At 70.6% G+C, this 115,064-nt stretch carries 108 protein-coding genes and 1 tRNA gene (1 of these 109 cut by a window edge); 31 read left to right on the top strand and 78 right to left on the bottom strand.

Translation table 11 applies throughout. The features are described 5' to 3' along the window. Positions 1-164 precede the first annotated feature (164 nt). On the top strand, positions 165-779 hold the full coding sequence (locus FYW99_RS32125; RefSeq protein ID WP_223838653.1) for a copper resistance protein: 615 nt from the start codon (positions 165-167) through the stop codon (positions 777-779). Between the two features lie 15 nt (positions 780-794). Continuing rightward, a complete protein-coding gene (locus FYW99_RS32120; protein WP_223838651.1) occupies positions 795-1,478 on the top strand; it encodes a copper resistance CopC family protein in 684 nt (227 codons plus the stop codon). Between the two features lie 267 nt (positions 1,479-1,745). Here the strand turns inward: FYW99_RS32120 and FYW99_RS02770 are convergent, their stop codons facing one another. Next, the gene (locus tag FYW99_RS02770) at positions 1,746-2,507 is read right to left on the bottom strand and encodes a PP2C family protein-serine/threonine phosphatase (protein ID WP_150249720.1); all 762 of its coding nucleotides are present in this window, start codon (positions 2,505-2,507) and stop codon (positions 1,746-1,748) included. An 822-nt stretch (positions 2,508-3,329) separates the two neighbouring features. Here FYW99_RS02770 and FYW99_RS02765 point away from each other — a divergent pair. Then, positions 3,330-4,607 (top strand): glycosyltransferase, encoded by a 1,278-nt coding sequence (locus FYW99_RS02765; protein ID WP_150249717.1) that lies wholly within the window; start codon positions 3,330-3,332, stop codon positions 4,605-4,607. 131 nt (positions 4,608-4,738) lie between these two features. Then, complete coding sequence (locus FYW99_RS02760; protein WP_150249714.1) at positions 4,739-5,710, top strand: anti-sigma factor RsbA family regulatory protein; 972 nt, start codon at positions 4,739-4,741, stop codon at positions 5,708-5,710. Here FYW99_RS02760 and FYW99_RS02755 read toward each other — a convergent pair. Continuing rightward, positions 5,700-6,047 carry an STAS domain-containing protein gene (locus tag FYW99_RS02755; RefSeq protein WP_150249712.1) on the bottom strand — a complete coding sequence of 116 codons (348 nt, stop codon included), beginning with the start codon at positions 6,045-6,047 and terminating at the stop codon, positions 5,700-5,702. The two genes, FYW99_RS02760 and FYW99_RS02755, sit on opposite strands and share 11 nt — an antisense overlap. 96 nt (positions 6,048-6,143) lie before the next feature. Further along, positions 6,144-6,905 (bottom strand): ANTAR domain-containing response regulator, encoded by a 762-nt coding sequence (locus tag FYW99_RS02750; protein WP_150249709.1) that lies wholly within the window; start codon positions 6,903-6,905, stop codon positions 6,144-6,146. Positions 6,906-7,017: 112 nt separating this feature from the next. Here FYW99_RS02750 and FYW99_RS02745 point away from each other — a divergent pair, with 112 nt between their 5' ends. Beyond that, complete coding sequence (locus FYW99_RS02745; RefSeq protein WP_150249706.1) at positions 7,018-8,190, top strand: GAF domain-containing protein; 1,173 nt, start codon at positions 7,018-7,020, stop codon at positions 8,188-8,190. Positions 8,191-8,282: 92 nt separating this feature from the next. On the opposite strand, the gene FYW99_RS02740 is transcribed toward FYW99_RS02745, so the two are convergent. Then, positions 8,283-8,921 (bottom strand): response regulator, encoded by a 639-nt coding sequence (locus FYW99_RS02740; protein ID WP_150249704.1) that lies wholly within the window; start codon positions 8,919-8,921, stop codon positions 8,283-8,285. A 6-nt stretch (positions 8,922-8,927) separates the two neighbouring features. Next, positions 8,928-13,343: a HAMP domain-containing protein gene (locus tag FYW99_RS02735; RefSeq protein WP_150249701.1), complete on the bottom strand. Its 4,416-nt coding sequence runs from the start codon at positions 13,341-13,343 to the stop codon at positions 8,928-8,930. 429 nt (positions 13,344-13,772) lie between these two features. Between FYW99_RS02735 and FYW99_RS02730 the strand changes: the two genes are divergently transcribed. Next, positions 13,773-15,941: a SpoIIE family protein phosphatase gene (locus FYW99_RS02730; RefSeq protein ID WP_150249903.1), complete on the top strand. Its 2,169-nt coding sequence runs from the start codon at positions 13,773-13,775 to the stop codon at positions 15,939-15,941. 126 nt (positions 15,942-16,067) lie between these two features. Here FYW99_RS02730 and FYW99_RS02725 read toward each other — a convergent pair whose 3' ends face one another. Next, entirely contained in the window at positions 16,068-16,673 is a 606-nt protein-coding gene (locus tag FYW99_RS02725; RefSeq protein ID WP_150249698.1) for a response regulator transcription factor, read from the bottom strand. Between the two features lie 338 nt (positions 16,674-17,011). Between FYW99_RS02725 and FYW99_RS02720 the strand changes: the two genes are divergently transcribed. Both FYW99_RS02720 and FYW99_RS02715 read left to right on the top strand, forming a co-directional pair. Continuing rightward, positions 17,012-19,036: a trypsin-like peptidase domain-containing protein gene (locus FYW99_RS02720; RefSeq protein ID WP_150249695.1), complete on the top strand. Its 2,025-nt coding sequence runs from the start codon at positions 17,012-17,014 to the stop codon at positions 19,034-19,036. A 319-nt stretch (positions 19,037-19,355) separates the two neighbouring features. After that, a complete protein-coding gene (locus FYW99_RS02715) occupies positions 19,356-20,669 on the top strand; it encodes a glycosyltransferase (protein ID WP_150249692.1) in 1,314 nt (437 codons plus the stop codon). Here FYW99_RS02715 and FYW99_RS02710 read toward each other — a convergent pair. From FYW99_RS02710 to FYW99_RS02700, 3 genes are all read right to left on the bottom strand, one after another. Then, positions 20,629-22,104 (bottom strand): sensor histidine kinase, encoded by a 1,476-nt coding sequence (locus FYW99_RS02710; protein WP_150249900.1) that lies wholly within the window; start codon positions 22,102-22,104, stop codon positions 20,629-20,631. The genes FYW99_RS02715 and FYW99_RS02710 overlap by 41 nt on opposite strands. A gap of 71 nt (positions 22,105-22,175) precedes the next feature. Next, entirely contained in the window at positions 22,176-22,874 is a 699-nt protein-coding gene (locus tag FYW99_RS02705; RefSeq protein WP_150249689.1) for a response regulator transcription factor, read from the bottom strand. A 109-nt stretch (positions 22,875-22,983) separates the two neighbouring features. Then, entirely contained in the window at positions 22,984-23,931 is a 948-nt protein-coding gene (locus FYW99_RS02700) for an HpcH/HpaI aldolase/citrate lyase family protein (RefSeq protein WP_150249687.1), read from the bottom strand. A 196-nt stretch (positions 23,932-24,127) separates the two neighbouring features. Here FYW99_RS02700 and FYW99_RS02695 point away from each other — a divergent pair, with 196 nt between their 5' ends. Beyond that, entirely contained in the window at positions 24,128-26,452 is a 2,325-nt protein-coding gene (locus FYW99_RS02695) for a molybdopterin-dependent oxidoreductase (protein ID WP_150249683.1), read from the top strand. Positions 26,453-27,256: 804 nt separating this feature from the next. Here FYW99_RS02695 and FYW99_RS02690 read toward each other — a convergent pair. From FYW99_RS02690 to FYW99_RS02680, 3 genes are all read right to left on the bottom strand, one after another. Beyond that, positions 27,257-29,446 carry a PrsW family intramembrane metalloprotease gene (locus tag FYW99_RS02690; protein WP_150249680.1) on the bottom strand — a complete coding sequence of 730 codons (2,190 nt, stop codon included), beginning with the start codon at positions 29,444-29,446 and terminating at the stop codon, positions 27,257-27,259. Positions 29,447-29,630: 184 nt separating this feature from the next. Next, the gene (locus FYW99_RS02685; protein WP_223838650.1) at positions 29,631-31,088 is read right to left on the bottom strand and encodes a methyltransferase; all 1,458 of its coding nucleotides are present in this window, start codon (positions 31,086-31,088) and stop codon (positions 29,631-29,633) included. Continuing rightward, entirely contained in the window at positions 31,085-32,032 is a 948-nt protein-coding gene (locus FYW99_RS02680) for a hypothetical protein (protein ID WP_150249677.1), read from the bottom strand. Before FYW99_RS02680 ends, FYW99_RS02685 begins: the two co-directional genes overlap by 4 nt. Positions 32,033-32,123: 91 nt before the next feature. Between FYW99_RS02680 and FYW99_RS02675 the strand changes: the two genes are divergently transcribed. Together FYW99_RS02675 and FYW99_RS02670 are read left to right on the top strand one after the other, a co-directional pair. Then, on the top strand, positions 32,124-32,801 hold the full coding sequence (locus tag FYW99_RS02675; protein WP_150249674.1) for a TetR/AcrR family transcriptional regulator: 678 nt from the start codon (positions 32,124-32,126) through the stop codon (positions 32,799-32,801). Continuing rightward, positions 32,798-33,286: an NUDIX hydrolase gene (locus tag FYW99_RS02670; RefSeq protein WP_150249671.1), complete on the top strand. Its 489-nt coding sequence runs from the start codon at positions 32,798-32,800 to the stop codon at positions 33,284-33,286. Before FYW99_RS02675 ends, FYW99_RS02670 begins: the two co-directional genes overlap by 4 nt. Before the next feature lie 137 nt (positions 33,287-33,423). Here FYW99_RS02670 and FYW99_RS02665 read toward each other — a convergent pair whose 3' ends face one another. Further along, positions 33,424-34,293: a hypothetical protein gene (locus FYW99_RS02665; protein WP_223838648.1), complete on the bottom strand. Its 870-nt coding sequence runs from the start codon at positions 34,291-34,293 to the stop codon at positions 33,424-33,426. A 319-nt stretch (positions 34,294-34,612) separates the two neighbouring features. Continuing rightward, a complete protein-coding gene (locus FYW99_RS02660; RefSeq protein WP_150249663.1) occupies positions 34,613-36,106 on the bottom strand; it encodes an NAD(P)H-hydrate dehydratase in 1,494 nt (497 codons plus the stop codon). Between the two features lie 541 nt (positions 36,107-36,647). On the opposite strand from FYW99_RS02660, the gene FYW99_RS02655 reads away from it, so the two are divergent. After that, entirely contained in the window at positions 36,648-37,133 is a 486-nt protein-coding gene (locus FYW99_RS02655; protein ID WP_190394519.1) for an HNH endonuclease, read from the top strand. 57 nt (positions 37,134-37,190) lie between these two features. Next, positions 37,191-38,021: a peptidoglycan recognition protein family protein gene (locus FYW99_RS02650; RefSeq protein WP_190394518.1), complete on the top strand. Its 831-nt coding sequence runs from the start codon at positions 37,191-37,193 to the stop codon at positions 38,019-38,021. 83 nt (positions 38,022-38,104) lie between these two features. Here FYW99_RS02650 and FYW99_RS02645 read toward each other — a convergent pair whose 3' ends face one another. After that, positions 38,105-38,572 carry an excalibur calcium-binding domain-containing protein gene (locus tag FYW99_RS02645; protein WP_150249655.1) on the bottom strand — a complete coding sequence of 156 codons (468 nt, stop codon included), beginning with the start codon at positions 38,570-38,572 and terminating at the stop codon, positions 38,105-38,107. A 296-nt stretch (positions 38,573-38,868) separates the two neighbouring features. Further along, on the bottom strand, positions 38,869-39,672 hold the full coding sequence (locus FYW99_RS32780; RefSeq protein WP_150249652.1) for a DUF4352 domain-containing protein: 804 nt from the start codon (positions 39,670-39,672) through the stop codon (positions 38,869-38,871). A gap of 280 nt (positions 39,673-39,952) precedes the next feature. On the opposite strand from FYW99_RS32780, the gene FYW99_RS02635 reads away from it, so the two are divergent. From FYW99_RS02635 to FYW99_RS02600, 8 genes are all read left to right on the top strand, one after another. Continuing rightward, positions 39,953-40,315 carry a cyclin family protein gene (locus FYW99_RS02635; protein ID WP_150249893.1) on the top strand — a complete coding sequence of 121 codons (363 nt, stop codon included), beginning with the start codon at positions 39,953-39,955 and terminating at the stop codon, positions 40,313-40,315. Further along, positions 40,308-40,778: a hypothetical protein gene (locus tag FYW99_RS02630; protein ID WP_150249650.1), complete on the top strand. Its 471-nt coding sequence runs from the start codon at positions 40,308-40,310 to the stop codon at positions 40,776-40,778. The genes FYW99_RS02635 and FYW99_RS02630 overlap by 8 nt, the downstream gene beginning before the upstream one ends. A 125-nt stretch (positions 40,779-40,903) precedes the next feature. Further along, entirely contained in the window at positions 40,904-41,755 is an 852-nt protein-coding gene (locus tag FYW99_RS02625) for a sulfurtransferase (RefSeq protein ID WP_190394517.1), read from the top strand. A 307-nt stretch (positions 41,756-42,062) separates the two neighbouring features. Continuing rightward, positions 42,063-42,668: a DUF4178 domain-containing protein gene (locus tag FYW99_RS02620; protein ID WP_150249643.1), complete on the top strand. Its 606-nt coding sequence runs from the start codon at positions 42,063-42,065 to the stop codon at positions 42,666-42,668. A 7-nt stretch (positions 42,669-42,675) separates the two neighbouring features. Then, a complete protein-coding gene (locus FYW99_RS02615; RefSeq protein ID WP_150249640.1) occupies positions 42,676-43,221 on the top strand; it encodes a DUF2617 family protein in 546 nt (181 codons plus the stop codon). Beyond that, a complete protein-coding gene (locus FYW99_RS02610) occupies positions 43,218-43,535 on the top strand; it encodes a hypothetical protein (protein ID WP_150249637.1) in 318 nt (105 codons plus the stop codon). The genes FYW99_RS02615 and FYW99_RS02610 overlap by 4 nt, the downstream gene beginning before the upstream one ends. Before the next feature lie 57 nt (positions 43,536-43,592). Next, positions 43,593-44,021: a DUF350 domain-containing protein gene (locus FYW99_RS02605; protein ID WP_150249634.1), complete on the top strand. Its 429-nt coding sequence runs from the start codon at positions 43,593-43,595 to the stop codon at positions 44,019-44,021. Positions 44,022-44,091: 70 nt separating this feature from the next. Then, positions 44,092-45,657, top strand: coding sequence for a polyamine aminopropyltransferase (locus tag FYW99_RS02600; protein ID WP_150249631.1), 1,566 nt, complete (start codon positions 44,092-44,094; stop codon positions 45,655-45,657). Positions 45,658-46,189: 532 nt separating this feature from the next. Here FYW99_RS02600 and FYW99_RS02595 read toward each other — a convergent pair. Continuing rightward, positions 46,190-46,381 carry a hypothetical protein gene (locus FYW99_RS02595; RefSeq protein WP_150249628.1) on the bottom strand — a complete coding sequence of 64 codons (192 nt, stop codon included), beginning with the start codon at positions 46,379-46,381 and terminating at the stop codon, positions 46,190-46,192. Further along, entirely contained in the window at positions 46,378-46,617 is a 240-nt protein-coding gene (locus tag FYW99_RS02590; RefSeq protein WP_223838644.1) for a hypothetical protein, read from the bottom strand. Before FYW99_RS02590 ends, FYW99_RS02595 begins: the two co-directional genes overlap by 4 nt. 649 nt (positions 46,618-47,266) lie before the next feature. On the opposite strand from FYW99_RS02590, the gene FYW99_RS02585 reads away from it, so the two are divergent. Then, positions 47,267-48,082 (top strand): GntR family transcriptional regulator, encoded by an 816-nt coding sequence (locus FYW99_RS02585; RefSeq protein WP_150249625.1) that lies wholly within the window; start codon positions 47,267-47,269, stop codon positions 48,080-48,082. A 60-nt stretch (positions 48,083-48,142) separates the two neighbouring features. Here the strand turns inward: FYW99_RS02585 and FYW99_RS02580 are convergent, their stop codons facing one another. After that, positions 48,143-48,601: a flavodoxin family protein gene (locus tag FYW99_RS02580; RefSeq protein ID WP_150249623.1), complete on the bottom strand. Its 459-nt coding sequence runs from the start codon at positions 48,599-48,601 to the stop codon at positions 48,143-48,145. Between the two features lie 161 nt (positions 48,602-48,762). On the opposite strand from FYW99_RS02580, the gene FYW99_RS32775 reads away from it, so the two are divergent. The 5 genes from FYW99_RS32775 (at position 48,763) to FYW99_RS02555 (ending at position 54,477) form a co-directional block, all read left to right on the top strand. After that, positions 48,763-49,059, top strand: a complete 297-nt coding sequence (locus FYW99_RS32775; RefSeq protein WP_263364037.1) for a hypothetical protein — start codon at positions 48,763-48,765, stop codon at positions 49,057-49,059. A 314-nt stretch (positions 49,060-49,373) separates the two neighbouring features. Then, positions 49,374-50,216, top strand: a complete 843-nt coding sequence (locus FYW99_RS02570) for a nitrilase-related carbon-nitrogen hydrolase (protein ID WP_150249619.1) — start codon at positions 49,374-49,376, stop codon at positions 50,214-50,216. 15 nt (positions 50,217-50,231) lie between these two features. Beyond that, on the top strand, positions 50,232-51,641 hold the full coding sequence (gene hydA / locus FYW99_RS02565) for a dihydropyrimidinase (RefSeq protein ID WP_150249616.1): 1,410 nt from the start codon (positions 50,232-50,234) through the stop codon (positions 51,639-51,641). A gap of 15 nt (positions 51,642-51,656) precedes the next feature. After that, positions 51,657-52,667 carry a TIGR03842 family LLM class F420-dependent oxidoreductase gene (locus FYW99_RS02560; RefSeq protein ID WP_150249612.1) on the top strand — a complete coding sequence of 337 codons (1,011 nt, stop codon included), beginning with the start codon at positions 51,657-51,659 and terminating at the stop codon, positions 52,665-52,667. Between the two features lie 235 nt (positions 52,668-52,902). Continuing rightward, the gene (locus tag FYW99_RS02555) at positions 52,903-54,477 is read left to right on the top strand and encodes an NCS1 family nucleobase:cation symporter-1 (RefSeq protein ID WP_150249609.1); all 1,575 of its coding nucleotides are present in this window, start codon (positions 52,903-52,905) and stop codon (positions 54,475-54,477) included. Positions 54,478-54,506: 29 nt separating this feature from the next. Here FYW99_RS02555 and FYW99_RS31655 read toward each other — a convergent pair whose 3' ends face one another. From FYW99_RS31655 to FYW99_RS02525, 7 genes are all read right to left on the bottom strand, one after another. Next, positions 54,507-54,644, bottom strand: a complete 138-nt coding sequence (locus tag FYW99_RS31655) for a hypothetical protein (protein WP_190394516.1) — start codon at positions 54,642-54,644, stop codon at positions 54,507-54,509. Positions 54,645-54,772: 128 nt separating this feature from the next. Then, positions 54,773-55,783, bottom strand: coding sequence for a UDP-glucose 4-epimerase GalE (gene galE / locus FYW99_RS02550; RefSeq protein ID WP_150249884.1), 1,011 nt, complete (start codon positions 55,781-55,783; stop codon positions 54,773-54,775). A gap of 52 nt (positions 55,784-55,835) precedes the next feature. After that, positions 55,836-59,366 (bottom strand): bifunctional glycosyltransferase/CDP-glycerol:glycerophosphate glycerophosphotransferase, encoded by a 3,531-nt coding sequence (locus tag FYW99_RS02545; RefSeq protein WP_150249606.1) that lies wholly within the window; start codon positions 59,364-59,366, stop codon positions 55,836-55,838. Between the two features lie 133 nt (positions 59,367-59,499). After that, entirely contained in the window at positions 59,500-61,548 is a 2,049-nt protein-coding gene (locus tag FYW99_RS02540; protein ID WP_223838666.1) for an acyltransferase family protein, read from the bottom strand. A gap of 641 nt (positions 61,549-62,189) precedes the next feature. After that, positions 62,190-65,693: a bifunctional glycosyltransferase/CDP-glycerol:glycerophosphate glycerophosphotransferase gene (locus FYW99_RS02535; protein WP_150249600.1), complete on the bottom strand. Its 3,504-nt coding sequence runs from the start codon at positions 65,691-65,693 to the stop codon at positions 62,190-62,192. A gap of 305 nt (positions 65,694-65,998) precedes the next feature. Continuing rightward, a complete protein-coding gene (locus FYW99_RS02530; protein WP_150249598.1) occupies positions 65,999-66,763 on the bottom strand; it encodes a crotonase/enoyl-CoA hydratase family protein in 765 nt (254 codons plus the stop codon). 10 nt (positions 66,764-66,773) lie between these two features. After that, complete coding sequence (locus FYW99_RS02525) at positions 66,774-67,547, bottom strand: SDR family NAD(P)-dependent oxidoreductase (protein WP_061079616.1); 774 nt, start codon at positions 67,545-67,547, stop codon at positions 66,774-66,776. Between the two features lie 202 nt (positions 67,548-67,749). Here FYW99_RS02525 and FYW99_RS02520 point away from each other — a divergent pair, with 202 nt between their 5' ends. Further along, positions 67,750-68,343, top strand: a complete 594-nt coding sequence (locus tag FYW99_RS02520) for a Uma2 family endonuclease (RefSeq protein ID WP_150249881.1) — start codon at positions 67,750-67,752, stop codon at positions 68,341-68,343. A gap of 73 nt (positions 68,344-68,416) precedes the next feature. On the opposite strand, the gene FYW99_RS02515 is transcribed toward FYW99_RS02520, so the two are convergent. The 6 genes from FYW99_RS02515 to FYW99_RS02490 form a co-directional block, all read right to left on the bottom strand. Beyond that, positions 68,417-69,445 (bottom strand): ROK family glucokinase, encoded by a 1,029-nt coding sequence (locus FYW99_RS02515; protein WP_150249594.1) that lies wholly within the window; start codon positions 69,443-69,445, stop codon positions 68,417-68,419. 104 nt (positions 69,446-69,549) lie between these two features. Further along, the gene (gene glmM, locus FYW99_RS02510; RefSeq protein WP_150249590.1) at positions 69,550-70,887 is read right to left on the bottom strand and encodes a phosphoglucosamine mutase; all 1,338 of its coding nucleotides are present in this window, start codon (positions 70,885-70,887) and stop codon (positions 69,550-69,552) included. A 165-nt stretch (positions 70,888-71,052) separates the two neighbouring features. Continuing rightward, complete coding sequence (gene rpsI, locus FYW99_RS02505) at positions 71,053-71,562, bottom strand: 30S ribosomal protein S9 (RefSeq protein WP_150249587.1); 510 nt, start codon at positions 71,560-71,562, stop codon at positions 71,053-71,055. 37 nt (positions 71,563-71,599) lie between these two features. Then, positions 71,600-72,049 (bottom strand): 50S ribosomal protein L13, encoded by a 450-nt coding sequence (rplM, locus tag FYW99_RS02500; protein ID WP_017567322.1) that lies wholly within the window; start codon positions 72,047-72,049, stop codon positions 71,600-71,602. 637 nt (positions 72,050-72,686) lie between these two features. Next, positions 72,687-73,085, bottom strand: coding sequence for a hypothetical protein (locus FYW99_RS31650; protein WP_190394514.1), 399 nt, complete (start codon positions 73,083-73,085; stop codon positions 72,687-72,689). Positions 73,086-73,169: 84 nt separating this feature from the next. Then, positions 73,170-73,397, bottom strand: coding sequence for a hypothetical protein (locus FYW99_RS02490; protein ID WP_150249584.1), 228 nt, complete (start codon positions 73,395-73,397; stop codon positions 73,170-73,172). Between the two features lie 87 nt (positions 73,398-73,484). Here FYW99_RS02490 and FYW99_RS02485 point away from each other — a divergent pair, with 87 nt between their 5' ends. After that, positions 73,485-74,432 carry a hypothetical protein gene (locus FYW99_RS02485; RefSeq protein ID WP_150249581.1) on the top strand — a complete coding sequence of 316 codons (948 nt, stop codon included), beginning with the start codon at positions 73,485-73,487 and terminating at the stop codon, positions 74,430-74,432. A gap of 203 nt (positions 74,433-74,635) precedes the next feature. Here the strand turns inward: FYW99_RS02485 and truA are convergent, their stop codons facing one another. The 41 genes from truA to rplJ form a co-directional block, all read right to left on the bottom strand. Then, positions 74,636-75,475: a tRNA pseudouridine(38-40) synthase TruA gene (gene truA / locus FYW99_RS02480; RefSeq protein ID WP_150249578.1), complete on the bottom strand. Its 840-nt coding sequence runs from the start codon at positions 75,473-75,475 to the stop codon at positions 74,636-74,638. Between the two features lie 113 nt (positions 75,476-75,588). Beyond that, a complete protein-coding gene (gene rplQ / locus FYW99_RS02475; protein ID WP_150249575.1) occupies positions 75,589-76,131 on the bottom strand; it encodes a 50S ribosomal protein L17 in 543 nt (180 codons plus the stop codon). A gap of 70 nt (positions 76,132-76,201) precedes the next feature. Continuing rightward, on the bottom strand, positions 76,202-77,224 hold the full coding sequence (locus tag FYW99_RS02470; RefSeq protein ID WP_061079605.1) for a DNA-directed RNA polymerase subunit alpha: 1,023 nt from the start codon (positions 77,222-77,224) through the stop codon (positions 76,202-76,204). Between the two features lie 173 nt (positions 77,225-77,397). Continuing rightward, positions 77,398-77,802: a 30S ribosomal protein S11 gene (gene rpsK / locus FYW99_RS02465; RefSeq protein WP_013156138.1), complete on the bottom strand. Its 405-nt coding sequence runs from the start codon at positions 77,800-77,802 to the stop codon at positions 77,398-77,400. Positions 77,803-77,873: 71 nt separating this feature from the next. Then, positions 77,874-78,254 carry a 30S ribosomal protein S13 gene (rpsM, locus tag FYW99_RS02460; protein WP_047869971.1) on the bottom strand — a complete coding sequence of 127 codons (381 nt, stop codon included), beginning with the start codon at positions 78,252-78,254 and terminating at the stop codon, positions 77,874-77,876. Positions 78,255-78,475: 221 nt separating this feature from the next. Beyond that, positions 78,476-78,589 carry a 50S ribosomal protein L36 gene (rpmJ, locus tag FYW99_RS02455; RefSeq protein ID WP_013156136.1) on the bottom strand — a complete coding sequence of 38 codons (114 nt, stop codon included), beginning with the start codon at positions 78,587-78,589 and terminating at the stop codon, positions 78,476-78,478. A gap of 47 nt (positions 78,590-78,636) precedes the next feature. Beyond that, the gene (gene infA / locus FYW99_RS02450) at positions 78,637-78,858 is read right to left on the bottom strand and encodes a translation initiation factor IF-1 (RefSeq protein ID WP_013156135.1); all 222 of its coding nucleotides are present in this window, start codon (positions 78,856-78,858) and stop codon (positions 78,637-78,639) included. Positions 78,859-79,324: 466 nt separating this feature from the next. Then, a complete protein-coding gene (locus FYW99_RS02445; RefSeq protein WP_150249878.1) occupies positions 79,325-79,789 on the bottom strand; it encodes a DUF1707 domain-containing protein in 465 nt (154 codons plus the stop codon). Positions 79,790-79,848: 59 nt separating this feature from the next. After that, the gene (gene map / locus FYW99_RS02440; protein ID WP_150249571.1) at positions 79,849-80,673 is read right to left on the bottom strand and encodes a type I methionyl aminopeptidase; all 825 of its coding nucleotides are present in this window, start codon (positions 80,671-80,673) and stop codon (positions 79,849-79,851) included. Then, positions 80,673-81,332 (bottom strand): adenylate kinase, encoded by a 660-nt coding sequence (locus FYW99_RS02435; protein ID WP_190394513.1) that lies wholly within the window; start codon positions 81,330-81,332, stop codon positions 80,673-80,675. Before FYW99_RS02435 ends, map begins: the two co-directional genes overlap by 1 nt. After that, positions 81,333-82,646 (bottom strand): preprotein translocase subunit SecY, encoded by a 1,314-nt coding sequence (gene secY, locus FYW99_RS02430; RefSeq protein ID WP_150249568.1) that lies wholly within the window; start codon positions 82,644-82,646, stop codon positions 81,333-81,335. A gap of 278 nt (positions 82,647-82,924) precedes the next feature. After that, a complete protein-coding gene (rplO, locus tag FYW99_RS02425; RefSeq protein ID WP_150249565.1) occupies positions 82,925-83,389 on the bottom strand; it encodes a 50S ribosomal protein L15 in 465 nt (154 codons plus the stop codon). Next, positions 83,386-83,571 (bottom strand): 50S ribosomal protein L30, encoded by a 186-nt coding sequence (rpmD, locus tag FYW99_RS02420; protein ID WP_013156129.1) that lies wholly within the window; start codon positions 83,569-83,571, stop codon positions 83,386-83,388. The genes rplO and rpmD overlap by 4 nt, the downstream gene beginning before the upstream one ends. A 2-nt stretch (positions 83,572-83,573) precedes the next feature. Continuing rightward, positions 83,574-84,176: a 30S ribosomal protein S5 gene (rpsE, locus tag FYW99_RS02415; RefSeq protein WP_013156128.1), complete on the bottom strand. Its 603-nt coding sequence runs from the start codon at positions 84,174-84,176 to the stop codon at positions 83,574-83,576. A gap of 49 nt (positions 84,177-84,225) precedes the next feature. Beyond that, positions 84,226-84,606, bottom strand: coding sequence for a 50S ribosomal protein L18 (rplR, locus tag FYW99_RS02410; protein ID WP_150249562.1), 381 nt, complete (start codon positions 84,604-84,606; stop codon positions 84,226-84,228). Between the two features lie 2 nt (positions 84,607-84,608). Then, positions 84,609-85,145, bottom strand: a complete 537-nt coding sequence (gene rplF / locus FYW99_RS02405) for a 50S ribosomal protein L6 (RefSeq protein ID WP_150249558.1) — start codon at positions 85,143-85,145, stop codon at positions 84,609-84,611. 17 nt (positions 85,146-85,162) lie between these two features. After that, on the bottom strand, positions 85,163-85,561 hold the full coding sequence (gene rpsH, locus FYW99_RS02400) for a 30S ribosomal protein S8 (RefSeq protein ID WP_026115214.1): 399 nt from the start codon (positions 85,559-85,561) through the stop codon (positions 85,163-85,165). 270 nt (positions 85,562-85,831) lie between these two features. Continuing rightward, positions 85,832-86,017 carry a type Z 30S ribosomal protein S14 gene (locus FYW99_RS02395; RefSeq protein WP_017567307.1) on the bottom strand — a complete coding sequence of 62 codons (186 nt, stop codon included), beginning with the start codon at positions 86,015-86,017 and terminating at the stop codon, positions 85,832-85,834. 13 nt (positions 86,018-86,030) lie between these two features. Next, the gene (gene rplE / locus FYW99_RS02390; protein WP_017567306.1) at positions 86,031-86,606 is read right to left on the bottom strand and encodes a 50S ribosomal protein L5; all 576 of its coding nucleotides are present in this window, start codon (positions 86,604-86,606) and stop codon (positions 86,031-86,033) included. Next, complete coding sequence (gene rplX / locus FYW99_RS02385; protein WP_013156122.1) at positions 86,606-86,911, bottom strand: 50S ribosomal protein L24; 306 nt, start codon at positions 86,909-86,911, stop codon at positions 86,606-86,608. Before rplX ends, rplE begins: the two co-directional genes overlap by 1 nt. Positions 86,912-86,914: 3 nt before the next feature. Next, positions 86,915-87,283 (bottom strand): 50S ribosomal protein L14, encoded by a 369-nt coding sequence (rplN, locus tag FYW99_RS02380; RefSeq protein ID WP_013156121.1) that lies wholly within the window; start codon positions 87,281-87,283, stop codon positions 86,915-86,917. 103 nt (positions 87,284-87,386) lie between these two features. Further along, complete coding sequence (gene rpsQ / locus FYW99_RS02375) at positions 87,387-87,659, bottom strand: 30S ribosomal protein S17 (RefSeq protein WP_013156120.1); 273 nt, start codon at positions 87,657-87,659, stop codon at positions 87,387-87,389. Beyond that, positions 87,656-87,907: a 50S ribosomal protein L29 gene (gene rpmC / locus FYW99_RS02370; protein WP_013156119.1), complete on the bottom strand. Its 252-nt coding sequence runs from the start codon at positions 87,905-87,907 to the stop codon at positions 87,656-87,658. Before rpmC ends, rpsQ begins: the two co-directional genes overlap by 4 nt. Beyond that, positions 87,907-88,320, bottom strand: a complete 414-nt coding sequence (gene rplP / locus FYW99_RS02365; RefSeq protein ID WP_013156118.1) for a 50S ribosomal protein L16 — start codon at positions 88,318-88,320, stop codon at positions 87,907-87,909. Before rplP ends, rpmC begins: the two co-directional genes overlap by 1 nt. A gap of 3 nt (positions 88,321-88,323) precedes the next feature. After that, positions 88,324-89,127 (bottom strand): 30S ribosomal protein S3, encoded by an 804-nt coding sequence (gene rpsC / locus FYW99_RS02360; RefSeq protein ID WP_150249555.1) that lies wholly within the window; start codon positions 89,125-89,127, stop codon positions 88,324-88,326. Beyond that, a complete protein-coding gene (gene rplV, locus FYW99_RS02355) occupies positions 89,127-89,495 on the bottom strand; it encodes a 50S ribosomal protein L22 (RefSeq protein ID WP_013156116.1) in 369 nt (122 codons plus the stop codon). Before rplV ends, rpsC begins: the two co-directional genes overlap by 1 nt. 72 nt (positions 89,496-89,567) lie before the next feature. After that, positions 89,568-89,846, bottom strand: coding sequence for a 30S ribosomal protein S19 (rpsS, locus tag FYW99_RS02350; protein ID WP_013156115.1), 279 nt, complete (start codon positions 89,844-89,846; stop codon positions 89,568-89,570). 12 nt (positions 89,847-89,858) lie between these two features. After that, positions 89,859-90,698: a 50S ribosomal protein L2 gene (gene rplB, locus FYW99_RS02345; RefSeq protein WP_013156114.1), complete on the bottom strand. Its 840-nt coding sequence runs from the start codon at positions 90,696-90,698 to the stop codon at positions 89,859-89,861. A 58-nt stretch (positions 90,699-90,756) separates the two neighbouring features. After that, on the bottom strand, positions 90,757-91,047 hold the full coding sequence (gene rplW / locus FYW99_RS02340; RefSeq protein ID WP_013156113.1) for a 50S ribosomal protein L23: 291 nt from the start codon (positions 91,045-91,047) through the stop codon (positions 90,757-90,759). Next, positions 91,044-91,715 carry a 50S ribosomal protein L4 gene (gene rplD / locus FYW99_RS02335; RefSeq protein WP_017567300.1) on the bottom strand — a complete coding sequence of 224 codons (672 nt, stop codon included), beginning with the start codon at positions 91,713-91,715 and terminating at the stop codon, positions 91,044-91,046. The genes rplW and rplD overlap by 4 nt, the downstream gene beginning before the upstream one ends. 3 nt (positions 91,716-91,718) lie before the next feature. After that, positions 91,719-92,369 carry a 50S ribosomal protein L3 gene (gene rplC, locus FYW99_RS02330; protein ID WP_150249552.1) on the bottom strand — a complete coding sequence of 217 codons (651 nt, stop codon included), beginning with the start codon at positions 92,367-92,369 and terminating at the stop codon, positions 91,719-91,721. Between the two features lie 12 nt (positions 92,370-92,381). Further along, the gene (rpsJ, locus tag FYW99_RS02325; RefSeq protein ID WP_013156110.1) at positions 92,382-92,690 is read right to left on the bottom strand and encodes a 30S ribosomal protein S10; all 309 of its coding nucleotides are present in this window, start codon (positions 92,688-92,690) and stop codon (positions 92,382-92,384) included. A 251-nt stretch (positions 92,691-92,941) separates the two neighbouring features. Then, positions 92,942-94,135, bottom strand: coding sequence for an elongation factor Tu (gene tuf, locus FYW99_RS02320; RefSeq protein WP_047869958.1), 1,194 nt, complete (start codon positions 94,133-94,135; stop codon positions 92,942-92,944). Between the two features lie 80 nt (positions 94,136-94,215). Further along, positions 94,216-96,330, bottom strand: coding sequence for an elongation factor G (gene fusA, locus FYW99_RS02315; protein ID WP_150249549.1), 2,115 nt, complete (start codon positions 96,328-96,330; stop codon positions 94,216-94,218). A gap of 40 nt (positions 96,331-96,370) precedes the next feature. Continuing rightward, positions 96,371-96,841: a 30S ribosomal protein S7 gene (gene rpsG / locus FYW99_RS02310; RefSeq protein WP_017567296.1), complete on the bottom strand. Its 471-nt coding sequence runs from the start codon at positions 96,839-96,841 to the stop codon at positions 96,371-96,373. 2 nt (positions 96,842-96,843) lie between these two features. Then, complete coding sequence (rpsL, locus tag FYW99_RS02305; RefSeq protein WP_013156106.1) at positions 96,844-97,215, bottom strand: 30S ribosomal protein S12; 372 nt, start codon at positions 97,213-97,215, stop codon at positions 96,844-96,846. A 457-nt stretch (positions 97,216-97,672) separates the two neighbouring features. Then, entirely contained in the window at positions 97,673-100,735 is a 3,063-nt protein-coding gene (locus FYW99_RS02300) for a hypothetical protein (RefSeq protein ID WP_150249546.1), read from the bottom strand. A 129-nt stretch (positions 100,736-100,864) separates the two neighbouring features. Then, complete coding sequence (locus FYW99_RS02295; protein ID WP_150249543.1) at positions 100,865-104,743, bottom strand: DNA-directed RNA polymerase subunit beta'; 3,879 nt, start codon at positions 104,741-104,743, stop codon at positions 100,865-100,867. Between the two features lie 34 nt (positions 104,744-104,777). Further along, entirely contained in the window at positions 104,778-108,245 is a 3,468-nt protein-coding gene (gene rpoB / locus FYW99_RS02290; protein WP_150249540.1) for a DNA-directed RNA polymerase subunit beta, read from the bottom strand. A gap of 819 nt (positions 108,246-109,064) precedes the next feature. Continuing rightward, complete coding sequence (gene rplL, locus FYW99_RS02285) at positions 109,065-109,451, bottom strand: 50S ribosomal protein L7/L12 (protein WP_150249537.1); 387 nt, start codon at positions 109,449-109,451, stop codon at positions 109,065-109,067. Positions 109,452-109,548: 97 nt separating this feature from the next. Then, positions 109,549-110,076 carry a 50S ribosomal protein L10 gene (gene rplJ, locus FYW99_RS02280; RefSeq protein ID WP_150249534.1) on the bottom strand — a complete coding sequence of 176 codons (528 nt, stop codon included), beginning with the start codon at positions 110,074-110,076 and terminating at the stop codon, positions 109,549-109,551. Between the two features lie 463 nt (positions 110,077-110,539). Here rplJ and FYW99_RS02275 point away from each other — a divergent pair, with 463 nt between their 5' ends. Next, positions 110,540-111,391, top strand: a complete 852-nt coding sequence (locus tag FYW99_RS02275) for an SCO4651 family lipoprotein (protein ID WP_223838642.1) — start codon at positions 110,540-110,542, stop codon at positions 111,389-111,391. A gap of 135 nt (positions 111,392-111,526) precedes the next feature. Here the strand turns inward: FYW99_RS02275 and rplA are convergent, their stop codons facing one another. The 5 genes from rplA to FYW99_RS02250 all read right to left on the bottom strand — a co-directional run bounded on the left by rplA (position 111,527) and on the right by FYW99_RS02250 (position 114,607). Next, complete coding sequence (gene rplA / locus FYW99_RS02270; RefSeq protein ID WP_061079590.1) at positions 111,527-112,204, bottom strand: 50S ribosomal protein L1; 678 nt, start codon at positions 112,202-112,204, stop codon at positions 111,527-111,529. 120 nt (positions 112,205-112,324) lie between these two features. Further along, the gene (rplK, locus tag FYW99_RS02265; protein ID WP_150249531.1) at positions 112,325-112,753 is read right to left on the bottom strand and encodes a 50S ribosomal protein L11; all 429 of its coding nucleotides are present in this window, start codon (positions 112,751-112,753) and stop codon (positions 112,325-112,327) included. Positions 112,754-113,156: 403 nt separating this feature from the next. Further along, entirely contained in the window at positions 113,157-114,008 is an 852-nt protein-coding gene (gene nusG, locus FYW99_RS02260) for a transcription termination/antitermination protein NusG (protein WP_150249528.1), read from the bottom strand. Positions 114,009-114,179: 171 nt separating this feature from the next. Beyond that, positions 114,180-114,434 carry a preprotein translocase subunit SecE gene (gene secE / locus FYW99_RS02255; protein ID WP_013156096.1) on the bottom strand — a complete coding sequence of 85 codons (255 nt, stop codon included), beginning with the start codon at positions 114,432-114,434 and terminating at the stop codon, positions 114,180-114,182. A 100-nt stretch (positions 114,435-114,534) separates the two neighbouring features. After that, positions 114,535-114,607 (bottom strand) — tRNA-Trp (locus FYW99_RS02250). 222 nt (positions 114,608-114,829) lie between these two features. On the opposite strand from FYW99_RS02250, the gene FYW99_RS02245 reads away from it, so the two are divergent. Next, on the top strand, positions 114,830-115,064 hold the 5' end (the start) of the coding sequence (locus FYW99_RS02245; protein ID WP_190394512.1) for a pyridoxal phosphate-dependent aminotransferase. It continues 974 nt past the right edge of the window; 235 of the gene's 1,209 nt are visible here — the first part of the coding sequence; its start codon is at positions 114,830-114,832; its stop codon lies off the right edge, out of view.

Genomic DNA, 115,064 nt, shown 5'->3' with positions numbered 1-115,064 from the left:
AGGGCGTCAGCCCACCCGGCGGCCCAGCCCCCCGGCCCCCACCAACCCGCCTTCGCCCCACCCGCCGCCCGAGCGGCCGCGCCCCGCGCCGGTCCGCCCGGGCCGCGCGACCGCCGCTCCCCGGGATCTTGCGACCCTCCGGGGCACGGCCTAGGTTCTTTCTCGTGCGACCCGCTCACGGCACGCTCCGCCTCCTGCGCACGGCCCTCCTCGCCGCTGCGTGCACGGGGCTTGCCTGGGGCGGGCACAACCTGTGGGCCGCGGCGCCCGCCTCCCTCGGGGGACTGGCCGCGGCGACCGCGGTCCTGTTCCCCCTGCTGTGGTACTTCACCCGCACGATGCGCGGGTTCGGCGACATCTTCGCCGTCATGGCCTGCGTGCAGATCCTCCTGCACCTGGTGTTCCAGGGTTCGGGCGAACCCGCCCCCGGCGTCCTCGGCGCAGGCGCCGGCCACGCCGGACACGGCCTGCTCACCCACGTCCTCGGCCTCGCGCCCGGCATGCTGTTCGCGCACCTGTGGGCGGCCCTGCTGGCGTCGGCGCTGCTCGCCCACGGCGAGGCGGCCCTGTGGTTCCTGACCGCCCTGCTCATCCGGGCGCTGCCGCCGCTGCGCGTGCCCGGCCTCGCGTTCGGCGCCCGTGTACCGGTCACGGGCTCCGCCTCCCGGACCGCTCCCCCGCCCGTCGCGCTCTCGGCGCACGGCCCGCGCGGGCCTCCCCTCTCCGGGGCGTCCCCTCGCGACGCCCCCGCGCGCACGCCGGAACGTACCGAACGCTGAGAGAAGATGACCACCATGACCCGCAGCACCCGCACCCCCGCCGCCGCTGAGCCCTCCCGCGCGCTCCCGCGCGCGGCCGCCGCCGTGCTGGCCCCCCTCGCCGCGGCCGCCCTGGCCCTGGCCCCCTCGCCCGCGCTGGCGCACGACGTCCTGACCGGGTCCAACCCCGAGGACGGGGCCACCCTGGACACCGTGCCCGAGGAGGTCGTGCTGAGCTTCAACAACGCCCCGATGGAGGGCGGCAGCGGCAGCGCCGTCGTCGTCACGGGGCCGGACGAGGAGACCACCTACGAGGAGGGGGACCTGGCCTTCGACGGCACGGACGTGTCGGTGGGCCTGGCCCCGCTGGACCAGGCCGGCGAGTACACCATCGGGTTCCGCGTGGTCTCCTCCGACGGCCACCCGATCCAGGACACCCTGACGTTCTCGGTGACCGAGGAGGCCGTCGCCGCGGCGGCCCCGGAGCCCGAGGAGAGCGGGACCCCGCAGGAGCCCGCCGGGGAGACGGCACAGGAGCAGGCGCAGGAGCCCGCCGACGAGGTGGACGCGGACGAGGCCGCGGACGAGGAGGAGTCGGGCGGCGTGTCGCCGGTGGCGCTGGCGGTCGTGGCCGTCGTCGCGGTCGCCGGTATCGCCGCGGTCGTTCTCGTGGCCGTGCGCATGCGCAGGCGCCCGGGCGGGGACGCCGGGCGGAAGTAAGTACCGGCGAGACGGCCGAGGGCCCGTACGCGCCTCCCCAGCGGGGGAGGGCGTGCGGGCCCTCGTCGTGTTCCGGCGTGCGGTCCGCCCGCCCGGTGACGGGGAGGTCGGGCGCGGGAGGCGTCGGCGGTGTCCGCTCGCGCGGGGGCCGGGGCCGTGCGTCGGGGGATGCTGGCGGATGGGGGGTTCAGGAGTCGGTGGGCGGGCCCGGGCCGACCCGGTCGGGGGACGGGAGCCGACCGCCGGGGCCGACTCGGTCGGGACGGGTCAGACGCGGCGTGCCAGCAGGATGCTGATGTTGTCCTTGCCGCCCGCCTCCATGGCGGCCTGCCACAGGGCGTACACGGCGGCCTCGTCGCTGCCCGCTTCGGCGATCATCCGCTCCATCTCCTCGGGCAGGACCAGGTCGGACAGACCGTCGCTGCACATGAGCCAGGCGCTGGGGTCGGCCGCCTCGTCCCGGCCCACGTGCGGGACCATCGTGCCGCCCGAACTGCCGCCCAGGGACTGGGTGATGAAGTTCGTGGTGACCGGGCGGCCGTCCTCGGACGGGGGCAGCGCGGGCGAGTCGTCCTCCGAGAGCTGGCGCAGGCGGCGCCCCTCCAGGCGGTAGGTGCGGGAGTCGCCCACGTTGAACCAGAAGTTGCCGTCGTTGTTGAGCAGGACGCCCGCGACCGTGGTCCCCATGCCGGAGAACTCGGTGTGCTGGGTGGCGTGGTCCTTGATCTCCTCGTCGATGTTGCTCAGCAGCTGGGCGATCTCCTCGGGGCCGTTGAGACGCGGCCCCATCTCGGCCATGCGGTGCACGGCGTGCTCGGAGGCGATCTCCCCCGCGGCCTGACCGCCGATCCCGTCGGCGACCGCCAGGATGACGGGCTCCCCGACCGGGAGGACGCAGCGCACCGGCGAGGTCATGTTCGCACTGGCGACGGTCAGGGCACCCATGACGACGGCGTCCTCGTTGGCGGGGCGGATAGCGCCCCGGTGCGTGAGGGCCGTGACAATGACTTCCCCACCAGCGACACCCATACGCCCTTCCTCCCGTTTCATCGGCCGTGGCCGGTTGCCCGGCGCCCCGCGCCGGGCCTTGGTCGAGTCCCGTTCAACGTCTGGATTCTGTCACCGTACCGAGCCACCGCCGGAGTGGGTCAAAATCCGCGTACATCATGGCGGAAAACACCCGGATACGCAGTTCCCGCCCCGGTTCCCGCCGCCAGAAGTGTCGTGCCGGGCGATCCGCGGTGCGCACCGCGCGCTCACGGTGTTCCGGTCTGACAGTAGCGGCGGTACCGCCGCCCCGACAGAGGCCACCCACGGGTACCGCGAAACCGCAGACCAACGGGGAGAACTCCGAGGTTATGGACAGCACCGAAACCCCGGAGGTATGGGTGTCGGATCGACGTCACGTTGTCGAGACGTGAACCGTCTGGCAGAATGGGCCCCGTTGGGTGTCTAAGACGCAGACACACACGACCAGCCCCGTGCGGCATCATCCTGTCACGCACGGTGGCCCCAGTCCTCCCCGACCGGTCGTTTGGTGTGATCTCCGTGCGTCTTCCCTTCTTTCTTCCTCTTCTTCCTCCGCTCAGCGGCAGCCGTAAGCGCCACGCGCCTACGGCTCCTCGTGCTGCCGGGAGGCCTCCACCGGCGCGGCGCCCGGCACCGTGTGCCGCCCTCCCCTGACCGCGCCCCCTCCCCCGCAGCCTCCTTCCGCCGGACCCGGCCCCACGGCCCGAGGACCGGCACGACGGCCCCAGCCCCGCCCGTGAGGACTCCGATCCCCGCTCCGGAGTCGCCTCGGGCGCACCTACGACGGACACCGACGAGACCGTGTCCAAGGAGTTCAGCCCAGTGAAGATCGCCATGGTCGCCGAACACGCCAACCCCCTCCCCGCGCACAGGGGAGAACCCGCCTGCCCCGCGAGCCTGCACGTGTGCGCCCTGTCCCGGCAGCTCGCCAAGCGGGGGCACCGGGTGACGGTCTACGCCCGCCGCAGCGACCCCGACCAGCCCGACGGACGCACCCGCATGGCGCGCGGCGTCTCCGTCGCCTACCTGGACGCCGGTCCGGCCCGGCCGCTGTCCGCCGAGGAGCACGCCGAGCACACCGGCGCCTTCGGCAGCGCCCTCGCCTCCGTCCTGGACGAGGACCACCCCGACGTCCTGCACGCGATCGGCTGGACCAGCGGTCTGGCCGCCCTGCACGCCCAGGCGCACAGCGAGAGCGACCAGAGCGGCACGCCCATCGTGCAGACCTTCCACTCCCTCAACGCCAGCGAGCAGCGCTCCGGCCTCGACCACCACCCCGAGCGCGCCCGCATGGAGACCATCCTCGCCTCGCGCGCCGACCGCGTGCTGGTCAACTCCACCGACCAGCAGGTCGAGCTGGCCCGCCTCGGCGTCCCCCGCCACCACGTCAACGTCGTGCCCTTCGGTGTGGACCCCGACCACTTCAGCGTGGAGGGCAGCGCCTCCGCCGAGCACTGGCACTCCCGGCGCGAGGAGCGCGCCCGCCTGGTCTCGGTCACCTCCCTGACCGAGGCCGGCGGCGCCGACCGGCTCGTGGAGGCCATGACCCGCCTCCCCGAGGCCGAGCTGCTGCTCGTCTCCACCGCCGAGGACCTGGACGTGGCCCTCGACGAGAACGCCCGCCGGATCGAGCTCCTGGCCAAGGAGGCCGGGGTGGACGACCGCGTCCACCTGGCCGGGCCCGTGGAGCGCAAGGAGCTGCCCCGCCTGCTGCGCTCCGCGGACGTGTACGTGTCCGCCGCCTCCTACGACCCCTACGGCGGGGCCGTGCTGGAGGCCATGGCGTGCGGCCTGCCCGTGGTGGCCACCGCCACCGGCGCCACCCCGGGGGCCGTCCTGCACCGCACCAGCGGCGTGCTGATGCGCTTCGGCCGCCCCGACGAGGTCGCGCGCTCCGTGCGCGCCGTCCTCAGCACCCCGACCATGAGCACCGCGTACGGCATCGCCGCCGTGGACCGGGCCCGCTCCCGGTTCACCTGGCAGCGGATCGCCGTCGAGACGGAGCTCGCCTACGAGCGCTCCCGTCCGCAGCAGACGGAACAGGACCGCGCCGACGAGGACGAGACGGACGGTCTGCTACTGTCCGGGACCGCGCACTGAGCCGTGCCCGTCCCGACAGCGTGCCCGTCCGACCGGTCCTCCGGGGTTTCCTCAGAGGGGTCGGAACGGGTACACAGACAGTGGCGCCCGGCGGCCGGACGGCCGGCTCCGGGCGCGGACGCCACGTACCGATGACCTTCGAACACCAGGGACTGCTCTTCCGCCGCGGGCAGCGGTTCCACGAGGTGGCCCGGCAGCGGTTGCGCTCAGCCGTACGCGAAAACGCCCACGCGGTGCTCGCTGTCTCCGGTGACCGCGCCGTCGCGCTCACCCGGGCGCTGTCGGCCTCCGAACGCGAGCGCGTGCACGTCCTGGAGCGGAACCGGTTCTACGACGCCCCGGGACGCACCCTGGCCGCCCTGCACCGCCTGGCGCTCGTCCACGCCCCCGTGCCGGTGGTCGTGGTGGCCGAGCCCCCGCTGCCGGTCTCGGGGATGGAGCTGCGCGAGTGGCACCGGCTGGAGTCGGTGCTGTCCACGGCGCTGGCCCCGCAGCGGCTGAGTCTGCTGTGCGTCCACGACGACCGCGACCTGACCCCGCGGACGCGGTCCGCGGTCCTGGCCACCCACCCGGTGCTGGTGGAGCCCGACGGGCCCCGGCCCAACCCCGCCTACCTGGGCACGGCGGCCTTCGGCGCCCGACCGGTCGCCCCGGAGCCGCTGCCGGTCAGCGGGCCCGTGCACCGGCTGGAGATCGGGCTGTCCCTGCCGCGGCTGCGCGGTGACCTGACGGCGCTCGGAGAGGCCGTGGGGTTCCCGCCCGAGCGGATCGACAGCCTGGTGGTGGCGGTGAACGAGCTGGCCGCCAACGTGCTGGAGCACGGCGCGGGCAAGGGCACCGTGCAGGTCTGGCGCGCCCCGGGGCGGTGGGTGTGCGACGTGTTCGACGAGCGCGGCGGGCTCTTCGACCCGCTCACCGGCTACCGTCCGGCCGACAGCATGCGCCCGCGCGGGTACGGGCTGTGGATCACCCGGCAGACCTGCGACTTCCTGGAGATCAGCGGCAGCGGCGAGGGGTCCCTGGTACGGCTGCACTTCGTGGACGGGGCCGGGGAGTCCGGAGCCGTCCGGAAGGCCGGGACACGGGCCCCGCTCAGCCCCTGAGGGAGTCCGCCGCGGTGTCGGTGCTGGCCACGATCGGGATGACCTGGTCGATTCCGGCTATCACGAACAGGCGGTTGACCTGCGGCTGGGGCTCGGCGACCACCAGTCCCACACCCAGGTCGCGGGCCTGCCGGTAGGCGGAGACGAGCACGCCGATGCAGCGCGAGTCGCAGAAGGACACCTTGGCGAGGTCGACCACCACGCCCCGGGGCGGCTCGGCGGCCAGGAGGCCGTCGAGGACCTCGGCCAGCGCGGGAGAGGTCACCGCGTCCATCTCCCCCGCGGGGGTGACGACGACGACGCCATCCTCGCGACGGATCGAGATGTCTGACGTCACGGTCACTTCTCCTTCTTGTTCCGGGACGGCCCCGAGCCCTCATCATGGCGCTTTTCGATCACGCTCGGGACTCATCGCCCGGTGTTGCCCGCCCGTTCACCTTCGGTCGGGGCGCACCCGGGGCTGGGGGCCGGTGTTCTCCGCCACGAGGTCGCGGGCCACGTCCACCACCCGTTTGCGGTTGCGCTGGGCGACCTCGCGCAGCGCGGTGAAGGCGGTGTCGGCGTCGCAGCCGCGGGCGTGCATGATGATGCCCTTGGCCTGGTCGATCACCGTACGCGCGGACATGGCCCGGCGCATGTGGGCGGTCTCCCTGGCCACGTCGGCCTGGCGTCCGGCGCTGTACAGCGACACCGCGGCGTGCTCGGCGAGCAGGGCGGTCAGCGGGGCGACGACCTCCTCCTCGAAGGCGTCGGCGCGGCCGGAGTGCACCCCGAAGGTGATCACCCGGTCGTCGCCCTCGCCGGGCAGCAGGCTGGGCAGGGTGATGGAGGAGCGGTCCCCGCACTGGACCGCCATGCTGGTGTAGCGGGGCCAGCGGTGGGGTTCGCGCAGGATGTCGCCCACCCGCACCTGGCCCATCTCGCGGACGGCCTCGACGGTGGGCCCCTGGTCGGTGGTGTACTGGTGCTCGAAGGCCGCGGACAGGTCGGCGTGGGAGGCGCCGTAGTCGGTGACGACGTGCCGCACGGAGCCGTCGGCCCCCTCGACCTCGCGCCAGACCACGACGAGCGCGGCCGAGCAGCCGGGGACGCCCAGGGCCGCGGCCCTGCTCATCTGGTCCAGGGCCCGTTCCAGGGTGGTGCTGTCCGCCTGTCCCAGCGCGCCGATGTCCCGGGCCAGGCGTTCGATCCACACAGTCGGGGCCTCCTTCCGTTGCCGGGCTCGGACTAACCGTAACCTTGGGAGACCGCGGGAGCGGACATCCGCTAGCTTCGGGAAGACGCCATCCACGACGGGAGACCTGAGCGTGTCGGAGAACCTCGCCGGGTTGCAGCGTGAGATCACCGCACTGGGTGAACGCATCGCGGCCCTGCGCAACACGCACACCATGTATCCCGACGACGCCCAGGGCACCGCCGAGGCGGCCCTGGCCGAGCTGGAATACGCCGAACGCCTGCTGGGCGACGCGGGGGCCGAGCTGGCCCGGGCCCACGCCCAGCCCGAGCCGCGCCGCCAGGGCGACGACGGCGACCGGGCCCTGCTGCGCGCGATGTTCCAGGAGCTGAGCGTCCCCACCGTGCTGCTGGACCACGAGGGCTACATCCGGCGCATCAACAACTCCGGGGCCGCGCGGCTGGGCAGCGCGCCGGGCTACCTCACCGGCAAGCCCTTCGCCCACTTCGTCGACCTGCGCAAGCGCGCGGCCATGCAGTCCTGGCTGGCCGCGGTGCTGCGCGGCGACGGCGACGCCGCGCTGGAGTCCCGGCTGGCCCAGCGCGGCTGGGCCGAGGACGTGCACCTGACCCTGACGCGCCTGGAGCTGCCCACCGAGCCCAACCCGCTGGTGCTGGTCGCGATGTCGCCGCCGATGAACGGCGTCGAGGAGGAGGGCCCGGCCCCGCTGGAGACGGAGGTGGAGGACCAGGTGGTGGTGCTGGCCGCGCGCAGGCTGGACGTGCTGACCCGGATGACGCGGCTGCTGCTGCGCTCGGCCGGGCCCGGCGGGGCGGGGGAGCCCCTCGCGCTGGCCGACGCCGCCGACCTGCTGGCCGACTCCTACGCGGACTGGGTGGTCGTGGACGTGTGCGACCTGCCCGTCTCCTCCGACGCGCCCCGCCGCGCCGTGGTCGCGGGTCCGGCCGACGCGCTCCCGGCGCAGAGGGAGGCGGTGGCCTCGGCCGCGCCCGGCGACTCCGACATTCCGGGCGAGGTGCTGGACCGGGGCCAGTCCCTGCTGTTCCCGCTGATCGAGGACGAGGCCGTGCTGGGCCACGCCCCGTCCGGGGCGCCGCTGCTGTCGATGCTGGGCGCGGGCTCGCTGCTGTCGGTCCCCCTGCGCGGCAGCCGGGGCGTGCGCGGTGCGCTCACCCTGATCCGCCGCAGCAACCGGGGCAGCTTCCGCCTGGCCGACCTGGGCCTGATCGAGGAGATCGGCGAGCACATCGGTCTGGCGCTGCCGCCCCGTCCCTGTTCACCGTGATCTTGTACCTATAGCGCGTCTGGACCGTCCAACCTCGCTACAGGTACAAGATCATCGCAGTACAGAACCCTCGCGGCCGGTACACGACGCCCTCACTCGGGGCCGTGGAGGGTGTCCACCAGGGTGGACAGGCGCGAGACCGCGCTGTCCACACGGCGCACGCCGTCCACCAGGCTCTGGTCCACGTCCTGGTAGTTGGTCACGATGTGCTCGCGCAGCTGGGCGAGGTCGGCCTGCACCTGGTGGGAGCGCTGCGCCAGCTGCTCGGCCAGGACCTTGCCGGGCTCGCCCGTCTCCTGGCCCAGGTCGCGCTGGAGGGCGCGGGCCTGCTCGCGCATCTGCGCCTTGAGCTGGTGCAGCTCCACGAACACCTCGACCTTGGAGCGCAGCACCCAGGGGTCGAACGGCTTGAGCAGGAAGTCCACCGCGCGCGAGGCGTAGCCGCGGAAGACCTGGTGCCGGTCGACCTCCTGGGCGGTCAGGAAGATGATCGGCACGTCCTTGGTCTTCTCGCGCTGCTTGATGTGCGCGGCGGTCTCGAAGCCGTCCATCCCCGGCATGACCACGTCGAGCAGGATGACCGCGAAGTCGGTGCCCAGAAGGTGCTTGAGCGCCTCCTCACCGGAATTGGCCCTGACCAGGTTCTGGTCGAGTGAGGTGAGTGCGGCCTCCAGCGCGATCAGGTTCTCGTCGCGGTCGTCGACGAGAAGGATGTTGGCCTTCTGGGTCACGTCGGGTTACTCCAGGTCTTCGCTCGGGGTGCTGCTGCCAGTCTCCCCGTTCGGATCGTTGTCATGCCCGGTGCCGGCCTCCTCCGGCCCGGCCGTCGCGCCGCCCCCGCCGTCGGCCGCCGCTCCGGCGATGGTCTCCTCGCGTCCCGCGGTGAGCCAGCGCCGCATGACGTCCAGCAGGTGGTCCAGGTCGACCGGCTTGGTCACGTAGTCCGTGGCGCCCGCCGCGAGGCTGCGCTCGCGGTCCCCCTGCATCGCCTTGGCGGTGAGAGAGATGATCGGCAGACCGGCGAACTGCGGCATCTCCCGGATCCGCTGGGTGGTCTGGTTGCCGTCCAGCTCGGGCATCATCACGTCCATCAGGACGAGCGCGATGTCCTCGTTGGCCTCCAGCCTGGCGATTCCGGCGTGCCCGTTGTCAGCGTAGAGGACCTCCAGGCCCTGCGCCTCCAGAGCGCTGGTGAGCGCGAAGACGTTGCGGACGTCGTCGTCGACGATGAGCACCCGCTGGCCGCTCAGGACGGCCCTCCGCTCGGGGTCGGTGCGCGGCTCGGACTCGGCCGCCTGCTCGGGCGCCTCACCGCTCTCGGCCGCCGCCGCGTGGGGCTCGGGGGCCTTGAGCACCGGGACCGTGGGCAGCGGCTCGTCGGTGATGTCGGTGAGGGCGGCCAGGGCCGCGTCGAAGTCCTCGTCCGGCATGGAGAAGCCGTCGTCCAGCGGGGAGGAGCCCAGGCCGCCGGTGCCCGCGCCGCGGCCGGAGTCGAGCATCGGCGCCGAGTCCGTACCGCTCAGGGCGCGGATCGGGGACCCTGCCTCCTCGGCCCGCTCCCCCGCGTCGTCGGGCAGGCGCACCGGGAGCAGCAGCGTGAAGGTGGAGCCCTGGTTGGGCACGCTCTGCACACGGATCTCGCCGCCCAGCAGGCGGGCGAAGTTGCGGCTGATGGACAGGCCGAGGCCGGTCCCGCCGAAGCGCCGCGAGGTGCCGCCGTCGCCCTGGTGGAAGGCCTCGAAGATGACCTGGAGCTTGTCCTCGGCGATCCCGATGCCGGTGTCGGCGACGGTGAACGCGATGACCTCCTCGTTCTCGACGAACATCTCCAGGTCGGCGTCCTCCAGCGCCCACGCGGGCTCGATGAGCAGCCGCACCTCCCCCTGCGGGGTGAACTTCACGGCGTTGGAGAGCAGGTTGCGCAGTATCTGCTGGAGCCGCTGCTCGTCGGTCCACAGCGTGCCGGGGATGTCCGGCGACACGTCCACCGCGAAGGCGAGCCCCTGGTCCCCGGTGACCGGGCGGAAGGTGGCCTCGACGTAGTCGACCAGCTGGGCGATGGAGACCTCGCTGGGCTGCACCTCGGCGCGTCCGGCCTCCACCTTGGACAGGTCGAGGATCTCGTCGATGAGCAGCAGCAGGTCGCTGCCCGCCTTGTGGATGGTCTGGGCGAACTCGACCTGCTTGGCGGACAGGTTCTGCTCGGCGTTGTCGGCGAGCAGGCGGGCCAGGATCAGCAGGCTGTTGAGCGGCGTGCGCAGCTCGTGCGACATGTTCGCCAGGAACTCGGACTTGTACTTGGAGGAGACCTGGAGCTGGTGGGCGCGCTCCTCCAGGGCGTTGCGGGAGCGCTGGATCTGCTGGTTCTGGAGCTCGATCGCCCGGTTCTGGTTGGCGAGCTGGGTGGCCTTCTGGCGGAGCTCGGCGTTCTTGCCGCGCAGCTCCTCCTGCTGGCGCTGGAGCTCGTTGGAGCGTTCCCTGAGCTGGCTGGTGAGCTGCTGGGACTGTTCGAGCAGGTCCTCGGTGCGGTTGTTGGCCAGGATGGTGTTGATGGTGGTGCCGAGCAGGCTCACCAGCTGGCGCAGGAAGTTCTTGTGGCTCTCGCGGAAGTCGTCGTAGGAGGCGAACTCGATGGCGCCCAGCGAGCGCCCCTCGGAGACGATCGGCAGGATGTACAGGTTGCGCGGGGAGGCCTCGCCCAGGCCCGACTGGACCTTGACGTAGCCCGGCGGGATGTTGCCGACCTGCTGTTCCACCTGCTGGGAGAGGGCCTCGCCGACCAGGCCGATGCCCGTGCGGACGCGGCGCCGGTCCTCGTCGGGGTCGAAGCCGAAGCCCGCGTAGAACAGGAAGTTCTCCTGGTCGTCCTGGTCCTCGGGCAGGTAGCAGGCGCCGTGCTGGGCGCCGATGAGCGGCGTCACCTCGGTCATGATGAGGCGGGCCAGCTCCTTGAGGTCGCGGTGGCCCTGGATGTGGCCGGAGATGCGGGCCACGTTGGACTTGAGCCAGTCGGCGTCGCGCTGGGTGGCCGTGGTCTCGCGCAGGTTGGACACCATCAGGTTGATGTTGTGCTTGAGCTGCTCCATCTCACCGCGGGCGTCGACCTGGATGTTGCGGGTCAGGTCGCCCTTGGCGACGGCGTTGGCGACCTCGGCGATCGCCCGCACCTGCGTGGTCAGGTTGCCCGCCAGGCCGTTCACGCTGTCGGTGAGCTGCTTCCAGGTACCGGTCACGCCCTCGACCTTGGCCTGGCCGCCCAGCTGTCCCTGGCTGCCCACCTCGTGGGCCACGCGGGTGACCTCGGTGGCGAACGCCGACAGCTGGTCGACCATGGTGTTGACCGTCGTCTTGAGCTCCAGGATCTCCCCCTGGGCGTTGACGTCGATCTTCTTGTTGAGGTCGCCCGCGGCGACGGCCGTGGTCACCTCGGAGATGTTGCGCACCTGCGTGGTGAGGTTGTGCGACATCGAGTTGACGTTCTCGGTGAGGTCGTTCCAGATGCCGGAGACGCCCTTGACGTCGGCGCGGCCGCCCAGCTTGCCCTCGGTGCCCACCTCGCGCGCCACGCGCGTGACCTCGTCGGCGAACGCGGAGAGCTGGTCCACCATGACGTTGATGGTGTCCTTCAGCTCCAGGATCTCGCCCTTGGCGTTGACCGTGACCTTCTTGGTCAGGTCGCCCGCGGCCACCGCGCGCGTGACCATGGAGATCTGCCGCACCTGGTAGGTCAGGTTGTTGGCCATCGAGTTGACGTTGTCGGTCAGGTCCTTCCAGACCCCGGACACGTCGCGGACGTGTGCCTGTCCGGCCAGCTTGCCCTCGGTTCCCACCTCGCGGGCCACCCTGGTCACCTCGCCGGCGAAGGAGTCCAGCTGGTCGACCATCTTGTTGATGGTGTCCTTGAGGTCGAGCATCTCGCCCTGGGCGTCCACGGTGATCTTCTTGGTGAGGTCACCGGTGGCGACCGCCGTCGTCACCTGGGAGATGTTGCGGACCTGGTAGGTGAGGCTGTTGGCCATGGAGTTGACGTTGTCGGTCAGGTCCTTCCAGATGCCCGACACGCCCTTGACGTTGGCACGGCCGCCCAGCTTGCCCTCCGTGCCGACCTCGCGGGCCACGCGCGTGACCTCGTCGGCGAAGGAGTCGAGCTGGTCGACCATGGTGTTCACGGTGTTCTTCAGGGCGAGCATCTCGCCCTGCACGTCGACCTGGACCTTCTGGGTGAGGTCGCCGCGGGCCACGGAGGTCGTCACCTGGGAGATGTCGCGCACCTGGTTGGTGAGGTTGTCCGCCATCGAGTTGACGTTCTCGGTGAGGTCCTTCCAGATGCCCCGCACGCCGCGCACGTTGGCGCGGCCGCCGAGCTTGCCCTCGGTGCCCACCTCACGGGCCACCCTGGTGACCTCGTCGGCGAAGGTGGACAGCTGGTCCACCATCGTGTTGACGGTGTCCTTGAGGTCGAGCATCTCGCCCTGCACGTCCACCGTGATCTTGCGGCTGAGGTCGCCGCGGGCGACGGCGGTGGTCACCTCGGAGATGTCGCGCATCTGGTCGGTCAGGCGCGAGGACATCTGGTTGACCGACTCGGTGACCTCGCGCCAGGCGCCGGAGACCCCCTCGACCTGCGCGGTGCCGCCGAGCTTGCCCTCGGTGCCCACCTCGCGGGCCACCCGGGTGACCTCCCCGGCGAAGCCGCTCATCTGGTCGGCCATGCGGTTGACCGTGGTGGCCAGGCGCAGCAGGTCGCCCTTGAGCTCGCCGCGGCGGCCCTCGGTGGAGGCGCGGCGGCTGAGCTGGCCCTCCGCGACCGAGTCCAGGACCCCGGCGACGTCGGTCACGGGTTCGGCGACCTCGTCGAGCAGGACGTTGAGCGCCTGGGCGCTCTCGCCCCAGGCGCCCCGGGCGGGGTTGACGTTGACGCGCTCGTTGAGCCTGCCCTCGTTGCGGACGACGTCGCCGACGCGCTGGAGTTCGTCACTGAGCTGTTCGCTGTGGTCGACCACCTCGTTGAAGACGGACGCGATCTCCCGCATGGTGCCGCCGCCGCGCTTGCGCAGACGGACGCTGAAGTCGCCGTCGCGCATGCGGTACAGGGCACGCAGAATCTCGTCGAGCTGGTCTTCGGCCGCCAGTTCCTTGACCGCCTCGGGCATCGAACCCCCTCCTCAGCCTGCTCCGCCACCTCGGCTTCCGTCCCGGCCCCCGTGGGCCGGACCGCCCACGGGCGGTCCGGCCCGCGGAGCGCGCACGGGACAGGGGGGTCCGCGCGGTGTCCGCCGCGTCGACCCCCTGGTGACACCCCGTCACGCTACCGGCGAGGAGTACCACCCGAAAGAAGCGCATGTGTCGACTTACACTAACCGGCCGGGCCGCCCCGCACAGGAGGCTTGGCGATGTTGTCCCCCACCGCCGCCTGCGGGGCGGGCAGGACCGGCGCGGCCCCGCGCGGGCGGCCCGCGGGGAGGGAATGACGGTTCGGGCGGCACCGGCCACCGCGGCACGCGTATCGTGGCAGTGACCACCACCCCCCGCGCACGCACCCAGTGACGAAGGACACCGACGGCTTGCCAGCACACGACGCGTTGAAGGTCGCTCGACGAGAGTTCCCTCCCGCCCCGGAGACCGCGGCGGCGGCTCGCGAGTTCGTTCACGACACCCTCCTGTCCTGGGGTATGACCGACCCCTCCGACGACGTGATCCTGCTGGTGAGCGAACTGGTCACCAACGCCGTCATCCACGCGCGCTCCTCCCTGGACGTGACCGTGCGCCGGACGGAGGGGGCGACCGAGGTGATGGTCACCGACTCCGTGCCCGAGCGCGCGGTCCCCCAGGCCGGGCCCCTGTCGGTGGACACCTCCCCGTCCCGGGAGAACGGGCGCACCGGCGGCCTGGGACTGGCCCTGGCGTCGGCGATCGCGTCGAGCTGGGGTGTGAGCTACGGGCGCAACGACAAGGCCGTGTGGTTCCGGATCGAGGACGGCTCGGGGGAGCGCGCCTCCCTGGAGTCCCCGCCGGTGCGCAGGAGCCCCTCCCGTCCCGGACGCCCCGCCCCGTGGTCGGCGCTGGACTCCGCCCTGGGCTCGCGCCTGTCCCTGCCGCAGCTGCTGGAGCGCACCGTGGAGTACTCGACCACGGCGCTGGGCGCGGACGCGGCCTACATCACGCTGGCCACGTCCGACGAGACCATGTGGGAGGTGCGCGCCGCGGTCGGGCTGACCTCGGGCGGCGCCCCGTGGCGGCCGCTGCGGGTGCGCACGGAGGAGATCTTCCCGTCCTCGGCGCCGGAGCCGGGCGCGGTGATCAACGACGACCTGATGATCGCCCGGACCAGCCGGGGGCGCCTGTCGCGCGCGGGGATGCGCTCGCTGGTGACGGCGCCGCTCATCGTGGACGGACGGGTGGTCGGCCTGCTGGGGGTGGCCTCCCGGCGGGCCCGGCACTTCGGGGCGGCGGCGGCCAAGCGGCTCCAGGAGGGCGCGGACCTGATCGCGCTACCGGTGGAGCGGGCCCGGCTGGCCGAGGTGGAGCTGAGCAGGCGGGCCTCGCTGAGCTTCCTGGCCGAGGCCAGCGACCTGCTCGCGGGCACGCTGGACGAGCGGATGACGGGCGCGCTGGCGGCGCAGCTGATCACCTCCCGGCTGGGCCGGTGGTGCGCCATCGAGACGATCAACGAGATGGGCGTCTCTCAGCTGACGCACGTGGTGCACAGTGACGAGAACTACAACGACATCCTGCGCGCGCTGCTGACCGGGCTGCCGCCGCACGAGCAGAGGGAGCCGCAGCCGCTGTGGTCCCCGGCCGAGCTGGCCAAGGAGGGGCTGGACGAGCAGCTCGTCCGGGAACTGGCGAGCGGTCCGGCGATCTGTATCCCGCTGGTGGCGCACGGGCGCGCGCTGGGGCGGATGACGGTCGGCAAGAGCGGGTCGGACGACTTCACCCGCGAGGAGGTGGACGTGGCCGACGACCTGAGCAGCCGGGTGGCGTCGGCGATGGAGAACGCGCGGCTGCACGAGAAGCAGGCCGCGATGAGCGACGCCCTCCAGCGCAGCCTCCTGCCGGCCAAGGAGAAGGAGCCGGTGATCCCGAACGTGGACCACGCGGTGTTCTACCGTCCGGCCGACGAGCGCAACGTGGTGGGCGGGGACTTCTACGACGTGTTCGCGGCGAGCGGGCGGTGGTGCTTCGCGATCGGCGACGTGTGCGGGACGGGCCCGGAGGCGGCGGCCGTGACCGGCCTGGCGCGGCACACGCTCCGGGCGCTGGCCAAGGAGGGGTTCACGCCCTCGCACATCATGCAGCGGCTGAACATGGCGATCCTGGACGAGAACACCTCGACCCGGTTCCTGACGATGCTGTACGGGGAGATGACCCCGGCCACGGACGGCGGGGGCGGGATGCGGCTGCGGATGGTCTCCGCCGGGCACCCGCTGCCGATGCGGCTGAACCAGAAGGGCGAGGTGAAGTCGTTCGGGGCCTCGCAGCCGCTGCTGGGCGCGTTCGAGGACGTGGGGTTCACGACCGAGAACGTGGACATCCGCCCCGGCGAGGTGGTGCTGGCAGTGACCGACGGCGTGACCGAGCGGCGCAGCAACACGGACATGCTCGGCGACGAGGGGCTGACGGAGATCTTCTCCGGCTGCGCCGGGCTGACCGCCCAGGCGGTGATCAGCCGCATCGACCGGGAACTGGAGGAGTACGCCCCGGGCGGGCGCAGCGACGACACCGCGATGCTGGTGCTGCGCTTCCTCTAGGAGGGACCGGAGACGTTACCGCTGTGACGCACGGGTCCTGACCTGGGATGATCTTGTACTTACAGCGAGATTCGAGCGTCCGACCCCGCTAGAGGTACAAGGTCACTGCGGAGGGGGCCGGACCGGTCAGAGCCAGCCCATGTCCTGGGCGGTGCGGATGGCGGACATGCGGTTGTCGGCGCCGGTCTTGCCGATGGCGTTGGAGAGGTAGTTGCGCACGGTGCCCTCGGTCAGGTGGAGGGCGGCGGCGATCCTGGCGACGGTGGCGCCGTCGGAGGCGGCCCGCAGCACCTCGGTCTCGCGGTCGGTGAGCGGGCTCTCGCCGCCGACCATCGCGGCGGCGGCGAGGTCGGTGTCGATGTAGCGCCCGCCCCCGTGGACGCGGCGGATGGCGCCCGCGAGCTGGTCGACGGGGGCGTCCTTGGCCAGGAAGCCGCGCGCGCCGGAGGACAGGGCACGCCGCAGGTATCCGGGGCGGCCGAAGCTGGTGAGGATGACGACGCCGCAGTCGGGGGCGTCCGCCCTGAGCCGCGCGGCCACCTCCAGTCCGGTGGCGCCGGGCATCTCGATGTCCAGGACGGCGATCGCGGCACCGTGCCGGAGGACGGCGTCGACCACCTCGTCGCCCCGGCCGACCTCGGCGACGACCTCCAGGTCGTCCTCCAGGCCGAGGAGGGCGGCGATGGCTCCCCGCACGAGGTGTTCGTCATCGGCCAGCACGATCTTGATCAAGGTCGGCTCTTCTCCGGTGTCTCGCTTTGGCTTCGGCACGATATCGTTTCGGGCATTGTGGTGCATACGGCGCCTACGGGAAGCGCGCCGGGGTAACGGGCGACGTGTCGGGTCGCGGCGGTGCGGGAGCTCGGACGCTCCCACGGACGTCGGGGCCCGTCATGGACGACCTGGTCCGACGGCGCTGAGCCACGGGGCCGCCGACGCGGACCGGACGAGGGCACGGCAGGGGCGGAAGGACTCGAAACCCCGGCATATCGCGCTCTCACCCTGTTCTAACCCATGCGTCGCATGATGGAACACGTCACTGAACATCGTCCCGCCAGTCGGAGGATGAGTTGAACCCCAACGAACCGAGTGCAGGTACCGAGCCCGGTGCGGCGGCCGGGAACGGGCTTCCCGAGCACCGTCCCACCGAGCCCGCCGACCAGGCGGGGCCCTCCGGCCCGCACGAGGGGGGATCCTCCGCAGGTGACGGGACCGACGTCCGTGGCACGTCCGGCGGGGAGCACGGGGGTGTCCCCGCCGGACAGGGCGAGCGGACCGTCGGAGACGAGCACGCCGGGTTCCGGCAGCCCTTCGGGCGCTCCGAGGCGCAGGGGGCCGGTGAGGAGCCGGGGGCAGGTGAGACAGGCGAGCGGGTGGAGCGGCCCGCGCCGCACGAGCCCGGCGGGTACACCGGCGTGTGGCAGCGCGACGAGGACCCGGAGGCGCGGCGGGACGACGGGCACCCCGAGCAGGGGTGGTCCGGCGGATACCCCGCGGCGCAGCAGGGCGGCGGGCGCCCGGGCCCCGAGCAGAGCGGCGGGTACCCCGCGGCCGGGCGGACCGGTGAGGGCTTCTCGTTCCAGCAGGGCGGGTACACGGGGGCCGAGCAGAGCGGCGGCTACCCCGGACCCGAGCAGCACGGGCGGCCGGAGACCGGCCCCGCGGGGGCGGGGCCGACCTTCTCCCCGCCCGGGCAGCCGCCGAGGTGGGCCACCGGGCCCAACGACCCGGAGCGCGCCTCCTACACCTTCCCGCCGCCCGGGGGCGGCTACGGCGCCGCCGGTGGCCAGCACGAGCAGTTCTCCGCGCACCAGGGCGGTCCCGTCCCCCCGCACGGCGGGCAGAGCGGCCCCCACGGGCCGGTCGGGCACGGGCAGCCCCCGTACGGTGACGGCGGCACGTTCGGGCCGGGCGGCCCCGGCGGCCCTGGGGAGCACGGCGGCCACGGCGGCGGGCAGCCCCCGTTCGGCGCTCCCTTCCCCGGGGCGGTGCCCCCGCAGGGAGGCGGCAAGAAGCGCGGCTCCGGCAGGATCGTGACCGTCGCCGCGATCACCGCCCTGGTCACGAGCCTCATCGTGGGCCCGATGACGGCCCTGGGCACCGCCCACCTGTTCCCCAACGGCCTGAGCGGGCCGATCAGCTCGCTCAACCAGGAGCAGGAGAGCACGCAGACCGAGGGCGAGGTCGGCGAGGTCGCCGACACGGTCCTGCCGAGCGTGGTGTCCATCCGCACCGCCAACGGCGGCGGCAGCGGCGTGGTCATCTCCTCCGACGGCCAGATCCTCACCAACGCGCACGTCGTGGCCGCCGCCGAGGGCGGTCCGATCGAGGTGCTGTTCAACGACGGCAGCTCCGCACGCGCCGAGGTCATGGGCGCGGACCCGGTCTCCGACATCGCGGTGATCCAGGCGGAGGGGCGCAACGACCTCACCCCGGCCGCCCTCGGCGACTCCGAGCAGGTCGGCGTGGGCGCCGAGGTGGTCGCGATCGGTTCCCCGCTGGGGCTGTCGGGCACGGTGACCACGGGTGTGGTCAGCGCGCTGAACCGTCCGGTGAACACCGGGCAGTCCGGGCAGACCTCCACGGTGATCAACGCGATCCAGACGGACGCGGCGATCAACCCCGGCAACTCGGGCGGCCCGCTGGTGAACATGAACGGCGAGGTGATCGGGATCAACACCGCGATCGCGGGCATCTCGCAGGACAGCGGCTCGGTCGGGCTGGGCTTCGCCATCCCGATCAACCAGGTCCGCCCCATCGCGGAGCAGCTGGTCGAGGACGGCAGCGCGAGCTACCCGGCGATCGAGGCGACCATCACCAACTCCCGCGTCGGCGGCGCGGAGATCGTGGAGGTCACCGAGGGCGGCGCGGCCGCCGAGGCCGGGCTCCAGGCCGGTGACGTGGTGGTGTCCGTGGACGGTGAGCCGGTGTCCACGCCGGACGAGCTGATCGCGCAGATCCGGATCCGCCAGCCCGGCGAGGAGGTGACCCTGGGGGTCGTCCCCGACGGCGGCAACGGTTCCGAGGAGGAGGTCGCGGTGACGCTCGGGGAGCAGAGCGTGGAGTCAGCCCAGAACGAGGAGGGCGGGAACTGACGGGCGCGGCCCCGGCCACCCCGCGCACGGGCGGCCCCGGACCCTCGGGTCCGGGGCCGCCCGTCGCGTGCGGGCCGCGGAGGTCCGGGGGCGCGCGGGCCGTGCTGGCGGGGCCGTGGGCACGCGCGGCGTCGGGGCCGCGGACATCGGCTGTCGACATCGCCGGGCTCGTGGGTAGACGGAGGGGGCACGGAGAGTTCCCTCTCCCGCGCCGCGTGCCACCGAGCGGTCGTCCCCCGGTCACCGGGAGGACGGCGGGGGTCAACGCGGGTGACCCACACTCGGGCGTACGCGGCGACCCGACAAAGGAGATCAGGTCATGTCCACGTCCTTCGCCTCCCCCACGGTGGCGGCACCGCCCCTGCCCGCCGTCGGCGCGACGCGCCGCGCCCGGGTCCTGATCGGTACCGACACCTATCCCCCCGACGTGAACGGCGCCGCGTACTTCACCGCCCGCCTCGCGCGCGGCCTGGCCGCGCGCGGCGCGCGGGTACACGTGGTGTGCCCCTCCCCCGAGGGCGCCCCGTACACGGTGGAACGCGGCGGTGTGGTCGAGCACCGGCTGCGGTCGGTGTCCTCCCTGGTCCACGACAGCGTGCGGCTCGCGGTCCCGCTGGGCGTGCGCGGCCACCTGGACCGGCTCCTGGACCGGCTGCGCCCGGACGCCGTCCACATCCAGAACCACTTCCTCGTCGGCCGGATGCTGGCCGCCGCCGCGCACGCCCGCGGCGTCCCCGTGGTCGCCACCAACCACTTCATGCCCGAGAACCTCTTCGACTACGTGCACGTGCCCGGACCGCTGCGCCCGCACGCGGCCCGGCTGGCCTGGTGGGACCTGGGCGCGGTGCTGTCCAGGGCCGAGCACGTGACCACGCCCACCCCGGCCGCCGCGCGGCTGCTGGTCGACCAGGGGTTCACCCGGCCGGTCGAACCGGTCTCGTGCGGGATCGACCTGGACCGGTTCAGCCCCCTGGACGGCGGCGCGTCCACCCGGCGGCGGCTGCGCGGGCGACTGGGCGTGCCGGACCGCAGGACGGTGTTGTTCGTGGGGCGGCTGGACGAGGAGAAGCGCGTGGACGAACTCGTGCGCGCGGTGGCCCTGACCGACGGGGTGCAGCTCGTGCTGGCCGGGCACGGCGCGCACCGGGCGCGGCTGGCGGAGCTGGCGGCGGAGGTCGGCGCGGCCGACCGGGTGGTGTTCCTGGGCTTCGTGCCGCACGCCGACCTGCCCGACGTGTACCGGTGCGCGGACGTGTGGGCCATCGCCGGGACCGCCGAACTCCAGAGCATCGCCACCCTGGAGGCGATGGCGAGCGGTCTGCCGGTGGTGGCGGCGGACGCCATGGCGCTGCCGCACCTGGTGGAGGAGAGCGGCAACGGGTACCTGTACCCGCCGGGAAGCCCGGAGGTGCTGGCCGCGCGCGTGGAGTCGGTGGTCGCCGACGAGGGCCGGCGGCTGAGGATGGGCGCGTGCAGCCGCGCTATGGCCGGGCGGCACCGGCTGGAGGACTCGCTGGAGCGGTTCGAGCGGATCTACCGCGAGGCGTCCGCCGGTGCGGGAGTCGGCACCGGAGCCGGTTCGGGTACGGCGCTCACCCCCGCGCCTGCGGCTCCTCGTCCCGCGGCGGTGTGAACAGCGGCAGGTGGAAGCCGATGGCGGCGCCGCCGCCCTCCCTGTTGCGGGCGAACACGCTGCCCCCGTGGGCCTGCGCGATCTCCCTGACCATGGACAGGCCGAGCCCCGAACCGGGCAGGCCGCGGGCGACGGTGGCCCTGTAGAAGCGCTCGAAGACGTGGTCGAGTTCGGCCGGGTCGATGCCGGGCCCCCGGTCCAGGACCTCCACCGCCCCCGCGCGCACGCGGATCTCGATGGGAGCGGTGCCCTCGGGGTCGAACTTGGCGGAGTTCTCGACCGGGTTGGAGACGGCGCGCTCCAGGGAACCGGGACGGCCCCACACGACGCTGTCGTCGGCGTCCACGAGGATGTCGCGGCCGGTGCGGCGGCGGGTGCGCTTGGCGACCTTCTCGGCGACCCCGGCGAGGGGGACGGCGCTCATCTGCTCGTCCTCGTGGTCACCGGTGGCCAGGCCGACCAGCTCGTTGACCAGGGCGGTGAGCTCACGGGTCTCGCCGCGCAGGTCCTCGATGAGGCTGGCGCGCGCCTCCGGGCTGAGCCGGTCCACCCTGTCGAGCACCTGCACGTTGGTGTACAGGCTGGTCAGCGGAGTGCGGAGTTCGTGCGCGGCGTCCTGGACGAGGCGGCGCTGCTCGTCCTTGGAGCGGGCCAGACGGGCGAGCATGGCGTTGAACGCGCTGGTGAGGCGGCCGACCTCGTCGCGGCCGACGTCCTCCTCACGGCTCTCGCCTCCACGTCCGGGGTCCACGGGGTCGAGCCGCCCCGTGGAGCTGACGTACTCGGCCGCGTCGGTGAGGCGCACCAGGCGGCCGGTGGTGCGGTGGCCCACCAGCCAGCCCACGGCGGCCGCGCACAGGGCGACGAACAGGCCCACCCACAGGATCTGGGTGGCGAGCCGGTCGATCATCAGCTCGGTCGGGGACAGGCGCTGGAGGAGCTGGAGTGCCCCGGCGCCGTCGCCGAGGGAGACCGTGGCCAGCCGGAACTCCTGTCCGCCGATGGCCTGCTCGCGCATGTCGACGATGCCGGGCCGGTCCTCCCCGGCGACCTCCAGGTCCCTCTCCGACGGTGCGAAGAGGATGATCTCGGACGGGTCGGCGATGTTGACCGTCCTGCTGCCGTCGGGTTCGAGGAACTGGAGCTGGAACTTGTCGCTGGGCAGGAACGGCCCGGGTCCGGCGGAGCCGCCCTGCCCCTGCTGGTGGTAGTCGACGAGCTGTTCGGACAGGGCGGTGACGGTGCTCTCGAACTCGGTGCGGGCGTCGGCGCGGATGAGCGTGGCGGCGGTGGTGTAGGCGAGGGTGCCGACCAGGGCGATGACGACGGTGGCGACCAGCGCGAAGATCACCGCGAAGCGGGTGCCCAGCCGCCACTCGCCCGGCTGGAGCAGCGTCCGGCGCCACTTCGGGACGGCGGCGCGCGCGGCGGGCATGAGGGCTCTGAGACCGGACGGGGTTCCGTTTCCAGACTCCTGCGGGGTGCCGTCCTCGGGGCGCACGGAGCTCAACCCTGCGGCCGGAGCGTGTAGCCGACCCCGCGCACGGTCTGGATCAGCGGCGGTCCGCCGTCCTCCAGCTTGCGGCGCAGGTAGCTGATGTAGACGGCGAGGTTCTTGGACTCGGGGCCGAAGTCGTAGCCCCAGATGCGGTCGTAGATGGTGGAGTGGTCCAGCACGATCCCGGCGTTGCGGACCAGGAGTTCGAGCAGGTCGAACTCGGTCTTGGACAGCTCGACCTCGCGGTCGCCGCGCCAGACCCTGCGTGAGGGCGGGTCCAGGGACAGCTCGCCGACGCGCAGCGGGCCCTGCTCAGCGGCCTCCTCGGGGAAGGGCGCGGCCCGGCGCAGCAGGGCGCGCAGCCGGGCGAGGAGTTCCTCCAGCTCGAAGGGCTTGGCGAGGTAGTCGTCGGCCCCCGCGTCGAGCCCCGCCACCCGGTCCGGCGTCTCCACGCGCGCGGTGAGCATGAGGATGGGCGTGCGGTCGCGCTCGGCGCGCAGCACGCGGGCCACCCCGAGCCCGTCCACCCCCGGCATCATCACGTCGAGGACGAGCAGGTCGACCGGGTCGGAGTGCACGGCGGCGAGGGCCTGGACCCCGTCAGGTACCGTCCTGACCCTGTAGCCCTCCAGTTGGAGCGCGCGTTCCAGTGAGTCCCTGATCGCGCGGTCGTCGTCGGCGACCAGGACCGTGGCGGTGGCTTCCATGGCGTCCATGGTTCCGCATGAGGGTGAGAGCGCGGTAAGAGCAGGGTGGGGCGCGTGTCAGACCCCGCCCTGGCCCGCGACGGTTCCCGCCGGAGTCCGGCCCCGGGGCTCAGGCCCCGGGATCGAACTCGCGGGTCCGGCTCATCCCGGCCGCGCGCCCCTTGCCCGCGATCACGAGCGCCATCTTGCGGGAGGCCTCGTCGAGCATCTCCTCGCCGAGCATGACGGCGCCGCGCCGGTCCACGGTGGTGGCGTGGGCGTAGGCGTCCAGGATCAGCTCGGCGTGGTCGTAGTCCTCCTGGGAGGGCGCGAACACCTCGTTGGCGGCCTCCACCTGGAGCGGGTGCAGGACCCACTTGCCGTCGAAGCCGAGGGCGGCCGTGCGTCCGGCGGAGCGGCGGAACGCGTCCACGTCCCGGACCTGGAGGTAGGGGCCGTCGACGGCCTGGAGCCCGTGGGCGCGGGCGGCCATGAGGATGCGCATGAGCACGTAGTGGTAGGCGTCGCCGGTGTCGTAGCCGGGCGGCTGCTCGCCGACGACCAGGCTCCTCATGTTGATGGAGGCCATGAAGTCGGCGGGTCCGTAGACGAGGCTCTCCAGGCGGGGCGAGGCGGCGGCGATCTCGTCCACGGCGACCAGGCCGCGGGCGTCCTCGATCTGCGCCTCGATACCGATCCGGCCGACCTCCAGGCCGACGGCGCGCTCGATCTGGGTGAGGAGGGTGTCGAGCCACTGGACGTCGCGGGCCGCGGTGACCTTGGGCAGGACCAGGGCGTCGAGCGCGGCCCCGGCCCCCTCGACGACGGTGATGACGTCGCGGTAGGCCCACTCGGTGGTGACGTCGTTCACGCGGACGGAACGCACCTTGCCGTCCCAGCCGCCGTCGTTGAGCGCCCGGACGACGGTGTGGCGGGCGGAGTCCTTCTCCAGGGGCGCGACCGCGTCCTCCAGGTCGAGGAAGAAGGCGTCCACGTCCAGTCCCCGCGCCTTGTCCACGAACCGGGGGTTGGACCCCGGAACCGCGAGTACCGACCGCCGCGACCTGAGTTCGCCCATCGCCGTTCGTCCCCCTGCTCCACTCGTCCGCGTGCGCGGTCGGCACCGGCCGTGCGGCCTGTGCGATCCGGTCGTCGGTCCGGGTCAGCCGCCCCCTCCGGGCGTGACCGCGCCGCCCATCATCGCACTGTGAGGTGCATAGAGTGAGTTCCGGGTCCCCGGTGGGACCCAGGGGAATTCCAGGGAGGAAACGAGCATGTCCGGCACGTCGTCGTATCCGACCAGCGCCCACTGGGGCAGTTACCGGGTGGTCGTCGAGGACGGCCGGGTGGTCGAGGCCCTCCCGGACCCGGACGACCCGGCGCCGTCCCCGGTGATCGCCAACACCCCCGCCGCCCAGCACCACGCCTCACGGGTGGCGCGTCCGACGGTGCGGCGGCGCTGGCTGGAGAACGGCCCCGGCCCGGACCCGCTCCGGGGCGACCCGGACGACGCCTACGTCGAGGTGGAGTGGTCCACGGCGCTGGACCTGCTCGCCGGTGAGCTGGACCGGGTGCGCGGCGCGTACGGGAACGCGGCGATCTACGGCGGTTCCTACGGCTGGGGCAGCGCGGGTCGGATCCACCACGCGCAGAGCCAGCTGCACCGGTTCCTCAACACGATCGGCGGGTACACGCGCTCGCGCACCACCTACAGCCACGGCGCGGTGGAGGTGCTCTTCCCGCGAATCATCGGTGTCCCGGCGGCGAACCGGCTGCTGCACCGGGCCCCGTCGTGGACGCGGATCCGCGAGCACACCGAACTGCTGGTGAGTTTCGGCGGGCTGCGGGTGTCCAACACGTGGACCTCCTCGGGCGGGCGCGCCGCCCAGACCGCCGGTCCGGCGATGCGCGACGCGTCCGGGGCCGGGGTGGAGTTCGTGTCGGTGTCGCCGCTGATGGACGACACCTCCGAGGACGTCGGGGCCGAGTGGGTCTCGCTCAACCCGGGGACCGACACGGCGGTGATGCTGGCGCTGATGCACGTGCTGTTCACCGAGGGCCTGGCCGACACCGCCTTCCTGGACCGCTACACCGTGGGCGCGGACGTGCTGCGCGCGTACGTGCTGGGCGGCCCGGACGGGACCGCGCGGACGCCGGAGTGGGCCGAGCGGATCAGCGGGGTCGCGGCCGACGAGCTGCGGTCGCTGGCGCGGCGGATGGCGGCGCGGCGCACGCTGGTCAACGTGGGGTGGTCGGTGCAGCGGGCGCGGTACGGCGAGCAGCCGTTGTGGGCCGGGCTGGCGCTGGCGTGCTGCCTGGGTCAGGTGGGGCTGCCGGGTGGCGGTTTCGCCTCCGGATACGGATCCATGGGCAACTACGGGGGCGGTTCGACGCCGCTGGGGCTGCCGAGGATGCCGCAGGGCAACAACGCGGTGGACTCGTTCATCCCGGTGGCGCGGGTGGCCGACATGCTGCTGGAGCCGGGCGGGCGCTACGACCACGACGGCGAGGAGCGACGTTACCCGGACATCCGGCTGGTGTACTGGGCCGGGGGCAACCCCTTCCACCACCACCAGGACCTGAGGCGGTTGACCGAGGCGTTCGGGCGGCCGGAGACGGTGGTGGTGAACGAGACGCACTGGACGGCGACGGCGCGGCACGCCGACATCGTGCTCCCGGCCACGACGGTGCTGGAGCGCGACGACATGGCCGCCAGCCAGGGCGACCTGAGCGTGCGGGCGATGCCGCGCGCGGTGGCGCCGCACGGGCAGGCGCGGGACGAGTACGACACCTACGCCGACCTGGCCGAGAGGCTGGGGGTACGCGAGGAGTTCACCGAGGGGCGCACGAGCGGCGAGTGGATGCGGGTGGTGTACGGGCGCTGGCGGTCACTGGTGGCACGGCGGGGCCTGGAGGTGCCGGAGTTCGAGGAGTTCTGGAGGCGCGGGCGGGTGGAGATGCCCGGCCGGGTGGAGGACGAGGCTCTGCTGGGGGAGTTTCGCGCCGATCCGGAAGGCCAGGCCCTGCGCACGCCGAGCGGGCGGATCGAGCTGTTCTCGGAGACGATCGCGTCGTTCGGGTACGAGGACTGCCCGGGACACCCGGTGTGGCTGGCGGGGCCGGTGGTGACCGGGACCGGGGAGTTCCCCCTGGTGCTGATCGCGAACCAGCCGAGCGGCAGGCTGCACAGCCAGCAGGACATGGGCGCGCACAGCATGTCGCAGAAGGTCCGCGGGAGGGCACCGCTGCGGATGCGCCCGGAGGAGGCGCGGGCGTGCGGTGTGTCCGACGGGGACGTGGTGCGGGTGTCCAGTGCCACGGGCTCGTGCCTGGCGGGCGTGGTGGTGAGCGACGCGCTGCGGCCGGGGGTCGTACAGCTGTCCACGGGGGCCTGGTACGACCCCTCCGTGGAGGGTGTGACGTGCGCGCACGGGAACCCGAACGCACTGACAGAGGACGTGGGAACGTCCTCGTTGAGCCAGGGGTGCACGGGTCAGTTGGTGCGCGTACGCGTCGAACCGTTCACCGGACAGGTACCGCCCGTGCGCGCCTTCGAGCCGCCGAAAGGCGTCACCACGAGCCGCCCCGACACCCCGTAGAGCGCACAGCCGCAGGGGGTGACCCTTCAGACGACCCCAACCAGGCACCCGTAGAGCCCGGGCTGGCGGTGCGCCGCAGGGGGGGTCAAGCCCTCCGCAAAGCCCAACCGGGTACCCGTAGAGCTGACAGCGATGGTGCGCCGCAGGGGGTTGTTCCTTTCCAGACGACCCCAACCAGGCACCCGTAGAGCGTGCGGGTTCCCCGCCCGCCCCTGGGGGGTGGGCGGTCGTGGTGGGCACTGGCTCCAACAGTCAGTGCTGGGGGCGGGGACCGACTGAGGGCAAGTTCGCCTAGCGAACTTGGCGAAGGAGATCCCTTGACTCCGGTCACTCCAGGGGTCTGGTGGGCGTCACGAAGGCGTTCGGAAGAACACCAGGAGGAACGCCCACCGGGAGTGACCCCTCAGCCATCCGGGGGCGGGGGGTACACGGTTCAGACCAACATCAGCCACCAAGCCCCGCACGTGACCGCGCGTCGTAGGGGACCCGCACGTTGTAGAGCGTCGCTGCGTCAGCAACCACGCACCCGTAGAGCCCGGGCTGACGCTGGAGACAGCGCGGTCGGCGTAGAACGGACCGGGCCCAGCAACCACACACCCGCAGAACCCGGGCTGACACTGGACCCAGCGGGGTCGGCGTAGAACCTCCCTGCGTCAGCAAGTCAATGGGGTTGTGGGGTTCGGTCTCCAGTCGCGCTTCGTCCCAGGGGTTGAGCGGGGAACTTCCAGCGGTCCCACGACCCACCAACCCACCAACCCACCAACCCACCAACTCACCAACCCACCAACTCACCAACTCACCAACTCAACGAACCAGGAACCGGTTCACCCGTCCGGGCAGCAGCAGCCCCGCCCAGCCCAGGAGCGCGTACCCCACCTGGCCGGGCGCGAGCATGCCGAGGATCGCCCCGGTGTTCGCGGTCGGCGCGCGCAGGAACTCGCGCATCCGCGGGTGCGCGTGCGGCACCCCGTTCCCGGACAGCAGCAGCGTGAGCACCGCGACCAGCACCACGGCCGCCCAGAGCACGTCGGCACCGGCCAGGTCGCCCAGCCACCCCTGGATCCGGTCGAGGGCCACGAACGCGTAGGCGGGCGCACCGGTCGCGTTCGGGTCAGGAGCGGTGACGGCGGCGAACACCGCCGCCGCCGCCGCGCCCATCGCCGCCATCGCCCCGGTGACCCCTCCGGTAGCCGCAAGCCCCAGCCGCAGCGCCAGTTCGCGCGCCTGCCGGGTCAGTTCCTCCTGTGCGGGATAGTGGCGCCAGGGCCGCCCCGCCGACCGGGCCTCGCCCATGGCGTTCGCCCGCCGCCAGCGCAGGAACCGCCAGGTGTCGCAGAGCACCGAGGGGCCGCGCCGCGCCGCGATGGCCGCGACGGCCAGCTCGTGGGCGATGGTGGACACCGTGGTGGCCAGGGTGATCGGCAGGTCCACCCAGGACAGCGCCGTCCGGCGGAACAGCGGCGCGATGTCGGCGGGCACGCGGACCCGCATGGCCACCGAACGCCCCCGCGCCCGGCGGCGCAGGCGGGCCAGCGGCGGCTGCCCGGGCAGCGGCGGCGTGGACTCGGCCGCGGTCGCGATCATCCGGTAGTCCATGGCCACCGCGCACAGCAACAGCAGCACCAGCAGCCACGGAGTGAGCACCCCGCCGCCGAGGAGGCCGTGCACGAGGTCGGAGGCCGGGTGCAGCTGGGCGTTGGCCAGTCGCGCGTTCAGGTTCAGGTGCTCCAGGAACGCCAGGGTCAGCGCGACCGGCGGCAGCAGCCACAGCCAGGCCCCGTAGCGGCGGCCGACGACCGCCAGACCGAGCGCGGCGCCGACCAGGCCGGTGGTGACGGCGTGTCCGGAGAAGACCGCGAGCACGGTGCCCGCGGGATCGGTGACGGTACTGCCGCCGGGCAGGAACAACCCGGTGTCGGCGGACGGTCCCACCCCTCCGAGGGCCACCTGCGTGAGCAGGCGCTCGGCCAGCTGGAACCCGGCTCCGGAGGCCACGGCCAGCAGCAGGAAGTCCACGGCGGCCAGGCGGCGCAGCCGTCGGCGGGCCGCCAGAGCCAGGAACAGCAGTGGGAGGAGTTTGCCGACCTCCTCCACGGTCACGGCGACGTAGGTGTAGCCGAGGACGCCGTAGGGGTCGCCGCCCAGCAGCCCGACGACGGCGGACTCGGCCAGTGCCAGGGGCCACAGCAGCAGCGCGCCGAACGCGGCCGCCCGCAGCAGCGAGGCGAAGGAGACCGTGCGGGAGCGGGCCAGCAGGGCCAGCTGGAACAGCAGGACGAAGGCGGCGACCAGCGCCGGGAACACGGCGCCCAGAGCGGGGACGGCCAGGGGCGCCACGAGCAGCGCCGCCACCATGAGCCACCCCCAGGCCCCGCGCAGGGCCCGCAGGGAGCGGACCGCCCGCGGTGAGCGCCGCCGTGCGCGCTCAGCGCTGCGGGCCAGGAGTTCGGCCGTGTCCGGACCGGGCCCGCGCGTGCCGCGGACGTGGCGCGCGCCCGTCTCGGCGCAGTGGTAGAGCTGGGCGGCGCGGGTGAGGACCGGGCCGCCCTCCCGGCGGGCGCGCGCGGCGAAGTGGCTGCGGGCCTGGGGGATGTCGGCGCCGACGAGTTCGCGGACGAAGTCGGCGGGACCGGCCGCGACGGTGAGTTCGTCCGCGGTGACCAGGACGGCGGCGGAGAAGTCCTCGACGCAGACCAGGAAGTCGGTGGGTGCGGGCCCCCAGCCGCGGATGAGGTCGATGAGGGTGTCGGTGTCGAGGGGGACCTCGGTGACGGGGTCGTAGGAGAACTCGGGCCGGGTCCGGCACACCAGGAGCCGGTCCACGCCCATGGCGCGGCCCGCGGAGACGACCGCGCGGATGAGGTTGCGGTCCCGGGGGACCAGGAAGGGGGTGGTGACCTTGCCGTCGGCCCGGATCCAGTGGGGGTCGAACTCGGTCGCTCCGGCGCAGACGCGCAGCACGAGGTCACGCGCGAGCATGGCCTGTTCTTCCATGGGTCACCTCGTGCCTGGGGGCTCACTCGGGGGCGGAGACGACGGGGCCGCTTCCGCCGCCTTCCGGACGGATCGGCCCGACCGAGCATAACGGTGGGCCGTCCGCCCGGGGGAGGGCGCCGTGGGGCCCGCGGAGCCCGGCGTAGGTCAGCGGCGGGACCGCCGACCGGAGGCCGCGCGCACCTCACACCCGCGTTCCGCGACCTGGCGCCTCCCCACCACGGGAAGCATCCGTCTCCTCCCGGCCACGAAAAGCGCTCACCTCCTCCTCACCATGGGAAGCGCTCGCCTCCTCCCGGCCACGGGAAGCGCTCGCCTTCCTCCCACCACGGGAAGCGCTCACCTCCTCCCCACCACGGGAAACACTCGCCTCCTCCCCGCTCTCCCGCCCGCCGAGGGGTTCGCGCGAGGGCCTCGGACCGGCCCCGAAGGCGTCCGCGCACAGCTGCGCGAAGTGCCGCGCCCCCGGCAGGTCGAGCGCCCAGCCCGCGAGCGCCCACCCCAGGTTCAGGTGCTCCAGCGCCCGGGCCAGCGCCGACACCCCGCTCCAGCGCAGGCCCTCGGGGTTCTCGTAGGTGAGGCGGTACAGCACCTCGGGGTGTTCCGCCGCCGGTCGCCGCTCCAGCGCCACCGGCGCGCGGGCGGCCAGCCAACCGCCCAGGCCCCGGCACATGGCGCAGTCCGCGGCCACGTACAGCGTGCCCGGCGCGCGCCCGGGCCACGGGCGCCACCGGGGCAACCAGGCGCGCACGCCCGCCCGGTAGGCCTCCCAGTCCCTCCCGAACGCCGCCCGCAGCTGGCCCCCCTCGTGCCAGGCGGCGAACCCCGAGCCGTAGGCGAAGGCGGCGAGTGCGCCGAGCAGCAGCCACGGGTCACCGGTCACCGGGGCCAGGACCAGGTACACCCCGGCGACGGTGGTCTGCATCGGGTTGCGCAGGTAGGCGTAGGGGCCGCTGGTGACCAGCCGCGACGGCGGGTCGAAGGGCAGCGGGGTGCCGCCGCCCACCCGCGCGAACTCGCGGGCCGCCGCCAGTCCCGGCAGGCACACCGGCGCCAGGATCTGAGCGGCGGTGAAGGCCGCACCCGGGTCGCCGGGCAGGGCGTCCAGCGCGGCCAGCGGCAGGACCACCACGGCCCCGAACGCCAGGAGCGCCTGCGCCCACATCCGGGCGTGCACCAGCTGGCCGGTGCGCGTCCAGTAGGCCAGCATCAGCGCGGGGATCAGGCACAGCGTCGAGCCGACGAACTCGCCGAGCAGCCAGAGGGGGCCCAGCACCACGACGGGTTCGGCGAGCGGCATGATGATGACGTCCACCCACACGAGCAGGCCGCTGAGCAGCGGGACCGGCAGCAGGCGCAGCAGCAGCGCGGGCAGCGCGCCCCACAGCACCGCCCAGGCCAGCAGCAGGTCCACGGGCATGCCGAGCCACACCGCGCCCTCGGCGTGGAAGGACCACCAGCCCGCGCGCAGCGCGTACAGGTTGAGCGGGACGAGCGTGAGCAGGGCCCACGCCCCGGCCACCAGCATCGCCGCGACCTCGCGCGGACGGGGCGCGCGCCACAGGCACAGTCCGGCCAGCAGGAACAGCGGAGCGAACAGGCCGACGCCGCGGACCAGCACCGCGGGCAGTTCCGGGGTCATCGGGAGCCCTCCAGGGCGGCGGCGCCGAAGGTGGCGGCGAGGTACTCGGCGGCCAGGTCGGTCGTGTAGGACTGGATCGGCCCGAAGTACCAGGAGGGCTCGTAGGTGCGCTCGTAGTCGACCGACCAGGCCAGGCGGGTTCCGCCCCCCTCGGCGTGCCACACCGCCTCGGCAGCGCGCATGTCCATCCAGTTCGCGAAGGCGGTGTCCTCGACCACCTCGAACACCACGCGCCCGCCGTCCTCACGGACCTCGCTCTCGGTGATCCGGAGCTCCATGTGGCGCGGCGTGGGCTCGGCGCCGAGCTCCAGCGTGCGGCGCGGGGTGAAGCGGACGAGCCGGGTGTCACCGACCTCCAGGCCCTCACCGGAGGCCGAGACGGGCTCGGGGAAGGGCACCGCCCGCAGGAAGAGCGCGTCCGGAGCGGCGTAGGAGGGCGGTGCGGCCAGGGCGGCGGCGACGTCGTGCACGGCGGCGGGGACCAGGGTGTGGCCCTCGCCGCGGTCCTCCCGTGGCAGCAGGGAGGTTCCGGCGACGCCCTCCAGCGCGAGCACGAACAGCAGCGGCACCGCGAACAGGGCGTGCCGGGAGCGGTCCCGCCAGGCGACGAGCGCCCCGGCCGTCCAGGTGACCACGGCGACGACCCCGTAGACCAGCGGCGCGGCGATGAGCAGGCAGACCATGCCCTCACCGAGCAGGGGGCCGGCCAGGGCCAGACAGAGGGTGGTGGCGGCCATGGTGACGCCCATGGCGCTGCGGGCCTTCACGGTGAGCACCACGAGCAGGGCGATCGTCGCGGGCAGGCCGACGTAGAACAGGGCGGTCTGGTCCAGGCGGCCCCAGTGGTGGATCCGGAGTGCCAGCAGGGCGGCGAAGGCGGCCAGGACCAGGGCGGCGAGCAGCAGGCGCGCCCTGGACGGCAGGGGGGAGTCGCTTCGAGGCACGGGGGAACTCCTTCAGCATGCGATTAAATCGCTTGGTTTAATCACTCGATTAAACCGTATGCTGAAAACCTTCCCGAGAGCAAGGAGGGCCATGGCCAAGGGCGGCGGAGGACGGCGCACGAGCGAGGAGACCAGGGAACGGCTCCTGGTGGCCGCCAGCGAGACCGTGCGCGAGGAGGGCTACGCCGGGGCGTCAGCGCGCGCCATCGCCGCGCGCGCGGAGGCCAACTCGGCGCTGGTCTTCTACCACTTCGGCGGTGTCGACCAGCTGCTGCTGGCGGCGCTGGACCGCTCCAGCGCCGAGCGCATGGCGATGTACCGGAAGATCACGGCACGGGCGAACACCCTGGAGGAGCTGGTGGAGGCGGCGATGCGCATCTACCGGACCGACCTGGAGCGCGGCTACGTCACCGAGTTCTCCGAGCTGGTGGCCGCCGCCGTCACCAAACCGGAGCTGCGCACGCAGATCCGGGACCGCGCGGAGCCGTGGATCGCCTTCATCGAGCAGGAGTGGAACCGGGTCCTGGGCGGATCCGCCCTCGGGAAACTGCTGCCCGCCCGCGAGGTGGCCTACGGGGCGATCACGTTCTACCTGGGGGTGAACCTGTTCTCGGTGCTCGACGAGGACCACTCGCGCACCGAGGCGGTGTTCGACCTGGCCCGGGGACTGGCCCCCCGGGCCAGGCTCCTGACGCTGCGCCTGCCCCGCCGGGGCCGGGACGTAGGCTTGCCCGCGGACGAGGAGGACGAGGAGGACGAGGACGCATGAGCACAGGTATCGCGGTGGCCCCGGGAATCGAGTTCCCCGACACAGCCGACGGCCGGACCCACGTGGCGGCCGCGGTGATCGCCGACGAGCGGGGAAGGGTCTTCGCGCAGCGCCGGTCCCCCACGCGCAAGGTGTTCCCGCACTGCTGGGACATCGTGGGCGGGCACGTCGAGCAGGGCGAGAGCATGCTGGAGGGGCTGGCGCGCGAGGTCGAGGAGGAGACCGGCTGGCGGCTGACCGAGGTGCTGGCTGAGCTGTTCCGGCTGGACTGGGACCCCGGGGACGGCGTGACCCGGCACGAGGTGGACTACCTGGTGCGGGTGGAGGGCGACCTGGACGCGCCCCGTCTGGAGCCGGGCAAGCACACCGAGTTCCTGTGGGTGGACGACTCCCTGGTGCACCGGCTGCGCGACGACCGCGACCCGGGCGACTACTTCATCACCGACATCGTGCGGCTCGGCATCGACGCCGCCCGCGCGCGCTGAGCACCCGGGCGGCGGGGAGCGGGGTCAGGGCACCAGGGACTCGGTGACGTGGAGGGCGAAAGCCAGCCACAGCGCGCCCGCGCACCGGGCTCCCCCGGGACTCACCAGCACCTGGCCCGCCCGAGCACTGGGGCGGGTCAGATGGGATTGGGGAGCCAGGCGAGCACGAGTCCGAGCCACACGGCGAACGGACCCGTGACGAGGTCCCGGCTCCAGACCAGAGCACGGTCAGCGGACGGGAGCACCCCGTCACTCGCCTCCCGGGCGAACCGGGTGATCCGCTGGGCCGCCTCCTCGTCCCGGGCCGGAGTGCTCCCCCAGGCCCTCGAACAGAACGCCTTTCCGTCGAGGAAGTGGACGGCGACCCCGTTCCCGGCGTCGACCCGCGCAACCCACTCCACGGGAATCGAGACCCACACGGCATACCGCTTCAGGAGCAGGCGCGTCCCGGCCATGCGGATCTCCGGATAGACGGCCCGCTGCCAGACCACCAGACCGAGGACCGGCATAAGCGGGGTCGCCATCGTGTACCAGTCCCCGTCCTCCGAGCTGATCATGAGAAACGCGGACCACACGGCCATCGCGAGCACCGTGGCGACACCCAGGATCCGGCTCCGGCGGCGGTACAGGGTGACCGGCGGCGCAGCCGAAGGATCGGGCCTGTCGTCAGCCTCCCGTCCTGCCCGGAGCCGAAGCAGGGGGTCGTGGGACGGGTGTCCTGGAGAACCGATCACACCCCCGAAGACGAACCCCGCGGCTCCGAGGGCGGGCGCACCCCCACGGGCGTACCAAACGACGCAGATCACGGCGAAGAACCCCCACCAGATCCGGGCGCACGAACGGGGAAGCCGTGCGGCCCGGAGCGCATCGCGCCACAGCCGCGCACGGCCGACCAGCGGCGTTCCCAGGGCCCATCGGCGGTGGGCGGCGATGCGGCGCGTCTCCGCGTACAGCGCGACCGGGGTTCCGGCGAGGAGCAGCGTGAGGAGGACCGCTGCGGCGATCACACGACACCGGCCGGGGGCGCGGAGGCGGGGAACATGGGGGATGCCCGTCTGTCCGGGGGAGGGAGCCCCAGCATCCCACGGCGGTCCGACACCACTCCTCCCCGCCCCGCACGCGAACGGCGGACGGGTCGGGCTTGAGCCCGCACCCTCCGGCCCCCGCCCCGCACGGAAGCCGCTCCGGAGCGGACCCGTGAGGGCGCGACCGCGTCACGCCCCGGGACGGCGCCCCTCCGGCGGGCAGCCCACCCGATCCCACCCCGGTCCCGTCCCGGCTCTGTCCCGATCCCACCCCGGCTCCGCCTCAGGCCCCGGCTCCGCCTCAGACCGCCCGGCGGACCTCCGCGACCGCGAGCGGCAGCGCCTCCAGCAGGTCGGACGCGCTGATCGGTGCGCCGTCCCGGGCCAGCGAGGCGGCGCGTCCGTGCAGGTAGGCGCCGCACATCGCCGCCTCCCTGGCGGGCAGTCCGGCGGCCAGGAGCGCGCCGACCGCCCCCGACAGCACGTCTCCGGTCCCCGCCGTGGCCAGCAGCGGCGTTCCGGTCGGGTTGACGACCACCGGAGCGCCCGGGTGCGCGATCACCGTGGTCGAGCCCTTGAGCAGGACCGTGCACCCGAAGCGGTCGCGGGCACGGACCGCGTGCTCCAGACGGCGCGCCTCGACGTCCTCCCGCTCGGCGCCCAGCATCCGGGCCAGCTCCCCGGCGTGCGGCGTCAGCAGCGTGTGCGCCTCCCGCTCCCGGAGCAGCTCGCACAGCGGTTCGCCCCAGTCCCCGGTGAGCAGGGTGAGCCCGTCCGCGTCCACCAGCACCGGGACGTCGCTGTCCAGGACCGCGCGGAGCTCGTCGGCGTTGGCCGGGTGCGTCCCCCTGCCGGAGCCGACGACGAGGGCGGACACCCGTCCGGGCGACAGGTCGGTACTGTTCTGCGGGTCGAGGAGGCTGGCGACGGTCTCCGGCCAGCGGGCGAGCACCTGGTCGACCACGTCCGGGCCGCCCCCGTAGCGCACCATGCCGACCCCGGTGCGCAGCGCTCCGCCCACGCACAGGACCGCGGCGCCCCGGTAGCGGTCGGAGCCCGCGCGGACGGCGAGGACGCCCCGCCGGTACTTGTCCGACTCCGCCCCCGCGACCGGCAGGAGCGAGGCGATGTCCACAGCCTGTGGACGGACCAGGCCGGGACCGGGCAGCTCCGGGGACAGCCCGATGTCCACGAGGTGGACCCGGCCCGCGCGTTCGGCGCCCGGATCGACGAACAGGCCCGGCTTGTGGGTGCCGAAGGTGACCGTGACGTCGGCGCGGACGGCGTGCCCGGCCACCTCGCCGGTGTCGGCGTCCACCCCGCTGGGCAGGTCCACGGCGACCACGGGGGCGGGCGCGTTGGCGGCGAGCAGGGCCAGGGTGGAGTGCGGCCTGCGCAGGCCCCCGCTGCCGCCGATGCCCACGAGCCCGTCCACGACGAGGTCGGCGTCGAACAGGTCGCTCTCGTCGGCCAGGGCGTCGGTGAACCAGCGGACCCGACCACCCGCCGACCGCAGGGCGGCGATCCCGCCCTCGTGGACGCGCCGCCCGGCGACCAGGGCGCGCACGGCCGCGCCTCGGGCGGCCAGCGCGGCGCCCGCGTACAGCGCGTCACCACCGTTGTCCCCGCCGCCGACCATGAGGACGACCCTCGCCCCGTACACGCGGGGCAGGAGCCGCGCGCACTCGGCGGCGAGCCCGGCCGCCGCCCTGCGCATGAGGGCCCCCTCGGGGAGGCGGGCCATGAGCGCGCGCTCGGCCTCGCGGACGGTGTCGGCGGTGTGTGCGGAGCGCACGGGTTACCTCCCAGGTTCGGGTCGGCCACCATCGTGCCGCAGAGGGCTCCGGATACGGGGACTCCGCCACACCGGGTGGCCGACAACAAGGAATTTTCTACGCAAAGTGATCACCCCTCTACCCTTCGGAGTGTCGACTTGACAGAATGGGGGGCATGTCTCGACCGAGCAAATACGTCTCTCGGTCCGAGCCCTCCTTTGGCACACCGGATCACGAGCTACCGAACCTCAGAACCTGTACCGACTGCGGAGCGGCGCACCATCCCGAGGGCTTTCACCAGAGGCCGACGGAAGCCGGTCACCGCGACCAGGGCAGGTCCTGCACCGCTGAACACCCACATCCCCCGGCAGCCCTGCGAAGCAGGGGCACCAGACTCAGGCGCTCCCCGGACGGCGAATCCAAGGAGTGCGAGGGCTGCGGGCAGATGAAGGAACTCGGACAGTACCACCGAAACAAGAGAAACTCCGACGGACGCGTGTCCCGATGCAAGGAATGCGTTCGCGCCTACCACAAAAAAGGAGATCAGAAAACCCCGAGCACGTGGCGCGACTCAAGGCCGCCGACTACCAGAAGCACAAGAAGAAGAGAGACGAGGCGGCAAGGTCCTGGGCCCTCAAGAACCCGGAGAGGTCAGCCGAGATCAAACGGATGTCGCGTCTGCAACTCTCCGAGGCCATACGGGAGAGGAGAAGGGAGAGATACGCCTCGGACCCTTTCTACAAGGCCACGAGGCAGGCCGAGCGGGTGAGGCGCAAGCGTTCCAGGGTGAAGATGAACTCCGAAGAAATACGCCTGTCCCGACTCTACCGCGCGGTCATATCGGAAGACCCCTGCTTCTACTGTGGCACGACGGACTCCGAACGCTTCCACGTCGATCACTACGTACCGATCAACCTAGGAGGCACGGACCACTGGTGGAACCTGGTCCAGGCCTGCGCCGACTGCAACCTCTCGAAGTACGATTCCATGCCACTCGACTTCATCGACCGGATCAGAAAACGGAAAACTGCCCCCAATTCCCCCTGAAAATGGAGCCTACCGAAACCACCACAACTGAAACGACCATGACAAACGGGAACCACATTGCCCAAGCCCGATAAGTACCTCTCACGCTCAGACCTCGGATGGCCCGCCTGCCAGGCAGAACGCGCGAATCCCAGGTCCGGCCTCGTCATCCATTACGACTCGGCGAACCAGAACCTGAACAGCAAGCCGCACAGCGAATGCATCGACTACTGGGAGCGGACCCGGTCATTCCACACCGGGCCTTCCCGGGGCTGGACTTGCATCGGATATTCGTTTATGTGCTGTGCGCACGGCTACGTCATCGAGGGCCGGGGGCTGTACAAGACCCAGGCCGCGCAGCCGGGCGGCAACACCTCCCACTACTCGGTGACCCTGGCCACCGGCCCCGACGACACCATCACCCCGGAGCAGATCAACGCGGTGCGCGCGCTCCGCCAGTGGCTGATGGAACCGGACACCTCGATCTCCGGAACGGTGCTCGGGCACCGCGACTTCGTCTCCACCTCGTGCCCGGGCGGCAAGGCCTACGCCCTCGTCCGGGACGGCACGTTCGAAAAGCCCCCCGGGGAGATCACGGAGGTACACGACATGCTCGGACTCGCGATCGGCAGTACGGGGGACGCGGTCAAGCTCCTCCAGCTCAAGGTCACCCGGGCGGGCTTCGGCGACGCCCTGGGCGCGGGCGGGGTCGACGGCCACTACGGGGAGGCCACCGCCGAGGCCGTGCGGCTGACCCGCGAGTACGTCGGCAGCCGCGCCCTGCCCGGGTACGGCGACAAGATGACCGCCCACGCCGTCGACCAGGTGGAGGCCGCCGTCATCAAGCGCGCACTGGCGGAGGGCGCCACGGAGGCGGAGGCCCCCGCGGAGGAGGCGTCCCCGGCGTAGGGAGAGCACCGACGGGTCGGGGCGCTCCGCGCTCCGACCCGGTCCGACGCCACCCCCAGCACCGGTCCCGGGCCGAACTCCTGTCATTCGCAGGCGACGCCGTCGCCGTCGCGGTCCAGGTGGGAGCCGTAGCCCGGGTCGCCGCGGCGTACGGGCGCCGCGCCCGCGGCGCGCGCCGCGTCGCAGTTCTCGTAGTAGGCCGGGGCGCCGCCGCCGGTGTCGCCTCCGCCGCCCCCGCCGCTGCCGCTGCCGCCGTCGTCCGGGCGTTCGGTCACCGTCTCCGTGACGGTCTCCGTGGCGGTGACCGTCACCTCGACCTCCTCGGTCTCGGTGGCGGTCGGCTCCACCGTCTCGGACACGGTCGCGGTCACCGTCGCGGCCGGGGGCGGCTGCCCCGCCTGGTCGGAGCCGCCTCCGGCCAGTGCGCTGGCGCAGGAGCCGATGACCGCGGTGAGGATCAGGGCGCCGAAGCACCCCAGGCATCCGAGGCCGATCTTGCCACCGGTGGACACGCTGGTGGCAGGGGGCCGCGGGGGCGGGGGCAGGGACATGGCGAGGCTCCGGGGGATGCGCAGGGAGCGGTGGAGCGGGAACCGCGCTGGACGGACGCGCGCGGGCGGGGGCGCGCGCGTGCGCCGACGATATCCGAGCGAGCCGCGGAAAGGACCCCTTCTGCGGTGAAAAGTGGCTTCCGCCGCACCTGGCCGTTCCGATGCCGTACCCGAACACTCCACCGGACGCCCTCGGACACAGCGGTGCACCGCCCGACAGCGGCGAACACCACCGGACACAGCGCGAAGCCCCGGCCGCGGGGTGCGCGGCCGGGGCTTCGTGGTGCGTGCGTGGACTACTGGACCGTCGTGACGATCGGGTCCTCCATGCCGAAACTCGGGTCGTAGCGGACCTCGGTCACCACGACCTCGCCGACCACGGCGATCTGCCCCGAGACGGAGGAGCCGGGCGCGAGGGTGCCGACCTCGATGTGCTGGATGTCGGCGAAGATCGCGTCGGCCCAGTCGGTGCGCTCGGTTCCGTCGGAGAGCACCGTCGTGAAGTACAGCGGGTTGATGTCGAGCGGCTCGTCGCCGTTGTTGGTGAGCTCGACGTCGAGCACCGTGTAGACGGTGTCGTCGAGGGTGTCACCGGCGGTGCCCGCGGCGGTGGCCGTCAGGCTGACGCCCTGCTCGTTGGCGGGCTCCTCGGCCGCGCCGCCCTCCGGCTCCTGCGTGCTCTCCTGCTGGGTGGGGGCCGAGGACGTGGAGGTCGACGCGCTGTCGTCACCGCCCGCCATCGAGGCGATGATCACGATGACGACGACCACGAGGACCACCAGGCCCAGGCAGCCGCCGCCGATGCCGAGGCCGACCTTGGCGCCGGTGGACATGCCCTTCTTCGGGGGCTGGGCGCCGGGCGGCGGGCCGTAGGGGTCCCCGGGAGGGCCGGGGGGCATCCCGCCGTAGGGGGGCTGGCCGGGAGGCGGTCCGCCCGGGCCTCCGTAGGGCGGCTGACCGCCGGACGGGTCACCGTAGCCGGGCTGGCCTCCGCCGGGAGCGCCGTAGCCGGGCTGCTGCCCGCCGTAGGACTGGTAGCCGCCGGTGCCGTCGCCGTGGGGCGGCTGCTGGGGGCCGGAAGGGTACTGGGGATAGGACAAGGGGTGCTCCGGTCTCGTACACGATGCCTGAGGGAATGTGCCGCGGGCCTGAGCCGTGTACCGGCTGGAACACATGCGGCTTCGAGGACCATATCCGACGCGGGTGCGCCGCCGTTTCGTAAGCCCCATGTCGGAGCTGTCCGGAACCGGACGTGCCCGCTGGCGGCCGGGGCACGGGCGGGGCAGCCAGCGGGGGACGGTGCCATGCGGTGACCCTGACGTACTACGCTGTGTCGTAGAAGCCCGCTGACATGGCATGGGGACGACGAGCGGAGGCGGCGTGGTCGACTGGCTGACCATGACGATTCAGATGGTGTCACTGGCGTTGGCCGGGTGGTGCCTCGTCTCGACCTTCCGCGACCAGCCCATGGTGGTCCCGCACCTGGTCGGCATGGCGGTCCTGTGGCTGCTCGTGCTCGGGCAGGTGGCCGCCACCGTCGTCACCCTGGTCGGCGGCGAGCGGCCCGCGGAGATGGCCATGTTCGTGTCCTACCTGGCCACGGTCGCGCTGCTGCCGCCCGCGTGCGCCGTGTGGGGCTTCATGGAGCGGAGCAGGTGGGGCCCGGCGGTGATCGCCTTCGCGTGCCTGATCCTGCCCGTCCTGTTCGTCCGCCTCGAACAGCTCTGGAGCCCCGTTGTCTGAGTCCACCGCGCCTGGGTCCGCCGCGTCGGGGTCCGCCGCGACCCGCGACAGAACCCTGCGCACCGGCCCCGGGCGGCTGCTCGTCGCCGTGTACGGGGTGTTCGCGCTCGCCGCGACCGCGCGCGGGGGCTACCAGCTGGCCACGAGGTTCGACGAGGCGCCGCTGGCCTACGGGCTCTCGCTGCTCGCCGGGGTGGTCTACCTGGTGGCGGCGGTCGGCCTGGCCCGGGCCGGACGGACCTCGCGCAGGGTCGCGCTGGTCTCGTGCAGCGTCGAACTGGTCGGTGTGCTGGCGGTGGGCGCGGTCAGCCTGCTCCTGCCGGGGGTGTTCCCCGACGACACGGTGTGGTCGAACTTCGGCGCCGGGTACCTGTTCATCCCGCTGGTGCTGCCGGTGCTGGGCCTGTGGTGGATCCTGCGCGTCCACCGCATGGACCGGGACCGCGAGGGCCCCGGCGCCTGAACAGCGCCCTGCGGGCCCCTCCTCGGTCCGCGTCCCGGCGACCGCCCTCCCCCGGGCCCGCCCGGGAACGGACACCGGACACACCCCCTCCCACCTGCCGGGACGGAACGCCTAGGGTGGTGTCCATGTCCGAACTCCTGACCCTGCCGGTGGCCGTGTCGGCCGACTGGCTCCGCGAACACCGCGACCAGGTCGTCCTCGTCGACTCCCGGTGGTACCTCGACGGGCGCTCCGGCCGCGACGCCCACCGCGCCGGACACCTGCCCGGCGCCGTCTTCACCGACCTGGACGCCGACCTGGCCGCACCGGCCGGCCCCGAGGGCGGCCGCCACCCGCTGCCCTCCGCTGCCGACTTCGCCGACGCGCTCGGCCGCCTCGGCATCGGTGACGACTCCTCCGTGGTGGTCTACGACGACGCCGGCGGTTCCGTGGCCGCCCGCCTGGTGTGGATGCTGCGCGTGCTGGGTACCCCGGCGGCCTTCCTCGACGGGGGCGTCCAGGCGTGGACCGGTGAACTGGAGGAGGGCGACGTCACTCCCCGGCCGGCGCACCGCACCCCGCTGCCCTGGCCCGCCGACCGCGTCGTGCACACCGACACCGTCCGCGCCGAGACGGGTGATCCGGCGCACCTGCTGGTCGACGCCCGGGCCCGTGACCGCTACACCGGTGAGCGGCCCGCACCCGTCGACGCCCGGCCGGGGCACGTGCCGGGCGCCCGCAGCGCCGAGTGGACGGGGAACCTGGGCGATGACGGCCTCCTGGCCGCCCCGGGAATCCTGCGTGAACGCTTCGCCGCCCTCGGCGCCGACTCCGCCGACACCATCACCGCCTACTGCGGGTCCGGGGTCACCGCCTGCCACGACCTGCTCGCCCTGGAGCACGCCGGGTACTCCGGCGCCCGCCTGTACCCGGGGTCGTGGAGCCGCTGGGGAGGCGACGACACCCTCCCGGTGGAGACCGGCGACCCCCGGGCCTGAAACCCCTACGCACCGGGGTCCGGACACGTCGGCCCGCGCCGGCCGCTCCGGGGCGCCGGCGCCCCGGAGCGGCCCCGGGAGCGCACCCCCGGCGCGCTCCCGCACACGGGCCCGTTCTCAACGATCACCGTCCGTGAGAAGTTCCCGGGCGGAGTGTCCCGTGTGTCCTGATCTGGTCACATGTGGAACCCACCCCTCGCCCGCGGCGTCAGAGCGTCAGTAGGATTGCCCAGCTCCCGGGGAACACCGCAGGCAGGGGACGTACACGGCCTCGCTCCCCCCATGCCCCACCGCGAAACGAGGAACATTGGCCATCGAACTCCTGTTGCTGCTCATTCTGGTCGGCGTCGCCGTCGTGGTCGGCATCCTGATCTACGCGCAGCGCGCCAAGAAACCGAAATCGGCCCCCGAGCCCCCCGCCCCGCCGCGGGACCCCTTCGCCGACACGGGGAACAGCACCGCGGGCGACCCGCGCGCCATCAAGGCGGGCGACATGATCGACTGGGGCACCGAGCGGACCTGGATCCGCGGCACCCTGCGTCTGTCCGAGGGCGGCTTCACCTGGTCGGAGCACTTCCTGGAGGTCGAGGGCGGCAAGCGCTGGCTCTCGGTGGAGGAGGACCCCGACGTGGAGCTGGCCCTGTGGACCGGCCGCCCCGACCTGGACATCATCCCCCAGGGCAAGAGCATCGAGCTGGAGGGCACCGTCTACCGGCTCCAGGAGAAGGGCACCGGCTCCTACCGCTCCGAGGGCACCACCGGGCTCAAGGCCTCCGGGGGCCTCGACTACGCCGACTACGAGTCCGACGACGGCAGGCTGCTGTCCTTCGAGCGCTTCGACCACGGACGCTGGGAGGCCAGCACGGGGGACAAGGTCGCCCCGGGAACCTTCACCATCTACCCGGGGAGCTGACCGGAACGTGCGCGCGAGCATCAGCGCCCCCTTCGTCGACACCAGCGCCGACGACCTGGTCTGGGCCCTGCACCACCCGCTGGTCGACCCCCTGGCCTCCCGCACCGTCCGGGTGCCGGGAGCCCGGGTCGAGCTGCGGGTGCTCGGCGCCTCCCACCAGGTGGTCGTCACGCCGGAGCCGTCGCCCGGGGCACTGGTGGCCGACGGACCGTTGGTGGAGACGGTGGCCTGCCTGCCCGGTCTCCCCGGCGGCCTGCCCGGCAGCGCTGACCGTCCCGACCTGGGCGGCTACCGTTTCGGCTCGCGCGTGGAGTCCCTGTCCCGAACCGAGCTGGCCCGCAGGGTGGAGGGGATCCACCGGGAGGTGGCCGACTCCCCCGGCGGCCTGCTCGTCGCCTTCCCCGGCGATCCGCTGGCGGTCACCGCGCTGCACCTGGTCCCCGGTGGACCGCTCGACTGGCGCACCTGGCACGCCTACCCCCAGAGCGGCGAGCTGGTGACGACCACCTCGACCGTGACCCTTCCCCCCACTTCCGGGAGAACCGCACCATGAAGGCATACGAGGAGCCCGCGAACAACGGCAACAGGAACGTCATCATCACGGTGTTCGTCGTGATCGGCGTCATCCTGCTGGTCCTGATCCTGCTCAGCGCTTGCTCCAACAACAGCAACAACTACTGCCCCGACGACGACGTGGTCCAGATCGAGGGCTATGACGACGACGACTGCGACGGGTCCTCGGGGTCCTCCGGCGGAGGGTTCTTCTTCTTCGGCGGGGGCACCGGAGGCGGCAGCGGCAGCAGTAACAGCTACAGCGACGGTAGCGGCAGCAGCTACCGCGGCGGAGGCGGCGGCTTCGGCAAGTAGTCTCCCCCCACACGTTCCGAACATGTCGACCGAAATCCCCTACCTGCGAACAGGACCATGAACGAGATCCTCTTCAACGCTCTCGGAGCCCTCGCCTACGGCGGAGTGGGCATCGTCATCCTCGTGTTGGGCTACCTGCTCACCGACCTCCTCACTCCCGGCAAGCTGCACGAGCTGATCTGGGAGAACCGCAACCGCAACGCGGTCCTGCTCGTGTCCGCGAACACGCTGGGATCGGCCATCGTCGTCACCTCGGCGATCCTCTCCAGCGAGTCCGAGATCGGCCTGGGCGCAGGTCTGGTCTCGACCGCCGTCTACGGCCTGATCGGCCTGGGCGTGATGGCGCTGTCGTTCGTGCTGATCGACCTCCTCGTCCCCGCCAAGGTCGCCCAGATGATCAGCAGCGACGAGCCGCACCCGGCCACCTGGGTGAGCGCCTCCGCGCACGTGGCGATCGCGGTCGTCATCGCCGCGGCCCTGACCTGACGCCCCTTCCCCCACCGGCCCCCTGCCCCGGGCAACCGCACCACCGCACCACCACACGAAGGCAGTTCCGTTGACTGAGACCACCGTCCGCGCACGGCTCCGACTGCCGGTATCCGCCAGGGCGGCCCGGTTCCTCGTGTTGCTGGCGGTGTTCGTCTGCGCCGCCTGCGGCCTGGTGTACGAGCTCGCGCTGGTCGCCATCGGCAGCTACCTGCTGGGCAACAGCATCACCCAGGCGTCGGTGGTGCTGTCGGTGATGGTGTTCGCGATGGGCGTGGGCTCCCTGCTGTCCAAGCGCTTCCAGGCGCACCCCGCCGCGGCCTTCGCCGTGATCGAGGGCCTGCTCTCGCTCGTGGGCGGCCTGTCGGTGCTGCTGCTGTACGCGGCCTTCGCCTGGTTCTCCGCCTACCAGCCCGCGCTGGTGGTGCTCTCGTTCGTGATCGGCGCCCTCATCGGCATGGAGATCCCGCTGCTGATGACGCTGATCCAGCGCATCCGCAAACAGGACGCCTCCGACGCGGTCGCCGACCTGTTCGCCGCCGACTACGTGGGCGGCCTGATCGGCGGCCTGGCCTTCCCGTTCCTGCTGCTGCCGCTGCTGGGCCTGCCCAAGGGCGCGCTGATGGTGGGCGCGCTCAACGCCGTGGTCGGTGTGGCGGTGGTGCTGTGGCTGTTCCGCGCGGAACTGACCCGGGGCGCCTACGCGGGGCTGAGCATCGGCCTGCTGGTCATCATCTCGGTGCTCGGCCTGGCCTACGCCTACGCCGACCAGTTCGAGGTGGACGCGCGCCAGGCGCTGTACCGCGACCCGATCGTGCACGCCGAGCGCTCCCAGTACCAGGAGATCGTGCTCACCCGGTCCCTCGACGGCGATGACGTGCGGCTGTTCCTCAACGGGAGCCTCCAGTTCTCCAGCCTGGACGAGTACCGTTACCACGAGTCGCTGGTGCACCCCGCGATGGCGGGGCCCCACGAGGACGTGCTGGTCCTGGGCGGCGGCGACGGCCTGGCCCTGCGCGAGATCCTCGCCTACGACGACGTGGCATCGGCCACCCTCGTGGACCTGGACCCGGCGGTGGTCGAACTGGCCTCGACCGACCCGGTGATCAGCACCCTCAACGAGCACTCCTTCGAGGACCCGCGCGTGGACGTGGTCAACGCCGACGCCTTCCAGTGGCTGCGCGAGAACCGCGAGGAGTTCGACGTGATCATCGCCGACCTGCCGGACGGGGACGACGTCGGCACCGCCAAGCTCTACTCGGTCGAGTTCTACTCGCTCCTGCGCCACGCCCTGTCCGAGGAGGGCCGCATGGTCGTGCAGGCCGGTTCGCCCTTCTTCGCCCCGGAGGCCTACTGGAGCGTGGGCGACTCCCTGGAGGAGGCGGACCTGGCCGCCACCCCCTACAACGTGGACGTGCCCTCCTTCGGCAACTGGGGCTTCTACCTCACGAGCACCGGAGCCGAACCCGAGCTGCGCGTCCCCGAGGACGCGCCTCCGCTGTACTTCCTGGACCCGGTCCTGCTGGAGGCCGCCCAGGTCTTCCCCAAGGACCGCCGCGAGGGCGACGTGGAGGAGTCGACCCTCATGCACCCGAGGATCATCGGCTACCACCAGGGGGCCTGGCGGGGCTACTGACGCCGGTCCGCGGACCGGCGCCGCCTCGGCGAGGAAACACCGCGCGGCCTGAGGACTTGGGCCAGTGGGCGGCCACGCGGTGTGTCTGGGGAGGGGCTGGTCGGGGGCTCGGTCCCGTCCTGGGGACGGCGGTCGCGGGCGAAGGTGCGGACGGAAGATCTGCGGCGCCGGACGGAGTGGGTCCTGTGCTCCCCCGCGTTTTCCGACGACCTGGGCCCATCCTGACCTGCTGGTCCAAGTCGGCGAAAACGCCACGCCGTGTCCGACACCGCCCCAGCCAACCCCTTACCCAGACTTTCCCGCCCTTTTCCGGCCCTTCGGCCGCTCCCTCTGCCCCACGCCGTCCCGCACCGGGGAGCGTTGACGCCCCGTGCGCCCGGCGGGAAAGGACCGGGCGCACGGGGGCCTCAGTCCTGCGACGGACGCGGAGGCGGCACGTCGACGTGGGAACGGCGCTCCACCCACCCGTGGGCCGGACAGCACCAGACCCACCAACAGATCCAGGGCAACGACCAGGCCGTGCAGCCGTCCATCAGTCCTTCTCCTTCCGTCGGCGCATCAACTCGGCGCGCATGGCCTCGTGGGAGGGAGCGGCGATCCGCTCATGCGGGTCGCCCGGTCCGGTCCAGCCCGGCGTCCGGTACGCGACGACTTCGTCGCCCTCCAGGGTGAGCACCCACCGGCCCTCGATGAGATCGTTGAGCAGATGGTCCAGCGGAGTCACCGGCTCACCGCCAGGTGTTCCAGCGGCGACGCCCAGACGAGCCGGTGCGGGTGCGGGTCCGGACGGCACTCCCGTGCCACACGGGTGACCGGCCCCCGGGACGCGCCGTACAAGGGCTGGCCCTCCAGGGTGGGGCCGAGATAGGTCACTCGGGCCCGGTGGGCGGCGGCCCAGGCTCGCAGATCCTGGACGGTCGGCAACTCGCGGATGTCGCAGACGCACACGCGGGCGTTCACGCGGCCACCGTCCGACGGTGACGCCCGGGGCGACTCCCCTGGGAGGAGACCCCCGGCAGGATCCTGACTCCGAACTGGGAGCGGTCGACGCGTCGGAGCTGGAGCACGTCCACCGGCTCGGGGGTTCGCTCCGTTTCCCAGGGAAGCACGGGCCTGGGAGGAAGCGGAGGAATCTCCGCCCCGGAGGCCATCCGAGGCGTGAGGAGCGGAATCGGGCCCGTGATGACGTGCGGGCGCGGAGCGGGCGGGCGAGACGCGTACCGGCGAACGCGGGATCCGCGTCGGCGGGCGTGGCGTGCGCTCGTGCGGGCCGGTGGCCACAGCGCGGACGCGATCAGAGACAGGTAGCGCATGGGGCGCCTCCTCGGGCGAGGTGCCGGTTGGGAAGCCCGGCGGGCCGTCAGGACGAGGCACCGCGCAGCCGTGACCGCCAAGCCGCGTGCCACGCGGTGCCACGCTCGGATTCCGGCGCCTGAGGCACACTGGAGGTGTGACCGCCAAACGCTCCGCCACCCACGAGTCAGCACGGAGTCGCTGACTTTATAGGAGCTAAACCCTCTGCGTGTGATGACAGCAACTCGACCTTTCGCTCGACGCAATAGGGGGGCTAAAGTCCGTGGTGATGGAGTACCTGAAGTGAGGATTCGCCTTGGACGCACGGACATTGCATGACATCGCCGCCATGTCGGACCCGCTGGAGAGAGCCCGCGCCGCCTCCGCCGCGATGACGAGTCTCCAGGGGCAGAGCGTTGAGCTGTCCCGGATCCGGCGCGGCGCCATCATCGAGGCCCAGCAGTCCGGGATGCGCCAGGAGGACATCGCCCGGCACCTTGGAGTGTCGCCCGGCCGGGTGAGCCAGATGAAGAAGGCGGGCGCGGAGGAGCCCGCGCACAAGGCGCCCACCGGTCCCGTCGACCCACGCCCGCGCGTGCTCGTCCAGCGTGCGCTACCGACCCCTCCGAGCACACGCGGTTCGAAGTCGCTCTACCTGACCGAGGCACAGCAGCAGGGGCTCACCCCGGAGCGGAAGATGCTGTTCGTGGGACAGGAACCCGCGAACGAACACGTTGCCCTGGGACTACGTCTCGAACCCGGGGACCCGGTCATCGCCCGACGCAAGATGTTCTGGGCTAACGAGGTTCCCGTGCGCGTCAGTACGTCGTACTTCCGGGTGGACGTCGGCGAGAACACCAGGTTGGACGGTGAGGGATTCGTTCTGCCGACCCTCCAAGCCGCCATCGAGGACCTCGGGCACCGGTTCGGACACGCCACCGAGACGCTGACCGCACGCCCGGCGACACCGTACGAGGCGGACCTGCTCGACATCCCCGGCGAATGGGTGGTGCAGGTGCTCCGTGTCAGCCACTCCACCGAGGACGTGCCCGTCCATGCGCTGGAGACGATCTGCGCAGCGACACGGCATGTGTTCCCGATCGGTCAGGCTGTCGGCAGCGATCAGTTCTGACCGGCCTACGCGAGACGGCTCCCGGTCGAACCGGGGGCCGTTCCAAGTCCCGAGGACGACTCACCCCTTGCCCAGAGCGGCGAGGGCGGTGACGGCGCCCAGCTCCCAGCAGGCCTCGCGGTCCCGTGCCTCCGGGCGGCCGGTCACGGTGACCGGCGGGCGGTGCCGCCGCCACCCCATGCCCTTGGCGATCGACTCGACCGCCCGGACCGCGCCGGAGGTGTCGCTGTCCCCGTGCACGTACAGCGCGTAGGGCAGCCCCTCGGTCGCCCCCTGCGCCGGGTAGAAGACCGTGTCGAAGAAGACCTTGAGGGCGCCCGACATGTACCCGATGTTGGCCGGGGTCCCCAGGATGACGGCGTCGGCGCCGAGCAGGTCGCTGGCCGTGGCCGACAGCGCCGCCTCCGCCCGCACCTCGACCCCCTCGACGTCGTCGTCGCGGGCGCCCTCCAGGACCGCACCCAGCAGTTCCTGGGTCGCGGGCGAGACCGTGTGGTGAACGATGAGCAGTCGTGCCATGTCCCCCACACTAGGAGGCGGCGGCGCGCCACCGCCGCCTCCCGCACGGCGCCACCCGGCACCGGCGCACAGCCGCCGCCCGCAGCAGAAAGCCAGGCCCCGCCATGAGCCAGCCCCCGCACGGTCCCGGTGACGGATCCGCGAACCGAGACCAGCCGCCCATGGGTCCTCCGCCCGGAGGCATGCCGCCCACCGGCTGGCAGCCCCCCGCGGGCCCGCCTCCCGCACCCGGATTCGGCCGCTCGGGCCCTCCCTCCCCGGGAGAGCCCGGAGGCCCCAAGGAGCACTCCCCCTGGCTGTTCCTGGGCCTGGGCTGCGGCGGCCTGTTCCTCATCGGAGTCGTCCTGGTCCTGCTCATCGTCCTCGTCTTCGACGACCGCGCCGAGCGGAGCGAGGGCGCGGGCGGGCCCCTCGGGCACGGCGGCGCGTCCGTCACCGGGGACCGCCTCGCCGCCTGACCGCGCGGCGGCCGGGAGGGGTGTGTGTCCTCATCCGAAATTCAGCGGGAAAATTCCGGAAAACATGTCCTTTTCTCCGAAATTATCCGTGTCACAGAAAGGACATCGCGCCCCGTAAGGGCACGATCGCGCGATTCCTTCACCCGGTCGCGCACGGAGAACGCGGATGTCGGACATTGACCGGCCATTCGACGTTACCTAAGGTGCGACGGCACGCGCACCACCCGCTCGCACCACCGTGCCAGCAGGACATACGCGGACGTAACAACCGTTCTCGCCCGCCCCGGCGGCGCACACGCAGGAACGAGGAACACATGCCGCACAACGTCCGTGCCGCACTCGTCCAGACCGAATGGACGGGCGACACCGAATCCATGCTCGCCGTCCACGAGAAACACGCGCGCGACGCCGCCGCGCAGGGCGCGCGGGTGATCGGTTTCCAGGAGGTGTTCAACGCCCCCTACTTCTGCCAGGTGCAGGACCCCGAACACCACCGCTGGGCCGAGGCCGTCCCCGACGGCCCCACCATCACCCGGTTCAGCGCCCTGGCCCGTGAACTGGGCATCGTCATGGTCCTGCCGGTCTTCGAGGTGGAGTCCCCCGGCTTCTACTACAACACCGCCGCGGTCGTCGACGCCGACGGCAGCTACCTCGGCAAGTACCGCAAGCACCACATCCCGCAGGTCCACGGCTTCTGGGAGAAGTACTACTTCCGCCCCGGCAACCTCGGCTGGCCGGTCTTCGACACCGCCGCCGGGCGCATCGGCGTCTACATCTGCTACGACCGCCACTTCCCCGAGGGCTGGCGAGCCCTGGGGCTGGCCGGGGCCCAGCTGGTGTACAACCCGTCCGCGACCAGCCGCGGCCTGTCCGCCCACCTGTGGAAGCTGGAGCAGACCGCGGCGGCCGTGGCCAACGCGTACTTCGTCGCCGCGATCAACCGCGTGGGCGTGGAGGAGTACGGCGACAACGACTTCTACGGCACCAGCTACTTCGCGGACCCGCGCGGGCAGTTCGTCGGCGACGTCGCCTCCGACACCTCCGCCGAGCTGGTCGTGCGCGACCTGGACCTGGACCTGGTCGACGAGGTCCGCCAACAGTGGGCCTTCTACCGCGACCGCAGGCCCGACGCCTACGGCCCGCTGGTCCAGGGCTGAGGGGCGGGGCACGGCATGGCACGACGCACCGTCATCCGCGGCGGCCTGGTCGTCACCGCGGCAGAGGAGACCGAGGCCGACGTCCTCGTGGAGGGCGAGAGGGTGGCCGCGCTCGCGCTGCGCGGCAGCGACGCCGCCCGCTCCTGGGCCGACAGCGGCGCCGAGGTCATCGACGCCGCCGGACACTACGTCGTCCCCGGCGGGGTGGACGGCCACACCCACATGGAGATGCCGTTCGGCGGCACCTCCTCCTCCGACACCTTCGAGACCGGCACCCGGGCCGCCGCCTGGGGCGGCACCACCACCATCGTCGACTTCGCCATCCAGCGGCCCGGGGAGCCGGTGCGCGCGGGCGTGGACGCGTGGATGGCCAAGGCCGAGGGCAACTGCGCGGTGGACTACGCCTTCCACGCCATCCTCTCCGACGTCCAGGCCTCCTCGCTCAGGGAGATGGACGCCCTCGTCGACGAGGGCGTGACCTCGTTCAAGCTGTTCATGGCCTACCCGGGCGTGTTCTACAGCGACGACGGCCAGATCCTGCGGGCCATGCAGCGCGGCGCCGCCAACGGCGCGCTGACCATGGTGCACGCCGAGAACGGCATCGCCATCGACGTGCTGGTCGAGCAGGCCCTGGCCGAGGGCAGGACCGACCCGAGGTACCACGGCGAGGTCCGCAGGGCCCTGCTGGAGTCGGAGGCCACCCACCGCGCCGTCCAGCTCGCCCGCGTGGCGGGCGCGCCGCTGTACGTGGTGCACGTCTCGGCCCGGGAGGCGGTGGAGGAGCTGGCCCGGGCGCGCGGGATGGGGCTCAACGTGTTCGGTGAGACCTGCCCCCAGTACCTGTTCCTGTCCGCCGACAACCTCGCCGAGCCCGGTTTCGAGGGTGCCAAGTACGTGTGCTCCACACCGCTGCGGCCCCGGGAGCACCAGGAGCACCTGTGGCGGGCGCTGCGCACCAACGACCTGTCCGTGGTCTCCACCGACCACTGCCCGTTCTGCTTCACCGGGCAGAAGGACCTGGGCCGGGGCGACTTCTCCAGGATCCCCAACGGCATGCCCGGCGTCGAGCACCGCATGGACCTGCTGCACCAGGCCGTGGTGGAGGGCCGCATCGGCAGGCGCCGGTGGATCGAGATCGCCTGCGCCACCCCGGCCCGCATGTTCGGCCTGTACCCGGCCAAGGGCACGATCTGCCCGGGCTCGGACGCCGACATCGTGGTCTACGACCCCGGCGCCGAGCAGGTCCTGTCGGCCGAGACGCACCACATGAACGTGGACTACTCCGCCTACGAGGGCAGGCGGGTCACCGGCCGGGCCCGCACCGTGCTCTCGCGCGGACGGGTCGTGGTGGACCGCGGCGCCTACCTGGGCGAGGCCGGGCACGGCCGGTACGTGCCCCGCTCCACCTGCCAGTACCTGGTCTGAACGAGAGGGCAGCACATGGACATCGGACTCGTCCTCCAGACCGACCCGCCCGCCGACCTGCTGGTCGAGCGGATGGTCCGCGCGGAGGGGTACGGCTTCACCCACGGGTGGACCTTCGACTCGGTCGTGCTCTGGCAGGAGCCCTTCGTCGTCTACAGCCGCGTCCTGGAACGCACCCGCGACCTGGTCGTGGGGCCCATGGTGACCAACCCGGGCACGCGCACCTGGGAGGTGACCGCCTCGCTGTTCGCCACCCTGAACGACATGTTCGGCAACCGGACGGTGTGCGGGATCGGCCGGGGCGACTCGGCCATGCGCGTGGCGGGCCGCCGACCCGCCACCCTGGAACGCCTGTCCCGGGCGATGCGCGCGATCAAGGACCTGGCCGAGGGCCGGGAGGCCGACGTGGACGGCGCGGACATACGCCTGCCGTGGGTGCGCGACGGCGCCCTGCCCGTGTGGATGGGAGCCTACGGACCCCGGGCCCTGGAGCTGGCGGGCCGCCAGGCGGACGGCTTCATCCTCCAGCTGGCCGACCCCTACCTGACCGGGTGGATGGTCAGGGCGGTGCGCACGGCCGCGGCCGACGCCGGGCGCGACCCCGACGAGGTGACGGTGTGCGTGGCGGCGCCCGCCTACGTCACCGACGGCTCCGCGCGGGGACTGGCCCACGCGCGGGAGCAGTGCCGCTGGTTCGGCGGGATGGTGGGCAACCACGTGGCCGACCTGGTCGCCCGCTACGGCGACTCCTCCGACGCGGTCCCGCAGGAGCTGACCGACTACGTCAGGGCCCGGCGGGGCTACGACTACAGCCACCACGGTCGGGCGGACAACCCCGACACCGCGTTCGTCCCGGACGGCATCGTCGACCGGTTCTGCCTGGTGGGGCCGGTGGAGGAGCACCTGGAGAGGCTGGAGCGGCTCCGGGAGGCGGGCGTGGACCAGTTCGCGGTGTACGCGATGCACGACGACGTGGACGGGGTCATCGACGCCTACGGGCGCCACGTCGTCCCGGCCGTGTCCTGATCCGCGCCGCGGGGCCGCCGGGGCACGGGCGGGCGCGCCCCTTCGGGGACGCGTGATCCCGTGGCAGCCCTCCCGACCCGCCCGCGGCACCTGTGCGCCTTGTGACGTGCGAGGATATTCGGCGGCCCGGAACATCTCCGGACTTTTCGCCGCTCCCACGGGTCCCGCCCCCGGCGGGCCCGGCAGCGCTGCGTCCCCCGCCCCTCCCCGACCGCCCACCGAGACCAGGTGACCCGTGACCCACACCCCGACCCCGCCGGAACCCGCCACCGTCACCCATCCCGACGGCCGGGTCTCCCTGGCCGAGGGGGCCTCCCTGCCCGAGGGCCCCTACGTCAACGCCGACCTCCAGCCCGTCCCGATGTCCCGGCGCACCTGGGGCACCGGCAGCTTCGGCGCCCTGTGGGTGAGCATGTCGGTGAGCATCCCGGCCTGGACCCTGGCCAGCGGCCTGATCGCGGCGGGCCTGGACTGGCGCCAGGCCATGCTCGCCGTGGTCCTGGGCAACCTCGTCGTCCTGCTGCCCATGGTGCTGACCGGCCACGCGGGCGCCAGGTACGGCATCCCCTTCCCCGTGTTCGCGCGCGCCTCCTTCGGCCTGCGCGGCGCCAACCTGCCCGCGCTGCTGCGCGGCGCGGTCGCCTGCGGCTGGTACGGCATCCAGACCTGGGTCGGCGGCCAGGGAGTGTACGTCCTCGTCGGACGCCTGCTCGGCGACGGGTGGACGGGGGCGGCGGCGCTGGGCGGCCAGCCGTGGACGCTGTGGCTGTCCTTCGGCCTGTTCTGGGTCGCCCAGCTCGCGATCATCCTGTGGGGCATGGAGGGCGTGCGCCGGATCCAGGTGTGGGCCGCGCCGCTGATGATCCTCGGCGGCGTCGCGCTGCTGGCCTGGATGGCCGTGGAGGCCGGGGGCCTGGGCACGATGCTGTCCCTGGACTCCGGTGAGCCCTTGGACTGGGGGCCCTCCTTCTGGGCGCTGTTCTTCCCGTCGCTGATGGGCGTGATCGGCTACTGGGCGACCCTGACCCTCAACATCAGCGACTTCACCCGCTTCTCTTCCTCCCAGCGCGCCCAGGTGGTGGGCCAGTCGCTGGGCCTGCCCACCACGATGACGCTGTTCTCCCTGCTGGCCGTCATGGTCACGGCGGGCACCGCGGCCGTCTACGGCGAGCCCCTGTGGAACCCGATCGACGTCGTCGCGCGGATGGACAGCGGGATCGGCCTGCTCTTCGCGGTCTTCGTCGTGCTGCTGGCCACCGTCTCCACCAACATCGCGGCCAACCTGGTAGGCCCGGCCTACGACCTGTCCAACCTCAGGCCGCGGCTGATCAGCTTCCGTACCGGGGCGATCGTCACCTGCGTGCTCAGCGTGCTGATCATGCCGTGGCGGCTGCTGGAGAACGAAAGCGTCTACATCTTCACCTGGCTGGGCACGGTGGGCGGCCTCCTGGGCACCGTGGCGGGCATCCTGCTCGCCGACTACTGGCTGCTGCGCCGCACGCGGATGGACCTGCCCGCGCTGTACGAGCGCGGCTCGGAGTACTGGTACCGGCACGGATGGAACTGGCGCGCCCTGGTGGCCTTCGGCGTCGGCTCGCTGCTGGCCGTGGGAGGTTCGCACTCCCCCGAGGGCTCGGGGCCCTTCCCGACCGAGGGCCTGGTCCCGTTCCTCGCCCCGCTGGCGGACTACGGGTGGCTCGTGGGGCTCGTCAGCGGCCTGCTGCTGCACTGGGGCCTGGGTGTGCTCCTGCCCGACCGGAGCGCTGCGGAGCGAGCTTCGAGGAGGACGGAGAGGACCGCCGCCGACTGAGCGGGATCCCGGTGGCGGGTTCTCCGGGGTCAGTCCCGCCGGGTCCACTCCTCGTGGGTGGATCCGGCCGTCAGCGGGAGGCCGACGCCGAAGGCGCCCTCATCGTCGTAGAAGTGCTCTTCGCCTTCTTCGTAATCTTCGAGCTCTTCGTCCCAGTCGTGTTCCATGCCCGGTTTTGCCCTTCTTTTGGCATCGTCTCATCGACGCTTGGCGCTTCGAGAAGGTTGTCCCCGGCCGCAGGGCGCACTGGTGGCCCGGGAGCGCGGAGGGCGGTGCCGATCCGCGCTCCGCGGGGTCACCTGTAGCCGTCGGGGTTGGCCGACTGCCAGCGCCAGGCGTCGGCGCAGGCCTCGGCCACCGTGTGCTCGGCCCGCCAGCCCAGTTCGCGGTTGGCCAGCCCCGGGTCGGCGAAGCAGGTGGCGATGTCCCCGTCGCGGCGCGGCCCGACCCGGAAGGGGATGGCGCGACCGCAGGCCGCCTCGAAGGCGCGGATCGCCTCCATGACGGAGGTGCCCCTCCCCGTCCCCAGGTTGAAGGCCCTGAGCCCCTTCTGCGAGGCCAGGTGGTCGAGCGCCGCGACGTGTCCCCGGGCCAGGTCCACCACGTGCAGGTAGTCCCGGACCCCCGTCCCGTCCGCGGTGTCGTAGTCGTCTCCGAAGACCGTGAGCTCGGGCAGCCTCCCCGCGGCGACCTTGGAGATGTAGGGGAAGAGGTTGTTGGGGATGTCGTTGGGGTCCTCCCCGATCAGGCCGCTGGGGTGGGCGCCGACCGGGTTGAAGTACCGCAGCACGGTGATGCGCCAGTCGGCGGCGCTCACCGCGAGGTCCTCCAGGATCCTCTCGCCGAACAGCTTGGTCGCGCCGTAGGGGTTGGTCACCCGCAGCGCGCTGCCCTCGGCGATCGGCACCGTCTCCGGGTCGCCGTAGACGGTGGCCGAGGAGCTGAACACCAGGTCGCGCACTCCGACGCGGTCCATCGTCTCGGCGAGCGTGAGCAGGGCGTCCAGGTTGTTGCGGTAGTACCGCAGCGGCTGGCTGACGGACTCCCCCACCGCCTTGAGCCCGGCGAAGTGCACCACGGCCTCGATGCCGTGCTCCACCAGGAGGCGCTCGACGACGCCGTGCTCGGTGCAGTCGCCCCGCACGAACGGGATCTGCGCGCCGGTGATCTTCTCGACCCGGCGCACGGCCTCCTCGCTGCTGTTGACCAGGTTGTCCAGGACGACCACCCGGTGCCCGCGCGCGACCAGCTCGACCGCGGTGTGGGAGCCGATGTACCCGGCTCCTCCGGTCAGCAGAATCCGCACTCTACTCATCCCCTCCGGTGTGGAAGCACGTCCGCGCGTGCCTCAGCTCTGCTCAGCGCCTGCTCAGGAACAGGTCGACCGCCCTGGCGGCCGACTTCCCGTCCTCGTGCGGGCAGAAGAGCTCACGGAACGTCTCGTACTGCTTCTTGGACTTCTCCTGGTGGCCCTCCAGGTCGACCAGCGCCTCGACGATCTCGCCGGTGTCCCGCAGGATCGGCCCGGGACCGTACTCCTCCAGGTCGAAGGAGAGGCCGCGGGTGTGGTCCCGGTACTGCTCGTAGTCGTAGCCGTAGACGAGTATGGGACGGCCCGTCCCCGCGTAGTCGAACATCAGCGAGGAGTAGTCACTGATCAGGACGTCGGAGGCCAGGCACAGGTCGTTGACGTCCGGGTAGCTGGAGACGTCCTTGACGAACTCGTCCTCACGGGTCACGTGGTGCCTGTTGATCAGGTGGTGCAGTCGCAGCAGGACGACGTGGTCCTCGCCGAGCTTCTCGCGCATGCGCTCGATGTCCAGCCGCAGGTCGAACTGGTAGGTGCCGCTCGCCGTGTTGCCCTCGTCCCGCCAGGTGGGCGCGTACAGGACGACCCGCTTGTCCGGGGCGATGCCCAGGGCCTCACGGACCCGCTTCGCACGCTCATCGGCGTCGGGAGCGTGCAGGGCGTCGTTGCGCGGGTAGCCGATCTCAGCGACCTCTCCTTCGTAGGCCATGGCCCGCCGCATGATCGGCGTGGTGAAGGCGCTCTGCGAGAGCAGGACGTCCCACTTCTGCGCGTCATCGGCCAGTCTGCGCAGCCGCTCCTGCGCACGGTCGAAGGAGGCGTTGGAGACGTCCAGCCCCACCTTCTTCAGAGGACTTCCGTGCCAGGTCTGAAGGTAGACCTGGCCCTCGCGCTTGACATACCAGTGCTGGATACCGCAGTTGCTGACGATGAACCGGGCCTGGGCCAGCGCCTCCAGGTGCTCCGCGCTGCCGATCAGGACGGTACGGCCGCCGTCGGGGATGCGGAGACTGCCGTCATCGGTCGCCCAGACCAGCTCCATCTCCGTGTTCCGGGCCCGCAGCTCCTCGTAGACGGCCTTCGGGTTGCACGAGAACTGCTTGCCGAAGTAGCTCTCGAACAGCACCATGTCGCGCAGGGGCTCTTCGCGCAGTCGCGGGTAGAGCTCATCGCGCAGGCGGAGGCGTCCGAAGCCGCTGCCCTCCTCGCCGGTGAAGTCCGCCTGGACTCTGAGCGACATCTCGTAGAGGCGGCGCGGCAGGATCGTGAAGCGCTGTCGGTGATGGCGGTGGTCGTCGTGCTCCGTCCCGCCCAGATGACGGTTGAGCATGACAGGATTCTCGGTGCCGTCCTGGCGGTGCACGACCAGGTCCCACCTCCCGCGGGGGAGCCCCCGCTCCTCGCCCCAGGCGCTCGTCCTCCCCGGCTCGATCTTGACGGTGAAGGTGTTGTCGACCCAGGTGACGGGGAAGGAGTGCACCAGGTGGGACAGGCGTTTACGCAGCTGGAGGCTGGTCGGCCTCTCCTCCGGGTCGCCGTTGTAGTCCCCGATCATGTGCAGGGTGCCGGTGTCCGTCCACCTGTACCGCTGGATCACCATGCGGGGCAGGCGGTCGACCAGGAGCAGGGCACCGTGCTTGCTCCGGGTGACCACCAGCTCGCTGCGCCCCACCCGGACGCGGTGCTCCTCGAAGTCGGCGGAGACGACCAGGTTGAACTGCTCCGAGCGCTTGGCCTTGGGGACCACACGCAGCTCCCAGTCCAGCTCCTCGGACCACACGGACCCGGACTCGTCCTCCGACGTGTTCTCGTCCGTGCCGGGGAAGGAGACCAGGGTCTCCACGGGGACGGACGCGCCGAGGTACCTGCGCCCGTCCGCGTCCTCATGGAGCGTCATCGGGTAGGAGTGGCGCAACGAGCCCACGCGTCGGACGACCTCCAGGACCGGCTCGTCGATCGTGCCGCCGCGGGGAAGCTCGCACTCGACGTGCCAGTGGCCGTCCTCGATCCAGTCCCTGCGGTGCAGGGCGTACTTCTTCTCCACCCGGACCATGAAGCGTCCGCCCGCCTCGAAGGTCGGCAGGACCCGGGTGCTGTCTCCGACGAAGTAGGCTCCGGCGGGCCGGAGGACCCCGTCCTTCTTGGCCTCGCCGAGCGGCCCCTCGCGGGTGACTCCCTGGCCCTGGACCTGGACCGTGACCTCCCACGTGCCGCGGACCAGCATCCCGGCGACCCGGAGCCGACTCAGGTCGATCGTGGTCTCGAAGGCCGACCACTCCACGCTCCTGGACTGGCCGATGCGGTTGTTGGCGGTCGGGTCCGCGAACTGACGGACCGGGAGGGTCTTGGTCAGTCCGAGGCGTGTGTGTTTGAGGCGGAGGGTGATCCGGTTCGCCTCCTGGGAGGGAGCGCCGATGTGGTTGATGGCGGCGTAACCGCTCAGGTGGAGGCGGTCCGCGCGCCAGTACAGCTCGGTGACCACGGTGCGGAGGGTGAGCTCCTGGTCCAGCCGGTAGACGTCGTCGGGGATGCCGGTCTCGGGATCCTGGAAATAGGGGTAGTTCCCGTACCAGTGGCCGCCGTGCCGCACGGCCTCCCGCACGCCGCGGCCGTAGCCGATCACGGCCATGAGCTCTTCCATCCGGCCGTTGCGCAGCAGCCAGTACTGGAGCCGGCTCGAAGCGGGGAGCTCGTCCAGGATCCCGGGGTCGATCTTGTCCACGTAGGCGATGACCAGTTCCGCGAACTCCTGGCGGAACTCCTCGGTGACGAGGGGCAGGAGCCGCATGAAGATCCAGAAGTCGTCCACCAGCACGCGGCTGTCGTAGGCGCGGCGGAGCGCATGGTGACCGGCGCTGCCGAGCGACTGGCTGGCGCTGGTGACCGACAGGACGCGGGCCCGCATGTTGGCCGGGTCGGTCCGCTGCTGGGTGATGGAGGCGTTGCCGCCCTCCCTGGCCCGGTAGTGGTACACGGTGTGGCGCAGGATGTCCACGCTGCGCGCCTGGGCGTGCGCCGGCACGATGACCGGCACGTCCTCGTACCGGCCCGGGGGGAACTCGAAGCCCTCCGCCCGCCAGAAGGAGGTCCGGAACACCTTGTTACAGGCGATCCGGTCCCGGAGCAGGGCGTTCTCCTTGGACACGTGCGTCTTGAGCCGGGTGTTCCGGAAGAGTCCCTGGTGCATGTCCGAGGGGTAGGTCCCCCGACTGTTGAAGCGCACGACGTTACCGCTGGCGAAGTCCGAACCTGTCTTCTCCAGGGAGGAGACGAGCAGTTCGTAGGCGTTGACCGGCAGGACGTCGTCGCTGTCGAGGAAGGCCAGGTACTCGCCCCGGGCGTGGCGCGCACCGGTGTTCCGGGCGGGGCCCAGGCCCTGGTTCTCCTGCCGGACCACGCGGAAGCGCTCGTCCCTGGCCGCCCACCTCTCGGCGATGGCCAGGCTCTGGTCCGGAGATCCGTCGTCGACCATCACGACCTCGAGGTCCCCCAACGTCTGCCGCGCCACCGAGGCGAGGCACGCGTCGAAGTACTCCTCCACGTTGTAGAACGGGACAACGACACTGAGTTTGGGACTCATCCATCCACTCCATGAGTACGGCAGGAACGGCGAAGGGAAACGCGGTACGGCGGAACGCCCGGTCTCCGAGCCCTTCCATGTGAGTGCGGGTACGGGACGGTCCCGCGGCGACGGGCGTCCCGACCAGGCGTATCTACCATCCAGTAACTTCCAGGATCGCCGGTTCCAGGAGCCAGGACAGCGATCGGGAGAACGAGTACGTGAAATGGCTGTTGTCGTAGTAGGCCAGCTGGTTGCCGATGACGGACGCACAGGTTCCCTGCGGGCACAGCTGCTCCGTCAGGTCGATGGAGTGCACGTTGTCGGGCACACCGGCGAGGCTGTCGATGGGTGACTCCGCCGCAAGCCCGTAGCCGACCTCCGTCGCGCACTCCGACCCTCCGTGTTTGTCCACGCAGTCCGGGGCGATGAAGTCCAGTCGCGGGGTGTCGCGGACGGCGATCACCTCGATGCCCAGCTCGTCCATCTCCTGCCAGCGCTCCAGGTACCCGTCGGGCACGTACTCCTCGTCCGGGGCCGCCTGGGAGCGCGTACCGGTGGTGAAGACAGCGTCCGGACGCAGTTCGCGGAGCCGTTCCATCTGCTCGGTCTTCCACTCCTCGCACTCGGAGTAGACCGCGCCCTCGCGCATCTCGACGGCGGCGCTGAACTGGCAGACGTCCTTGGTGAAGGTGACCAGACGCCATCCCCGGGCCTCGGTCACCTCGCGCAGCCCCTCCATCCAGTGGATGGCGTGCGAACTGCCCACCAGCGCGATGGTCCGTTCCGCGTCCTCGGGGCCGAACTCGCAACTGACCATCTCGGTCTGCGGAATGCGTGCGTGGCACTCATAGATCCGGTCGAGGGAGAGGGCGCGCGCGTCGGCCGTGTCGGGGTAGACCGGCAGGTCCGGGAGCCGCCCGGCGGACTCCTCGTCCACGAGGACCCGTGCTCCCGGGTAGCTGTCCACGTCGGAGGCGAGGGTCTCACGGAGCTCACGGTCGTACTGGATGCGCATCTCCCACGCCCCCGCGGCGATCAGGACCGGCACGAGGAAGAGCGCGCCCACCGCGAGGGAGGCCCTGCGGCTGGGACGCAGTGCCGCCAGCCGGTCGGCGTTTCCCTCGACCAGTCGCTTGGTCGCGAAGGCCAGCACGAGGGAGGTGCCCAGGACGTAGAAGCCTCCGATCAGGCTGGGGCTGTTCCTCTCCGTGACCTCCAGGTAGAAGAGGAGCACCGGCCAGTGCCACAGGAAGAGCGCGTAGGAGAGGCTGCCGAAGTAGACCAGGGGGCGCCAGGTCAGGAAGCGGTCGGCCGCCACCGGGCTCCCCGTGGTCCCCGCCAGGATGACCAGGATGGCCGCGCCTGTGGGCCACAGGGCGACGAACCCGGGGAAGGAGAGGGAGGACGGGACCAGCAGCCCGCACAGGACCAGCGCGAACAGGCCGACCCAGCCGAAGACCACGCGCAGCGCGCGTGGCAGGCGGATCCGGGACACCGTCAGCGCCAGGACCCCGCCCAGGGCCAGTTCCCACACACGGGCGGCGCCGTCGAAGTAGGCCCAGGACGGGTCGGAGTGGGTGATGAACAGCGAGTAGGAGAACGAGGCGACGAAGACCGCCGCCACGGCGGCGATGGCGGCCTTGCGCACGCTCCACCCGATCCGGGGGGCGATCAGGCCGGCGGCGGCCAGGAGGGTGGGCCACACCAGGTAGAACTGCCCCTGGATGGCCAGCGACCAGAAGTGCTGGAGCGGGCTGGCCCCGTCGTGCTCCGCCAGGTAGTCGACCGCGCCGAAGGCCAGGTGCCAGTTCTGGTAGTACAGAGCGGACGCGAAGACGTCGGAGATGATGTCCGACCAGCGAGAACGCGGCATCCACAGGAAGGTCGCGACCAGCACACCGGCCATGACGACGGCGGCGGCCGGAAAGAGCCGCTTGATGAGCCTCGCCCAGAAGGCCCGGAAGGCCACGCCCGTCCCGCGCTCCATCGCGCGTACCAGCGATCCGGTGATGAGGAAGCCGGTGAGCAGCAGGAACACGTCGACGCCGCCGGAGACCGTCCCGAACCAGATGTGGTAGACGGCCACCAGCGACACTGCGACGGCACGCAGCCCTTCGATCTCGGGCCGGTACTCCCGTTTCGCCGTCGACCGGGAAGGGCTGGGAACAGGTGTCCCATGGCTCGCGTCGACGACGTTCACAGAAGGTGCAGACACAGAGAAGTCCACCACCTCGGGTCAGGAAAATTCGGAGGGGAACATGGCCAGACCGCAGCGCGAGACTTCTCGGAGCGGGGCGAGGGGTCCTGGCCGAGCCATCGAAGGCGTCGCCCTGGCCACAGCCAGGCTACGTGATGTTTCATCCCATTTTGCCGCCAGGTGAACACTGACTAACGCCCACACCGGCCCCCGCCCGCCGCGAACGCACACGACGGGAGCCGTCCGCACCGGGGGCCCGAGGCAGCGGTCACCGCGCCCCGACCCACCAGCGCGCCCACGCCCCGGGGGCCTGACACCGCACCGGACTCGGACTACACCAAGGTGACGGGGAATCCGCCGAACCCCGCGCCGGGGAGCCCTCGTGGCACCGGAGGCCGTCAACGGCGCCCTTCGAGACCGGGGGACACACGCCGGGTCCCGCTCACCGGCGGGGAACGGAACCGTTCCCCTTCCCGCGGCTGCAAGGGGAATCACACTCCGGTGGGAACGGAACGCGAAAGGGCCAGGAAAGAAGGAGGATTTCTGTTACGGGTTCGAGTTCGACACGTGACAGACGGAAGTGGCGCGCGTCACTTTTCCTGCCGGAGGGGTTCACACCCTCCCGCCTGTCGGCACGGAACCGTTCACAGGAGGTGGCTGAAGACCCGGTCGACGACTCGCGTGGCGGCCTTTCCGTCGTCCAGCGGACAGAACTGCTCGACGAAGGCCTCGTAGCGGTCCTTGTGCCGTTCCCTCACCTCGTCGGCCCCGCGAATCGCCTCGATCACCTCGTCCGAGGTGCGCAGCAGGGGGCCGGGAGCGGTCTCCTCGAAGTCGAAGTAGAAGCCGCGCAGGTGGTCCCGGTACTCCTCCAGGTCGTAGGTGAAGAACAGCATCGGACGGCCGGTGTTGGCGAAGTCGAACATCAGCGACGAGTAGTCCGTCACCAGGACGTCCGTCACCAGGAACAACTCCTGGACCTCCGGATACGCCGACACGTCGTAGACGAAGTCCTCACCCACCACCGGCACACGGTCGACGATGTTGGGGTGGCATCGCACCAACAGCACGTGGTCGTCGCCCAGTGCCTCGTGCATGCGGGCCAGGTCGAGTTGCAGGTCCAGCTTGTATTTGCCCGCCGAGTAGAACTTGTTGTCGCGCCAGGTCGGCGCGTAGAGCACGACACGCTTGCCTGCGGGAAGGCCCAACCGCTGACGCACCCTCTCCTTGACGGCCTCCCGCTCGGGGGCGTGGAAGAGGTCGTTGCGCGGGTAACCGGTCTCCAGGATCTCCCCCTCGTACCGGAACGCGCTGCGCAGGATCGGTGTGGCCCACGGGCTGGGAGAGATCAGGTAGTCCCACTGGTGGGTCTCCCGGAGCAGGCGCTCGTGGTAGTCGCGGTTACCGAACCGGACGTCCTCGATGTCGAAGCCGATGCGCTTGAGCATGGAACCGTGCCAGGTCTGCACCACCTTCTGCCCCGGGCGCTTGTCGAACCAGGTCGGCAGGTGGGCGTTGGAGACGATGTACTCCGAGCGGGCGAACGCCTCGAAGTACTCCCTGCTCGACACGTGGACCTCGCCCAGTCCTTCGGGCAGTCTGACCTGGCGGTCCTTGACCAGCCAGGACATCGGCGCCTCGACGCCCCGGCGCGCCAGTTCCTCGCAGATGCCCCGGGGGCTGTCGGAGTACTGCTTGCCCGAGTAGGCGTCGAAGAGCAGGCCCGGGGCCACGGGCTTCTTCCGGAAGGCCGGGTAGTTCTTCTCCCGCAGGAGCTGCTGCGCGTAGGATCCCTGCTCATCCGCGCGGAGGGCGCCGTTGACCCTCAGCCAGGGCCGGCCCTCGCTGTCCGCTTCCAGGCTGGCCGCCGGCCCGTCCTCGTCGAAGGTCGAGGGAAGCGACCGCAGCAGGGCGGCGTCCATCCCCATCAGGGCGTCGCGGTGATCGGTCCCGTCGTCGCGCCTCAGGAGGAACCTGTAGGCGCCAGAGGCCAGGGGGAGGGTCTGGCCGAAGAACGGCATGGCCGTGGGAGCGAAGCGGATGTGGAAGGTCGATCCCTCGAACCTCATCGGGAAGATCCGCTCGTCCATCCGCTCCTTGGCGGACAGCAGGAAGGAGAGACCCGCAGGGTCCTCCCCGTGGTACTCACCGGACAGAAGCAGTTCCCCGCCCTCCCAGCGCACCGACGTGATGACGGCGGACTGCCGCTCCACGCGAAGGCTGAGACGCTGGGAGAAGTCAGTGCTCACCAGGACGGCCAGTCCCGCGAAATCGTGACGCGCCGGTTCCACGCGTCGTGCGCTGGTGACGTCCTTGGTTCCTGACGGCGTCTCCAGCTCCACACGCCAGTCCTCGTGCTCGCGGGCCCCCGTCACGCCCACCCGCTCCGTGTAGCCCGCGACGAGTTCGTCGAGACGGACCCGCGCACGGAACGTGCGGCCCTCCGCGACGACGGGAACCGTGATCTCCGTGTCCCCGGGCTCCCTCCTGAACCGCAGCCCCAGGGGCTGCTCGACCGCGTCCTCGGGAAGTTCGCCGATGAGCACGACCTCGTCCCCCTGGAGTTCGTGACCGGTGAGGAGCACCGGTCCGCAGTCCACGGAGAGACGCAGCTCGTGGGCGTCGGGCCAGTGAGGACGGACCCACACGCCGGGGGCCACCTCCGCGGGGCCGACGCGCCGCACCTTGCTCTCACCGGGCTCCGCGAGCCGGGCGGTTCTGCGAAAGCCCCGGTTGAGCACCCCGATCTCGATGTACCACTCGGAGTCCTGCCACGTGTTGTCGGTCTGGAGTGACCGCGGGTCCACGGTGACCTCATACCCTCCCCAGTCCTTGCGGGAGGTGACCACGTCGGAGGCGAAGCGGAACTCGTTCGCCTGGTGCACGGAGACGGGGAGCCGCACCTTCTTCCCGGTACGTCCGTTGACCGCCCAGGCACTCAGGTGCTGCTGGATGCGCTTGTTGGGTCGGAGGAACTTGAGGCAGACCCTCCCCCGGACCACGAGCCTGCCGTCACGCCAGGTCGTCTCCTCGATCTTCTGGCGCAGTTCGAGTTCGGTGTCGAGTCGGTAGACCCGGCGGGGGATCCCCATCTCGGGATCATCCTTGAAGGGATAGTCACCGTAGAACCGGAGCCCGTGCCGCACGACCTTCGCCTGCCGTGCCTGGACACCCTTGCTGAAGGCGACGACCTGCTGGACCTGGGCTCCTCGGCGTTCCCCGATCAGGTGCCACTTGAGGCGTTCGATCGCGGGCATCCTACGGTGGGCACGTGGGTCGACCGTCTCGAGATAGGTCGCGGCCAGATCCAGGAACCGCTCCAGGAAGTCGTCGTCGGCCTGGTCGAGTACCTGGACGAAGGCGCGCAGATCCTGGCCGAGCGCGACCTGGTCCCACTTCCGCTTGTCCTCCGGCCTCTGGCTCCTCATGATGAAGTCGCTGACCGAGGTCACCGCCTGGAAGCGGTCCTCCAGGGCACGGGGACGGAACCGGTCCTGGGTGATGGAGCGGTCGTCGCTGGGCCTTTGCCGCCACAGGTAGACGGGCTCGGACAGAACGTCCACGGACCCCGCCAGGAAGTGGAGCGGAATCACCACGGCCTCGTCCTCGTAGAGGACACCGACGGGGAAGGACATTCCCTGCTTGTCCCAGAAGGACTTCCGCCACACCTTGTTGGTGGCGAGCCTGTCCACGAGAAGCCTGTCGTCCCGGGTGATGTGCGTCCCCGGCCGCGTGGTCAGGAAGATCTCCCTGTGCATGGGAGACTGCCAGACCCTCAACTCGTTGAGCAGGTGGACGTTCCCGCTGGAGAAGTCCGACCCTGTTCGGCGCAGGCTGCTGAGGTGGTAGCCGAAGGCATAGGACGGGATGACGTCGTCGCTGTCGACGAAGGCGAGGAACTCGCCTCTCGCGTGGCGGGCCCCGGTGTTGCGCGCCGCGCCAAGCCCCCCGTTCTCCTGTCTGATGAGCCTGAACCTCTGGTCCTGCTCCGCGAAGCGTGCGGCGATGTCGGAACTGCCGTCCTTGGAACCGTCGTCCACCATGACGACCTCGAAGTCGGTCCACGTCTGGACGCGCAGAGAACGCAGGCATTCGTCGAGGTATCTCTCAACGTTGTAGATGGGGACGACAACACTGAGTGCGACCACGGTTACTCCAAGGTTCCACGTATCCGGACACGCCCGTCTCACAGCGCAGGTTGTGGTGACGCGAACCCGTTACCGCTGGGTGAGTGATGGGGGATCAGGCTGTCTGCCTGCCAGTTCACAGATGCACAACAACTGACAAGTCATGACAAGGTGGGCAAAGTAAACCCTAGGCTAACCCATGGCTTCGGAATCCTGGACATCGCGGTGCCGACCGCCGCTCCTCCGCCGGAGACACCTGCGGCGGCCCTCCCCCCACGGGGAGGACCGCCGCACGGCGTCCGGGGCCTGCTCGCCCCGTCCGGGGTCTACTCGCCCCTCCACACGGGGGCTCGCTTCTCGGCGAAGGCCGCCGCGCCCTCCATCGCGTCCTGGCTGACGAACACCGGACCCGTCAGCTCGTTCTGCTTCTCCCACATCCGCTCGGTGGACCAGTCGCCGGAGGAGGTGATGACCTCCTTGGACACCCGCACCGCCAGCGGACCGTTGGCGGTGATGCGGGCCGCCAGCTCGCGGGCGCCCGTCAGGGCCCCGCCGCTGGCGGTGACCCGGTTGACCAGCCCGAGCTCGGCCAGGCGCGGGGCCTCGACGAAGTCGCCGGTCAGGGCGAACTCCATCGCGATGTTGCGCGGGATGCGGTGCTGGAGGCGCAGCAGGCCGCCCGCACCGGCGACCAGGCCGCGCTTGACCTCGGGGATGCCGAACCTGGCGTCCTCCGCGGCCACGACCAGGTCGCAGGCCAGCACGGCCTCGAACCCGCCCGCGAGGGCGTACCCCTCCACGGCGGCGATCAGCGGCTTGCGCGGCGGCCGCTCGGCGAAGCCGCCGAACCCGCGCCCCTCCACCAGCGGGACCTCGCCCCGCATGAAGGCCTTGAGGTCCATCCCGGCGCAGAAGGTGCCGCCCGCGCCGGTGATGATGCCGACGCTCAGGTCCCTTCGCGCGTCCAGGTCGTCGAGTGCCTCGGCGACGCGGGCGGCGACCGCGGCGTTGACCGCGTTCCTGGCCTGGGGCCGGTTGATGGTGATGACGGCGACGCCGTCCTCGGCGGTGTAGAGAACCTCGTCGGACACGGTGTCCCCCCTACTTCGGCGGCATGCGCAGCGCGCCGTCGATGCGGACGACCTCGCCGTTGACGTAGCTGATCTCCAGCAGGGCCCGGGCGAGCCTGCCGAACTCCTCGGCGGTGCCCAGGCGCTTGGGGAAGGGCACCGGCGCGGCCAGGCGCTGCTTGAACTCCTCGGCGCCCTCGCCCTCGCCGTAGATGGGCGTCTCCAGGATGCCGGGGGCGATCGTGTTGACCGTGATGCCGACGGCCGCGAGGTCGCGGGCGGCCGGAAGGGTCATGCCGATGACGCCGCCCTTGGAGGAGGAGTAGGCGATCTGGCCGATCTGACCCTCGATGCCCGCGAGGGAGGCGGTGTTGACGATGGAGCCGCGCTCGCCGTCCTCGTTGACCGGCTCCGTCTTCGCGATCTCTGCCGCGGCCAGGCGCAGCACGTTGAAGGTGCCGATGAGGTTGACCTGGATGACCTTCTGGTAGCTGTCCAGGTCGTGGGGGTTGCCGTGGCGGTCGACGGTGCGGGTCGCCCAGCCGATGCCCGCGCAGGACACGGCCACCCGGAAGGGCTTGCCGGTGTCGACGGCGGCCTGGACCGCGGCCTTGACCTGGTCCTCCTGGGAGACGTCGGTGCGCACGAAGACACCGCCGATCTCCTTGGCGACCGCCTCCCCGCGCTCGGCGTTGAGGTCGGCGACGACGACGGTCGCGCCCGCGGAGGCGAGCTCCCTTGCGGTGGCCTCGCCCAGGCCACTCGCGCCGCCCGAGACGAGGGCGGAGATTGCGTTGAGATCCATGGCGGCACTCTACAGAGGATGCGACCTCCGCACTAGAACCGGGTTCGGTTAATTGTGGGCAGCCCTTCCGAACAGGCCTTTCGTCCGAAATCCGAGGTTCTTCGCGGAACTTGCGCGCACCGTCGTCACGGAGCGCCACGGTCCTGTCATGGCGATGACGACCGCATTAACATGGGCTCAGGAATCGACCCCGGAGGCTTCGATGACCGCTGAGCCGCTCCCCGACTGGTTCATGCCCCCGCCCGGCGGCTGGACCGCCGACGACATGGACAACCTCCCCCCGGGAGCGCCCCGGATGGAACTCATCGACGGAGCCCTCGTCTTGCTTTCCCCCCAGACCCGATTCCACGCCAAGGTCATGATCCGCCTCGCGGCCCGTCTGGAGGAAGCGGCGCCTCCCAACGTCGACGTCCTCTCGGAAATGACCATGAAGCTCGGCAAGCGCCAACGCCCGGAGCCCGATCTCGTCGTCTACGAGTTCGAGGAGGGGGCCGAGGAGCACTTCGGCTGGTACCAGGCCACCCACGTCCCTCCCGAGGACGTACTCATCACTGTGGAGATCGTGTCCAAGGAGTCCCAGGACCGGGATCGCTCCACCAAGCCGCTCAAGTACGCGCAGGCGGGCATCCCGCATTTCTGGCGGATCGAGCACGAGGAGAACGGACCCGCCGTCTACGTCTATGAGTTGGACGGCACGAAGGAGCCCCGCTACATCCCTGTCACCGTCGCTCGGGAACGCCTCAAACTGGAACTCCCGTTCCCGATCGACATCGACGTGAGGGCGCTGTCCCGCTAGGTCCCGCGCAACGCGGCGCGCGGCCCGCTCCGGCCGCGTGCCGCCGCTCCCGTCCCGACCAGGGGCACAGGCCCTAACTCCTGCCGAAGCGCCCCAGGCGGCGCTGTCGGCGCCGCTGGTGCCACCGGGGCAGCCCCTCTCTGGCCAGGTCCGCGGCGCCGATGAGGCCCGCCTCGTTACCCAGCTCGGCCGCCGCCACCCGGGCCTCCGGGCGGTATCCGCGCCCGGTGAGGTTGCGTCCGAACGCCTCCCTCGCGGGCTCCAGCAGCAGCTCCCCCGCCTCGGACACGCCGCCGCCCACGATGAACAGCTCCGGGTCGAACGCCGCGGCCAGGTTGGCCAGGCCCGAGCCCAGCCATCCCCCCGCCTCCCGCATCAGCTCCACGCACGCGCGGTCGCCCTTGCGCGCCAGCTCGCTGACCAGCGGCCCGGTGATCTGGGCGGCGTCGCCGCCCACCGCCTGGTGCAGGGCCTCCGCCACCGGCGACTGCGAGGCCACCAGCTCCCGCGCCTCCCGGGTCAGCGCGTTGCCGCTGGCGTACTGCTCCCAGCAGCCCCGGTTCCCGCACTCGCAGCGGTGCCCGCCCGGCACCACCGTCATGTGCCCGAACTCCCCGGCCAGCCCGTACCGGCCCCGGTGCAGGCTCCCTTCGAGCACGACCGCGCCGCCGATGCCCGTGCCCAGGTTGACCACCACGACGTTGTCCACGCCCCGGCCCGCCCCGGCCCGCACCTCGGCCCAGGCGGAGGCGTTCGCGTCGTTCTCCACCACCACGGGCAGCCCCAGCCGCAGCGCGAGGGCGTCGCGCAGCGGCTCCCTGCGCCAGGACAGGTGCGGGGCGAACAGCACGTTGGCCCGCCGCTCGTCGACGAAACCGGCGGCGCCCACGCCCACGGCGCGCACCCGGAACTCCCGGCGCAGCTCGCGCACCACCGAGACGATCGTGTCCTCCACGACCGCCGGGCTCTTGCTGCGCTCGGGGGTCTCCGTGCGCAGCCGGGCCAGGATGCGCCCGCCGGGCGTCACCACACCGGCGGCCACCTTCGTCCCGCCGATGTCCACCCCGACCGTCAGGGCGTGCCCGTACCGCGTGTCCGCCACCGTGACCAACTCCACCGCCTCGGACCCGCACTCCGCGGGTCAGCCACACATGAGAACGCGCACCCGGCCGCCTCGGTGCCCGGGTGCGCGTGGAAGGGGCTCCTTCAGCCGAGCACGGAGCGCACCACGGCGGCGAGCCGCTCGGCCACCGCGGTGGCCTGCTCCTGCTCCGGCGCCTCGACCATGACCCTGACCTTGGGCTCGGTTCCACTCGGCCGGATCAGCACCCGGCCGGTCTCGCCCAGTTCCTCCTCGGCCGCGCGCACGGCCGCCGCGAGCTCCGCGGAGTCCTTGGCGCGGGCCTTGTCCACGTCGGGCACGTTGACGAGCACCTGCGGCAGGCGGGTCATCACCTTGGCCAGTTCCGCCAGGCCCTGCTCGCGGTGGGCCATCGCGGCCATGAGGTGCAGGCCGGTCAGGACACCGTCGCCGGTGGTGGCGTGCTCCAGCAGGATCACGTGCCCCGACTGCTCGCCGCCCAGGCCGAACCCGCCGCGCTTCATCTCCTCCAGCACGTAGCGGTCGCCCACCGCGGTCTCCGCCACGGTGATGCCCTCCCGCTCCATCGCCAGCTTCAGGCCCAGGTTGGACATGACCGTGACCACGAGCGTGTCCTGGGCGAGCTTGCCCGCGTCCTTGGCCTCGGTGGCCAGGATCGCCAGGATCTGGTCGCCGTCCACCACCCGGCCCTCGGCGTCCACGGCCAGGCAGCGGTCGGCGTCGCCGTCGTTGGCGATACCGGCGTCCGCGCCGTGCAGGCGGACCGCCTCCTGGAGCGTCTCCAGGTGGGTGGAGCCGCACCCCTCGTTGATGTTGTGGCCGTCCGGCTGGTCGCCGATCGCCACGACCTCCGCGCCCGCGCGGCGCAGCGCCTCGGGCGCGACCAGGGCGGAGGCGCCGTTGGCGCAGTCCACCACGACCTTGAGGCCCTTGAGGCTGTGGGGCACCGAGGCCAGCACGTGCTCGACGTAGCGCTCGGCACCGTCGTGGGCGTCGGTGACCCGGCCGACGAGGTCGCCCACGGCGGGGGTGGAGGGCACGCCGAGCATGCCCTCGATCTCCTCCTCCAGGGCGTCCTCCAGCTTCTGGCCGCCCCGCGCGAAGAACTTGATGCCGTTGTCGGGAGCCGGGTTGTGGCTGGCGGAGAGCATCACGCCGAAGTCGGCGCCGAGCGCGCCGGTCAGGTAGGCCACGGCCGGGGTGGGCAGCACGCCCACGCGCACCACGTCCACACCGGTGCTGGCCAGGCCCGCGACGACGGCGGCCTCGAGGAACTCGCCGGAGGCGCGCGGATCCCGGCCCACCACGGCCTTGGGCCGCGCCCCGTCGCCGCCGCGGGTCAGCACCCGCGCCGCCGCGACGGACAGCTCCAGCGCGAGGGCGGCGGTCAGGTCCCGACCGGCGACACCGCGTACACCATCTGTTCCGAACAGCCGAGCCACAGGAGGACAGCCCCTTTCGAAGACGGCGCCGAATCGCGGCGCCGGTGGAGTAGCGAGGGTGGCCCAGACAAGCCACCGGGAAAACCGAAGGCCCGTACGCCGCCCCCGGTGACGGGAACGACGTACGGGCCGAAGCTCAGCCGAGCGGTTGCCGGCGCATGAGCACTAGCGCTTGGAGAACTGGGGAGCCTTGCGCGCCTTCTTGAGACCGGCCTTCTTGCGCTCCACCTCACGGGAGTCGCGGGTCAGGAAACCGGCCTTCTTGAGGGTCGGGCGGTTGTTCTCCGGGTCCAGGGACGCCAGCGCACGGGCGATGCCGTGACGCAGGGCGCCGGCCTGGCCGCTGGTGCCGCCGCCGTCGAGACGGGCGAAGACGTCGTAGGCGCCGTCGAACCCGAGGGAGACGAACGGATCCTTGATGGTCTGCTGGTGGACCTTGTCCGGGAAGTACGCCTCAAGCGACTTGCCGTTGACCTTCCACTCGCCCGAGCCGGGCGTGATGCGGACGCGGGCGATGGCCTGCTTGCGACGGCCGGTGCCGGCGCTGGGGCCGGACGCGGTGGGGACGTAGGCGGCGGCGTTCTCGTCGGACTCGCTGGTGTACTCGGAGGGGAACTCCTCCGGGTTCTCCACGTACTCCTGCTCGACGTCTTCGATGCCGGTGGGCTCGACCACGGTTCTCCTCGTGCTCTCTGTAAAAGTCTGCGAACGCCTAGGCGGGCTGCTCGATCTTGGTGATTTCGAACGCAACCGGCTGCTGGGCCTGGTGCGGGTGCTCCGGACCGGCGTACACCTTGAGCTTCTTGGCCATCTGACGGCCCAGGGAGCCCTTGGGGAGCATGCCCTTGATGGCCTTCTCGATGGCCCGCTCGGGGTTCTTCTCCAGCAGGTCGGCGTAGGAGACGGAGCGCAGGCCGCCCGGGTAGCCGGAGTGCCGGTAGGCGCGCTTCTGCTCCAGCTTCTTGCCGGTCAGGGCGACCTTGTCGGCGTTCACGACGATCACGAAGTCGCCGGTGTCGATGTGGGGCGCGTAGTACGGCTTGTGCTTGCCCCGAAGCAGCGTGGCAACCTGGCTCGCCATACGCCCGAGCACGAGATCGGTAGCGTCGACAACGTGCCACTGACGCTGGACATCGTTTGGTTTGGGGCTGTATGTGCGCACGATCGTTTGCCTTCGCTCTTCAGTCGGCTGCCCCATCCCGTGCGGGGATGGGGGACTCGTATACACACCCGCGGTTGCGGGGGCGTCTGGCCGGATATCCCGTGCCATGTCACAGGACTCTCCGAATGGTGAGTGCGCAGACGATGGTGCGTGGATCGGCGCCCGGTGGTCGGGGCCCACGGCAACTCAACGCACAACGACGGAATATCCTACCTGGCCACCGCCGCGCAGGTCAAAGCCAGCGGCGGGGCGGACCGGCCGGACCGCGCTCGGCGGGGAAAACACCGGCACGGGGTCACATCCGTGACCTCTCCGTCTTTTATTATGCCCGTTGCCGGGAGTGCTTCGTCCTGTTCCCGCCCCCGCGTTGGTTACGCTTGCACCGAAAGGCCGGTCTGCTCCCGTGATGACGGGCACCGACGCGACCTTGGAGATGCCCGTCACGGTCGCCGGCACCACGGGAACCCGGAACGGACGGCACCGCGCGGCCCAGGCACACGTGCCGGTGGACCGCGGCCCAGTCCCACCCCCAGAGCCTTCGGAGACTCCCATCAGTACCCATCCGAACCAGCCACAGTACGGTCCCGACGGGCGACCCGTCGGACCGGAGGCCGGTGACGGCCAGGACCTGCTCGGGTCAGGGCCCTCCCACACCGAGGGCCAGCATCCCACATCGGGGCCACAGCAGACACATGCCGCGCCCCCGCCCGACCAGTATCCCCCGTACCCGCAGCACCACTCCTCCCCCGCGCAGCCCAGCGACCCCCAGACCCCGCCGTACGACCAGGTCGGCCCGCCGCAGGGCTACCCCGGCGGCGCCCGCCAGGACCTCCCTGGAGGCCAGAGCGGACCGAGCGGCACTCAGGCTCCGCCCCAGCCCCCGAACGGCCCGCAGAACCCGCGCTACGGCCAGGGCGGGCAGCCCCAGGGCGTGCCCGGCTTCCCCGGTGGCCCGGTGGCCGCGCCCACCGGCGGCCAGGCCCCCCTGCGTCCGGGGCAGCCGCCGCAGGGCACCGGCGGTCAGTTCCCACCGCACGGGGCCCCCACCGGAGGCCAGGCACCGATGCAGGCGCCCACAGGCGGGCGCCCCCCGCACCAGGCGCCCACGGGCGGCCACCCGTCACACCAGGGCCCCGGCCACCCCGGACACCAGGCACCCACCGGCGGCCACCCGGGCATGGGGCAGACTTCGGGCCCGCACGTGCCCCCCGGGCAGAACGCCGCCCCGGGCCAGCCCGGTCAGCCGGGGCAGCCCCTTCCTCCCGGGGCTCTCCCGCCCGGCGCCCCCGTGCCGCCGCACGCCCCCGGGCTCACCGGGCACCGGCCCGGACCCCAGGGCCCCGCCCACGGGCTTCCTCCCGGCGCGCAGGGCGTGCCGCAGGGCCGTCCCGGCGCCCCCGGGTACCCCGGAGCGCCCGTCGGCCCTCCCCCGGGCATGCCTCCCGGGTCGGCGCCCCCGAACGCCCAGCAGGCCTACCAGGCACCGCTCCAGCCCCCCGCCGCCGCACCCCCGGCGCCCGTCCGGGAGGAGCCCGTGTTCCCCCCGGACGCGATGGGCGCCACGCAGCACATCAGCGCCGTTCCCCCCTCTCCCGGCGGCCGCCCCCTGTTCCGGGACGAGGTCCCCGACGACGCCGGTGTGGACACCGCGCAGTTCGACGCCCAGGGGGTCAACGACTACGACGACTACGACGACTACGACCAGTACGGCGACGGCGACGGCGGTGCTGACGCGCGCGCCCGCAAGCGCCGGATCATGATGATCGCCGGTTTCGCCGTGCTGCTGGTCCTCGCGGGCGGCGGGACGTTCTTCCTCGCCACCAGCATGGGCTCGGGCGGCGCGAACGCCGCGACCGTCGCCGACGAGGCCGACGACCCGGGCGCGCTCGACGCGGAGGCCCTCTTCCCCGGGAGCATGGAGGTCGAGGGCCAGGGCACGTTCACCCGCGTGGCCTTCGAGGACACCGAGGACTGCGCCGCCGGGGCCCACGGCGACTACGGCCAGGTGCTCGCCGACAACGAGTGCCGCCAGATGGTGCGCGCCTCCTACCTCAGCGAGGACGAGGGCCACGCCGTGACCGTCGGCGTCGCCGCCATGCCCACCGGCGAGGAGGCGGCCACCGCGATGGAGGCCCAGGACCTCGTGGCCACGCAGTGGTTCGCCGGTCTGCCCGGCGAGGAGGGCAGCCCCGCCGAGCGCCTGGGCCACTCCGGCGGCCACGGCAGCAGCGGCCAGTGGGGCCGTTACCTGCTCTTCTCCCTGGCGGCCAACAGCGACGGCACCGAGGAGGGCGGCGGGAGCGAGTCCGCCACCGAGCTGCGCGCCATCAGCGAGGGCTTCCTCCAGGAGGCCCACACCAGCCTCAGCGACAACCGCGGCTGAGCGGTCGCGGACGACCGCGAGGGGCATCCGGCGAACGGGTGCCCCTCCCCCTTGTCCACAGGCACGTTTCCGCGCTTCCCCGGAGCCCGGCGCGACTCTGGCCTGGTAAGGGGGGTTCCCACCCCGCCGCCCCGTGCTGCCCGCGTTCCCGGAGCCACCGGCCGCCTCGGGCCTGCCCCCTCAGGCGGGAGCCACCGGTCCCCTCAGGCCGAGTGGCCCCGGCAGGGCAGCTCCCGCACGCGGCGGGTCGCCGAGGCGCGCACGGCCAGCTCCTCGTCGGCCGGGTAGCGCACCTCCTCCAGACTGAGCCCCTGCGGCCCCACCACGTGCACCGACGAGTCCCGCGTACCGGCGCCGAGCACCCTGCCCGGCCAGTCCGCGTCCCTGCGCCCGTCGCCCACCGCCAGGAGCGCGCCCACGAGCGCGCGCACCATGTTGTGGCAGAACGCGTCCGCCTGGATCGTCCCGTGCAGCAGGTACTCGTCCACCCGGGTCCACTCCAGGCGCAGCAGCTCCCGGATGGTCGTCGCGCCCTCGCGCTTCTTGCAGAACGCCGCGAAGTCGTGCTCGCCCACCAGGCGCTCCGCCGCCGCGTTCATCCGGTCGGCGTCCAGCGGGCTGCGGTGCCACAGCACGTCCCGCCGCAGCAGCGGGTCCACCCCGTAGGGGGCGTCGCTCACCCGGTACAGGTACCGCCGGAACAGCGGCGAGAACCGGGCGTCGAATCCGGACGGCGCCAGCCGCGCCCCGCGCACCCGCACGTCCCTGGGCAGCACCCCGGCCAGGCGCCGGAGCACGCGCTCCCCCTCGCTCTCCCACGTCCGCGCGGGGATGTCGGCCTGCGCCACCTGCCCCCGCGCGTGCACACCGGCGTCCGTGCGCCCCGCGCACGTCAGCGACACCTCCGGCAGGCGCAGCACCCGCGCCAGCGCCGCCTCCAGCTCGCCCTGCACCGTGCGCCGGCCCGGCTGCGCGGCCCACCCGGAGAAGTCCGTGCCGTCGTAGGCCACGTCCAACCGCACCCGAACCGTAGTCTCGTCCATAACCCGACCCTCTTCCGCGTCACGAAAAAGACGAGTGCCCGACCCCCGCGGGGATCGGGCACTCGCCGAGCGGTGCGTGCGCGGGACGCGTTCGCGCGCCCGCGCCTCGCACGCTACTTGTCGTCAGCCGGGCCCTCCGCCTGGGCCGTCTCGTCGGCCTTGGCGGTCTGGTCGGAGGTGGTGTCCTCCGCCGGCTGGTCCTCAGCCTCGTCCGCCGTGGCGGTCGCGTCGGCCTTGGGCTCCTCGGCCTTGGGCTCCTCCGCCGCGGGCGTGGCGGCCGGGGCGGCGGCCTGGGCGCTCAGCGCCTCGACCAGTTCGATCACGGCCATCGGGGCGTTGTCGCCCTTGCGCGGACCGATCTTGGTGATCCGGGTGTAGCCACCGGGACGGTTCTCGTAGCGCGGGCCGATCTCGGTGAACAGCTCGTGCACGACGGCCTTGTCCGTGATCTTGGTCAGGACCTGGCGACGGGCGTGCAGGTCACCGCGCTTGCCGAGGGTGATCAGCTTCTCCGCGTACGGGCGCAGGCGCTTGGCCTTGGCCTCGGTGGTGCGGATGCGGCCGTGCTGGAACAGCGAGGTGGCGAGGTTCGCCAGGATGTGCCGCTCGTGAGCGGGCCCGGAACCCAGACGGGCGCCCTTGGTAGGCGTGGGCATGGTGTCGTTCTCCTAGTGATGCGGTCCGCGGCCGCACTCGGCCGGGGACCATGTGGGCGACGAAGGTCGGTTAGTACTGCTCCGTCTCGACGAAGGACTCGCCCTCGTCGTCCTCGGAGCTGTAGGAGTCGGCCGCCGAGCTGGGGTCGAATCCGGGCGGGGAGTCCTTCAGCGACAGGCCCATGTCGACGAGCTTCTGCTTGACCTCGTCGATGGACTTGGCACCGAAGTTGCGGATGTCCAACAGGTCCTGCTCGGAGCGGGCAACCAGCTCACCGACGCTGTGGATGCCCTCACGCTTGAGGCAGTTGTAGGACCGGACCGTGAGGTTGAGGTCCTCGATCGGCAGCGCCAGGTCCGCCGCCAGGGCGGCGTCCGTGGGCGACGGGCCCATGTCGATGCCCTCGGCGTCGACGTTGAGCTCACGCGCCAGACCGAACAGCTCGACCAGGGTCTTGCCCGCGCTGGCGACCGCGTCCCGGGGACGGATGGCCGGCTTGGTCTCGATGTCGACGATCAGGCGGTCGAAGTCGGTGCGCTGCTCGACACGGGTGGCCTCGACCTTGTAGGTCACACGCAGGACCGGGGAGTAGATGGAGTCGATCGGGATCCGGCCGATCTCCTGTCCCGCCTGCTTGTTCTGCGTCGCCGAGACGTAGCCGCGGCCGCGCTCGACCGTCAGCTCCATCTCCAGCTTGCCCTTGCCGTTGAGCGTGGCGATGTGCAGGTCGGGGTTGTGCACCTCGACACCGGCCGGCGGAGCGATGTCCGCGGCGGTCACCACACCGGGGCCCTGCTTGCGCAGGTACATCAGCACCGGCTCGTCGTGCTCGGAGCTGACGACCAGGCCCTTGAGGTTGAGGATCATCTCGGTGACGTCCTCCTTGACACCGGGCACGGTGGTGAACTCGTGCTCGACGCCCTCGATGCGGATGCTCGTGACAGCCGCGCCGGGGATGGAGGACAGCAGCGTGCGCCGAAGCGAGTTGCCGATGGTGTAGCCGAAGCCCGGCTCCAGCGGCTCGATGACGAACTTCGAGCGCAGGTCCGAGGCGACTTCCTCGGTGAGCGTGGGACGCTGTGCGATCAACATGGTCCGTGTCTTCCCTTCCACATGGCCGCCCGCTATTTGACGGCCACCCGGCGGACACCACCTCGGTGTCCGCTACTCGGATTCCTACCCCGTCCGCGCGGGCTCCCCACAGGGGAGCGCGCGGAACCAGGCGCGGCGCCCGCGCGGGTAGGTGCGCGGGCGCCGGTGCGGGATCAGACCCGGCGGCGCTTGGGCGGACGGCAGCCGTTGTGCGGAACCGGCGTCACGTCCTGGATGGAGCCGACCTCCAGCCCGGTCGCCTGGAGCGAACGGATGGCGGTCTCCCGGCCCGAGCCCGGGCCCTTCACGAAGACGTCCACCTTGCGGACGCCGTGCTCCTGGGCGCGGCGGGCAGCGGCCTCGGCGGCCATCTGCGCGGCGTAGGGGGTCGACTTGCGCGAACCCTTGAAGCCCACCTGGCCGGAGCTGGCCCACGAGATCACGGCACCGGTCGGGTCGGTGATGCTCACGATCGTGTTGTTGAACGTGCTCTTGATGTGAGCGTGCCCGTGGACAATGTTCTTCTTTTCCTTGCGGCGCACCTTGCGCGCGGCACCCTGACGGCCCTTAGGCGGCATGAGCGAAACTCCCAGAGATCATCGGTCCGTTGTCGTTCCCGGACGCGTGCTTACAGTCCAGTCCGAGCGGACTACTTCTTACCGGCCTTCTTCTTACCGGCCACGGTCTTCTTCTTGCCCTTGCGGGTGCGCGCGTTGGTCTGCGTGCGCTGACCGCGGACCGGGAGTCCACGGCGGTGGCGGATGCCCTGGTAGCTACCGATCTCCATCTTGCGGCGGATGTCGCCCTGCACCTCACGGCGCAGGTCACCCTCGACCTGGTAGTTCGAGCCGATCCACTCGCGCAGCTTGACGAGGTCTTCCTCGGACAGCTCGTAGACGCGCGTGTTGCCGTCGACGCCGGTGCTCTTCAGGGTCTCCAGGGCGCGCGTGCGCCCGATCCCGAAGATGTACGTGAGAGCGATCTCCACCCGCTTGTCGCGGGGAAGGTCAACGCCTTCGATACGTGCCATGTGGGCGAGACTCCTAGTTGCCCTATGCGGAGGTCTGGCCCGTTCCACCCTCTCGTCGCCCAATCGACGAGGCCCCGGCCTCCGACCGGGGGTGCCTCCCGCGCCGCACTGGCAGCGGGAGTCGGAACAGGTTGATGTTGTGTCGTGCGCCCGGTGCGGTGTTGACGCACCCGCCGGGCGGATCGCGGTGTGTGAAGCCGCGGCGAGCGGAGCGGGGGTGACTAACCCTGGCGCTGCTTGTGCCGCGGGTCCGAGCAAATGACCATGATCCGGCCGTTACGGCGGATCACGCGGCACTTCGCGCAGATCTTCTTCACGCTCGGCTTGACCTTCATGGTGACTCCGAACTCATACTCTCCCGGGCCGCGAGGCCCGTGAGGGGCTACTTGTAGCGGTAAACGATGCGCCCGCGCGTGAGGTCGTACGGGCTCAGCTCCACGACGACACGGTCGTCGGGGAGAATACGGATGTAGTTCATCCGCATCTTGCCGCTGATGTGGGCAAGGACCTGGTGCCCGTTGTCGAGCTCTACCTTGAACATAGCGTTGGGTAGGGACTCGACAACGGAACCCTCGATCTCGATGGCGCCGTCTTTCTTGGCCATGTCCTTCCACGCCTCGCTCATCGTTTGGTTGATCAGGACAACCCGACGCGACCCCAGTGGCCCCGCATGACGCTACGGCCCCGGTAACGGCGGATGGCCGTCACCGACGCCGAGGGACACTGGAAGTTCAGGCCAACTGCAAAGGCGAACGTCGGTTGGAGGACGTGGCGCAAAGAAGGCAGACTGACCCAACAGCCCGCGTATGGGCAAGGACAGTCTATCCCCTTCCGGCAAGTACTTCCGCCCGCCGAACGGAGCACGCCACCGCACCGGGACGCGGGCTGGCACGGACCCCGGACCTGGGGTCTGTTTTTCGAACCGGTCTCAGCTGTGGGGGTTGGTTCGGGCGCCCACGGGGTTCTGGAGGTGGCGGAGGCGGGTTTCCGTGGGAGGACCGCACCGTAGGCACCGAAGGTTCCCTCGTCGAAGGGCGCCCGAACACGGACCGAAGCGGAGGCCCAAAAGTCTAGGGCGTCCCGTCGCCGTCGGTGTGGTGCTTCTGCCCGGCCAGGACCCCCACGGTCACGATACCCATCACGATGCCCCACGGCCCCATGACCCACAGGAACCACGGGTAGTCGTAGTCGGTGGTGAGGAACAGGATCAGCCAGATGACGAAGCACAGGATGTTGACCCCGCCGTAGAGGGCCCACGGCACCATCAGCGCCGGATCGCGCATGCTGATCCGGGGGGTCACCCCGAACTCCTCGTCCCGGGATGCGGCCCCGCGGATGTCGGCGAGGTCGCGCTCGGGGAGGTCGTGGGTGACCGTGGCGAGCTCACCCGTGGTCCTGGCCTTGTAGACGCGGCCGAGGCGGTCGGTGAACTCCTCGTGGTCCAGTCGCCCCTGGGCGAAGTGCTCCTGGAGGAGCTGGGCGACGCGGTCGCGTTCCGCGTCGGACGTTCGCATCGACGGCACCGGGTCGGACACTGTGCGCACCTCGCATCTTCACCCGGAAGCGGCCCCGCGCTCCGCGCGGGACGAAACCCCTACCAGGTTGGCTGGACGAACCCCATGTCGGTGATTTTATCGCGGTTGGACTCGCGCGCGGTCAGCACGACGGGTCCGTCCGCGGTCACCGCGACCGTGTGCTCGAAGTGCGCGGCGCGCCCGCCGTCGCGCGTCACCACGGTCCAGCCGTCGTCGAGCTGCACCACGTCGTGGCGGCCCAGGGTGGTCATCGGCTCGATCGCCAGGCACATGCCCTCGACCAGCCTCATGCCCTTGCCGCGCTTGCCGTAGTTGAGCACGTGCGGGTCCATGTGCATCTCGGTGCCGATGCCGTGGCCGCCGTACTCGCGGACGTTGCCGTAGCCGCCGTTGCGGGAGATGTGGCCGCCGATCGCGTGGCCGATGTCGCCCAGGCGCCTGCCCGGACGCAGCTCGGCGATCCCCTGCCACATGGACTCCTCGCAGACCTCCATCATGCGCAGGTCCTCGGGGCGGCCCTCGCCGACCGCGACGGTGATCGCCGAGTCGCCGTGCCAACCCTCCAGGATGGCCCCGCAGTCGACGGAGATGATGTCGCCCTCGGCCAGCACCCGCTGGGCGCTGGGGATGCCGTGGACGACCTCCTCGTTCACCGAGGCGCAGATGGAGCCCGGGAAGCCGTGGTAGCCCTTGAAGGAGGGGACGGCGCCCGCGTCGCGGATGACCTTCTCCGCGAGGGAGTCCAGCTCCAGGGTCGACACCCCGGGCCGCACCGCGGCCCGGAGGGTGTCCAGGGCGCGGGCCACGACCTGGCCCGCCGCCCTCATCTTGGCGATCTGCTCCGGAGTCTTGATCTGCACGTCCGGATCGGTGTTGCGAAACATCAGGAGCCGGCCCCGACCTTCTCGATGGCGGCCTTGGCGCGGGCCGTCACCTCGTCCACGGTCCCCGTCGCGGCGATGGTGGCCAGCAGGCCCCGGGCCTCGTAGAACTCCACCAGCGGAGCGGTCTGCTCACGGTAGACCTTGAGGCGGTGCCTGATGGTCTCCTCGCGGTCGTCCTCGCGCTGGTACAGCTCGGCGCCCTCGTTGTCGCACCTGCCCGCGGTCTCGGGGGCGTCGTACTCCACGTGGTACACCCGGCCGCACTCGGGGCACGAACGGCGTCCCGACAGGCGCTTGACCACCTCGTCCTCGTCCACCCTCAGCTCCAGGACGACGTCCAGGCGGGTGTCGAGGTCGGACAGCATGCCCTCGAGCGTCTCGGCCTGCGGGACGTTGCGCGGGAAGCCGTCGAGCAGGAAGCCCGCCGCGGCGTCGTCCTGCGCCAGCCGGTCCTTGACCATGGCGTTCGTGACCTCGTCGGGGACGAGGTCACCGCGGTCCATGTACTCCTTGGCCTTCTGGCCGAGGTCGGTCTTACCGCTGACGTTGGCCCGGAAGATGTCGCCCGTGGACACCTTCGGGATCGACAGTTCGGACGCGAGGATCTGGGCCTGGGTGCCCTTGCCGGCCCCAGGCGGCCCCACCAATACTGCTCGCATTTATCGCAGAAAACCTTCGTAGTTCCTCTGCTGGAGGTGACTCTCGATCTGCTTCACCGTGTCCAGCCCGACACCGACCATGATCAGGATGCTCGTTCCTCCGAAGGGGAAGTTCGCGCTTGCGCCGGTGGCGCCGAGGGCGACCATCGGCAGGAGAGCGATCACACCCAGGTACAGGGATCCGGGGGTCGTCAGCCTCGTCAACACGTAGTCGAGGTACTCGGCGGTCGGACGCCCTGGTCGGATACCCGGGATGAACCCACCGTACTTCTTCATGTTGTCGGCGACCTCAGCGGGGTTGAAGGTAATCGCCACGTAGAAGAACGCGAAGCCGATGATCATGACGAAGAACGTCGCCATGTACACGGGGTGGGTGCCGGTGAGGAAGTAGTCCTGCACGAAGGTCGCCACGGGATGGGTGGAGTCCTGTCCCATGAGGCCCACGAGCAGCTGCGGCAGGTACAGCAGCGAGGAGGCGAAGATCACGGGGATGATGCCCGCCTGGTTCACCTTCAACGGGATGTAGGTCGAGCTGCCGCCGTACATGCGGCGGCCGACCATGCGCTTGGCGTACTGCACCGGGATGCGGCGCTGGGCCTGCTCCATGAAGACCACCGCGGTGATGAGCACCAGGCCGGCGATGCAGATGAGGGCGAAGACCCAGACCGAGCGCTCCTGGAACAGCGCGATCATGGAGGAGGGGAACATCGCGATGACCTGGGTGAAGATCAGCAGCGACATGCCGTTGCCCACGCCGCGCTCGGTGATGAGCTCGCCGAACCACATGATGATGGCGGTACCGGCGGTCATCGTGAACACGATGGTCACCAGGGTCAGGATGTCCTGGTTGGGCATGTAGGAGCTGACCGGGATGGCCCCCTGGAACAGGGCGCCCGTCCGGGCCATGGCGACGATGCTGGTGGCCTGGAGGACACCGAGCATGAGCGTCAGGTAACGGGTGTACTGGGTGATCTTGCTCTGCCCGGACTGGCCCTCCTTCTTGAGGGCCTCCAGACGGGGGATCACCACCGTGAGCAGGTTGATGATGATGCTCGCGGTGATGTACGGCATGACCCCGAGCGCGAACACCGCCAGTTGCAGCAGGGCACCGCCGCTGAACAGGTTGACGAGCGCGTACACACCGGACTGGTCGGAGGAGGTGATCGCCTCCATCTGGTCCCTGATCGCCGCGGAGTTGATACCCGGCGCCGGGATCACAGAGCCCAGACGGAAGATCGTCAGGATGAACAGTGTGAACAGCAGCTTGTTGCGCAGGTCGGGCGTGCGGAATGCACGAACGAACGCACCTAGCACGTCTCCTCCTGCGCAGCTTCGGCGGCGGAACGGGTTCCAGACATCGCGGCCGATCCTGAATCGTCGTAGAACGTCAGCTCCGGGCGGTCGCCCGTTGCTCGGAAGTATTCACAGTACGTCAAGCGGTGAACTCAAACAGATGGCACTGTAACAGTGATCACTCGGCAGTTGAGTTCGTGAGACATAACGATCACCGCTCACAACGCGTGGGGGCGTCCGCCAGCCGGTCCTTGACCTGCCGGGCGAACGCCCCCAGTCGCTCATCGCGGGGAAGCCCCCTACAACTCGGTGGTCGAGCCACCGGCGGCGGAGATCCTCTCCTTCGCCGAGGAGGAGAACGCGTGCGCGCTCACCTGCACGGCGACGGAGATCTCACCCGTACCCAGCACCTTGACGAGCTGGTTCTTGCGAACCGCGCCCTTGGCGACCAGGCTCTCGACGGTGACCTCGCCACCCTCGGGGTAGAGCTCGCTCAGCCGGTCCAGGTTGACGACCTGGTAGGTCGTCTTGAACCGGGCGTTGCTGAAGCCCTTGAGCTTGGGCACCCGACGGATGAGGGGCATCTGCCCGCCCTCGAAGCCGGGGCGGACGGTGTTACGAGCCTTCGTGCCCTTGGTGCCGCGACCGGCGGTCTTGCCCTTGGACGCCTCGCCACGACCCTTGCGGATCTTGGCCTTGTTGGAGCCCGGGGCGGGACGCAGGTGGTGCAGCTTGAGCAGCTCGTCGGGGTTGTAGTCGCTCATTCGGCAACCTCCTCGACAGAGACGAGGTGCGCGACGATCGTGATCTGCCCGCGAACCTCAGGGCGGTCCTCACGGACGGTGGACTTGCCGATCCGGCCCAGGCCCAGCGACTGGAGAGCAGCGTGCTGCTTCACCTTGCCGCCGATCTTGGAGCGGGTCTGCGTGATCTTGAGCTTGGCCATGGTCAGGCTCCTGCCTTCGCCTCAGCGCGAGCACGCAGCATGGCAGCCGGGGCGACGTCCTCGATCGGCAGGCCACGGCGGGCGGCGATCTCCTCGGGCTGGTTGATGCCCTTCAGAGCCGCCACGGTGGCGTGCACGATGTTCAGCGGGTTGGACGAGCCGAGCGACTTGCTCAGCACGTCGTGGATGCCGGCGCACTCCAGCACGGCGCGCACGGGGCCACCGGCGATGACGCCGGTACCCGGAGCGGCCGGACGGAGCAGGACGACGCCGGCCGCGTCCTCGCCCTGGACCCGGTGCACGATCGTGCCCTGGATGCGGGGGACGCGGAAGAAGTTCTTCTTCGCCTCCTCGACACCCTTGGCGATCGCGGCCGGGACCTCCTTGGCCTTGCCGTAACCGACACCGACCATGCCGTTGCCGTCACCGACGACGACCAGGGCGGTGAAGGAGAAGCGACGGCCGCCCTTGACGACCTTCGCGACCCGGTTGATGGTCACGACCTTCTCGATGTAGGAGACACCCTTGTCTGCGGCGCCGCCGCGGCGATCGTCACGGCGATCACGCCGCTCGCCACCGGCGCCGCGCCGCGGTGCTGCAGCCATCAGTGGTTCCTCTTCTCGTGGTTGATCTTGGCCGTTGCAGAGGTCATCGCTAGAACTCCAGCCCGCCCTCGCGCGCCGCGTCGGCGAGCTTGGCGATACGACCGGCGTACTGGTTGCCGCCGCGGTCGAAGACGACCGAGGAGACACCGGCGGCCTTGGCGCGCTCGGCGATGAGCTGACCGACCTTGACGGACTTGTCGGACTTGGTGCCCTCGTCGGCGCGCAGATCGGCCTCGACGCTGGAGGCGGCGGCCAGGGTGTGACCCCTGGTGTCGTCGATGACCTGCGCGACGATGTGCTTGGAGGAGCGGAACACGGCCAGGCGCGGACGCTCGGCGGTACCCACGACCTTCTTGCGGACGCGGAACTGGCGGCGCGCACGGGAGGTGGCGCGCTTGGTGGTCCGCTTGCGGCTCACGGTGCTACCCATGCCTACTTACCAGCCTTTCCGGCCTTGCGGCGGATGTGCTCACCCTGGTACCGCACGCCCTTGGCCTTGTACGGGTCAGGCTTGCGCAGACCGCGGATGTTCGCGGCGACCTGGCCCACCAACTGCTTGTCGATGCCCTCGACGTGGAGGATGGTCGGCTTCTCCACGCGGAAGGTGATACCCGTGGGGGGCTCGACCACGACGGGGTGGCTGTAGCCCAGCGAGAACTCCAGGTTGGAGCCGCGGGCCTGGACGCGGTAACCCACACCGTGGATCTCCAGCGTCTTGGTGTAACCCTTGGCCACGCCCTCGACGAGGTTGGCGATGAGTGCACGGGTAAGACCGTGCAGCGAGCGGTTCTCCGGCTTGTCGTCCGGACGAGCCACCGTGACAACCCCGTCTTCGAGGGCCACGGTGATCGGCTCGGCGACGGTGTGCTTCAGCTCGCCCTTCGGACCCTTGACGGTGACGTCCTGCCCGTTAATCGTGACTTCGACGCCCTTGGGGACCGAGAGCGGCAGTCGACCGATTCGCGACATGCTTCAATCTCTCCCTGTTACCAGACGTAGGCGAGGACTTCGCCGCCCACGCCACGCTTCTTGGCCTGCTTTTCGGTCATCAGGCCACCGGACGTCGAAATGATCGCCACGCCGAGGCCACCCAGCACCCGCGGCAGGTTCTCCTTCTTGGCGTACACCCGCAGACCGGGCTTGGAGACCCGGCGGATGCCCGCGATGGAACGCTCCCGGGTGGGGCCGTACTTCAGGTCCAGGACGAGGTTCTGGCCCACGGGGGCCTCCTCGGTCCGCCAGCCCTGAATGAAGCCCTCCTGCTGGAGGATCTCGGCGATGTGCGCCTTGATCTTGGAATACGGCATTCCCACGGTGTCGTGGTAAGCCGAATTCGCGTTGCGCAGACGCGTGAGCATGTCTGCGATCGGGTCGGTCATCGTCATGGCCGACTGGCCCTTCCTCACCGCGGTTTCCGAGTGCGGGCTTTCCCAGAGCCTGCCCTTGCGCGGGTACTCCCGCGAAGATGCACAAACGGACCTACGGCGTGGTCGTGGGCACCGCGGTCCCCTTCGGGACTGCCGTGCCCTGGTGGTTGGATGTTGCCGGACCGTGCCGCATCGTGCGGTCACGGACGCTGTGCGCGCCGAGGATGGCGCTTCGGGGGGCCGACTCCGTGCGCTCAGGGGAGAGCGACCGGTCGGCCCCGCCGGAAACTACCAGCTCGACTTGGTGATACCGGGCAGCTCGCCCCGGTGGGCCATCTCACGGAAGCAGATACGGCACAGGCCGAACTTCCGGAAGACGGCGCGCGGGCGGCCGCACCGCGAGCATCGAGTATACGCGCGAACGGCGAACTTCGGCTTCCGCTGCGACTTCGCGATCAGCGACTTCTTGGCCATGTGTGCTTACCCCTCAGGCTTCCTTGAACGGGAAACCGAGCCGCTTGAGCAGGCTGCGGCCCTGTTCGTCGCTCGTGGCGGTGGTGACGACCGTGATGTCCATCCCACGCTGCCGGTCGACCTTGTCCGGGTCCACCTCGTGGAACATGACCTGCTCGGTCAGCCCGAAGGTGTAGTTGCCGTTCCCGTCGAACTGCTTCGGGGAAAGGCCACGGAAGTCCCGGATACGGGGCAGGGCCAGGGAGAGCAGCCGGTCGAGGAACTCCCACATCCGGTCGCCGCGCAGCGTGACGCTGGCGCCGATCGGCTGACCCTCGCGCAGCTTGAACTGCGCGATGGAGTTCTTGGCCCGGTTGATCCGCGGCTTCTGGCCGGTGATCGCCGACAGGTCGGCGACCGCGCCCTGGATCAGCTTCGCGTCACGAGCCGCCTCGCCCACACCCATGTTGACCACGATCTTCGTCAGACCGGGGACCTGCATGATGTTGGCGATGTCGTGCTCCTCCTTGAGGGCAGCGACGATCTCGTTCCGGTACTTCTCCTTGAGCCGCGGCATCGGAGGGGCGGTGATGTCGTTGGTAACCGTCATCAGATGTCCTTACCGGTGCGGCGGGAGACGCGAACCTTGGTTCCGTCTTCCTCGAAGCGGTAGCCGACCCGGGTGGCCTTGCCGTCCTCCACGAGCGCGACGTTGCTCACGTGGATGGGGGCCTCCTTGGTGACGACCTCGCCCTGCTGGCCGCCCGCCGGGTTGGCCTTCCTGTGCTTCTTGACCAGGTTGACGCCCTCGACAACGACACGGTCTTCCTTCGGCAGGGCCTTGACGACCTTGCCGGTGGCACCCCGGTTCTTGCCGGCGAGAACGATGACCTCGTCGCCAGATTTGATCTTCATCGCTTAGAGCACCTCCGGCGCCAGCGAAATGATGCGCATGTACTTCTTGTCACGCAGCTCGCGGCCGACCGGGCCGAAGATGCGGGTGCCTCGCGGGTCCCCACCGTCCTTGATGAGCACGGCAGCGTTCTCATCGAAGCGGATGTAGGAGCCGTCGGGCCGGCGGCGCTCCTTGACGGTGCGCACGACAACGGCCTTGACGACGTCGCCCTTCTTGACTCCAGCGCCAGGCAGGGCGTCCTTCACCGTGGCGACGATGGTGTCGCCGATCCCGGCGTAGCGCCGACCCGAGCCACCGAGAACACGGATGGTGAGGATCTCCTTGGCACCCGTGTTGTCGGCGACCTTGAGTCGCGACTCCTGCTGAATCACGTCTGCTCCTGATGTGATGCGTGCGGTCCACTGCCGCACGGCTAGGTGGTCTCACCCCTGGGATCGGCGGCCGACACGGGTGTCGGCCGCCGACAGGCTGGGGTTACTTAGCCTTCTCCAGGATCTCCACGACGCGCCAACGCTTCGTCGCGGAGAGCGGCCTGGTCTCCATCAGTCGGACCAGGTCGCCCACACCACAGGAGTTCGCCTCGTCGTGCGCCTTGTACTTGGACGTGCGACGGATGACCTTGCCGTACCTGGCGTGCGTGATGCGGTCCTCGACCTCGACGACGACGGTCTTGTCCATCTTGTCGCTGACGACGTAGCCCTCGCGCACCTTGCGGTAGTTGCGGGTCGCGGTCTGGTTCTCACTCATTCGGCTGCTTCCTTCTCCTGCGCCGACTCACCAGACAGCGGGGCGATACCCAGCTCGTGCTCACGCAGGATCGTGTAGATCCGGGCGATCTCGCGCTTGACGGTACGCAGTCGGCTGTGGTTGTCGAGCTGGCCGGTGGCGGCCTGGAAGCGGAGGTTGAACAGCTCTTCCTTGGCTTCCTTGAGCTTGGCGACCAGGTCCTCGACGGACTGGTCACGGAGCTCATGGGCAGTCACGGACTTGGCCATCACTCCCCCTCCCGCGTAACGAACTTGCACTTCATCGGGAGCTTGTGCATCGCACGGCGCATCGCCTCCTTGGCGATGGCCTCGGGCACGCCCGACAGCTCGAACATCACGCGACCGGGCTTGACCGGCGCGACCCACCACTCCGGGGAGCCCTTACCGGAACCCATGCGGACCTCGGCGGGCTTCTTGGTCAGCGGGCGGTCCGGGAAGATGTTGATCCACACCTTGCCGCCACGCTTGATGTGACGCGTCATGGCGATACGAGCGGACTCGATCTGACGGTTCGTCACGTAGGCCGACTCCAGGGCCTGGATGCCGAACTCGCCGAAAGTGACCGTCGTGCCGCCCTTGGCCTTGCCGCGCAGATCCGGGTGGTGCTGCTTGCGGTACTTGACCTTACGAGGAATAAGCACTGGTCAGCTCCCCTCGGACTTCGCGGACTCAGCCGGGGCCTTGGCCTCGGCGTTCTGCGGCTGACCGCCACCGGCGCCACCGCGGCGACGACGCTGGGGGCGCTCGCGGCGCTGACCGCCGCCACCGCCACCGCCGCCGGCGGAGCGCTGCGCGGCCTGGGCCGCCTCGCGCTCGGCGCGGGTGGCGGGCGCGTCACCCTTGTAGATCCAGACCTTCACACCGATGCGGCCGAAGGTCGTACGGGCCTCGAAGAAGCCGTAGTCGATGTCGGCGCGCAGCGTGTGCAGCGGCACACGACCCTCGCGGTAGAACTCCGACCGCGACATCTCGGCCCCGCCCAGACGGCCACCGCACTGGATGCGGATGCCCTTGGCACCGCTCTTCATCGCGGTCTGCATGGCCTTGCGCATCGCGCGGCGGAAGGCCACGCGGCTGCTCAGCTGCTCGGCGACGCCCTGGGCGACGAGCTGCGCGTCGATCTCGGGGTTCTTGACCTCGAAGACGTTCAGCTGGACCTGCTTGCCGGTCAGCTTCTCCAGGTCCGTCCGGATGCGGTCGGCCTCAACGCCGCGGCGGCCGATGACGATGCCCGGCCGGGCGGTGTAGACGTCCACGCGGACGCGGTCACGGGTGCGCTCGATCTCCACCTTGGAGATACCCGCGCGCTCCATGCCACGGGTCAGCATCCGACGGATCGCGACGTCTTCCTTGACGTAGTCCTTGTAGGACTTGTCGGCGTACCAACGGCTCTTGAAGTCGGTGGTGATGCCGAGGCGGAACCCGTGCGGGTTTACCTTCTGCCCCACTATCGGGTCCTTTCCTTCGTCTTGGACGAGGCGCCCGAGCGCTCAGCGACGACCACGGTGATGTGGCTCGTGCGCTTGGTCACCCGGAAGGCGCGGCCGAAGCCTCGAGGGCGAATGCGCTTCAGGGTCGGACCCTCGTCCACCCACGCGCGTTCGACCACCAGCGTCCCGCGGTCCAGCTTGTCGTTGTGCTCGGCGTTGGCGATGGCACTAGCCAGTACCTTGCCAACGGGCTCGCTCGCCGACTGGGGCGCGAACCGGAGCACCGCCTGTGCCTCGTCAGCGGGCAACCCGCGAATAAGGTCCACCACCCGGCGGGCCTTTCGGGGCGTAACACGGACGAACCGTGCCTGTGCCCTCGTTCCCATCGCTTTTCCCTCGCTCACGGAAATTCATCTCCACTCACCGTGGAGAAATGGTTCTTTCTCCTGCTGCAACCGCTAACGGCGGCTACGGCGGTCTTCCTTGACGTGGCTGCGGAAAGTACGCGTGGGAGCGAACTCACCGAGCTTGTGGCCGACCATCGACTCGGACACGAACACGGGGACGTGCTTGCGGCCGTCGTGGACGGCGATCGTGTGACCGATCATCTCCGGAACGATCATGGACCGCCGGGACCACGTCTTGATGACGTTCTTGGTCCCCTTCTCGTTCTGCGACTCCACCTTCTTGATGAGGTGGTCGTCGACGAAGGGACCCTTCTTAAGGCTACGTGGCATCAGACGTGCTCCTTACCGCTTCTTCTTACCGCTACGCCGACGCCGCACGATGAGCTTGTCGCTGGCCTTGTTCTTGGCCCGGGTCCGGCCTTCCTTCTTACCCCAGGGGCTGACCGGGTGACGGCCACCGGAGGTCTTGCCCTCGCCACCACCGTGGGGGTGGTCGACCGGGTTCATCACGACACCACGGACGGTCGGGCGCTTGCCCTTCCAGCGGGAGCGGCCGGCCTTGCCCCAGTTGATGTTGGACTGCTCGGCGTTGCCCACCTGGCCGACGGTCGCGCGGCAGGTGATCTCCACCATGCGCATCTCGCCGGAGGGCATACGCAGCGTGGCGTACTTGCCCTCCTTGGCCAGGAGCTGGATCTGCGAGCCCGCGGAGCGGCCCAGCTTGGCGCCGCCACCCGGCTTCAGCTCGACCGCGTGCACGAACGTACCCGTGGGGATGTTGCGCAGCGGGAGGCAGTTGCCGGGCTTGATGTCGGACTGCGGACCGTTCTCGACCCGGTCGCCCTGCTTGAGGCCGGCCGGAGCCAGGATGTAGCGCTTCTCGCCGTCCACGTAGTGGAGCAGCGCGATGCGCGCGGTGCGGTTCGGGTCGTACTCGATGTGGGCGACCTTGGCCGGCACGCCGTCCTTGTCGTGACGACGGAAGTCGATCACGCGGTAGGCGCGCTTGTGGCCACCACCCTGGTGACGGGCGGTGATCCGGCCGTGGCCGTTGCGACCGCCCTTGGAGTGGAGCGGACGCACCAGGGACTTCTCGGGCTCCGAGCGCGTGATCTCGACGAAGTCGCTCACGCTGGAGCCGCGACGACCCGGCGTCGTCGGCTTGTACTTACGAATGCCCATCTTCTTCGCGCATTCCTTTACGTGTTGCTTGGTGTGTAGCGGTCAGACCCGGGAGAGGTCAGACACCGAAGATGTCGATCCGGTCGCCCTCGGCGACACTGACGATCGCGCGCTTGGTGTCGGGACGCTTCCCGTAACCGAAGCGGGTGCGCTTGCGCTTGCCCTTGCGGTTGATCGTGTTCACGCTCGTGACCTTCACCTCGAAGATCTTCTCGATCGCGATCTTGATCTGGGTCTTGTTGGCGTCCGGGCGGACGATGAACGTGTACTTGTTCTCGTCCATGAGCCCGTAGCTCTTCTCGGAGATCACCGGCTCGACGATGATGTCCCGGTGGTCGGCGATCCTCACTGGTCGTCCTCCTCGGACTGCGCGGCCTTGGAGGCACCGGCCGCGTGGGCCAGGAACTCGGCGTAGCCCGCCTCGGTGAAGACCACGTCGTCCGAGTAGAGGACGTCGTAGGTGTTCACCTGGTCCGCGTCGAGGATGTGCACCTCTTCGACGTTGCGCAGGGCGCGCCGGTTGTGCTCGTCCTCGCGGGCCAGCACCACCAGGACCTTGTCGGACTCGGTGACCTGGCGCAGCGCCTTCAGAGCGGTCTGCGTGAACTTGCTCTCCAGGTCCTCGGCCACGAACTGGCTGACGACGTGGATGCGGCCGTGACGCGCCCGGTCGGAGAGGGCTGCGCGCAGGGCGGCGGCCTTCATCTTCTTGGGGGTGCGCTGGCTGTAGTCGCGAGGCTGGGGTCCGTGGACCGTGCCGCCGCCGGTGTACTGCGGGGCGCGGATGGAACCCTGGCGGGCCCGGCCGGTGCCCTTCTGGCGGTAGGGCTTCTTGCCACCGCCGCGGACCTCGCCGCGGGTCTTGGTGGCGTGGGTGCCCTGACGGCCAGCGGCGAGCTGGGCGTTCACGACCTGGTGGATCAGCGGGATGCTGACCTTCTGGGCGAAGACGCTGTCCGGCAGCTCGACGCTGCCCTTGGCGCCGCCCTCGGGGTTCTTGACCTCGATCTGGGCCATGGCTTACTTGTCCCCCTTCACAGCGGTGCGGACGAGCACCAGACCGCCGTTGGGACCGGGGACGGCACCCTTGACCAGGATGAGCCCCTTCTCCGCGTCCACGGAGTGGACGGTCAGGTTCTGGACGGTCTTGCGCACGTTGCCCATGCGACCGGCCATGCGCATGCCCTTGAACACGCGTCCGGGCGTGGCGCAGCCGCCGATGGAACCGGGCGAGCGGTGCTTGCGCTGGGTGCCGTGCGAGGCGGAGAGGCCGCGGAAACCGTGGCGCTTCATCACACCGGCGAAGCCCTTGCCCTTGCTCTTACCCGTGACGTCGACCTTCTGGCCGATCTCGAAGCTGTCCGCGGTGACCTCCTGGCCGAGTGTGTACTCGGTGGCGTCGACCGTGCGGACCTCGACGTAGTGGCGGCGCGGGGTCAGGTCGTGCCTGCGCAGGTAGTCGCCGAGCGGCTTGTTGACCTTGCGCGGGTTGATCTGCCCGTAGCCGAGCTGGATGGCGGAGTAGCCATCGGTGTCCGGAGTCCGGATGCGGCTCACGACGCACGGACCGGCCTTCAGAACCGTCACGGGCACCATCTTGCCCGTGTCGTCGAAGACCTGGGTCATGCCGAGCTTTTCGCCCAGAACTCCCTTGATCTGCTTGGTGGCCATGTCTGTGCGTCCTTAAAGCTTGATCTCGATGTCAACGCCCGCCGGGAGGTCGAGTCGCATGAGCGAGTCCACCGTCTTCGGCGTGGGGTCGATGATGTCGATCAGCCGCTTGTGCGTGCGCATCTCGAAGTGCTCGCGCGAGTCCTTGTACTTGTGCGGCGATCGGATGACGCAGTAAACGTTCTTCTCCGTCGGCAGCGGCACCGGGCCCGCGACCTGTGCGCCAGTTCGCGTCACAGTCTCGACGATCTTGCGAGCCGAGCTGTCGATGACCTCGTGGTCATAGGCCTTTAGCCGAATGCGGATCTTTTGTCCCGCCATGTGGCCTGTTCGTCCTTCGCTTCAGTGTCCGTAACGGTGAGCTGTCCCGGTCACAGACGCCCAGGCCCGGCGGATCCGCCGTGTAGCCGTGAGCCCCTATTCCCTTGAGAAACCGCAACAGGGCTTGCCCCTGCGGTGCGTCACCGTCACAGAGCCCGATGACGTCTTGTGTGCTGGTGGGCGGGCCGTGGACCCACGGCCCACCCACCACGGCGGGGACGGCTCCGGAAGGGGCCGCCCCCGCACGGGTACTACTTGAGGATCTTCGTGACGCGACCCGCGCCCACGGTCCGGCCACCCTCGCGGATGGCGAACTTCAGACCGTCCTCCATGGCGACCGGCTGGATGAGCTGGACGGTCATCTCGGTGTTGTCACCGGGCATGACCATCTCGGTGCCCTCCGGCAGCGTCACGACGCCGGTGACGTCGGTCGTGCGGAAGTAGAACTGCGGGCGGTAGTTGTTGAAGAACGGCGTGTGGCGGCCACCCTCGTCCTTGGACAGGATGACGACCTGGGCCTCGAACTCGGTGTGCGGGGTGGTCGTACCGGGCTTGATGACGACCTGGCCGCGCTCGACGTCCTCGCGCTTGATGCCGCGCAGGAGCAGACCGACGTTGTCGCCGGCCTGGCCCTGGTCGAGCAGCTTGCGGAACATCTCGACACCGGTGACCGTGGTGGTCTGCTTCTCGTCCTTGATGCCGACGATGTCAACGGTCTCGTTGACGTTGACGATGCCGCGCTCGATGCGACCGGTGACGACGGTGCCGCGACCGGTGATCGAGAAGACGTCCTCGATCGGCATGAGGAAGGGCTTGTCGGTGTCACGCTCGGGCTCGGGGATGAACTGGTCCACGGTGCCCATGAGCTCCAGGACGGCCTTGCCCCACTCCTCGTCGCCCTCCAGCGCCTTGAGCGCGGAGACCTTGGTGACGGGGACGTCGTCGCCGGGGAACTCGTACTCGCTGAGGAGCTCACGGACCTCGAGCTCGACGAGCTCGAAGATCTCCTCGTCGTCCACCATGTCGGCCTTGTTCAGGGCCACCACGATGTAGGGCACGCCGACCTGGCGGGCCAGGAGCACGTGCTCCTTGGTCTGCGGCATCGGGCCGTCGGTGGCGGCCACGACCAGGATGGCGCCGTCCATCTGCGCCGCACCCGTGATCATGTTCTTCACGTAGTCGGCGTGACCGGGGCAGTCCACGTGGGCGTAGTGACGCGCCTCGGTCTGGTACTCGACGTGGGCGACGGAGATGGTGATACCGCGCTCGCGCTCCTCAGGAGCGTTGTCGATGTCCTCGAACGGCGTGAACGGGTTCAGCTCCGGGTACGCGTCGTGCAGCACCTTGGTGATGGCCGCGGTCAGCGTGGTCTTGCCGTGGTCGATGTGACCGATGGTGCCGATGTTGACGTGCGGCTTAGTCCGCTCGAACTTTGCTTTCGCCACTGGATGTCTCCTAGACGTACAGAGCTGTCTGGTGCTCGCTCCCCGAGTGGACGGGGAGCGGGCTGGTTACGTGTTCGCGACTATTCGCCGCGGACCTTCGCCACAATTTCTTGGGCGACAGCGGACGGAACCTCCGCGTAGGAGTCGAACACCATCGAGTAGTTGGCTCGACCCTGCGTACGGCTGCGCAGGTCACCCACGTAGCCGAACATTTCGGAGAGGGGCACGAGGGCCTTGACGAGACGGACGCCGGAACGCTCGTCCATGGACTGGATCTGTCCACGGCGGGAGTTCAGGTCGCCGATCACGTCACCCATGTACTCCTCGGGGGTGGTGACCTCGACAGCCATGACCGGCTCCAGGAGAGTCGGCTTGGCCAGCTTGACGATCTCCTTGAAGGCGATCGAACCGGCGGTCTTGAAGGCCATCTCGGAGGAGTCGACCTCGTGGTACTGGCCGTCCTGGAGCGTCACCTTGACGCCGACGAGCGGGTAGTGCGCGAGCACGCCCAGCTCGGCGGCCTCCTGGCAGCCGGCGTCGACAGAGGGGATGTACTCCCTCGGGATGCGGCCACCGGTGACGGCGTTGACGAACTCGTAGCCCGAGGCGTCGCCGCTCTCGGTCTCCAGGGGCTCGATGTCGATCTTGACCTTGGCGAACTGGCCCGACCCACCGGTCTGCTTCTTGTGGGTGTAGGTGTGCCCCTCGACCTTCTTGCGAATGGTCTCGCGGTAGGCCACCTGGGGCTTGCCGATGTTCGCCTCGACCTTGAACTCGTCGCGCATACGGTTGACGAGAACCTCGAGGTGCAGCTCGCCCATGCCCGAGATCACGGTCTGACCGGTCTGGTCGTCCGTGGCGACCTGGAACGAGGGGTCCTCGTCCGCGAGACGCTGGATCGCGATGCCCAGCTTCTCCTGGTCACTCTTGGTCTTGGGCTCGATGGCCACCTCGATGACCGGAGCCGGGAAGGTCATGGACTCCAGCACGATCGGGTTCGCCTGGTCGCACAGGGTCTCACCGGTCGTGGTGTCCTTGAGCCCCATGACGGCGACGATGTCGCCGGCGCCGACCTCGGAGATCTCCTCGCGCTTGTTGGAGTGCATGCGGTAGATCTTGCCGATGCGCTCCTTGCGGCCCTTGAGGCTGTTGAGCACCTGGGTGCCCGCCTGGAGAACGCCGGAGTAGACGCGCACGTAGGTCAGCTTGCCCAGGTGCGGGTCGCTCATGATCTTGAAGACCAGGGCCGACAGCGGCTCGTCGTTGCTCGGCTTGCGGACGAGCTTGGTCTGCTCGGTCTCGTCCTTGGGGTCGTGACCCTCGACGCCCTCGACGTCCATGGGCGAGGGGAGGTAGGCGGTGACCGCGTCGAGCAGGGGCTGCACGCCCTTGTTCTTGAACGCGGTGCCGCACACGACCGGAACGGCCGTACCGGCGATGGTCGCACGACGGATCGCGGGGACGAGCTGCTCCACGGTGGGCTCCTGGCCCTCCAGGTACATCTCCATGATCTCGTCGTCGGCCTCGGCCAGCGTCTCGATGAACTGGTCGCGGGCCTCACGGGCGGCGTCGACGTGGCTCTCGGGGATGTCGACCGTGTCGTACATCTCGCCGAGCGCGGCCTCGTCGTTCCAGACGTAGGCCTTCATGCGAACGAGGTCGATGACGCCCTTGAAGTCGCTCTCGGCACCGATGTTGAGCTGGATCGGCATGGCGTTGGCGCCGAGGCGCTCACGGAACATGTCGACACAGCGCTGGAACTCGGCGCCGATCTTGTCCATCTTGTTGACGAAGCAGATACGCGGGACGCCGTAGCGGTCCGCCTGGCGCCAGACCTGCTCCGACTGGGGCTCCACGCCCTCCTTGGCGTCGAAGACCGCGACGGCACCGTCGAGCACACGCAGCGACCGCTCGACCTCGACCGTGAAGTCGACGTGGCCGGGCGTGTCGATGATGTTGATGGTGTGGTCGTCCCAGTGGGTGGTGGTAGCAGCGGAGGTAATGGTGATACCCCGCTCCTGCTCCTCCTTCATCCAGTCCATCGTGGCAGCGCCATCATGGACCTCGCCCACCTTGTGGGTCACACCGGTGTAGTAAAGGATCCGCTCAGTCGTCGTGGTCTTACCAGCGTCGATGTGAGCCATGATCCCGATGTTGCGGACCTTGGCCAGGTCAAGAACAGTTTTGGCAGCCATGAGGCTCGTCGTCCCTCGGTCTGTTTCGAACCCGCCGGAATTACCAGCGGTAGTGCGCGAAGGCCTTGTTCGACTCGGCCATCTTGTGCGTGTCCTCACGCTTCTTGACGGCCGCGCCGAGACCGTTGCTGGCGTCGACCAGCTCGTTCATCAGGCGCTCGGTCATGGTCTTCTCACGACGCTTGCGCGAGAAGTCGACCAGCCAGCGCAGAGCCAGCGTGGTGGACCGGGAGGCGCGAACCTCGACCGGCACCTGGTAGGTCGCACCGCCGACGCGGCGGCTGCGAACCTCGAGCGCGGGCTTGACGTTGTCCAGACCCCGCTTCAGGACGACGAGCGGGTCCTGGCCGGTCTTCTCGCGAGCACCCTCCAGGGCGTCGTACACGACGCTCTGGGCGATGGAGCGCTTGCCGTCGAGCAGCACCTTGTTGATCAGTGCGGTGACGAGCGGCGAGCCGTAGACCGGGTCGGTGATGAGCTGGCGCTTCGGCGCCGGGCCCTTGCGCGGCATGCTTACTTCTCCTTCTTGGCGCCGTAACGGCTACGCGCCTGCTTGCGGTTACGGACACCCTGCGTGTCGAGCGAGCCGCGCACGATGCGGTAACGGACACCCGGCAGGTCCTTCACACGGCCACCACGCACGAGCACGATGCTGTGCTCCTGGAGGTTGTGGCCGATGCCGGGGATGTAGGCCGTGACCTCGATCTGGCTGCTCAGCTTGACTCGGGCGACCTTGCGCAGAGCGGAGTTCGGCTTCTTGGGCGTGGTGGTGTAGACACGAGTGCACACACCACGACGCTGCGGACTCCCCTTCAGCGCCGGGGTCTTGTTCTTTGCGACCTTGTCCTGTCGGCCCTTGCGGACCAGCTGCTGGATGGTGGGCACCGCGTCTCCGTCTTCCTCGTGACCTACGCCGGTTCTCGTAGCCGATATCGCTATTGACCTGCTGGATTTCCCGAACCTCGCCGACCCCCGATGTCGGGCGTGTCGCGTTGGTTCCCGCGCATGGCGAAACCGGTTCACACCCGACCGAGAGGTCGAATTATGGGAGGGGGTTCACATGCGCCGCGCACCGTAGGTCCTCGTCTGCGGAACCGGGCGCCGCACACACATGTGCGACCCGTCGACTCACGGGCACAATCACACAGGCTACCGCTTGCCGTCAGGACGGTCAAAACGGTGTGCGACATGGCGGGAACCGTGGGAACGGATCCTCGCGTAGCCGTGGGTCACCACCAGTCTACGTGGTCCCGCGGCTGCTTCGCCCCGCTTCGCCGAGAGTGCGGCCGAAGGATGAAGGCCGCCTCCCCGGAACGATTGTCCCCGAGAGGCGGCCTCCGCGCTACAGGACCAGCCAGAGGGCGATGGAGATCACCGTCACCAGGATGCCGATGACGGCGAAGACCGTTCCAGTCGTGATCAGACCGAGGCCGTCCAGCTGTCCGCGGGACTCGCGGATCGCCCTCTTGGCCCTGGGTCCGGTGACCAGCAGGGCCAGGACGGCCGTGACCAGTCCCACGCCGGGCAGCAGCGAGGCCACGCCCAGCCACAGGGTGAGCGTCGCCCCCCGCTCGGTGTCGGCGAGGAAGTCGATGCTGTCGTAGCCGGGGTAGGCGTCACCGGCCTCACCCCCCAGGGGGCGGTCGCCGAAGCCGGGGAAGTCGTCGGCGATCGGGTCCTTGCGGCGCCTGCTGCGGCCCGCCGGGGCGGCGGGCATGCCGTAGTCGGCCGGGGTGAACCCGTCCTCGTACTCCGAGTCGTCGCGGTCATCGCGGTCATCGCGGTCGTCGCGCTCGTCCCGGCGGAACCCGGGCTCGGGATCGTCGTCGTAGCCGTACTCCGGCTCCGGCCGCTCCGCCTCCCCGTCGTGGCCGTACTCCGGCCCGTCAGGGTCGTACTCCGGCTCGTCGGGGTCGTCGTCGTAGCGGCCGTAGCCCGCTCCGTCGCCCCCGCGGCGGTCGCCGCGCCGGAACGCGTCGTCGTCCTCCCAGGCACCCTCCGCCAGGGCACGGGCGTCGAACATCTGGGTGGCCCCGCCGGGGTCCTCCGGCAGGTCCTGGTCCCTGGACCGGGCGCGCGACTGCATGTCGGCGATCGCGCCCAGGGGGTCGTCCGCGTCGGGGACCGCCGCGGAGAGCCCACCCGTGTCGGGCCCTCCCCAGTCGACGGTCTCCGGCCCTCCTGAGGACTCCCTGCGGCGCTGCTCCGCCTCCCGGACCACGTCCGGCAGCCGGGGGTCGTTGCGGTCGAACGCCCAGGTGTTGCCGGTGCCCGTGCCCAGCCCGGCGGATGAGAGCTCGTCGCCGTACCCGTCGCCCCACGAACCGCCGGAGCCCGCCCCGGACCGGTCGTCGGTCCGGCCGGAGGGCACCCAGGGGTCCGGGGCGTCAGCGCCCGCAGGGGCCCCGTCGGCGCTCCGGAGGTCGCCGCCGAGTTCGTCGTCGTCCCAGGACCGGACGCGTGCGCCGTCTCCCCCGAGGGGATCGTCGTCGCCGTAGGGCCGGCCGTCCCAGGCGTCGGCACCGCGCCCGCCGGTCCCGTGCCGGGGGGCGCGGTCGTCCCAGGGCCGGTCCACCGGGGCGTCGTCCTCCCAGGAACTGCCGTCGGGCCCGGGGACGTCGGTCCAGGAGGCGGAGCCGCGCTCGCGGTCCCGATCGCGGGCGGGAGCGTCGTCGTCCCAGCCCGAGGAGCCGCGTGCGTCGTCTTCCCAGGGCTGGCCGCCCCGGTCGGTGTTCCAGGCACCGCGGTCACCGGCGGGGTCGGGACCCCACGGCTGGTCGGTCGCGGAGGAGGCCGGGGCCTCCCACGAAGCCGGTCCCAGACCGTCGTCGAGGGGATCGCGCGTACCGCCCGCGGGAGCGTCGTCCCAGGGCTGCCCGGTCGCGGAGGAGGCCGGGGCCTCCCACGAAGCCGGTCCCAGACCGTCGTCGAGGGGATCGCGCGTACCGCCCGCGGGAGCGTCGTCCCAGGGCTGGGCGCCCTCGACCTGGCCGCCGCTCCCGGAGGCCCCCGGCCAGGGAGCCGGGTCCCGGTCACCGCCGCCACGGGCGGGGGCGTCCACGTCCCAGGCGGAGGAGGCGCGCGTGTCGTCCTCCCACGGCCGGGCACCGGAGGCACCCGCCGCACCGGAGGACGGAGCGTCCCACGAGGCCGTGCCGAGGCCGTCGTCGAGCGGGTCACGCCGGTCCGCGACCGGAGCCTCGTCCCACGGCTGACCACCGGTCACACCGGAAGCGGGAACGTCGTCCCACGGCTGACCGGACGCGGAGGGGGACGGGGCCTCCCACGACGCGGGACCCAGACCGTCGTCGGCCGCGTCACGGCCACGCCCCGGAGCGTCGTCCCACGGCTGGTCGGAAGCACCGGAGGCCGGGGCGTCCCAGGGCCGGGGCTCACCGGCGGAACCAGCGGTCCCGGAGGAGTCGGCCCACAGGTCCGGGCCGCGGTCGTCGCGGGCGGGGGCGTCCGCGTCCCAGGCGGAGGAGGCGCGCGTGTCGTCCTCCCACGGCCGGGCACCGGAGGCACCCGCCGCACCGGAGGACGGAGCGTCCCACGAGGCCGTGCCGAGGCCGTCGTCGAGCGGGTCACGCCGGTCCGCGACCGGAGCCTCGTCCCACGGCTGACCACCGGACACAGCGGAAGCGGGAACGTCGTCCCACGGCTGACCGGACGCGGAGGGGGACGGGGCGTCCCAGGGCCGGGCTTCACCGGCGGAACCACCCTCCACGGAACCAGCGGTCCCGGAGGAGTCCGCCCACGGGGCGGCGTCGCGGTCGCTCCCGCCGCGGGCGGGAGCGTCGGCGCCCCAGGCGGAGGAGGAGCGCACGCCGCCGACGGTGTCGGACGGCGCCTCCCAGGAGGGCGTGCCCCGGTCGTCGTCCGCCTGGGTGCCCGAACCCCACGGCTGCTCAGCGGCCGCGGAGGAACCGGGTGCGGAGGAGGGCGCGTCCCAGGGCTGCCCGGCGTCCTGGGCGTCCCGGTCCCCCAGCACGGGGATCTCCTGGGTCCGGGGACCGTCGGACCAGGACTCGGGCCGGTCGGTCCCCTGCTCCGACGGGAGCGGCACCTGGGCGCTGGCCGCGACGCTCGGCAGGGAGGACTCCTCGGTCTCCCCCGGAACCCTGGTCAGCGGCTGGTAGGCCGAGGACCCGGCGCCCGGGTAGGAGATGCCGTGGGAGACGGGGGGCGGCGGTCCGCCCAGCGCCTCCGGATAGGGCTCGACCATGGCCGGACGGGACGAACTCAGCCCCGCGTACCCCCCGCTGTCCGGGAAGACCGTGTCACCGGTCCCCTCCGGTTCGAGCGGGTCCTGGTAGTCCGACTGTGTGCGATAGCGGTTCTCACTCGGCTTGAACCACGAGTCCTCCGCGTCGGAGTCCCGCCGTTCGCCCCCGTTGTCAGTCACCTGTGCCTCTCCCGCCAGCGCAGTAGCGCCGTCTTCCGTCCGCGTCAGCGGACCCTGTGCGCGGAACGGCGGCGGTACCACCTCCCGCGAGGGGTGGCATACCGCCGCCGTCAGTCCAGCAAACCGCTTCTACCGGTTGTACGGCCCGAAGTCGTACTCCTCCAGCGGAACGGCCTCGCCCGAACCCTGTCCGAAGGTGTACTCGCTCGGCTCCTCGTACCCGGAGACCGAGTACATCGAGGCCTTGGCCTCCTCGGTCGGCTCCACCCGGATGTTGCGGTACTGCGGAATGCCGGTACCGGCCGGGATGAGCTTACCGATGATGACGTTCTCCTTCAGGCCGAGGAGCGGGTCGCTCTTGCCGTGGATCGCGTTCTCGGTGAGCACCCGGGTGGTCTCCTGGAAGGAGGCCGCGGACAGCCAGGACTCCGTGGCCAGCGAGGCCTTGGTGATACCCAGCAGCACCGGGCGTCCGGCCGCGGGCTGGCCGCCCTCGGACACGACGCGGCGGTTGATCCGCTCGAACTTCGGACGCTCGACCATCTCACCGGGCAGCAGCTCGGTGTCGCCCGACTCCAGGATGTTCACCCGCTTGAGCATCTGGCGGACGATGATCTCGATGTGCTTGTCGTGGATGGACACACCCTGCGACTTGTACACCTCCTGGACCTCGGACACCAGGTGCTGCTGCACCGCGCGCGGCCCCTGGATACGCAGGACCTCGTGCGGGTTGATCGCACCCTGGATCAGCTGCTGGCCGACCTTGACGTGGTCGCCGTCGGTGACGAGCAGCTGGGCGCGCATCGGCACCGGGTAGGCGATCTCGTCCGTGCCGTCGTCGGGGATGACGACGATCTTGCGGCTCTTCTCGGTGTCGTCGATCCGGATCCGGCCCTCCATCTCGGAGATCGGGGCCACACCCTTGGGGACGCGGGCCTCGAAGAGCTCCTGGACACGGGGCAGACCGTGGGTGATGTCCTGACCGGCCGAACCGCCCATGTGGAAGGTACGCATGGTCAGCTGGGTGCCGGGCTCACCGATGGACTGGGCCGCGATGATACCGATCGCCTCACCGACGTCCACCGGCTTGCCGGTCGCCATGGAGCGGCCGTAGCAGGTGGTGCAGACGCCGATCTTGGCCTCGCAGACCAGCGACGAGCGCACGCGGACCCGGGTGACCCCGGCCGCGATCAGCTTGTCGATGTTCTGCTCGGAGGTGTCGCTCAGGGCGGGGAGGACGACCTTGCCCTCGTCGTCCAGCGTGTCCTCGGCGATGGTCCGGCCGAAACCGGTGTTCTCGACGTTGTGCTTGCGCACGACGACGCCGGCGGCGTTCTTCTCACCGATCTCGTGCCAGAGCGAGCGCTCGGTGCCGCAGTCGATCTCGCGGACGATGACGTCCTGTGCCACGTCCACCAGACGACGGGTCAGGTAACCCGAGTCGGCGGTACGCAGGGCGGTGTCGGCCAGACCCTTGCGCTGGCCGTGCGTGGAGATGAAGTACTCCAGCACGGACAGGCCCTCGCGGTAGGAGGACTTGATCGGACGCGGGATCGTCTCACCCTTGGTGTTGGAGACCAGGCCGCGGATACCCGCGATCTGGCGCACCTGCATCGGGTTACCTCGGGCACCGGACTGGACCATCATCCACACCGGGTTGTCGGCGGGGAAGTTGGCCTCCATGTCCTGGGCGACCTCGGTGGTGGCCTGGGTCCACACCTCGGTGAGCTCCTGACGGCGCTCGTCGTCGGTGATGAGACCGCGGTCGTACTCGCGCTGGATCTTGTCCGCCTTGCGCTCGTACCCCTCCAGGATCTCGGTCTTGCGCGGCGGCGCGACGACGTCCTCGATGCCGATGGTCAGACCGGACCGGGTGGCCCAGTGGTAACCGGCGTCCTTGAGGGCGTCCAGCGTCGTGGCGACCTGGACCTTGGGGTAGTTCTCGGCGAGGTCGTTGACCAGCGTCGAGACCTGCTTCTTGCCCACCTGGAAGTTGACGTACGGGTAGTCGACCGGGGTGGTCTCGTTGAACAGGTACCGGCCCAGGGTGGTCTCCAGGGTGTACGGCTCCCCCGGGGTCCAGCCCTCCGGCGGCGTCCAGTCCTTGGGACCGGGGGCGCCGTCGGCGATCCGCAGCTTGATCCTCGCCTGGAGGTCGAGGTCCCCCAGGTCGTAGGCCATGATGCCCTCGGCCGGGGAGAGGAACGAGCGTCCCTCGCCCTTGGCTCCGGCCTTCTCCGTCGTCAGGTAGAACAGGCCGATGATCATGTCCTGGGTGGGCATGGTCACGGGCTTGCCGTCGGACGGCTTGAGGATGTTGTTGGTGGCCAGCATCAGCAGCCGCGCCTCGGCCTGGGCCTCGGCGGACAGCGGCAGGTGCACGGCCATCTGGTCGCCGTCGAAGTCGGCGTTGAACGCCGTGCACACGAGCGGGTGGATCTGGATGGCCTTGCCCTCGACCAGCTGCGGCTCGAAGGCCTGGATGCCCAGGCGGTGCAGCGTCGGGGCGCGGTTGAGCAGAACCGGGTGCTCGGTGATGACCTCTTCGAGGACGTCCCACACGACCGGGCGGGACCGCTCGACCATGCGCTTGGCGCTCTTGATGTTCTGCGCGTGGTTCAGGTCGACCAGGCGCTTCATCACGAACGGCTTGAACAGCTCCAGCGCCATCTGCTTGGGCAGGCCGCACTGGTGCAGCTTGAGCTGCGGACCGACGACGATGACCGAACGGCCGGAGTAGTCGACGCGCTTGCCCAGCAGGTTCTGGCGGAAGCGGCCCTGCTTGCCCTTGAGCATGTCGGACAGCGACTTGAGCGGACGGTTGCCCGGCCCGGTGACCGGGCGGCCCCGGCGGCCGTTGTCGAACAGCGCGTCGACGGCCTCCTGGAGCATCCGCTTCTCGTTGTTGACGATGATCTCGGGCGCGCCGAGGTCCAGCAGCCGCTTGAGGCGGTTGTTGCGGTTGATGACACGGCGGTACAGGTCGTTGAGGTCGGAGGTCGCGAAGCGGCCACCGTCCAGCTGCACCATCGGACGCAGGTCCGGCGGGATGACCGGGATGCAGTCCAGCACCATGCCCATGGGGCTGTTGGTGGTGTTGAGGAACGCCGAGACGACCTTGAGCCGCTTCAGGGCGCGGGCCTTCTTCTGACCCTTGCCGGTGCGGATGATCTCGCGGAGCCTCTCGGCCTCCACGTCCAGCTCGAAGTTGGCCAGCCGGTCCTGGATGGCCTGAGCGCCCATGCCGCCGCGGAAGTACTTGCCGAAGCGGTCCCGCATCTCGCGGTAGAGCATCTCGTCGCCCTCGAGGTCCTGGACCTTGAGGTTCTTGAACCGGTTCCAGACCTCGTCGAGGCGGTCGATCTCGCGCTGGGCGCGGTCGCGCAGCTGGCGCATCTCGCGCTCGGCGCCCTCGCGCACCTTGCGGCGGGCGTCGCCCTTGGCGCCCTGCTCCTCCAGCTCGGCGAGGTCGGCCTCCAGCTTGCGGTGGCGGTCCTCGACGGTGGAGTCGCGGCGCTGCTCCAGGTGCTGCTTCTCGACCGAGATCCGCGCCTCCAGGGACTGGAGGTCGCGCTCACGGGCCTCGGTGTCCACCCACGTGACCATGTAGGCGGCGAAGTAGATGATCTTCTCGAGATCCTTCGGCGCCAGGTCCAGCAGGTAGCCCAGGCGGGAGGGCACACCCTTGAAGTACCAGATGTGCGTGACGGGAGCGGCCAGCTCGATGTGGCCCATCCGCTCACGGCGCACCTTGGCGCGGGTCACCTCGACGCCGCAGCGCTCACAGATGATGCCCTTGAAGCGGACGCGCTTGTACTTGCCGCAGTAGCACTCCCAGTCGCGGGTCGGACCGAAGATCTTCTCGCAGAAGAGTCCGTCCTTCTCGGGCTTGAGGGTGCGGTAGTTGATGGTCTCGGGCTTCTTGACCTCGCCGTGCGACCACTGGCGGATGTCGTCGGCCGTGGCCAGGCCGATGCGCAGCTCGTCGAAGAAGTTGACGTCGAGCACTTAATTCGTCCCCTGCTCTCGAAGAATGCGGAAGTTAGACCTCTTCGACACTGCTCGGCTCCCGCCGACCCAGGTCGATTCCCAGTTCTTCCGCCGCGCGGAAGACGTCCTCGTCGCTGTCCCGCATCTCGATGGACATACCGTCACTGGACAGCACCTCCACGTTCAGACAGAGCGACTGCATCTCCTTGATGAGCACCTTGAAGGACTCAGGGATGCCCGGTTCGGGGATGTTCTCGCCCTTGACGATGGCCTCGTAGACCTTGACCCGGCCCACCACGTCGTCGGACTTGATGGTGAGCAGCTCCTGGAGGGCGTAGGCGGCGCCGTAGGCCTCCAGCGCCCACACCTCCATCTCACCGAAGCGCTGGCCGCCGAACTGCGCCTTACCGCCCAGCGGCTGCTGGGTGATCATGGAGTACGGGCCGGTGGAGCGCGCGTGGATCTTGTCGTCCACGAGGTGGTGGAGCTTGAGGATGTACTTGTAACCGACGGAGATCGGCTCGGCGAAGGGCTCGCCGGTGCGGCCGTCGAACAGACGGGCCTTGCCGTCGTCGTTGATCAGGCGGTTGCCGTCCGCGTTGGGGCGCACCGACCTGATCAGGCCGCTGAGCTCGTCGCCGTGCAGGCCGTCGAAGACCGGCGTGGCCACGCGGGAGCCCGGCGGCACGTCGGTGGCGCCGATGGCCTCCAGCGACTTCTGCCACTCCTCCTCGACGCCCTCGACCAGCCAGCCGTTCTTGGCCAGCCAGCCCAGGTGGACCTCCAGGACCTGGCCGACGTTCATACGGCCGGGCACGCCCAGCGGGTTGAGGATGATGTCGACCGGCGTCCCGTCCTCCAGGAAGGGCATGTCCTCCTGGGGCAGGATCTTGGAGATGACGCCCTTGTTGCCGTGGCGGCCGGCGAGCTTGTCACCGTCGGTGATCTTGCGCTTCTGGGCCACGTAGACGCGGACCATCTCGTTGACGCCGGGGGCGAGCTCGTCGCCCTCCTCACGGCTGAACACGCGAACGCCGATGACCTTGCCGGTCTCGCCGTGCGGCACCTTGAGCGAGGTGTCGCGGACCTCGCGCGCCTTCTCGCCGAAGATCGCGCGCAGCAGGCGCTCCTCCGGGGTCAGCTCGGTCTCGCCCTTGGGCGTGACCTTGCCGACGAGGATGTCGCCGTCCACGACCTCGGCACCGATGCGGATGATGCCCCGGTCGTCGAGGTCGGCCAGGACCTCCTCGCTGACGTTGGGGATCTCGCGGGTGATCTCCTCCGGGCCCAGCTTGGTGTCGCGGGCGTCGACCTCGTGCTCCTCGATGTGGATCGAGGACAGGACGTCGTCCTGCACCAGGCGCTGGGAGAGGATGATCGCGTCCTCGTAGTTGTGGCCCTCCCAGGACATGTACGCCACGAGCAGGTTCTTGCCCAGCGACATCTCACCCTGGTCGGTGGAGGGGCCGTCCGCGAGGACCTGGCGCTCCTCGACCCGCTGGCCCTCGGCCACGATCGGCCGCTGGTTGAAGCAGGTGCCCTGGTTGGAGCGCTGGAACTTGCCCATGCGGTACGTCTTGCGCGTGCCGTCGTCGGCCATGACGGTGACGTAGTCGGCGGTGACGTCCTCGACGACACCGGCCTTCTGCGACAGGACGACCTCACCGGCGTCGGTGGCGGCGCGGTACTCCATGCCGGTGCCGACGAACGGCGACTCGGCCGTCAGCAGCGGCACGGCCTGGCGCTGCATGTTCGAGCCCATGAGGGCGCGGTTGGCGTCGTCGTGCTCCAGGAAGGGGATCATGGCGGTGGCGACCGACACCATCTGGCGCGGCGACACGTCCATGTAGTCGACCTCGTCCGTGCTGACCTGCTCGAACTCACCGCCCTTGCGGCGGACGAGCACACCGGCCTCGGCGAAGGAGCCGTCGGGGTTCATCGGCGTGTTGGCCTGCGCGATGACGTAGAGGTCCTCCTCGTCCGCGGTCAGGTAGTCGACCTGCTCGGAGACCTTGCCGTCGATGATGCGGCGGTACGGGGTCTCCACGAAGCCGAAGGAGTTGACCCGGCCGTAGGCGGCGAGCGAGCCGATCAGACCGATGTTCGGTCCCTCGGGGGTCTCGATCGGGCACATGCGGCCGTAGTGCGAGGGGTGCACGTCGCGGACCTCGAAGCCCGCGCGCTCACGGGACAGGCCGCCCGGGCCCAGCGCCGAGAGGCGGCGCTTGTGCGTCAGGCCCTCCAGCGGGTTGGTCTGGCCCATGAACTGCGACAGCTGAGAGGTGCCGAAGAACTCCTTGATGGAGGCCACGACGGGGCGGATGTTGATCAGGGTCTGCGGCGTGATCGCCTCGACGTCCTGGGTGGTCATCCGCTCGCGGACCACGCGCTCCATGCGGGCCAGGCCCAGGCGGACCTGGTTCTGGATGAGCTCGCCGACGGTGCGCAGACGGCGGTTGCCGAAGTGGTCGATGTCGTCGGTCTCGATCCGGCGGAGACCGATGGCGGTCTCCTTCTCGACCTCACCCGCGTGCAGGCGGACGATGTAGTCGATCGTGGCGACGATGTCCTCTTCGGTCAGCGTGCCCTGCGTGTAGTCGGTGTCGAGACCGAGCTTCTTGTTGATCTTGTAGCGGCCGACCTTGGCCAGGTCGTAGCGCTTGGGGTTGAAGTACAGGTTCTCCAGCAGCGCCTGGGCCGACTCCTTCGTGGGCGGCTCGCCGGGGCGCAGCTTGCGGTAGATGTCCAGCAGCGCGTCGTCGGTGCCCGCGGTGGGGTCCTTCTCGAGCGTGTTGCGGATGGACTCGTACTGGCCGAAGCGCTCCAGGATCTGGTCGGTGGTCCAGCCCAGAGCCTTGAGCAGGACGGTGACGCCCTGCTTGCGCTTGCGGTCGATGCGGACGCCGACGAAGTCGCGCTTGTCGACCTCGAACTCCAGCCAGGCGCCGCGGGACGGGATGACCTTGCAGCCGAAGAGGTCCTTGTCCGAGGTCTTGTCGACGGACTTGTCGAAGTACACGCCCGGAGAGCGCACCAGCTGGGACACGACGACGCGCTCGGTGCCGTTGATGATGAAGGTGCCCGTCTCGGTCATGAGCGGGAAGTCGCCCATGAACACCGTCTGGCTCTTGATCTCACCGGTGTCGTTGTTGATGAACTCCGCCGTGACGAACATCGGGGCGGAGTAGGTCATGTCCCTGTCCTTGCACTCATCCTCTGAGTACTTGGGCGGCTCGAACCGGTGATCGCGGAACGACAGGGACATCGTGCCCGAGAAGTCCTCGATCGGGCTGATCTCCTCGAAGATCTCTTCGAGCCCGGACTGCTCCGGAACGTCCTTGCGGCCGGCGTTTCGGGCCGTCTCAACCCGGGTCTTCCACCTGTCGTTGCCCAGCAGCCAGTCGAACGACTCGGTCTGAAGGGCGAGGAGGTTCGGGACCTCCAGTGGTTCCTGGATACGGGCGAAGGAAACGCGGTGCGGACCAAGGGCGTTAGCGGAGGCGTTGCGCGAGGCTGCCAACAGGGGTCCTTCCGAAGGCTTGTGGCGGTTGAAGCGCGCACGCCAGACGATCCGTCACGAGAAGGACCGCCGCAACGCGGTTGAGACGGTCACATCGAGCGGGAGCGGGCCACCGTATGTCCGGAAAATGGAGTGGCGGTAGCCTTCACCGGCACAGGGATCACCAAAGGGCAGCGCAAAAGAGCAGTGTAGCCGAACACCACACCGCTGTCCACTCACGGTCCACAGCGCCACTCACGACACCGGCAGGATCACCCCTGGAGGGCGATCCGTCAAGCCCGCTCCTTGCGGAGGAGCCCGGATTCCGGCTGACCGGGACGGTCCGACGACCTCGTCGGTGGACTGGTGCGCCTGCCCTGGCCCGGGGGTCGGGAGCCAACGACATCCGAAGGATTCCCCCGCCTCAGGCGGGTAAACACGTCCTGCGGGCCTCAGCGGGTTTCCCGGGACGGGAGATTAGCGCGTCCGGGGGACAGTTCGCACACGCACCCCCGGTTCCGGGACCTCCCGGATCTCCCTCAGCTTCGCACAGGGGGCGAGACGAGCGGTGACGGACACGGCGGGGCTCCGGGAAAGGACTCCGGACCCGCCGCAGGTCAGCGCGCAGACGGGGCGACGCGGCCACGGGCCGGACCGGCGGGGCGGGAAGGCAGCGCGGGCGCGAACCGGACCGGTGGGCGCGAACCGGACCGGCGGGGCGCGGGAAGCCCGCTCGGAGACGGCGAGGGACCCCAGGACACACGAAGGCGGCCGCCCCTCCCCGGAAGGAGGGACGGCCGCCGGAAGCAGGCCAGCGGGCGCTCAGCGGCCCGCGCGGGACTACTTGAGGGTGACGGAGGCGCCAGCGCCCTCGAGAGCGGCCTTGGCCTTCTCGGCCGTCTCCTTGTTGACGCCCTCCAGCAGCGGCTTGGGAGCGTTGTCGACCAGGTCCTTGGCCTCCTTGAGGCCCAGGCTCGTGAGGCCGCGGACCTCCTTGATGACCTGGATCTTCTTGTCGCCAGCGCCCTCGAGGATGACGTCGAACTCGCTCTGCTCCTCGGCCTCGGCGGCGGCGCCACCCTGGCCGGGGGCGGCGACGGCCACGGCGGCCGGAGCGGCGGCGGTGACGTCGAACTTGTCCTCGAAGAGCTTCACGAAGTCGGCCAGCTCGAGAAGGGTCATCTCCTCGAACGCGGCAAGCAGGTCCTCGTTGCTGAGCTTCGCCATGATGCGATCTCTCTTTCTCTGCGGACACGCGGTCCTGTCGGGCCCGCGTGCGAGTCAGTGTCCGGGCGCCGTCGGCGCCCGGCGGGTTTCAAAACGGTCAGGCGGCTTCCTGGGAGCGCTTGTCCGCCAGAGCCTGCGCGAGACGCACAGTCTTGGAGGGAAGCGCCTGGAAGACGGCGGCGGCCTGGCCCTGCTTGGCCTTGAGCGCACCCGCCAGCTTCGCGAGAATGACCTCGCGGGACTCCAGATCGGCCAGCTTGGTGATGTCGTCGGCGCTCATCGGCTTGCCGTCGATGACACCGCCCTTGATCACCAGGGGCGAGTTCGCCTTCGAGAAGTCACGCAGACCCTTGGCGGCCTCGACCACGTCACCGTGGACGAAGGCGATGGCGGACGGGCCTTCGAGCAGGTCCTTGACCTGCTCGTCGACACCGGCCTCCGCGACCGCGATCTTGGTCAGCGTGTTCTTGACGATGCGGAAACGCGCGTTCTGGCCGAGGCTGCGACGCAGTTCAGTGATCTGCGCGACAGTGAGCCCCCGGTATTCGGTCAGCACGGCGCCGTTCGACTCACGGAACTCGCCCGTGAGTTCGGCGACCGCGGCTGCCTTGTCCGGCCTCGCCATGGGACTCCTTCCAACATTGAACGCTGGTTGACTCCAAGGGCCCGGGCGATCGGCGTCAGCACGAGAAAAAGCCCCGGGCGCGAGGCGCACGGGGCATGACCGCGTTCTGGTGGCCGCGCGGAGCGCGGTCCGGAACGGGAAGCTCTTGTGACACCTGCGCGGGCGCCCATCGCGGATGGGCCCTTAGGTCACCCGTTCGGGTGACGACCAGCGGTCTTCGGCAAGAACCCATCGTACCGCACGTCTCGGTGCCCCCGTTCCGCACCGGGGGGCGGAAACCGTGATCGCGCTCACTCCCCCGTGGGCGCGGCACCGCCTGGACACGGCGGACGCCGAAGCGGCGACCGGGTGGAGGGACCGGTGGGGACCGGAACGTCCCTCCGCCATGGCAGCATGACGCTACCGGGCACCCCCGCTCCCAGTCGTGCCCGTCCCCCGCACAAAAGAAGAAGGCGAACACCCCGTGAAGACCCGTATCCCGGTGCTGATCTCCGCCGGCACCCTCGCCCTGTCCCTCACCGCCTGCGGTGGAGGCGCCGCCGAGGAGGAGCCCGCCGAGGCGACGGAAGCGGCCGAGGCTTCGGAGGAAGGCGGCAGCAGCGTCCAGGACCTGGTCGCCGTGCTCGGCGAAAGCGTCCAGGGCGTCGACAACTACACCGTGGAGATGGAGGCGTCCTCTGCCGACCCCGAGTTGGGAGACGTCTCCATGACGCAGACCTACGAGGTCATGGACGATCCTGAAGCCATCAGGTCCACCATGGTGACGCCCTACATGGGCGAGATGATGTTGGAGATGCTCTCCCTCGCTGGCAGCGCCCCCGAGGGGGTCACGGCCGAGGATCTGAGCACCAACATCTCGATCGTCCACAACGGGGGCGAGGTCCTCCTCGCCGATCCACACGGCATCTACGGCGCGGGCACTCCGTGGGTGCGCAGCGAGCAGGCGGAGACAGCTGACGCCCCTCTGGACTTCAACATCGACTCGATGTTCGATCTGGTGAGTGTCTTCAGCGCTCTGGAGCAGATCGAGGAGACCGGCGAGGAGCAGGTCGACGGCGTCGACACCACCGTCGTCGAGGGCACCGTGACCGCGGAGGCGGTCGGAGCCCTGTCGGAGGAGAAGCGCACCGCGGTGGAGGAGCTGCTCGGCGGAGAGCTCGACGAGGGCGTCGAGGCCACGCTCTGGCTGGACGGGGAGGGCTTCCCCATGCGTCTGGAGTTCTCCGACTCCGTCTCCGAGGTGAGAATGGAGTTCTCCTCCATCGGTGAGACCTCCTTCGAGACCCCCGCCGAGGACGAGATCGGCACCATGTAGGTCCAGGGAGCACGGCTCCCGTGGGCCCCAGGCCGCCGCCCGGCGGCCTGGGAAGCCCGCAGGAAGCGGAGCGGCCCCCGCCCGTCCTCTCGGACTGCGGGGGCCGCTCTCGTCTGCGCTGGGCAGCCGCGAAGGCTAGGCGTCGAGCGGGATGCTCGGGCCCATGGACGTGGAGACCACGGCCTTCTTGATGTAGCGGCCCTTGGCGGCGGACGGCTTGAGGCGGTTCACCTCGTCGATCGCGGCCTGGTAGTTCTCCAGGAGCTTCTGGTCGTCGAAGGAGGCCTTGCCGATGATGAAGTGCAGGTTCCCGTGACGGTCCACGCGGAACTCGATCTTGCCGCCCTTGATGTCGGTGACGGCCTTGGCGACGTCGGGGGTGACGGTGCCGGTCTTCGGGTTCGGCATCAGGCCGCGCGGACCGAGCACGCGGCCGAGGCGGCCGACCTTGCCCATGAGGTCCGGGGTGGCCACGACGGCGTCGAAGTCGGTGAAGCCCTTCGAGACCTTCTCGATCATCTCGTCGTCGCCGATGATGTCGGCGCCAGCCGCGAGAGCCTGCTCGGCACGCTCACCGGTCGCGAAGACCAGGACCCGAGCGGTCTTGCCGGTGCCGTTCGGCAGGTTCACGGTGCCGCGGACCATCTGGTCGGCCTTGCGCGGGTCGACGCCCAGGCGCAGGGCGACCTCGACGGTCGCGTCGAACTTGACGGTGGAGGTCTCCTTGGCGAGCTTCACGGCCTCGGCGGGGCCGTAGAGCTTGTCACGGTCCACCTGCTGGCTGGCTTTGCGGTGGTTCTTGCTGCGCTTCACTCTGTTCTCCTGAGGAACGTGTGGTCACCGGGCCAGCGCCTGGCCCTGCCACGGTGGTTCTTGAACGTCGAGCGTCCCCGGTCGCTCCGGCCTCCGCGGGCCGGTGGCGCCGTGCGGGGACTACTTGACCTCGATGCCCATCGAGCGGGCGGTACCGGCGACGATCTTGGTGGCGGCCTCGATGTCCTCGGTGTTGAGGTCGGGCAGCTTGGTCTGCGCGATCTCGCGGACCTGCTCGGCGGTGATGGAACCGGCGGTGCTGCGGCCCGGGTCGGTGGCGGCCTTGTCCAGACCGGCGGCCTTCAGGATCAGCTTCGGCGCCGGAGGCGTCTTGGTGACGAAGGTGAAAGAACGGTCCTCGTAGATGGAGATCTCTACGGGGATGACGTTGCCGCGCTGGGACTCCGTGGCAGCGTTGTACTGCTTGCAGAAGTCCATGATGTTGACGCCGTGCGGGCCGAGCGCGGTACCGACGGGCGGCGCCGGGGTCGCCTGACCGGCGGGGAGCTGCACCTTGACGAGTGCGGCAAGTTTCTTCTTCGGAGGCATATCGGGTCCTTTGCCTGATCTGCGTTGTGTTCTGGTCCCGTCGCCTCCCTGACGGCACCGCGCGGCCGTTGAGGCCGGGGAACCGCTGCCGAAGGAGGCGGGGATCCCGCGCCCGACAGGCGCGGGGCGTCGGCCCGCCGGGACCGGGCGGACCGGGGGCGCGTCCCGCCGGAGCGGGGCGCGCGAGTGGGTCCGCCACGGGGCGGACCCACCAAGTCTATGCCGCTCGCACGAGTGCCCTGACAGGCGCTTCGCGATCACAGGGCCCGAGCCCGAGCGGCGGAGAGCACGAGTGCCCTGACAGGCGCTTCGCGACCGCAGGGCCCGAGCCCGAGCGGCGGGGGAAGACACCGGGTGCCCCGGCGGGCGCGGAACGCCTGCCGGGGCACCCGGTGTGGACGTGCTAGATCTTGGCGACCTGGTTGAACGACAGCTCGACCGGCGTCTCGCGGCCGAAGATCGACACCAGCACCTTGAGCTTCTGGGTGTCGGGGTTGATCTCGCTGACCGTCGCGGGCAGGGTCGCGAACGGACCCTCCATGACGGTCACGGACTCGCCGACCTCGTAGGCCACGTCCATACGGGCCTCTCCGACGCCGCCCGCGGCCCGGGCCTGCTGCGCCTGCTCCGGCTCCACCTCCGGCTCGGGGGCGAGGAGCTTGGCCACCTCGGTCAGGCTCAGCGGCGCGGGCTTGTTGGACAGGCCCACGAAGCCGGTGACGCCCGGGGTGTTGCGGATGGCCGACCAGGACTCGTCGGTCAGGTCCATGCGGACGAGCACGTACCCGGGCAGGACCTTCTCGGTGACCTGCTGGCGCTTGCCGCTCTTGACCTCGGTGACCTCGTGCTCGGGCACCTCGACCTGGAAGATGTACTCCTCCATGTTGAGGGACTGGGTGCGGCTCTCGACGTTGGCCTTGACCCGCTTCTCGTAACCGGCGTAGGTGTGCACGACGTACCAGTCGCCGGGCAGCAGGACGAGCTCGTTCTTGAACTCCTCGACGGGGTCCAGGCGGGGGGCCTCCTCCTCGGCGGCCTCGCCCTCCTCCTCGGACTCCTCGGAGTCCTCCAGGGCGCCCTCGTGGTCGTCGGCGGCGTCGGACTCGTCGGCGTCACCGGTCAGCTCCGGGCTGTCGGTGTCGACCGCGTCGGTCGCGTCCTCCGGCAGCTCGCCCGCCAGGCCGGTCTCTTCCGCCGACGACTGAACCGGCTCCTCTTCGGGGAAGTCGTCAGAGGTCAGTGGGGACTCGGACACGGCTGCTCTTTCTCTCGTCGGATTCGCTCTCGGGGCGACGCACACGAGGCAGCGCTGTACGTCGAACCCGGTTCTGCCAGCTTACGGTCTCTCCGGGCGAACCGGGACCAACGCGCGGACGAGTGAGGCCACGTCCCGACTCCTGCGGGAGAGGCGGCGCGGAAGGGGTGGTCAGACGCCCTGCGGAGTGCCGAACGTGCCGTACAGCCAGGTGACCGCCTCGCCGAAGCCCCAGTCCACGAGGGAGACGTATCCCAGGACGACCAGCACGAAGACGAGGACCACGATGGTGTAGGTCACCAGCTCGCGGCGCGTGGGCCAGCGGACCTTGCGCAGCTCTCCGGCGACCTGCTTGGTGAACGTCACCGGACCGGTACGACGCTTGGGCTCCTTGTCGGGCTTGGCGTCGGCGTCAGTCTGAGTCACCTGGGGTCCTTAGGGTCGCGGGCTGCTACTTGTCCCCGTAGTTTCGGTGCCCGTGACGGTGCGGCGCCCGCTGGGGCGCCGCACCGCACGCGCGAAGGTGCAGGGCAGGAGGGACTCGAACCCCCAACCGCCGGTTTTGGAGACCGGTGCTCTGCCAATTGAGCCACTGCCCTTAGCGGAAACTGCGATCCCACCATAGCCGGTTCCGGTGCGCTACGCACACCGTGCGCCAGGTAACACCTGGGCCACGACCGGCCGACCCGCAAGAGTGTATGCGCTCGGGACGCCGTGACCAAACCGTTCGTCCCGCCGGGGAGGGGAAACGACCCCCTCGTCCGGTTGCGCCCTCCTTCCCGCCCGCCCCCGGAGCAGGGGCGCATGACAACATGGGAGGCATGACTGATCGACCCCGTCTCTCTGCACGTATCAGCGCGATCTCCGAGTCCGCCACCCTGGCCGTGGACGCCAAGGCCAAGGCCATGAAGGCGGAGGGCCGTGCCGTCATCGGCTTCGGCGCGGGAGAGCCCGACTTCCCGACGCCCGACTACATCGTCGAGGCCGCCGTCGAGGCCGCCCGTGAGCCCCGGTTCCACCGCTACACGCCCGCCGGCGGCCTGCCCGAGCTCAAGA

It is taken from the genome of Nocardiopsis deserti (assembly GCF_008638355.1).
Lineage (GTDB): Bacteria > Actinomycetota > Actinomycetes > Streptosporangiales > Streptosporangiaceae > Nocardiopsis > Nocardiopsis alborubida.
This window is presented reverse-complemented; position numbering and strand designations above follow the sequence as displayed.

What these genes read in the sequence shown, in the direction of transcription:
- rplC (WP_150249552.1), bottom strand. Translation starts at nt 92,369, where the DNA reads ATGGCCACCAAGCAGATCAAGGGAGTTCTGGGCGAAAAGCTCGGCATG.
- FYW99_RS02470 (WP_061079605.1), bottom strand. Translation starts at nt 77,224, where the DNA reads ATGTTGATCGCACAGCGTCCCACGCTCACCGAGGAAGTCGCCTCGGAC.
- FYW99_RS02685 (WP_223838650.1), bottom strand. Translation starts at nt 31,088, where the DNA reads ATGACCCCGGAACTGCCCGCGGTGCTGGTCCGCGGCGTCGGCCTGTTC.
- FYW99_RS02710 (WP_150249900.1), bottom strand. Translation starts at nt 22,104, where the DNA reads ATGCCCGCCGCGCGCGCCGCCGTCCCGAAGTGGCGCCGGACGCTGCTC.
- rplK (WP_150249531.1), bottom strand. Translation starts at nt 112,753, where the DNA reads ATGCCTCCGAAGAAGAAACTTGCCGCACTCGTCAAGGTGCAGCTCCCC.
- rplV (WP_013156116.1), bottom strand. Translation starts at nt 89,495, where the DNA reads ATGGGAACGAGGGCACAGGCACGGTTCGTCCGTGTTACGCCCCGAAAG.
- FYW99_RS02690 (WP_150249680.1), bottom strand. Translation starts at nt 29,446, where the DNA reads ATGGAAGAACAGGCCATGCTCGCGCGTGACCTCGTGCTGCGCGTCTGC.
- FYW99_RS31655 (WP_190394516.1), bottom strand. Translation starts at nt 54,644, where the DNA reads ATGGAACACGACTGGGACGAAGAGCTCGAAGATTACGAAGAAGGCGAA.
- rpmD (WP_013156129.1), bottom strand. Translation starts at nt 83,571, where the DNA reads ATGGCCAAGCTCAAGATCACGCAGACCCGCTCCAAGATCGGCGGCAAG.
- rpsE (WP_013156128.1), bottom strand. Translation starts at nt 84,176, where the DNA reads ATGGCTGCAGCACCGCGGCGCGGCGCCGGTGGCGAGCGGCGTGATCGC.
- FYW99_RS02675 (WP_150249674.1), top strand. Translation starts at nt 32,124, where the DNA reads ATGGCCAAGGGCGGCGGAGGACGGCGCACGAGCGAGGAGACCAGGGAA.
- FYW99_RS02560 (WP_150249612.1), top strand. Translation starts at nt 51,657, where the DNA reads ATGGACATCGGACTCGTCCTCCAGACCGACCCGCCCGCCGACCTGCTG.
- hydA (WP_150249616.1), top strand. Translation starts at nt 50,232, where the DNA reads ATGGCACGACGCACCGTCATCCGCGGCGGCCTGGTCGTCACCGCGGCA.
- rplD (WP_017567300.1), bottom strand. Translation starts at nt 91,715, where the DNA reads ATGGCCCAGATCGAGGTCAAGAACCCCGAGGGCGGCGCCAAGGGCAGC.
- FYW99_RS32775 (WP_263364037.1), top strand. Translation starts at nt 48,763, where the DNA reads ATGGGTCCTCCGCCCGGAGGCATGCCGCCCACCGGCTGGCAGCCCCCC.
- FYW99_RS02770 (WP_150249720.1), bottom strand. Translation starts at nt 2,507, where the DNA reads ATGGGTGTCGCTGGTGGGGAAGTCATTGTCACGGCCCTCACGCACCGG.
- FYW99_RS02705 (WP_150249689.1), bottom strand. Translation starts at nt 22,874, where the DNA reads ATGGAAGCCACCGCCACGGTCCTGGTCGCCGACGACGACCGCGCGATC.
- FYW99_RS02485 (WP_150249581.1), top strand. Translation starts at nt 73,485, where the DNA reads ATGCCTCCCGGGTCGGCGCCCCCGAACGCCCAGCAGGCCTACCAGGCA.
- rplX (WP_013156122.1), bottom strand. Translation starts at nt 86,911, where the DNA reads ATGAAGATCAAATCTGGCGACGAGGTCATCGTTCTCGCCGGCAAGAAC.
- map (WP_150249571.1), bottom strand. Translation starts at nt 80,673, where the DNA reads ATGTTTCGCAACACCGATCCGGACGTGCAGATCAAGACTCCGGAGCAG.
- FYW99_RS02610 (WP_150249637.1), top strand. Translation starts at nt 43,218, where the DNA reads ATGAAGGCATACGAGGAGCCCGCGAACAACGGCAACAGGAACGTCATC.
- infA (WP_013156135.1), bottom strand. Translation starts at nt 78,858, where the DNA reads ATGGCCAAGAAAGACGGCGCCATCGAGATCGAGGGTTCCGTTGTCGAG.
- FYW99_RS02700 (WP_150249687.1), bottom strand. Translation starts at nt 23,931, where the DNA reads ATGGGCGAACTCAGGTCGCGGCGGTCGGTACTCGCGGTTCCGGGGTCC.
- rpsQ (WP_013156120.1), bottom strand. Translation starts at nt 87,659, where the DNA reads ATGAGTGAGAACCAGACCGCGACCCGCAACTACCGCAAGGTGCGCGAG.
- rpsJ (WP_013156110.1), bottom strand. Translation starts at nt 92,690, where the DNA reads ATGGCGGGACAAAAGATCCGCATTCGGCTAAAGGCCTATGACCACGAG.
- FYW99_RS02435 (WP_190394513.1), bottom strand. Translation starts at nt 81,332, where the DNA reads ATGCGAGCAGTATTGGTGGGGCCGCCTGGGGCCGGCAAGGGCACCCAG.
- rplF (WP_150249558.1), bottom strand. Translation starts at nt 85,145, where the DNA reads ATGTCGCGAATCGGTCGACTGCCGCTCTCGGTCCCCAAGGGCGTCGAA.
- FYW99_RS02645 (WP_150249655.1), bottom strand. Translation starts at nt 38,572, where the DNA reads ATGTCCCTGCCCCCGCCCCCGCGGCCCCCTGCCACCAGCGTGTCCACC.
- rpmJ (WP_013156136.1), bottom strand. Translation starts at nt 78,589, where the DNA reads ATGAAGGTCAAGCCGAGCGTGAAGAAGATCTGCGCGAAGTGCCGCGTG.
- FYW99_RS02580 (WP_150249623.1), bottom strand. Translation starts at nt 48,601, where the DNA reads ATGGCACGACTGCTCATCGTTCACCACACGGTCTCGCCCGCGACCCAG.
- FYW99_RS02695 (WP_150249683.1), top strand. Translation starts at nt 24,128, where the DNA reads ATGTCCGGCACGTCGTCGTATCCGACCAGCGCCCACTGGGGCAGTTAC.
- FYW99_RS02625 (WP_190394517.1), top strand. Translation starts at nt 40,904, where the DNA reads ATGTCCGAACTCCTGACCCTGCCGGTGGCCGTGTCGGCCGACTGGCTC.
- rplJ (WP_150249534.1), bottom strand. Translation starts at nt 110,076, where the DNA reads ATGGCGAGGCCGGACAAGGCAGCCGCGGTCGCCGAACTCACGGGCGAG.
- rplQ (WP_150249575.1), bottom strand. Translation starts at nt 76,131, where the DNA reads ATGCCCACGCCTACCAAGGGCGCCCGTCTGGGTTCCGGGCCCGCTCAC.
- FYW99_RS02570 (WP_150249619.1), top strand. Translation starts at nt 49,374, where the DNA reads ATGCCGCACAACGTCCGTGCCGCACTCGTCCAGACCGAATGGACGGGC.
- FYW99_RS02715 (WP_150249692.1), top strand. Translation starts at nt 19,356, where the DNA reads ATGTCCACGTCCTTCGCCTCCCCCACGGTGGCGGCACCGCCCCTGCCC.
- rplE (WP_017567306.1), bottom strand. Translation starts at nt 86,606, where the DNA reads ATGACGGTTACCAACGACATCACCGCCCCTCCGATGCCGCGGCTCAAG.
- rpsG (WP_017567296.1), bottom strand. Translation starts at nt 96,841, where the DNA reads ATGCCGCGCAAGGGCCCGGCGCCGAAGCGCCAGCTCATCACCGACCCG.
- rpsH (WP_026115214.1), bottom strand. Translation starts at nt 85,561, where the DNA reads ATGACGATGACCGACCCGATCGCAGACATGCTCACGCGTCTGCGCAAC.
- rplL (WP_150249537.1), bottom strand. Translation starts at nt 109,451, where the DNA reads ATGGCGAAGCTCAGCAACGAGGACCTGCTTGCCGCGTTCGAGGAGATG.
- rplR (WP_150249562.1), bottom strand. Translation starts at nt 84,606, where the DNA reads ATGGGTAGCACCGTGAGCCGCAAGCGGACCACCAAGCGCGCCACCTCC.
- rpsK (WP_013156138.1), bottom strand. Translation starts at nt 77,802, where the DNA reads ATGCCGCCTAAGGGCCGTCAGGGTGCCGCGCGCAAGGTGCGCCGCAAG.
- truA (WP_150249578.1), bottom strand. Translation starts at nt 75,475, where the DNA reads ATGGACGAGACTACGGTTCGGGTGCGGTTGGACGTGGCCTACGACGGC.
- fusA (WP_150249549.1), bottom strand. Translation starts at nt 96,330, where the DNA reads ATGGCTGCCAAAACTGTTCTTGACCTGGCCAAGGTCCGCAACATCGGG.
- FYW99_RS02735 (WP_150249701.1), bottom strand. Translation starts at nt 13,343, where the DNA reads ATGCCCGAGGCGGTCAAGGAACTGGCGGCCGAAGACCAGCTCGACGAG.
- FYW99_RS02395 (WP_017567307.1), bottom strand. Translation starts at nt 86,017, where the DNA reads ATGGCCAAGAAGTCGCTGATCGCGAAGTCGCAGCGGAAGCCGAAGTTC.
- FYW99_RS02545 (WP_150249606.1), bottom strand. Translation starts at nt 59,366, where the DNA reads ATGAGTCCCAAACTCAGTGTCGTTGTCCCGTTCTACAACGTGGAGGAG.
- rpsS (WP_013156115.1), bottom strand. Translation starts at nt 89,846, where the DNA reads ATGCCACGTAGCCTTAAGAAGGGTCCCTTCGTCGACGACCACCTCATC.
- FYW99_RS02760 (WP_150249714.1), top strand. Translation starts at nt 4,739, where the DNA reads ATGACCTTCGAACACCAGGGACTGCTCTTCCGCCGCGGGCAGCGGTTC.
- FYW99_RS02605 (WP_150249634.1), top strand. Translation starts at nt 43,593, where the DNA reads ATGAACGAGATCCTCTTCAACGCTCTCGGAGCCCTCGCCTACGGCGGA.
- FYW99_RS02525 (WP_061079616.1), bottom strand. Translation starts at nt 67,547, where the DNA reads ATGGATCTCAACGCAATCTCCGCCCTCGTCTCGGGCGGCGCGAGTGGC.
- FYW99_RS02670 (WP_150249671.1), top strand. Translation starts at nt 32,798, where the DNA reads ATGAGCACAGGTATCGCGGTGGCCCCGGGAATCGAGTTCCCCGACACA.
- FYW99_RS02520 (WP_150249881.1), top strand. Translation starts at nt 67,750, where the DNA reads ATGACCGCTGAGCCGCTCCCCGACTGGTTCATGCCCCCGCCCGGCGGC.
- rplO (WP_150249565.1), bottom strand. Translation starts at nt 83,389, where the DNA reads ATGAGCGACTACAACCCCGACGAGCTGCTCAAGCTGCACCACCTGCGT.
- rplB (WP_013156114.1), bottom strand. Translation starts at nt 90,698, where the DNA reads ATGGGCATTCGTAAGTACAAGCCGACGACGCCGGGTCGTCGCGGCTCC.
- rpmC (WP_013156119.1), bottom strand. Translation starts at nt 87,907, where the DNA reads ATGGCCAAGTCCGTGACTGCCCATGAGCTCCGTGACCAGTCCGTCGAG.
- rpsM (WP_047869971.1), bottom strand. Translation starts at nt 78,254, where the DNA reads ATGGCACGTATCGAAGGCGTTGACCTTCCCCGCGACAAGCGGGTGGAG.
- FYW99_RS32120 (WP_223838651.1), top strand. Translation starts at nt 795, where the DNA reads ATGACCCGCAGCACCCGCACCCCCGCCGCCGCTGAGCCCTCCCGCGCG.